At 59.9% G+C, this 115,343-nt stretch carries 92 protein-coding genes, 1 other RNA gene and 1 pseudogene; 48 read left to right on the top strand and 46 right to left on the bottom strand.

The genetic code is table 11. The features are described 5' to 3' along the window. Positions 1–22 precede the first annotated feature (22 nt). Positions 23–700 (bottom strand): alpha/beta fold hydrolase, encoded by a 678-nt coding sequence (locus tag D8U73_RS26310; protein ID WP_130906169.1) that lies wholly within the window; start codon positions 698–700, stop codon positions 23–25. Between the two features lie 84 nt (positions 701–784). Here D8U73_RS26310 and ccoN (D8U73_RS26305) point away from each other — a divergent pair, with 84 nt between their 5' ends. The 18 genes from ccoN (D8U73_RS26305) to D8U73_RS26210 all read left to right on the top strand — a co-directional run bounded on the left by ccoN (D8U73_RS26305) (position 785) and on the right by D8U73_RS26210 (position 17,255). Beyond that, positions 785–2,209, top strand: coding sequence for a cytochrome-c oxidase, cbb3-type subunit I (gene ccoN, locus D8U73_RS26305; RefSeq protein WP_056857003.1), 1,425 nt, complete (start codon positions 785–787; stop codon positions 2,207–2,209). Between the two features lie 10 nt (positions 2,210–2,219). After that, positions 2,220–2,828 carry a cytochrome-c oxidase, cbb3-type subunit II gene (gene ccoO, locus D8U73_RS26300; protein WP_130906168.1) on the top strand — a complete coding sequence of 203 codons (609 nt, stop codon included), beginning with the start codon at positions 2,220–2,222 and terminating at the stop codon, positions 2,826–2,828. A 3-nt stretch (positions 2,829–2,831) separates the two neighbouring features. Next, positions 2,832–3,029 (top strand): CcoQ/FixQ family Cbb3-type cytochrome c oxidase assembly chaperone, encoded by a 198-nt coding sequence (locus D8U73_RS26295; protein WP_056857001.1) that lies wholly within the window; start codon positions 2,832–2,834, stop codon positions 3,027–3,029. After that, complete coding sequence (ccoP, locus tag D8U73_RS26290; protein WP_130906167.1) at positions 3,026–3,982, top strand: cytochrome-c oxidase, cbb3-type subunit III; 957 nt, start codon at positions 3,026–3,028, stop codon at positions 3,980–3,982. The genes D8U73_RS26295 and ccoP (D8U73_RS26290) overlap by 4 nt, the downstream gene beginning before the upstream one ends. 490 nt (positions 3,983–4,472) lie before the next feature. Next, a complete protein-coding gene (gene ccoN / locus D8U73_RS26285; protein WP_056856999.1) occupies positions 4,473–5,915 on the top strand; it encodes a cytochrome-c oxidase, cbb3-type subunit I in 1,443 nt (480 codons plus the stop codon). Next, on the top strand, positions 5,915–6,523 hold the full coding sequence (gene ccoO, locus D8U73_RS26280; protein ID WP_007905434.1) for a cytochrome-c oxidase, cbb3-type subunit II: 609 nt from the start codon (positions 5,915–5,917) through the stop codon (positions 6,521–6,523). The genes ccoN (D8U73_RS26285) and ccoO (D8U73_RS26280) overlap by 1 nt, the downstream gene beginning before the upstream one ends. A 5-nt stretch (positions 6,524–6,528) precedes the next feature. Beyond that, positions 6,529–6,714: a CcoQ/FixQ family Cbb3-type cytochrome c oxidase assembly chaperone gene (locus D8U73_RS26275; RefSeq protein WP_003175465.1), complete on the top strand. Its 186-nt coding sequence runs from the start codon at positions 6,529–6,531 to the stop codon at positions 6,712–6,714. Beyond that, complete coding sequence (gene ccoP, locus D8U73_RS26270; RefSeq protein WP_056856998.1) at positions 6,711–7,694, top strand: cytochrome-c oxidase, cbb3-type subunit III; 984 nt, start codon at positions 6,711–6,713, stop codon at positions 7,692–7,694. The genes D8U73_RS26275 and ccoP (D8U73_RS26270) overlap by 4 nt, the downstream gene beginning before the upstream one ends. A gap of 146 nt (positions 7,695–7,840) precedes the next feature. Continuing rightward, positions 7,841–8,095 carry a type II toxin-antitoxin system Phd/YefM family antitoxin gene (locus D8U73_RS26265; protein ID WP_177435543.1) on the top strand — a complete coding sequence of 85 codons (255 nt, stop codon included), beginning with the start codon at positions 7,841–7,843 and terminating at the stop codon, positions 8,093–8,095. Next, positions 8,095–8,505, top strand: coding sequence for a type II toxin-antitoxin system VapC family toxin (locus D8U73_RS26260; protein WP_130906165.1), 411 nt, complete (start codon positions 8,095–8,097; stop codon positions 8,503–8,505). The genes D8U73_RS26265 and D8U73_RS26260 overlap by 1 nt, the downstream gene beginning before the upstream one ends. Positions 8,506–8,710: 205 nt before the next feature. Beyond that, positions 8,711–10,126, top strand: a complete 1,416-nt coding sequence (ccoG, locus tag D8U73_RS26255; protein WP_130906164.1) for a cytochrome c oxidase accessory protein CcoG — start codon at positions 8,711–8,713, stop codon at positions 10,124–10,126. 11 nt (positions 10,127–10,137) lie between these two features. Next, a complete protein-coding gene (locus D8U73_RS26250; protein WP_130906163.1) occupies positions 10,138–10,677 on the top strand; it encodes a FixH family protein in 540 nt (179 codons plus the stop codon). 174 nt (positions 10,678–10,851) lie between these two features. Continuing rightward, positions 10,852–13,302: a heavy metal translocating P-type ATPase gene (locus tag D8U73_RS26240; protein ID WP_130906162.1), complete on the top strand. Its 2,451-nt coding sequence runs from the start codon at positions 10,852–10,854 to the stop codon at positions 13,300–13,302. A gap of 22 nt (positions 13,303–13,324) precedes the next feature. Beyond that, positions 13,325–13,543, top strand: a complete 219-nt coding sequence (gene ccoS / locus D8U73_RS26235) for a cbb3-type cytochrome oxidase assembly protein CcoS (protein WP_047531427.1) — start codon at positions 13,325–13,327, stop codon at positions 13,541–13,543. Beyond that, a complete protein-coding gene (locus tag D8U73_RS26230) occupies positions 13,536–14,219 on the top strand; it encodes a sulfite exporter TauE/SafE family protein (RefSeq protein ID WP_130906161.1) in 684 nt (227 codons plus the stop codon). The genes ccoS and D8U73_RS26230 overlap by 8 nt, the downstream gene beginning before the upstream one ends. 199 nt (positions 14,220–14,418) lie before the next feature. Then, positions 14,419–15,801, top strand: a complete 1,383-nt coding sequence (gene hemN, locus D8U73_RS26220; protein WP_130906171.1) for an oxygen-independent coproporphyrinogen III oxidase — start codon at positions 14,419–14,421, stop codon at positions 15,799–15,801. 92 nt (positions 15,802–15,893) lie between these two features. Then, positions 15,894–16,628 (top strand): fumarate/nitrate reduction transcriptional regulator Fnr, encoded by a 735-nt coding sequence (gene fnr / locus D8U73_RS26215; protein ID WP_056856992.1) that lies wholly within the window; start codon positions 15,894–15,896, stop codon positions 16,626–16,628. A gap of 78 nt (positions 16,629–16,706) precedes the next feature. After that, positions 16,707–17,255: an adenine phosphoribosyltransferase gene (locus tag D8U73_RS26210; RefSeq protein WP_056856991.1), complete on the top strand. Its 549-nt coding sequence runs from the start codon at positions 16,707–16,709 to the stop codon at positions 17,253–17,255. 134 nt (positions 17,256–17,389) lie between these two features. On the opposite strand, the gene D8U73_RS26205 is transcribed toward D8U73_RS26210, so the two are convergent. From D8U73_RS26205 to dnaX, 5 genes are all read right to left on the bottom strand, one after another. Further along, on the bottom strand, positions 17,390–18,538 hold the full coding sequence (locus tag D8U73_RS26205; protein ID WP_130906160.1) for an acyl-CoA dehydrogenase family protein: 1,149 nt from the start codon (positions 18,536–18,538) through the stop codon (positions 17,390–17,392). Positions 18,539–18,707: 169 nt separating this feature from the next. Then, the gene (gene recR, locus D8U73_RS26200) at positions 18,708–19,310 is read right to left on the bottom strand and encodes a recombination mediator RecR (RefSeq protein WP_130906159.1); all 603 of its coding nucleotides are present in this window, start codon (positions 19,308–19,310) and stop codon (positions 18,708–18,710) included. A 75-nt stretch (positions 19,311–19,385) separates the two neighbouring features. Further along, entirely contained in the window at positions 19,386–20,423 is a 1,038-nt protein-coding gene (locus D8U73_RS26195) for an NADP-dependent oxidoreductase (protein ID WP_130906158.1), read from the bottom strand. A gap of 190 nt (positions 20,424–20,613) precedes the next feature. Next, positions 20,614–20,952, bottom strand: coding sequence for a YbaB/EbfC family nucleoid-associated protein (locus tag D8U73_RS26190; protein WP_056856987.1), 339 nt, complete (start codon positions 20,950–20,952; stop codon positions 20,614–20,616). Positions 20,953–21,019: 67 nt separating this feature from the next. Next, entirely contained in the window at positions 21,020–23,116 is a 2,097-nt protein-coding gene (gene dnaX, locus D8U73_RS26185) for a DNA polymerase III subunit gamma/tau (protein ID WP_130906157.1), read from the bottom strand. A 122-nt stretch (positions 23,117–23,238) separates the two neighbouring features. Here dnaX and D8U73_RS26180 point away from each other — a divergent pair, with 122 nt between their 5' ends. Further along, positions 23,239–23,979: a transporter substrate-binding domain-containing protein gene (locus D8U73_RS26180; RefSeq protein WP_130906156.1), complete on the top strand. Its 741-nt coding sequence runs from the start codon at positions 23,239–23,241 to the stop codon at positions 23,977–23,979. On the opposite strand, the pseudogene D8U73_RS26175 reads toward D8U73_RS26180, so the two are convergent. The 7 genes and pseudogenes from D8U73_RS26175 to D8U73_RS26145 all read right to left on the bottom strand — a co-directional run. After that, positions 23,976–25,673 (bottom strand): annotated as a pseudogene (locus D8U73_RS26175) (EAL domain-containing protein); the annotation flags it as partial. The gene D8U73_RS26180 and the pseudogene D8U73_RS26175 overlap by 4 nt on opposite strands. A gap of 380 nt (positions 25,674–26,053) precedes the next feature. Next, positions 26,054–26,150: signal recognition particle sRNA small type (ffs, locus tag D8U73_RS26170), an RNA gene on the bottom strand. Between the two features lie 155 nt (positions 26,151–26,305). Then, positions 26,306–27,472 (bottom strand): putative zinc-binding metallopeptidase, encoded by a 1,167-nt coding sequence (locus tag D8U73_RS26165; RefSeq protein WP_130906154.1) that lies wholly within the window; start codon positions 27,470–27,472, stop codon positions 26,306–26,308. Between the two features lie 201 nt (positions 27,473–27,673). Next, positions 27,674–30,031 carry an NAD-dependent DNA ligase LigA gene (gene ligA / locus D8U73_RS26160; RefSeq protein WP_130906153.1) on the bottom strand — a complete coding sequence of 786 codons (2,358 nt, stop codon included), beginning with the start codon at positions 30,029–30,031 and terminating at the stop codon, positions 27,674–27,676. Between the two features lie 149 nt (positions 30,032–30,180). Next, a complete protein-coding gene (gene zipA / locus D8U73_RS26155; protein WP_056856981.1) occupies positions 30,181–31,035 on the bottom strand; it encodes a cell division protein ZipA in 855 nt (284 codons plus the stop codon). Positions 31,036–31,292: 257 nt separating this feature from the next. Next, a complete protein-coding gene (gene smc / locus D8U73_RS26150; protein WP_056856980.1) occupies positions 31,293–34,781 on the bottom strand; it encodes a chromosome segregation protein SMC in 3,489 nt (1,162 codons plus the stop codon). A 2-nt stretch (positions 34,782–34,783) separates the two neighbouring features. Continuing rightward, a complete protein-coding gene (locus tag D8U73_RS26145; RefSeq protein WP_056856979.1) occupies positions 34,784–35,443 on the bottom strand; it encodes a GntR family transcriptional regulator in 660 nt (219 codons plus the stop codon). A 263-nt stretch (positions 35,444–35,706) separates the two neighbouring features. On the opposite strand from D8U73_RS26145, the gene xdhA reads away from it, so the two are divergent. From xdhA to guaD, 4 genes are all read left to right on the top strand, one after another. Continuing rightward, complete coding sequence (gene xdhA / locus D8U73_RS26140; RefSeq protein WP_130906152.1) at positions 35,707–37,161, top strand: xanthine dehydrogenase small subunit; 1,455 nt, start codon at positions 35,707–35,709, stop codon at positions 37,159–37,161. Continuing rightward, positions 37,154–39,553: a xanthine dehydrogenase molybdopterin binding subunit gene (gene xdhB, locus D8U73_RS26135; protein ID WP_056856977.1), complete on the top strand. Its 2,400-nt coding sequence runs from the start codon at positions 37,154–37,156 to the stop codon at positions 39,551–39,553. Before xdhA ends, xdhB begins: the two co-directional genes overlap by 8 nt. 139 nt (positions 39,554–39,692) lie before the next feature. Further along, positions 39,693–40,535 carry a xanthine dehydrogenase accessory protein XdhC gene (gene xdhC / locus D8U73_RS26125; RefSeq protein WP_130906150.1) on the top strand — a complete coding sequence of 281 codons (843 nt, stop codon included), beginning with the start codon at positions 39,693–39,695 and terminating at the stop codon, positions 40,533–40,535. Positions 40,536–40,543: 8 nt separating this feature from the next. Then, complete coding sequence (gene guaD, locus D8U73_RS26120; RefSeq protein ID WP_056856975.1) at positions 40,544–41,848, top strand: guanine deaminase; 1,305 nt, start codon at positions 40,544–40,546, stop codon at positions 41,846–41,848. Between the two features lie 281 nt (positions 41,849–42,129). Here guaD and D8U73_RS26110 read toward each other — a convergent pair whose 3' ends face one another. Next, positions 42,130–42,894 carry a GntR family transcriptional regulator gene (locus tag D8U73_RS26110; protein ID WP_056856974.1) on the bottom strand — a complete coding sequence of 255 codons (765 nt, stop codon included), beginning with the start codon at positions 42,892–42,894 and terminating at the stop codon, positions 42,130–42,132. A 357-nt stretch (positions 42,895–43,251) separates the two neighbouring features. On the opposite strand from D8U73_RS26110, the gene D8U73_RS26105 reads away from it, so the two are divergent. Beyond that, positions 43,252–44,442 (top strand): benzoate/H(+) symporter BenE family transporter, encoded by a 1,191-nt coding sequence (locus D8U73_RS26105; protein ID WP_130906148.1) that lies wholly within the window; start codon positions 43,252–43,254, stop codon positions 44,440–44,442. A 123-nt stretch (positions 44,443–44,565) separates the two neighbouring features. On the opposite strand, the gene D8U73_RS26100 is transcribed toward D8U73_RS26105, so the two are convergent. Then, positions 44,566–44,910 (bottom strand): YggL family protein, encoded by a 345-nt coding sequence (locus tag D8U73_RS26100; RefSeq protein ID WP_007971486.1) that lies wholly within the window; start codon positions 44,908–44,910, stop codon positions 44,566–44,568. 234 nt (positions 44,911–45,144) lie between these two features. Here D8U73_RS26100 and dacB point away from each other — a divergent pair, with 234 nt between their 5' ends. Beyond that, complete coding sequence (gene dacB / locus D8U73_RS26095; protein WP_056856972.1) at positions 45,145–46,605, top strand: D-alanyl-D-alanine carboxypeptidase/D-alanyl-D-alanine-endopeptidase; 1,461 nt, start codon at positions 45,145–45,147, stop codon at positions 46,603–46,605. 131 nt (positions 46,606–46,736) lie between these two features. Here dacB and D8U73_RS26090 read toward each other — a convergent pair whose 3' ends face one another. Both D8U73_RS26090 and rlmKL read right to left on the bottom strand, forming a co-directional pair. Beyond that, complete coding sequence (locus D8U73_RS26090; protein WP_130906147.1) at positions 46,737–49,130, bottom strand: GGDEF domain-containing protein; 2,394 nt, start codon at positions 49,128–49,130, stop codon at positions 46,737–46,739. Positions 49,131–49,273: 143 nt separating this feature from the next. Next, entirely contained in the window at positions 49,274–51,544 is a 2,271-nt protein-coding gene (gene rlmKL / locus D8U73_RS26085; RefSeq protein WP_130906146.1) for a bifunctional 23S rRNA (guanine(2069)-N(7))-methyltransferase RlmK/23S rRNA (guanine(2445)-N(2))-methyltransferase RlmL, read from the bottom strand. Between the two features lie 529 nt (positions 51,545–52,073). Between rlmKL and D8U73_RS26080 the strand changes: the two genes are divergently transcribed. Continuing rightward, positions 52,074–52,289 carry a ribosome modulation factor gene (locus D8U73_RS26080; RefSeq protein ID WP_003223300.1) on the top strand — a complete coding sequence of 72 codons (216 nt, stop codon included), beginning with the start codon at positions 52,074–52,076 and terminating at the stop codon, positions 52,287–52,289. A gap of 266 nt (positions 52,290–52,555) precedes the next feature. Here the strand turns inward: D8U73_RS26080 and D8U73_RS26075 are convergent, their stop codons facing one another. Next, a complete protein-coding gene (locus D8U73_RS26075) occupies positions 52,556–53,575 on the bottom strand; it encodes a quinone-dependent dihydroorotate dehydrogenase (RefSeq protein WP_056856969.1) in 1,020 nt (339 codons plus the stop codon). A 226-nt stretch (positions 53,576–53,801) separates the two neighbouring features. Between D8U73_RS26075 and D8U73_RS26070 the strand changes: the two genes are divergently transcribed. The 5 genes from D8U73_RS26070 to cobA all read left to right on the top strand — a co-directional run bounded on the left by D8U73_RS26070 (position 53,802) and on the right by cobA (position 59,586). Beyond that, positions 53,802–55,013: a CmpA/NrtA family ABC transporter substrate-binding protein gene (locus D8U73_RS26070; RefSeq protein WP_130906145.1), complete on the top strand. Its 1,212-nt coding sequence runs from the start codon at positions 53,802–53,804 to the stop codon at positions 55,011–55,013. Between the two features lie 15 nt (positions 55,014–55,028). After that, positions 55,029–55,604, top strand: a complete 576-nt coding sequence (locus tag D8U73_RS26065) for an ANTAR domain-containing protein (RefSeq protein WP_130906144.1) — start codon at positions 55,029–55,031, stop codon at positions 55,602–55,604. 315 nt (positions 55,605–55,919) lie between these two features. After that, a complete protein-coding gene (locus D8U73_RS26060; RefSeq protein ID WP_056856967.1) occupies positions 55,920–57,131 on the top strand; it encodes a nitrate/nitrite transporter in 1,212 nt (403 codons plus the stop codon). A gap of 8 nt (positions 57,132–57,139) precedes the next feature. After that, positions 57,140–58,810 carry a bifunctional protein-serine/threonine kinase/phosphatase gene (locus D8U73_RS26055; protein ID WP_130906143.1) on the top strand — a complete coding sequence of 557 codons (1,671 nt, stop codon included), beginning with the start codon at positions 57,140–57,142 and terminating at the stop codon, positions 58,808–58,810. Between the two features lie 20 nt (positions 58,811–58,830). Further along, positions 58,831–59,586, top strand: coding sequence for a uroporphyrinogen-III C-methyltransferase (gene cobA / locus D8U73_RS26050; protein WP_130906142.1), 756 nt, complete (start codon positions 58,831–58,833; stop codon positions 59,584–59,586). An 85-nt stretch (positions 59,587–59,671) separates the two neighbouring features. Here the strand turns inward: cobA and D8U73_RS26045 are convergent, their stop codons facing one another. From D8U73_RS26045 to ppsA, 8 genes are all read right to left on the bottom strand, one after another. Next, entirely contained in the window at positions 59,672–60,706 is a 1,035-nt protein-coding gene (locus D8U73_RS26045; protein WP_056856964.1) for an OmpA family protein, read from the bottom strand. Between the two features lie 107 nt (positions 60,707–60,813). Further along, complete coding sequence (gene sigX / locus D8U73_RS26040) at positions 60,814–61,404, bottom strand: RNA polymerase sigma factor SigX (RefSeq protein ID WP_082557687.1); 591 nt, start codon at positions 61,402–61,404, stop codon at positions 60,814–60,816. A gap of 90 nt (positions 61,405–61,494) precedes the next feature. Beyond that, positions 61,495–62,319 (bottom strand): mechanosensitive ion channel domain-containing protein, encoded by an 825-nt coding sequence (locus D8U73_RS26035; RefSeq protein ID WP_028621382.1) that lies wholly within the window; start codon positions 62,317–62,319, stop codon positions 61,495–61,497. Positions 62,320–62,321: 2 nt separating this feature from the next. Continuing rightward, positions 62,322–62,570 carry a hypothetical protein gene (locus D8U73_RS26030; protein ID WP_056856962.1) on the bottom strand — a complete coding sequence of 83 codons (249 nt, stop codon included), beginning with the start codon at positions 62,568–62,570 and terminating at the stop codon, positions 62,322–62,324. 63 nt (positions 62,571–62,633) lie between these two features. Then, positions 62,634–63,629 carry a zinc transporter ZntB gene (locus D8U73_RS26025; protein WP_056856961.1) on the bottom strand — a complete coding sequence of 332 codons (996 nt, stop codon included), beginning with the start codon at positions 63,627–63,629 and terminating at the stop codon, positions 62,634–62,636. 27 nt (positions 63,630–63,656) lie between these two features. Continuing rightward, a complete protein-coding gene (gene rraA, locus D8U73_RS26020) occupies positions 63,657–64,148 on the bottom strand; it encodes a ribonuclease E activity regulator RraA (protein ID WP_046816185.1) in 492 nt (163 codons plus the stop codon). Between the two features lie 137 nt (positions 64,149–64,285). Continuing rightward, the gene (locus D8U73_RS26015; protein WP_130906141.1) at positions 64,286–65,275 is read right to left on the bottom strand and encodes an alpha/beta fold hydrolase; all 990 of its coding nucleotides are present in this window, start codon (positions 65,273–65,275) and stop codon (positions 64,286–64,288) included. 162 nt (positions 65,276–65,437) lie between these two features. Further along, positions 65,438–67,813, bottom strand: a complete 2,376-nt coding sequence (ppsA, locus tag D8U73_RS26010) for a phosphoenolpyruvate synthase (RefSeq protein WP_130906140.1) — start codon at positions 67,811–67,813, stop codon at positions 65,438–65,440. Positions 67,814–67,987: 174 nt separating this feature from the next. On the opposite strand from ppsA, the gene D8U73_RS26000 reads away from it, so the two are divergent. Next, positions 67,988–68,806, top strand: a complete 819-nt coding sequence (locus D8U73_RS26000) for a pyruvate, water dikinase regulatory protein (RefSeq protein ID WP_056856958.1) — start codon at positions 67,988–67,990, stop codon at positions 68,804–68,806. A 119-nt stretch (positions 68,807–68,925) separates the two neighbouring features. On the opposite strand, the gene prpD is transcribed toward D8U73_RS26000, so the two are convergent. The 6 genes from prpD to D8U73_RS25965 form a co-directional block, all read right to left on the bottom strand. Then, on the bottom strand, positions 68,926–70,410 hold the full coding sequence (gene prpD / locus D8U73_RS25995) for a 2-methylcitrate dehydratase (RefSeq protein ID WP_130906139.1): 1,485 nt from the start codon (positions 70,408–70,410) through the stop codon (positions 68,926–68,928). A 185-nt stretch (positions 70,411–70,595) separates the two neighbouring features. After that, a complete protein-coding gene (gene prpF, locus D8U73_RS25990; RefSeq protein WP_056856956.1) occupies positions 70,596–71,786 on the bottom strand; it encodes a 2-methylaconitate cis-trans isomerase PrpF in 1,191 nt (396 codons plus the stop codon). 67 nt (positions 71,787–71,853) lie between these two features. Further along, a complete protein-coding gene (gene acnD / locus D8U73_RS25985; protein WP_130906138.1) occupies positions 71,854–74,448 on the bottom strand; it encodes a Fe/S-dependent 2-methylisocitrate dehydratase AcnD in 2,595 nt (864 codons plus the stop codon). Between the two features lie 202 nt (positions 74,449–74,650). Next, complete coding sequence (gene prpC / locus D8U73_RS25975) at positions 74,651–75,778, bottom strand: 2-methylcitrate synthase (protein ID WP_130906137.1); 1,128 nt, start codon at positions 75,776–75,778, stop codon at positions 74,651–74,653. A gap of 145 nt (positions 75,779–75,923) precedes the next feature. Then, a complete protein-coding gene (gene prpB / locus D8U73_RS25970; protein ID WP_056856953.1) occupies positions 75,924–76,814 on the bottom strand; it encodes a methylisocitrate lyase in 891 nt (296 codons plus the stop codon). Beyond that, positions 76,811–77,530 carry a GntR family transcriptional regulator gene (locus D8U73_RS25965; protein WP_056856952.1) on the bottom strand — a complete coding sequence of 240 codons (720 nt, stop codon included), beginning with the start codon at positions 77,528–77,530 and terminating at the stop codon, positions 76,811–76,813. Before D8U73_RS25965 ends, prpB begins: the two co-directional genes overlap by 4 nt. Positions 77,531–77,955: 425 nt before the next feature. Between D8U73_RS25965 and D8U73_RS25960 the strand changes: the two genes are divergently transcribed. From D8U73_RS25960 to pabB, 4 genes are all read left to right on the top strand, one after another. Beyond that, positions 77,956–78,492, top strand: coding sequence for an ATP-dependent zinc protease (locus D8U73_RS25960; RefSeq protein WP_130906136.1), 537 nt, complete (start codon positions 77,956–77,958; stop codon positions 78,490–78,492). 5 nt (positions 78,493–78,497) lie between these two features. Next, on the top strand, positions 78,498–80,033 hold the full coding sequence (locus D8U73_RS25955; RefSeq protein ID WP_056856950.1) for an inactive transglutaminase family protein: 1,536 nt from the start codon (positions 78,498–78,500) through the stop codon (positions 80,031–80,033). After that, the gene (locus tag D8U73_RS25950; RefSeq protein ID WP_130906135.1) at positions 80,033–81,019 is read left to right on the top strand and encodes an alpha-L-glutamate ligase-like protein; all 987 of its coding nucleotides are present in this window, start codon (positions 80,033–80,035) and stop codon (positions 81,017–81,019) included. The genes D8U73_RS25955 and D8U73_RS25950 overlap by 1 nt, the downstream gene beginning before the upstream one ends. A gap of 217 nt (positions 81,020–81,236) precedes the next feature. Further along, positions 81,237–82,574 (top strand): aminodeoxychorismate synthase component I, encoded by a 1,338-nt coding sequence (gene pabB / locus D8U73_RS25940; RefSeq protein WP_130906133.1) that lies wholly within the window; start codon positions 81,237–81,239, stop codon positions 82,572–82,574. Positions 82,575–82,717: 143 nt separating this feature from the next. On the opposite strand, the gene thrH is transcribed toward pabB, so the two are convergent. Continuing rightward, the gene (gene thrH / locus D8U73_RS25935) at positions 82,718–83,335 is read right to left on the bottom strand and encodes a bifunctional phosphoserine phosphatase/homoserine phosphotransferase ThrH (protein ID WP_056856947.1); all 618 of its coding nucleotides are present in this window, start codon (positions 83,333–83,335) and stop codon (positions 82,718–82,720) included. Positions 83,336–83,507: 172 nt separating this feature from the next. Between thrH and D8U73_RS25930 the strand changes: the two genes are divergently transcribed. The 5 genes from D8U73_RS25930 to D8U73_RS25910 all read left to right on the top strand — a co-directional run bounded on the left by D8U73_RS25930 (position 83,508) and on the right by D8U73_RS25910 (position 90,231). Continuing rightward, positions 83,508–84,248 carry a phosphoadenylyl-sulfate reductase gene (locus tag D8U73_RS25930; protein ID WP_130906132.1) on the top strand — a complete coding sequence of 247 codons (741 nt, stop codon included), beginning with the start codon at positions 83,508–83,510 and terminating at the stop codon, positions 84,246–84,248. Between the two features lie 583 nt (positions 84,249–84,831). Continuing rightward, the gene (locus D8U73_RS25925) at positions 84,832–86,373 is read left to right on the top strand and encodes an NCS1 family nucleobase:cation symporter-1 (protein WP_130906131.1); all 1,542 of its coding nucleotides are present in this window, start codon (positions 84,832–84,834) and stop codon (positions 86,371–86,373) included. Between the two features lie 56 nt (positions 86,374–86,429). Then, positions 86,430–87,158, top strand: coding sequence for an aspartate/glutamate racemase family protein (locus tag D8U73_RS25920; protein WP_130906130.1), 729 nt, complete (start codon positions 86,430–86,432; stop codon positions 87,156–87,158). Positions 87,159–87,609: 451 nt separating this feature from the next. Continuing rightward, entirely contained in the window at positions 87,610–89,010 is a 1,401-nt protein-coding gene (gabP, locus tag D8U73_RS25915; protein ID WP_130906129.1) for a GABA permease, read from the top strand. Positions 89,011–89,118: 108 nt separating this feature from the next. Further along, positions 89,119–90,231 carry a GlxA family transcriptional regulator gene (locus tag D8U73_RS25910; RefSeq protein WP_130906128.1) on the top strand — a complete coding sequence of 371 codons (1,113 nt, stop codon included), beginning with the start codon at positions 89,119–89,121 and terminating at the stop codon, positions 90,229–90,231. A 37-nt stretch (positions 90,232–90,268) separates the two neighbouring features. Here the strand turns inward: D8U73_RS25910 and D8U73_RS25905 are convergent, their stop codons facing one another. Continuing rightward, positions 90,269–91,192, bottom strand: coding sequence for a LysR family transcriptional regulator (locus D8U73_RS25905; protein WP_056856941.1), 924 nt, complete (start codon positions 91,190–91,192; stop codon positions 90,269–90,271). Between the two features lie 124 nt (positions 91,193–91,316). Here D8U73_RS25905 and D8U73_RS25900 point away from each other — a divergent pair, with 124 nt between their 5' ends. Next, positions 91,317–92,063, top strand: coding sequence for a 3-oxoacyl-ACP reductase family protein (locus D8U73_RS25900; protein WP_130906127.1), 747 nt, complete (start codon positions 91,317–91,319; stop codon positions 92,061–92,063). Positions 92,064–92,114: 51 nt separating this feature from the next. Here D8U73_RS25900 and D8U73_RS25895 read toward each other — a convergent pair whose 3' ends face one another. Beyond that, positions 92,115–93,290: an MFS transporter gene (locus tag D8U73_RS25895; RefSeq protein WP_130906126.1), complete on the bottom strand. Its 1,176-nt coding sequence runs from the start codon at positions 93,288–93,290 to the stop codon at positions 92,115–92,117. A gap of 237 nt (positions 93,291–93,527) precedes the next feature. On the opposite strand from D8U73_RS25895, the gene D8U73_RS25890 reads away from it, so the two are divergent. The 3 genes from D8U73_RS25890 (at position 93,528) to D8U73_RS25880 (ending at position 97,563) form a co-directional block, all read left to right on the top strand. After that, positions 93,528–95,051, top strand: coding sequence for a family 2 encapsulin nanocompartment cargo protein terpene cyclase (locus tag D8U73_RS25890; RefSeq protein ID WP_130906125.1), 1,524 nt, complete (start codon positions 93,528–93,530; stop codon positions 95,049–95,051). A 110-nt stretch (positions 95,052–95,161) separates the two neighbouring features. Further along, complete coding sequence (locus D8U73_RS25885) at positions 95,162–96,985, top strand: glycoside hydrolase family 15 protein (protein ID WP_130906124.1); 1,824 nt, start codon at positions 95,162–95,164, stop codon at positions 96,983–96,985. Between the two features lie 182 nt (positions 96,986–97,167). Beyond that, positions 97,168–97,563, top strand: a complete 396-nt coding sequence (locus D8U73_RS25880; protein ID WP_056856936.1) for a hypothetical protein — start codon at positions 97,168–97,170, stop codon at positions 97,561–97,563. On the opposite strand, the gene D8U73_RS25875 is transcribed toward D8U73_RS25880, so the two are convergent. Beyond that, positions 97,560–98,522 (bottom strand): GlxA family transcriptional regulator, encoded by a 963-nt coding sequence (locus tag D8U73_RS25875; protein WP_130906123.1) that lies wholly within the window; start codon positions 98,520–98,522, stop codon positions 97,560–97,562. The two genes, D8U73_RS25880 and D8U73_RS25875, sit on opposite strands and share 4 nt — an antisense overlap. A gap of 89 nt (positions 98,523–98,611) precedes the next feature. On the opposite strand from D8U73_RS25875, the gene inhA reads away from it, so the two are divergent. After that, complete coding sequence (gene inhA / locus D8U73_RS25870) at positions 98,612–99,298, top strand: isonitrile hydratase (protein WP_130906170.1); 687 nt, start codon at positions 98,612–98,614, stop codon at positions 99,296–99,298. A gap of 317 nt (positions 99,299–99,615) precedes the next feature. Here the strand turns inward: inhA and D8U73_RS25865 are convergent, their stop codons facing one another. Then, positions 99,616–100,104, bottom strand: coding sequence for an SRPBCC family protein (locus D8U73_RS25865; protein WP_056856933.1), 489 nt, complete (start codon positions 100,102–100,104; stop codon positions 99,616–99,618). A gap of 159 nt (positions 100,105–100,263) precedes the next feature. Between D8U73_RS25865 and D8U73_RS25860 the strand changes: the two genes are divergently transcribed. Next, positions 100,264–100,668 carry a lysozyme inhibitor LprI family protein gene (locus D8U73_RS25860; protein WP_130906122.1) on the top strand — a complete coding sequence of 135 codons (405 nt, stop codon included), beginning with the start codon at positions 100,264–100,266 and terminating at the stop codon, positions 100,666–100,668. Positions 100,669–100,799: 131 nt separating this feature from the next. On the opposite strand, the gene peaD is transcribed toward D8U73_RS25860, so the two are convergent. From peaD to peaA, 4 genes are all read right to left on the bottom strand, one after another. Then, entirely contained in the window at positions 100,800–101,918 is a 1,119-nt protein-coding gene (gene peaD, locus D8U73_RS25855) for a quinohemoprotein amine dehydrogenase subunit beta (protein WP_130906121.1), read from the bottom strand. Between the two features lie 23 nt (positions 101,919–101,941). Then, complete coding sequence (gene qhpC, locus D8U73_RS25850) at positions 101,942–102,265, bottom strand: quinohemoprotein amine dehydrogenase subunit gamma (protein WP_008016081.1); 324 nt, start codon at positions 102,263–102,265, stop codon at positions 101,942–101,944. A 1-nt stretch (position 102,266) separates the two neighbouring features. After that, entirely contained in the window at positions 102,267–103,697 is a 1,431-nt protein-coding gene (gene peaB / locus D8U73_RS25845; protein ID WP_056856930.1) for a quinohemoprotein amine dehydrogenase maturation protein, read from the bottom strand. Between the two features lie 81 nt (positions 103,698–103,778). Continuing rightward, entirely contained in the window at positions 103,779–105,359 is a 1,581-nt protein-coding gene (gene peaA, locus D8U73_RS25840; RefSeq protein ID WP_130906120.1) for a quinohemoprotein amine dehydrogenase subunit alpha, read from the bottom strand. Between the two features lie 525 nt (positions 105,360–105,884). Between peaA and D8U73_RS25835 the strand changes: the two genes are divergently transcribed. After that, on the top strand, positions 105,885–107,375 hold the full coding sequence (locus D8U73_RS25835) for an aldehyde dehydrogenase family protein (RefSeq protein ID WP_130906119.1): 1,491 nt from the start codon (positions 105,885–105,887) through the stop codon (positions 107,373–107,375). A 138-nt stretch (positions 107,376–107,513) separates the two neighbouring features. Here the strand turns inward: D8U73_RS25835 and D8U73_RS25830 are convergent, their stop codons facing one another. The 5 genes from D8U73_RS25830 to mrdA form a co-directional block, all read right to left on the bottom strand. Next, positions 107,514–108,812, bottom strand: a complete 1,299-nt coding sequence (locus D8U73_RS25830; RefSeq protein WP_130906118.1) for a tryptophan 7-halogenase — start codon at positions 108,810–108,812, stop codon at positions 107,514–107,516. 2 nt (positions 108,813–108,814) lie between these two features. Beyond that, entirely contained in the window at positions 108,815–109,486 is a 672-nt protein-coding gene (locus D8U73_RS25825; protein WP_056856926.1) for a S8 family serine peptidase, read from the bottom strand. A gap of 5 nt (positions 109,487–109,491) precedes the next feature. Beyond that, complete coding sequence (locus tag D8U73_RS25820) at positions 109,492–111,210, bottom strand: ABC transporter ATP-binding protein (protein ID WP_130906117.1); 1,719 nt, start codon at positions 111,208–111,210, stop codon at positions 109,492–109,494. Further along, positions 111,210–113,120 carry a sigma-54-dependent Fis family transcriptional regulator gene (locus D8U73_RS25815; RefSeq protein ID WP_130906116.1) on the bottom strand — a complete coding sequence of 637 codons (1,911 nt, stop codon included), beginning with the start codon at positions 113,118–113,120 and terminating at the stop codon, positions 111,210–111,212. The genes D8U73_RS25820 and D8U73_RS25815 overlap by 1 nt, the downstream gene beginning before the upstream one ends. Before the next feature lie 120 nt (positions 113,121–113,240). After that, complete coding sequence (gene mrdA, locus D8U73_RS25810; protein ID WP_130906115.1) at positions 113,241–115,133, bottom strand: penicillin-binding protein 2; 1,893 nt, start codon at positions 115,131–115,133, stop codon at positions 113,241–113,243. Positions 115,134–115,343: the final 210 nt, after the last annotated feature.

The raw sequence follows: 115,343 nt of genomic DNA, 5'->3' as shown, positions 1-115,343 counted from the left end.
GGCTATATAGGCAACCTACCGTTTACTGAAGAAACGCAGCCACCCGCCCCGCCGCAGCCGACAAATGCTGCTCATGGGTAAACCCCGAAGCTTTCAACGGTTTCAGATCGTGATCCCCCGCCACCAGCCAGAACACTTCGATACTGGGTGACAAGGCATACCCTTCGACGGCTTCACGGTTACCCAACGCATCCCGCTCTCCCTGCACGATCAACGTCCGCGTTTTCAGCGCCGCCAAATGCTCGACCCGCGGTTTCTCCGGTTTACCCACCGCGTAGAACGGATAACCCAGGCATACCAGTGCATCGGCAGCCAACTCGTCAGCCAGCAAACTGGCCATACGCCCGCCCATCGACTTGCCACCGACGGCCAGAGTCCCGGTGACATGGCGTCGCACTTCGGCATAGACCTCGCGCCAGCATTCCAGCAGTTTCGGCGCCGGGTTGGGTGGACGCTTACCGCCATCGATACGCCGCTGCGCCATGTACGGAAACTCGAAACGCAGCACATTGACGCCTTGCGCCGCGAGCCGTGCAGCCATGTCGGTCATCCAGTCGCTGTCCATCGGCGCACCGGCGCCGTGGGCGAGAATCAAGGTCGCCGAAGAGGTGCCTGAAGCGACGTCCCACAGCCATCCATGATCGCGCACACATTGCGCCCATTGATCCCCGTCAATACCGGCCTTGTGCCCTTTGGTCATGCTTGCCTCGCTTTTAGTCTGCCTATAACTCCGGCCGAAGGGTGCGCTGCGCGCTCACTTCGGCTGAACCGTGGATGGGGAACCATGAACACTTCTATCAGTACCGCCTACAACTACAAGGTGGTCCGCCAATTCGCCATTATGACGGTGGTGTGGGGCATCGTCGGCATGGGGCTCGGGGTTTTTCTCGCCGCCCAATTGGTCTGGCCCGAACTCAACTTCGATTTACCCTGGACCAGTTTCGGCCGCCTGCGCCCGCTGCACACTAACGCAGTGATCTTCGCTTTCGGCGGCTGCGCCCTGTTCGCCAGTTCGTTCTATTCGGTGCAACGCACCTGCCAGACCCAGCTGTTTGCGCCGAAAATCGCCGCGTTCTGTTTCTGGGGCTGGCAACTGGTGATCCTGTTGGCAGCCATCAGCTTGCCGTTGGGTTACACCAGCTCCAAGGAGTACGCCGAGCTGGAATGGCCGATCGACATCCTCATCACCATCGTCTGGGTGGCCTACGCCATTGTGTTCTTCGGCACCGTGATGAAGCGCAAGACCAAACATATCTACGTCGGCAACTGGTTCTTCGGTGGGTTCATCATCACCGTGGCGATTTTGCACATCGTCAACAACCTTGAGTTGCCGGTGAGCTTCACCAAGTCCTACTCGGTGTACGCCGGTGCTACCGACGCGATGGTGCAATGGTGGTACGGACACAACGCCGTGGGCTTTTTCCTCACCGCCGGGTTCCTCGGCATGATGTATTACTTCGTGCCCAAACAGGCCGAGCGCCCGGTGTACTCCTATCGCCTGTCGATCGTGCACTTCTGGGCGCTGATCACCCTGTACATCTGGGCCGGCCCGCATCACCTGCATTACACCGCGCTGCCGGACTGGGCGCAGTCGTTGGGCATGGTGATGTCGCTGGTGCTGCTGGCACCGAGCTGGGGCGGGATGATCAACGGCATGATGACGTTGTCGGGCGCCTGGCATAAGTTGCGCAGCGACCCGATCCTGCGTTTCCTCGTGGTGTCCTTGGCGTTCTACGGCATGTCGACCTTCGAAGGGCCGATGATGGCGATCAAGACCGTCAACGCCCTCTCCCACTACACCGACTGGACCATCGGCCACGTACACGCCGGCGCGCTCGGCTGGGTGGCAATGATTTCCATCGGTGCGCTGTACCACATGATCCCGAAAGTCTTCGGCCGCGAGCAAATGCACAGCATCGGCCTGATCAACGCGCACTTCTGGCTCGCCACTATCGGCACCGTTTTGTACATCGCCTCGATGTGGGTCAACGGCATCGCCCAGGGCCTGATGTGGCGCGCGGTCAATGAGGACGGCACGCTGACTTATTCCTTCGTCGAGACCCTGGCGGCCAGCCATCCAGGCTTTGTCGTACGACTGGTGGGTGGCGCGATTTTCCTCAGCGGCATGTTCCTGATGGCTTACAACACCTGGCGCACCGTACGGGCTTCGCAGCCTGCCGACGTCGCCGCTGCCGCGCAGATGGCTTGAGGAGTCCGCCATGAAACACGAAACAATCGAGAAAAACGTCGGCCTGCTGATGCTGTTGATGGTGCTCGCCGTGAGCATCGGTGGCCTGACCCAGATCGTCCCGCTGTTCTTCCAGGACGTGACCAATAAACCGGTGGAAGGCATGAAGCCCTACACCGCGCTGCAACTGGAAGGTCGCGACATCTACATCCGCGAAGGCTGCGTCGGCTGCCACTCGCAAATGATCCGCCCGTTCCGCGCCGAAACCGAACGCTACGGCCACTATTCAGTGGCCGGTGAAAGCGTTTGGGATCACCCGTTCCTCTGGGGCTCGAAACGTACCGGTCCGGACCTGGCGCGGGTCGGCGCGCGTTACTCGGATGACTGGCACCGCGCGCACTTGTACAACCCGCGCAACGTGGTGCCGGAATCGAAAATGCCCGCCTACCCGTGGCTGGTGACCAATCAACTCGACAGCAACCACACCGAAAACAAGCTCAAGACCATGCGCACCCTGGGTGTGCCGTACACCGACGAGGACATCAGCGGCGCCGTTGCCTCGCTCAAAGGCAAGAGTGAAATGGATGCGCTGGTCGCCTACCTGCAAGTGCTCGGCACTGCGATCAAGAGCAAGAGGTGAGCCATGGTCGTTGAATTGAGTACTGGAATGATCCGCGGACTGGGCACGGTCGTGGTCTTCGTAGCCTTCCTCGGCCTGACCCTTTGGGTATTCAGCAGCAAGCGCAAAACGGAATTCGCCGAGGCGCGCCTGCTGCCGTTCGCCGACGAGCCGCAACCCGACATCACCGACGAAATCGAAACAAGGAGTACCCGGCCATGACCACTTTCTGGAGTACGTGGATCTGCGTACTGACCATCGGCAGCCTGATCGGCCTGACCTGGTTGCTGATCGGCACCCGCAAGGGCGAAACCAAAGGCAGCGTCGACCAGACCATGGGCCACAGCTTCGACGGCATCGAGGAGTACGACAATCCGTTGCCGCAATGGTGGTTCATGCTGTTCGCCGGCACGCTGGTGTTTGCCGTCGGCTACCTGATCCTTTATCCGGGTCTGGGCAACTGGAAAGGCATCCTGCCCGGTTACGAAAACGGCTGGACCGGCGTGCACGAATGGGAAAAGGAGATGGACAAGGCGGACGCGAAGTTCGCGCCGATATTCGCCAAATTCGCCGCGATGCCAGTGGAAGAAGTGGCCAACGATCCGCAAGCGTTGAAAATGGGCGGACGCTTGTTTGCCTCCAATTGCTCGGTGTGCCATGGCTCGGATGCCAAGGGCGCGTTCGGCTTCCCCAATCTGGCGGACAGTGATTGGCGCTGGGGCGGCAACGCCGACACCATCAAGACCACCATCATGGGCGGTCGCATGGCGGCCATGCCGGCCTGGGGGGAAATATTGGGTGAGGATGGCGTGAAAAACGTCGCTGCGTACGTTCGTCATGAACTGGCCGGCCTGCCATTGCCCGCCGACACCAAGGCAGACCTGCAGGCCGGACAGCAGGCGTTCAACACCACGTGCGTAGCCTGTCACGGGGCAAACGGGCAAGGCACCGAAGCCATGGGAGCGCCGAACCTGACACACCCGACCGGTTTCATCTATGGCACCAGCCTGACCCAGCTTGAACAAACGATTCGGCATGGCCGCCAGGGCCACATGCCGGCGCAAAATGAACTGCTCGGCAACGATAAAGTGCAACTGCTCGCGGCTTACGTGTACAGCCTTTCCAGAGGTGACAAGCAGTTGAGCGGCAAGCTTCAAGCTACAGGCGGCAAGTGAAGGCATAAGCAAAAACCGCAGGCACGGGCTCTAACCTGGAGCTTGTAGCTTGCGGCTTGTAGCTGCTTCTTTTTGTCGCACCCCCCTCCAGTCTTCCTTTCGGATCCCCGGATTCGGGTCTAAGCTCTCCCGATGCGGACTGGCCGGTGCCAGCTCCAGGTCGACCCTTAAACGATGTGTTCTACGAATCGGCTGACTGACAGGCCGCAAAGGCTGGTAGTTACCGGCTGTCGCGCCAATTGCCTGCGATCACTCAACGCTGTGTTTGAACACACCTCGTAACATCCGACCTTCCCCCCTCGCCTCTCGAGTCCGCCGAGACATTTTGCCCATGGGCAATTTTGTCCTTACGCGGCGCATGGAAAGGCCGCAGAATCAGCATTTGAAAGCATTGACCCAGGTCATGGCGCGTTGCAATGACCCCCTGCTTTCTACATACTTGCGGCCGATTTTTAATCCTAATAAAACACCCAAACCGTGGAACCTTAGAATGAGCACAGCAATCAGTCCGACTGCTTATAACTATAAGGTAGTCCGCCAGTTCGCCATCATGACGGTGGTCTGGGGGATCCTTGGCATGGGGCTCGGTGTCTTCATCGCCTCGCAACTGGTTTGGCCGGAGTTGAACTTCGGTCTGGCCTGGACGAGCTTTGGACGCCTGCGCCCGTTGCACACCAACCTGGTGATTTTCGCCTTCGGTGGATGTGCACTGTTTGCCACTTCCTATTACGTCGTGCAGCGAACCTGCCAAACGCGACTGATTTCCGACAGCCTCGCAGCCTTCACCTTCTGGGGATGGCAAGCGGTGATTGTCGGCGCGATCATTACCTTGCCGATGGGTTTGACCACCACCAAGGAATACGCGGAACTGGAATGGCCCCTGGCTATTCTGCTGGCCATTGTCTGGGTCACCTACGGCCTGGTGTTCTTCGGCACCATCGTCAAGCGCAAGACCAAGCACATCTATGTGGGTAACTGGTTCTACGGCGCATTCATCGTCGTGACCGCGATGCTGCACATCGTCAACCACATGTCGCTGCCGGTCAGCCTGTTCAAGTCGTACTCGGCCTACTCGGGTGCGACCGACGCGATGATCCAGTGGTGGTACGGCCACAACGCCGTGGGCTTCTTCCTGACCACCGGTTTCCTGGGGATGATGTACTACTTCGTGCCAAAACAGGCCGAACGTCCGATCTACTCCTATCGTTTGTCCATCGTGCACTTCTGGGCGCTGATCACCCTGTACATCTGGGCCGGTCCGCACCACCTGCACTACACCGCCCTGCCGGACTGGGCGCAGTCCCTGGGCATGGCGATGTCGATCATCCTGCTGGCTCCGAGCTGGGGCGGCATGATCAACGGCATGATGACCCTGTCGGGCGCCTGGCATAAGCTGCGCACCGATCCGATCCTGCGTTTCCTGGTCGTTTCCCTGGCGTTCTACGGCATGTCGACCTTCGAAGGTCCGATGATGGCGATCAAGACCGTGAACTCGCTGTCGCACTACACCGACTGGACCATCGGCCACGTACATGCCGGCGCTTTGGGTTGGGTTGCGATGATCTCGATCGGCGCGATCTACCACATGATCCCGAAACTGTTCGGTCGTGCGCAGATGCACAGCACCGGCCTGATCAACACGCATTTCTGGCTCGCCACCATCGGTACCGTTCTGTACATCGCTTCGATGTGGGTCAACGGCATCACCCAGGGCCTGATGTGGCGTGCAATCAACGATGACGGCACCCTCACCTATTCGTTCGTCGAAGCGCTGCAAGCCAGCCACCCTGGCTTCATCGTTCGCGCATTGGGCGGTGCGTTCTTCGCCACCGGCATGCTGTTCATGGCCTACAACGTATTCCGTACCGTACGCGCCTCGAATCCGGCTGAAGCTGAAGCCGCCGAACAGATTGCTGTAGTTGGAGCTCACTGATGAAGCATGAAGCAGTCGAGAAGAATATTGGCCTGCTGGCCTTCTTCATGGTTATCGCCGTCAGTGTCGGCGGCCTGACCCAGATCGTTCCGCTGTTTTTCCAGGATGTCACCAACAAGCCGGTCGAGGGCATGAAGCCCCGCACTGCCCTTGAACTGGAAGGCCGGGACGTTTACATCGCCAACGGTTGTGTCGGCTGCCACTCGCAGATGATCCGCCCGTTCCGTGCTGAAACCGAACGCTACGGCCACTACTCGGTCGCCGGTGAAAGCGTTTGGGACCACCCGTTCCTGTGGGGTTCCAAGCGTACCGGTCCGGACCTGGCCCGCGTCGGCGGCCGTTACTCCGATGACTGGCAGCGTGCGCACCTGTACAACCCGCGCAACGTGGTGCCGGAATCGAAAATGCCGGCCTACCCGTTCCTCGTGGAAAACAAGCTCGACGGCAAAGACACCGCCAAGAAAATGGAAGTCTTGCGCACGCTCGGCGTCCCTTACACCGACGAAGACATCGCCGGCGCCAAGGATGCTGTGAAGGGCAAAACCGAAATGGACGCGCTGGTGGCCTATCTGCAAGGCCTGGGCACCATCATCAAAAGCAAACGGTGATCTAAATGGATATCGGGATGATTCGTGGCCTGGGCACCGTCGTTGTGATGGTGGCCTTCATCGGTCTGGCGTTGTGGGTATTCAGCCCCAAGCGCAAGTCAGAGTTTGAAGACGCGACCTTGCTGCCTTTTGCGGATGATCCCGAAGCCATCAAGCACGTCGAGCAAGCTTCTAGGAGTAACAAAGAATGACTACATTCTGGAGTCTGTACGTCACAGTCCTCAGTCTCGGTACGATCTTTTCCCTGACCTGGCTGCTGCTGTCGACCCGCAAGGGCCAGCGCACCGAGTCCACCGAAGAGACGGTTGGGCACTCCTTCGACGGTATCGAGGAGTACGACAACCCGTTGCCGAAATGGTGGTTCATGCTGTTCGTGGCCACCATCATTTTCGCCCTCGGCTACCTGGTACTGTACCCGGGCCTGGGCAACTGGAAAGGCCTGCTGCCGGGTTACAACTACCTGGACAACGAGAAGCAGACCGCGTTCGCCAACGGCCAGACCGGCTGGACCGGCGTTCACGAGTGGGAAAAGGAAATGGCCAAGTCGGATGCCAAGTTTGGCCCGATCTTCGCCAAGTTCGCTTCCATGCCAATCGAAGAAGTGGCCAAGGACCCGCAAGCCCTGAAGATGGGTGGCCGCCTGTTTGCCTCCAACTGCTCGGTTTGCCACGGTTCCGACGCCAAGGGCGCCTACGGCTTCCCGAACCTGACCGACGCCGACTGGCGCTGGGGCGGCGAGCCGGAAACGATCAAGACCACCATCATGGGTGGCCGTCACGCAGTCATGCCGGCGTGGGCTGAAGTCATTGGCGAGCAAGGCGTTGCCGATGTGGCGGCGTTTGTCCTGACCAACCTCGATGGCCGCAAGCTGCCGGAAGGCGCCAAGGCTGACCCGGTTGCCGGCCAGAAGCTGTTCGCCGCCAACTGCGTGGCGTGCCACGGCCCGCAAGGCAAAGGCACTCCGGCCATGGGCGCGCCTGACCTGACTCACCCGGGCGCGTTCATCTACGGCTCGAGCTTCGCTCAATTGCAGCAGACCATCCGTTACGGCCGTCAGGGCCAGATGCCTGCGCAAGACGCGATGCAAGGCAACGACAAGGTTCATCTGCTGGCCGCTTACGTGTATAGCCTCTCTCATGGAGAGAAGGCTCCAGCGGCGGACGCCCAATAAGGGAAACGCTTGATGCAACGAAAAGGCCCTGTCATCTGACAGGGCCTTTTTTTTGAGTCGCCAACGTGTTTCCCACATCAAGGTTGCGTGGCACTCAGCATAGTAGTAACGTTTCTACATTAGTTTATTCAGGAGGGTCATACATGATGGCCATCACCACCATTTCCAGCCGCGAATTCAACCAGGACACAAGTGGTGCCAAAAAAGCCACACGCCAGGGGCCGGTTTTCATCACTGACAGAGGCAAACCGGCGCATGTGCTGCTAAGCATTGAGGACTACCAAAAACTCACTGGCATCAACGCCGACATCGTCGAACTCCTGGTCATGCCTGAAGCGGCAGAAATCGAGTTCGAAACCGAGCGTGCCGTGATCACTCATCGCCCTGTGGATTTGTCTTGATGTACCTGCTCGACACCAACGTGATTTCCGAACTTCGCAAACCCCAGGCTGACGCAAATGTCGTCGCCTGGGCCAAAGGCATTATCGCTTCACGCATGTTCATTTCAGCCATTACCCTCAAGGAGCTGGAGACCGGAGTGCTCCGCATGGAGCGTCGCGATGCCGTTCAGGGAAAGATATTGCGCACCTGGCTCAAGCGTCATGTCTTACCGGCATTCGATGCCCGCATTCTGCCGATCGATGCTGCCGTGGCCCTTCGATGTGCCAGTTTGCACGTTCCGGATCGCGCAAACGAAGCAGACTCGTTGATTGCAGCGACTGCGCTGATTCATGGTTTGACCGTGGTTACCCGCAATGTCGGTGATTTTCAGTTCAGTGGCGTGCAGTTGATAAACCCATGGGCCGATTGAGCGCCAACGGCCGCAAATCCGTCCATAATTCACAAGTCAATTGATTCAAGTCATTACACCATCGATTAATTTCTCCCAACGTGACCAAAGGTCGCACCCTTGGGCTAGAGCGACAGGCGTATCATTGCGCCACTGCAACACCTCTTTTTGACCGCGGTCGGCACGTACTGACCGAGGCATTTGTCCACTGCCGTGGGATGCAATGATGAGCAACCAGATTCCGGTACACGACGTCACTCCACCCGCGAAGAACGCGAACAACAGCGTCGATCTCTACGCCTCTCGAGAAAAGATCTACACCCGCGCCTTCACCGGACTGTTCCGCAATCTGCGCATGGCCGGCGGTGCCGTTTTGTTCCTGTTGTATTTCGGTACGGTCTGGCTCAATTGGGGTGGCCATCAGGCTGTCTGGTGGAACCTGCCCGAACGCAAATTCTTCATTTTCGGCGCGACCTTCTGGCCTCAGGATTTCATCCTGCTGTCTGGCATGTTGATCATTGCCGCGTTCGGCCTGTTCTTTATCACGGTGTATGCCGGCCGGGTCTGGTGTGGTTATACCTGTCCGCAAAGTGTGTGGACGTGGATCTTCATGTGGTGTGAAAAGGTCACCGAGGGTGACCGTAACCAGCGCATCAAGCTCGACAAGGCGTCGATGGGCGCCAACAAATTCCTGCGCAAATTCAGCAAGCACACCCTGTGGCTGCTGATCGGCTTTGTCACTGGCATGACCTTCGTCGGCTACTTCTCGCCGATCCGCGAACTGGTGATCGATTTCTTCACTGGCGAGGCCGATGGCTGGTCGTATTTCTGGGTAGCCTTCTTCACCCTTGCCACCTACGGCAACGCCGGTTGGCTGCGTGAGCAAGTGTGCATTTACATGTGTCCGTACGCGCGTTTCCAGAGCGTGATGTTCGACAAGGACACGCTGATCGTTTCCTACGACCCGCGCCGTGGCGAAAGCCGTGGCCCGCGCAAGAAAGGGATCGATTACAAGGCTCAGGGCCTGGGTGATTGCATCGACTGCACCATGTGCGTTCAGGTCTGCCCGACCGGTATCGACATCCGCGACGGCCTGCAAATCGAATGCATCGGTTGTGCCGCCTGCATCGATGCCTGCGACGCCATCATGGACAAAATGGAATACCCGCGCGGCTTGATCAGCTACACCACCGAACACAACCTGTCCGGGCAGAAAACCCATAAACTGCGTCCGCGCCTGATCGGCTATGCCGTGGTGTTGCTGGCGATGATCAGCTTGCTGGTGACCGCGTTCTTCATGCGCTCGCTGGTGGGCTTCGACGTCAGCAAGGACCGGGTTCTGTACCGCGAGAACGCCGAGGGCCGGATCGAAAACGTCTACAGCCTGAAAATCATGAACAAGGATCAGCGCGACCACACGTATGTGCTTGAAGCCACCGGCCTGCCGGATCTCAAGCTGCAAGGCCGACGCGAGATCAAAGTTGCGGCCGGTGACATCATCAGCCAGCCGGCCGAGTTGTCCGTGGCGCCGGAACACCTGCCATCGAGCACCAATGAGGTGAAATTCATCCTCAAGGATGCCGATGACGCCAGCATCCACGTTGAAGCCAAGAGCCGATTCATCGGCCCACAAATTCGTTGAGAGAAGTGATCATGTCCGCAGCAAACGCCGCAAGTCCCTGGTACAAGCACCTCTGGCCATGGATCATCATCGGGATCCTGGCCTGCTCGGTGGCCTTGACCTTGTCCATGGTGACCATTGCGGTGAACAACCCGGACAACCTGGTCAACGACAACTATTACGAAGCCGGCAAAGGCATCAACCGCTCTCTGGATCGCGAATTATTGGCGCAAACCCTGTTGATGCGCGCCAGCGTGCATCTGGATGACGTGACCGGCGAAGTCGACCTGCGCCTGAGCGGCAACAGCCAGCCCAAGACCCTGGAGCTGAACCTGATCTCGCCGACCCAGCCGGAAAAAGACCGCAAAATCACCCTCACCCGCAGCGAAACCGAACAGGGCCGTTACATCGGCCAGTTGAGCGACAAGATCGAGGGTCGCCGCTTTGTCGAATTGCTGGGCAGCCAAGACGACCATATCTGGCGCATGTTCGAAGAAGAACTGGTCAGCCATGACAAGGACCTGCTGCTCGGGGACGAGCCCCTGCAGGGCGCGGAAGACCTGAAGAAGTAATAACCTGCGAATGCGATCAAATGTGGCGAGGGAGCTTGCTCCCGCTGGGGCGCGAAGCGCGCCCAAAACCTGCAGACCGGTCCTTTCAGTCTCAGCGAGTTCGCCGATTTGCGACTGCTACGCAGCCGAGCGGGAGCAAGCTCCCTCGCCACAATGGTTTTCATGGCAACACACATGACCACTCCACTTCCCTGCTACCACTGCGCCCTGCCCGTCCCGTCCGGCAGCCGCTTCACCGCCGTCGTGCTCGGGGAGCCACGCGAGTTCTGCTGCCCGGGTTGCCAGGCGGTGGCCGAAGCCATCGTCGCCGGCGGATTGGAAAGCTACTACCAGCATCGCAGCGAAGCCTCGGCCAACCCCGAAGCCTTGCCGGTGCAGTTGGTGGACGAACTGGCGTTGTATGACCGCGCCGATGTGCAGCAACCGTTCGTGCGCCACCAAGGCGAACTTGCCGAAACCACACTGCTGATGGAAGGCATCAGCTGCGCGGCCTGCGGCTGGCTGATCGAGAAACACCTGCGCACATTGCCCGGCGTGGATGAAGCCCGTTTGAATCTGTCGAACCATCGGCTGCACGTGCGCTGGGCCGACGCTCAACTGCCGCTGAGCAAAATACTCAGCCAACTGCGCTACATCGGTTACGTCGCCCACCCTTATCAGGCCGACCGCGCCAGCGAACAACTGGCCAGTGAAAATCGCCTGGCTTTGCGCCAACTTGGCGTCGCCGGGCTGCTGTGGTTCCAGGCGATGATGGCAACCATGGCCACCTGGCCTGAATTCAACATCGACCTCAGCCCCGAACTGCACACCATCCTGCGCTGGGTCGCGCTGTTCCTCACCACCCCCATCGTGTTCTATAGCTGCGCGCCATTCTTCAAGGGCGCCATGCGTGACCTGCGCACCCGTCACCTGACCATGGACGTTTCAGTGTCGCTGGCAATTGGCAGCGCCTACATCGCCGGGATCTGGACCTCGATCACCGGCGTCGGAGAGCTGTATTTCGATGCGGTCGGCATGTTCGCGCTGTTCCTGCTGGCCGGGCGCTATCTTGAACGACGCGCCCGCGAACGCACGGCCGCCGCCACTGCACAACTGGTCAATTTGCTGCCCGCTTCGTGTTTGCGGCTAAGCGCTGACGGCCAGAGCGAACGGATCCTGTTGAGCGAACTGCAAGTGGGCGATCAGGTGCTGGTGCATCCAGGCGCTGTGCTGCCCGCCGATGGCAGAATCCTCGACGGCCAGTCGAGTGTCGATGAGTCGCTGTTGACCGGAGAATACCTGCCGCAGGCCCGCACCCCGGGCGATGCGGTCACCGCTGGCACCCTTAACGTTGAAGGCGCACTGACCGTCGAAGTCCAGGCGCTCGGCCAGGACACCCGGCTCTCTGCCATCGTGCGTTTGCTTGATCGGGCGCAAGCGGAAAAACCGCGCCTGGCGGAAATTGCCGACCGCGCCGCGCAATGGTTCCTGTTGCTGTCGCTGATCGCGGCAGCGGCCATCGGCCTGCTGTGGTGGGAACTGGATTCGTCGCGGGCGTTCTGGATCGTGCTGGCGATGCTGGTCGCGACCTGCCCTTGCGCGTTGTCCCTGGCCACGCCGACCGCCCTTACCGCAGCGACCGGCACCTTGCACAAACTCGGCTTGCTGCTGACCCGTGGTCACGTTCTGGAAGGCTTGAACCAGATCGATACGGTGATATTCGACAAGACCGGCACCCTCACCGAAGGACGTCTGACTCTGCGTTCGATTCGCCCGCTCGGCGACCTCGACAGCGACCAGTGCCTGGCGCTCGCCGCCGCACTGGAAAACCGCTCTGAACACCCGATCGCCCGTGCGTTTGGCCGCGCACCGTTGGCCGCTGAAGAAGTCCACAGCACGCCGGGGCTTGGCCTGGAAGGCGTGGTCGGCGATCAACGATTGCGGATCGGCCACCCCGGTTTTGTCTGCGAAGTCAGCGGCGTTGGCGTGCCAGTGATGCCCGACGAAGCCGGCCAATGGTTGTTGCTCGGTAACCGTCATGGGCCGTTGGCCTGGTTTGTCCTCGACGACCGGCTGCGCGCCGATGCCGCTGCCCTGCTGACGGCATGCAAGGCCCGTGGCTGGCGCACCTTGCTGTTGTCCGGCGACAGCTCGCCGATGGTTGCCAGCGTGGCTGCCGAACTCGGCATCGATGAAGCCCGAGGCGGCTTGCGTCCGGACGACAAACTGCAAGTCCTGCAACAATTGCACAGGGACGGCCGCAAAGTGCTGATGCTCGGCGATGGCGTCAACGATGTACCCGTGCTGGCGGCGGCGGACATCAGCGTCGCCATGGGTTCGGCCACTGACCTGGCAAAAACCAGCGCCGATGCGGTGCTGCTGTCCAATCGCCTCGATGCCTTGGTGCAAGCCTTCAGCCTGGCACGGCGCACCCGACGGGTAATCATCGAGAACCTGTTGTGGGCCGGGTTGTACAATGGCCTCATGTTGCCGTTCGCCGCCCTCGGCTGGATTACGCCAGTGTGGGCTGCCGTCGGCATGTCGATCAGTTCGTTGACCGTGGTGCTCAATGCGCTGCGCCTCACTCGCCTGCCGGGTGTACAAGGTGCCGACGCCACGCCAGAAACCCGCCCGCTGCCGGCCTGAGCCGCGCGGGCATGGAGTCCAGATGCCAGCTCTCTACGTGATGATCCCGGCCGCACTGCTGATCGTGGCCATCGCTGTGTACATTTTCTTCTGGGCGGTCGACAGCGGTCAGTACGACGACCTCGACGGCCCGGCCCACAGCATCCTGTTCGATGACCAGGACCCGAATCACACCGCTGCGGTCGACGAGGCCAGCGGCCATCCGGCCAAACCCGACGACAAGGCTCCGCCCCATGCTTGAATTGGCGCCACTGTTGGTGTCGGCGCTGATTCTCGGTCTGCTCGGTGGTGGCCATTGCCTGGGCATGTGCGGCGGCCTGATGGGCGCGCTGACCCTGGCGATTCCCAAGGAACAACGCAGTCGTCGCTTTCGCCTGCTGCTGGCCTACAACCTTGGACGAATCCTCAGCTACGCCACCGCAGGACTGTTGATCGGCCTGGCCGGCTGGGCCGTGGCCAACAGCCCGGCGGCAATGTTCCTGCGACTCCTTGCCGGGTTGTTGCTGATTGCGATGGGTTTGTACCTGGCGGGCTGGTGGAGCGGCCTGACGCGCATTGAAAGTCTCGGTCGTGGCCTCTGGCGGCATATCCAGCCGATTGCCAACACACTGCTGCCGGTGTCGAGCCTTCCTCGTGCGCTGCTGCTGGGCGCGCTCTGGGGCTGGCTGCCGTGCGGCCTGGTTTACAGCACCTTGCTGTGGTCGGCCAGTCAGGGCAATGCCCTGGACAGTGCCTTATTGATGCTGGCATTCGGGCTGGGAACGTGGCCGGTGCTGCTGGCCACCGGGCTGGCGGCTGAACGGGTGACCGCGTTGTTGCGCAAGCGCAGCATACGCATGGCCGGTGGGCTGCTGGTCATGCTGTTTGGTATCTGGACCTTGCCGGGACCGCACCAGTATTGGCTCATGGGGCACTGATTGTGGCGAGGGAGCTTGCTCCCGCTGGGGCGCGAAGCGGCCCCAAAAAATGGGACCGCTGCGCAGTCCAGCGGGAGCAAGCTCCCTCGCCACAAAAACGATCGGAGCCCGGATATCCTTGATGCAAATCAAGATGCATCAACACCACCGCCCCTAGACTGGCCGGCACTGCCAGACTATCCGGGGGAATGCCCGCATGATGCTCGACGCCATTCGTTGGGACACCGATCTGATCCGCCGTTATGACCTGGCGGGACCGCGCTATACCTCCTATCCGACTGCCGTGCAATTCCACAGCAAGATCGGCACTTTCGACCTGTTCCACGCCCTGCGCGACAGCCGCAAGGCCCTGCGCCCGTTGTCGCTGTATGTGCACGTACCGTTCTGCGCGAACATTTGCTACTACTGCGCCTGCAACAAGGTCATCACCAAGGATCGTGGCCGGGCACTGCCCTACTTGCAGCGCCTGGAGCAGGAAATCCAACTGATCGCCTGCCACCTCGACCCGGCGCAAAAAGTCGAGCAACTGCACTTCGGTGGCGGCACGCCAACCTTTCTCAGCCATGACGAGCTGCGTCAATTGATGGCGCACCTGCGCAAACACTTCAATCTGCTCGACGATGATACCGGCGACTACGGCATCGAAATCGATCCCCGCGAGGCAGATTGGTCGACCATGGGGTTGTTGCGCGAGCTGGGCTTCAATCGGGTCAGCATCGGCCTGCAAGATCTCGACCCCGCCGTGCAGCGCGCCGTCAATCGCCTGCAAAGCCTGGAGGAAACCCGCGCGGTGATCGACGCCGCCCGGACCCTGCAGTTTCGCTCGATCAACATCGACCTGATCTATGGTTTGCCGAAGCAGACACCGGAAAACTTCGCCCGCACCGTCGAGGAAGTCATCAGCCTGCAACCGGACCGGCTCTCGGTATTCAACTACGCGCACCTGCCGGAACGGTTCATGCCGCAACGGCGAATCAACGGTAATGAACTGCCGACGCCAGCCAAGAAACTGGAAATGCTCCAGCGCACCATCGAGCAATTGACCGCCGCCGGTTACCGTTACATCGGCATGGACCACTTTGCACTGCCCGACGATGAACTGGCGATCGCCCAGGAAGAATCGACCCTGCAACGCAATTTCCAGGGCTACACCACCCACGGCCATTGCGATTTGATCGGTCTCGGCGTCTCAGCGATCAGCCAGATCGGCGACTTGTACTGCCAGAACAGTAGCGACCTGAATCAATACCAGAACGCCCTGGCCTCTTCGCAACTGGCCACCAGCCGCGGCCTGTTGTGCAACGCCGACGACCGCTTGCGCCGTGCAGTGATACAACAATTGATCTGTAACTTCAGCCTGGAGTTTGCCCAGATCGAACAGGCCTTCAACATCGATTTTCAGGGCTATTTCGGCGAACTGTGGCCGCAGTTGCAGCGCATGGCCCAAGACGGCCTGATCGAGATCGACAGCGACGCAATTACCGTGTTGCCAGCCGGGCGCTTGCTGGTTCGCTCGGTGTGCATGGTGTTCGATGCGTACCTGGAACAACACAGCCGCCAACGGTTTTCCAGAGTGATCTAATCGCTGCGACATAACCGCCACGTACTGGCCTCAATGTCCTTGGGTGAGTTACCCTTACGTCTTATGTGTGTTTTCCCACAAGGATTGAAGAAATGTCCGAGCCAGTTAAGTTGCGCGCTCATACCCAGGCCCACTGCAAGGATTGCAGCCTGGCCCCGCTGTGTTTGCCGCTATCGCTGAATCTGGAAGATATGGACGCGTTGGACGAAATCGTCAAACGTGGCCGCCCACTGAAAAAAGGCGAGTTTCTGTTCCGTCAGGGCGACACTTTCGACTCCGTTTACGCGGTCCGCTCCGGAGCCCTCAAGACCTTCAACCTCAGTGATGCCGGCGAAGAACAGCTCACCGGTTTCCACTTGCCGAGCGAACTGGTCGGCCTGTCGGGCATGGACACCGAAAAACACCCGGTATCGGCGCAGGCGCTGGAAACCACATCGGTGTGTGAAATCCCCTTCGAGCGCCTCGACGAACTGGCCCTGCAACTGCCGCAATTGCGTCGTCAATTGATGCGTGTGATGAGCCGCGAGATTCGTGACGATCAACAGATGATGTTGCTGTTGTCGAAAAAAACCGCTGACGAACGCATTGCCACGTTCCTGGTCAACCTGTCAGCACGCTTCCGTGCCAGGGGCTTCTCGGCCAACCAGTTCCGCCTGAGCATGTCGCGCAACGAAATCGGCAACTATCTGGGTCTGGCGGTGGAAACCGTGTCACGGGTGTTCACGCGTTTCCAGCAGAACGAACTGATTGCCGCCGAGGGCAAGGAAATCCGCATCCTCGACCCGATCCAGCTGTGCGCCCTGGCCGGCGGTTCACTGGAAAGCTGAAACAAGCGGTTGCGGCTGAGCGAAACGGTTCAGCCGCCGTTATACTGCGTCGTTTGCAGCCTGCCAGGACACCCGACGATGGTCTTCGACTCCTTCGACATCAAATCCCTCATCCGCCCCGTGATCGACTTTCCCAAGCCGGGCGTGATCTTTCGTGACATCACCCCGCTGTTCCAGTCGCCCACGGCGCTGCGCCTGGTGATGGACAGCTTCGCCCATCGTTACGTCGAGGCCGATTTCACCCACATTGGCGCGATGGATGCCCGGGGTTTCCTGATCGGTTCGGTGCTGGCCTACCAGCTGAACAAGCCGCTGGTGCTGTTCCGCAAGCAAGGCAAGCTGCCTGCCGACGTATTGGCCGAGGGCTACGCAACCGAATACGGCGAAGCGTTTCTCGAAGTACACGCCGACAGCCTGTGCGAAGGCGATTCGGTGGTGATGTTCGATGACCTGATTGCCACTGGCGGCACCCTGATCGCCGCTGCGAACCTGATTCGACGCATGGGTGCGCGGGTGCATGAAGCGGCGGCGATCATTGATCTGCCAGAGCTGGGTGGCTCGCAGCGATTGCAGGACATGGGCATCCCGACCTTCTGCCTGACGCAGTTTGCGCTGACGGATAAATAACCGGCGGCTGTCAGACCGCTATCGCTGGCAAGCCAGCTCCCACAGGTTTCACCGTCATGCACAGGATGTCTGTACGGCATAAACCACTGTGGGAGCTGGCTTGCCAGCGATGGCGTCATCGGCCACACGACCGCCTATAACCCCATCTGCTTGCTGATGATCTCGTTCATCACCTCACGTGTCCCGCCGCCAATCGACAGAATCCGGTTATCCCGATACAGCCGCTCCACCAGGCTTTCGCGCATGTAGCCCAACCCGCCCAGAATCTGCACGGCATCGCTGACGATCCGGTCCGCCGTATCCGTCGCAAAGTTTTTGGCCATGGAAATATCCTTGATCACACTCTGCCCCGCCGCCATTTTCGCTGCTTGCCGGTAGGTGAATTCGCGTGAAACCTCAAGCTGTGTGGCCATCTCGGCGAGGCGGTGCTTGATCACCTGGAACTTGCCGATCGGTTTGCCGAAAGCCTCACGCGCCCGCGCCCACTTCAGACTTTCCTCGAGCGCCAGTTGCGCGGTCATGTTGGCCATCAGGGCCAGTGCCAGGCGTTCGCTCTGAAAGTTGCCCATGATGCAGGCGAAGCCCATGTTCTCGGCGCCGATCAGATTGCCTACAGGTACACGGCAATCATCGAAGAACAGTTCGGCCGTGTCTGACGCCCACCAGCCCATTTTCTTCAACTGCCGCCCCACAGTGAAACCGGGAGTGCCCTTCTCGATCAGCAACAGGCTGATACCGGCGAAACCCGGCGCGCCGGTACGCACGGCCACGGTGTAGTAATCGGCACGGACACCGCTGGTGATGAAGGTTTTGCTGCCGCTGACCCGGTAAACATCACCCTCACGCACGGCGCGGGTTTGCAGATTGGCGACGTCGGAGCCGCCGCCGGGTTCGGTGACAGCCAAGGCGCTGATTTTTTCCCCGGCCAGTACCTGCGGCACCACTCGGTCACGGATTTCAGGTGTGGCCCACTTGAGTATGGGCGGCAGGCCGATGTCCAGAGAACCGAGCCCCGCCACCAGGCCACCGGAGCCGCAACGCATCAGTTCCTCGCTGGCGGCGACCTTGGCGAACAGGTCGCCCTCGTGACTGCCACCGTAACGCTCAGGGTATCCAATGCCGAGAATCCCGGCCGTGCCAGCCTTCAGATAAAGCTCACGGGGAAAGCTTTCGGCTTCTTCCCACTGGTCGATGTCCGGAAGAATCTCGCGCTCGACGAAACGTCTGACGCTGTCGCGGACCAATTGGTGGCTGGGGTCGAAGTATTCCTGAAAGGCAGACATCGGCGAACTCCACTGAAGGGTTCAGCGAAGTTAACCGAGCGCTTGCTTGGTTTTCAACAGGATTGTGTATATCAGGGAGATCTGGGCGCGGCTTTCGCGGGCAAGCCTCGCTCCTACCGGTTTTGTCCTGGAGGATCACGGCTAGCCCGCGAAGACGTCGCTTGAGCCGCTAAAAGACAATGGGCTTACGCCCCGCAAACGAATGCGCCAGCGTCCCGCCATCCACCAATTCCAGCTCGCCACCCAGCGGTACGCCATGGGCGATACGCGAGGCGATGAGGCCTTTGCTGCTGAGCAACTGTGCGATGTAGTGGGCCGTGGCTTCGCCTTCTACCGTCGGATTGGTCGCGAGAATGACTTCGGTAAAGCTGCCAGCCTCCTCGATCCGCGCCATCAACTGCGGAATCCCGATGGCTTCCGGCCCCAGGCCATCAAGGGGCGACAGATGCCCCTTGAGTACAAAGTAGCGGCCGCGGAAACCGGTCTGTTCCACGGCGTAGACATCCATCGGCCCTTCCACGACGCACAACAGCGTATCGTCGCGGCGGGTATCGGCGCATTGCGGACAGAGGTCATCCTCGGTCAGTGTGCGGCACAAACGGCAATGACCGACCCCTTCCATGGCCTGACTCAGGGCCAGCGCCAATCGCGATCCGCCACTGCGATCACGTTCGAGCAACTGCAACGCCATGCGCTGGGCGGTTTTCTGACCTACGCCTGGCAAAATTCGCAGGGCGTCTATCAGTTGGCGAATCAAAGGGCTGAAGCTCATGAGGAAAAAGTCCGACAAAACAACGAGACGCGGTTTATACCCGCGCCTCTGATTAGCGTCAAATCACGTTGTCAATTACGCGCCCTGTGCAACGCGCACCACCAGTTTGCCGAAGTTGCGTCCTTCCAGCAGACCGATGAACGCTTGCGGTGCGTTCTCCAGGCCGTCGACTACGTCTTCACGGAATTTCACCTTGCCATCACGCACCCACGGCGCCATCGCACTGATGAATTCCGGCTGCCGATCGCCATAGTCGTCGAACACGATAAAACCCTGAATGCGTACGCGCTTGGTCAGCAGCGTACGCTGCAACAGCGGCAGACGATCGGGCCCGCTCGGCGCTTCGCTGGCATTGTACGAGGCAATCAGGCCACACAGCGGAATCCGCGCCTTGGGATTGAGCAATGGCACCACAGCATCGAACACCTTGCCACCGACATTTTCGTAGTAGATATCGATGCCATCGGGACACGCCTGGGCCAGTTCATCGGCGAAACTCGCGCTCTTGTGGTCGATGCAGGCATCGAAGCCCAACTCCTCGACCACATAGCGGCATTTGTCCGCACCGCCAGCCACGCCGACCACGCGCAGGCCTTTGATCTTCGCCACCTGGCCAACCACCGACCCCACCGCGCCGGAAGCCGCCGCAACCACCAGGGTTTCGCCGGCCTTGGGCTGCCCGATATCCATCAAGCCCATGTAAGCAGTCATGCCGGGCATACCCAACACCCCCAGGGCCATGGATGGGCTCGGCAAGCCGTTCGGGACTGGAATGATGCCGCGACCGTCATTGATGCTGTGACTTTGCCAACCCGTGGCGCCAACCACCAGATCGCCTTCCTGAAACTTGGGATTGAGCGAGCGCTCGACCCGGCTGACAGCGCCACCGGTCATCACGTCGCCGATTTCCACGGGGGCGGCGTAGGACGGAGCGTCGCTCATGCGTCCGCGCATGTAAGGGTCCAGCGAAAGGTAAAGGGTCTTGAGCAGTACCTGACCGTCGGCAAGCTCGGGCAGCGCGACACGCTCCAGACGGAAGTTTTCCGGCGTCGGTGCGCCTACCGGGCGTGAGGCCAGGACGATACGTTGGTTGAGCGTCATGGGATCGGACATGTCAGCGTCTCCTTTGATCAATGAGTTGGGGGATATAGGGAGCAGACCTTTGTGCGGGTATGGCGTTCGATGTATCTCAGTTCTGCCGCGATGAAGTCCTGCCAGACACCTCATGAAAACAAGCCGAAAACAAAAATGCCAGGCGTGATGCCTGGCATTTTTTGTAGCTCATCTATCGCCCAAAGGCGAATCAGAACGGCAGCTTCATGCCCGGCGGCAGTTGCATGCCTGCGGTCATGCCGGACATCTTGTCCTGGCTGTTGGCTTCGATCTTGCGCACCGCATCGTTGACGGCTGCGGCGAACACTGCCTCCAGCATCTCGCGATCGTCTTCGCTCAGGCCTTCGACCATGCTTGGGTCAATGGTCACGCGCTTGACGTCATGACGACCGGTCATCACCACGGTGACCATATCGCCACCGGCTTTACCGGTGACTTCGGCGTTGGCCAGCTCTTCCTGCATCTTGGCCATTTTTTCCTGCATCTGCTGTGCCTGCTTCATCAGGCCGGCCATGCCACCTTTCATCATGGGAATCACCTCAAAAGTACTTGGATAAAAACAGCGCCCGGCCCTGACGGCCGAACGCCCTCAGTTATTAGCCCTGGCTGACCAGAGCTTCGACAGGTTCAATAGTATCGTTACGGATCACTGCACCGAACTGCTGCATCATTTGCTGGATGAACGGATCACCGTGGATCGACTCCTCGGCCTCGCGCTGACGGTCGGCACGACGACGGGACGCCGCCTGGGCCGGGGTTTCCTGCTCGGGCTTGATCAGTTCCATGGTCAGGGTCAGGGTGCGCCCGTGATACTGGTTCAGGGCATCGTTGAGCCGGCGCTGTTGCGTGGCATTGAACAAGGCACTGTGAGCCGGGTCCAGGTGCAACAGCCAGTTGTCGCCATCCACGGCGATCAGCGTGCAGTTAGCAGCAATGCTGCCAGTCATGCCGGAGATCGCCAGCTTCGGGAACAGCTCCAGCCACTGCAGGGCAAGGCCTGTGGCCGGTGCCGCTGCGGGCTCAGGTTCGGGTTCCGGTGCGGGCTCGGCGGCATGCTCGCTGGCCAGTTCGTCGAGATAACTGTAAGCCGAATCCATGTCCGGCTCGATGTAGTCCTCATCGAGCGGCGGCTCGTCGTCCATGTCCATGCCTGGCGTCGCGGCATCGACCTCTGCCACAGATGGTTCCGGAATTGGCGTAGCGGCCCATTCAGGCGCATCCGGCACCACACTGTCAGGCGTCGGCAACGGCATCGGTGGCAACTCGGGCTGTTCGCTGGTGGTTTCCAGTACAGGCTCGACCGCTGGCTGCTGAGCCGGAGCAGGCTCGACCGGATCGTTCCACGGCAGATCGACCACATCTTCGACCACGGCCGCATCGACCGCAGGCTCAGGCTCGACAACCGATGCAACCGGCTCAGGTTCGGGCTCTGGTGCCGGAGCCACAACCGCAGCCGCAGCTGGTGCGATGGGCGCAACGGGTGTCGGTGCCACTGCAGCAGCGACTACCGGCGCAACAACCGGCGCGGCAGCCACTGAATGTGCGGAATCAACTGTGGCCTGGCTGATCCCCACTGGCTTTAGCGGTTGCCTCGGGGCATCCGCAGTGTCTGCCGGTCGGAACGCGAGCATCCGCAGCAGCACCATTTCAAACCCGCCGCGGGGATCCGGCGCCAGCGGCAAATCGCGGCGGCCGATCAGGCCCATCTGGTAGTAGAACTGCACATCCTCAGCCGGCAGCGCCTGCGCCAAAGCCAGTACCCGGTCACGGTCGCCGTGACCATTGTCGACGCCTTCGGGCAGGGCCTGAGCGATGGCGACACGGTGCAGCACATTGAGAATTTCCGACAGCACGCCATTCCAGTCCGGGCCTTGTTCGGCCAAGTGGCGGACCGCTTCGAGCAAGGCCTTGGCGTCACCTTCGATCAACGCATGCAGGACGTCGTAGACCTGACCATGATCGAGAGTTCCAAGCATCGCCCGCACATCGGCCGCCATGACCTTGCCCTCGCCGAAGGCAATCGCCTGGTCGGTCAGGCTCATGGCGTCGCGCATCGAACCATCGGCGGCACGCCCCAGCAACCACAACGCGTCGTCTTCGAACGGCACGTTTTCGACACTGAGCACGTGGGTCAAATGCTCGACCACCCGTTCCGGGGTCATGTTCTTCAGGGAGAACTGCAGGCACCGCGAAAGAATCGTTGCAGGAAGTTTCTGCGGGTCGGTGGTGGCCAGGATGAACTTGACGTAGGGTGGCGGCTCTTCAAGGGTTTTGAGCAGCGCATTGAAGGAATGGCTGGAGAGCATGTGCACTTCGTCGATCAGGTAGACCTTGAAGCGCCCGCGGCTCGGGGCGTACTGCACGTTGTCGAGCAGTTCGCGTGTATCCTCGACCTTGGTCCGGCTCGCGGCGTCGATCTCGATCAGGTCGACAAACCGGCCCTCATCGATCTCCCGGCACACCGAACACTCGCCACACGGCGATGAAGTAATACCTGTTTCACAGTTCAGGCATTTGGCGATGATCCGCGCGATGGTGGTCTTGCCGACCCCGCGCGTACCGGTGAACAAGTAGGCGTGGTGCAGCCGTTGGCTGTCCAAGGCATTGATCAGAGCCTTGAGCACATGGGTCTGGCCGACCATTTCGCGGAACGAGCGCGGACGCCATTTACGTGCAAGAACCTGATAACTCATCGAAAACCGTCGCAGCGAAGGAAGCAGAAGCGGCTAATGCTAGCGGAGCAAGGCCAAAAATGCATCCGGTGCGCTCGTCTAATCTGGTTAAGCTGCAATTTGCGGTGATTGTTGGAGCATTTATGCGGTTGGCCTTGGGGGCACTGCTGTTGATCAGCCTGGACAGTGCGGCTGCGGACGCGCCGTTGCGCTTTGTGGTGCCCGACAGCTGGGCGATGCCGATGGTGCAGCTTGAGCGCGGCCGGCCCACACAAGGCATTCTTTATGACGTGATGCTCAGCCTTGCGACCCAGGTCGGCGTACCGGCCAGGTTTGTTGTATTGCCCCGGGGCCGGGTGCAAAACGCGATGGAACACGGCGAGGTCGATGTCCGCTGCTATGCCGCACAATCGTGGTTACCCAATCAATCCGGCGACTACATCTGGAGCATTCCACTCTGGACGCAACCTGACCTGCTGATCAGCCGCCCCGCCCAACCCGATCCGGTCATCGCGGCGAGTCTGTCGCCACAATCGATCGGTACGGTTCTGGGCTATAGCTACCCGACTTTGCAACCGCTGTTCGACGCAAAGCGCCTGCACCGCGATGACGCGCGCAATCAGGAACAGGTGCTGGAGAAACTCCAGGCCGGACGCAACCGCTACGCGGTCAGCAACCAATGGACGCTGGACTGGTTCAACCAGCGCCTGCTGCCACAGCAGCAATTACTGAGTGTGGCGGTATTGCAGGAGCAGCGTGTCGGCTGCTACGTACGCAACGACCCGGACGTGCCGGTGCAGCGAATTCTGCGCACGTTGGTGCGGATGAAAATGTCCGGGGAAATCGATGACATCATTCGGCTTTATATCGGAGGCAAGCCTTAGCCGGCAGGCGCCAGCGCCCGCCATTGCGACGGTGCGACGTAGCCTGCCACCCAGCCCGGCACGTCGGTGGCCGGCATGGGGCGCGCAATGAAATACCCCTGCGCCACCTCGCACCCCAGCCGCAGCAGTAACTCACCGTGTTCGACACTTTCCAGCCCCTCGGCAATCACCTGTCGACCAAATGCCTTCGCCAGGCTGATTACTGCAGTGGTCAGGGCCAGATCGTCACCGTCATGCAGGATATCCCTGACAAACGATTTATCGATCTTGATCGTTTGTGTGTGCAACCGTTTGAGGTAGCTGAAGGATGAGAAACCGGTGCCGAAATCACCCAACGAAAACTGCACGCCCAGCGCCTGACAGGCCTGCAAGCAGGCGCTGACGTGCTGAATATTCTCGATGGCCACCGACTCGACGATTTCCAGATCCAGTCTTTGCGCAGGCACTCGCCCATGCCGGGCCAACGCGCTTTCAAGCCGGCCGACAAAATCCGCGCGCTGGAAATGCCGCGCCGCGATGTTCACGCTGACCGGCCAGTCATACCCCTGCAGCTGCCAGACCTCCAGCTGCAACAGCACCTGATCCATCACCCACTCACCAATGTCGACGATCAGATCCGTTTCCTCGACCAAAGGCAAAAACTCCCGGGCAGTCATCATGCCGTTTTGCGGGTGCTTCCAGCGCAGCAATGCCTCGAAGCCGACAACCTCGCCGCGTCGCATGTTGACCTTGGGCTGGAAGTGCAGACGTAATTCATGATTGATCAGTGCCTGGCGCACCCGCTCGACGGTCTGGTGAGTAGCCTTGACCTCCCGATCCCGGGACACATCGAACAAATGAAAACGCTTGCGCCCGCTTTGCTTGGCCACGTACATGGCTTGATCGGCATGACGCAACAGGGTTTCGGCATCGGCATTGTCATGGGGATACAGCGTGACGCCGATACTGGCATACACATTGATTTCCTTACCGCGCAATGTGTATGGCGCCGAGATCGTGCCCAGGACCCGATTCAATGCCGCATTCAATTCCGGCAGATCGCGCACGTAACGCAACACCAGGACAAACTCGTCACCCGCCAGCCGCGCCACGACATCTTCGGCACGGACGATACCGCGCAATCGTTTGGCCACTTCGACCAGCAAAAGATCGCCGCTGGCATGCCCGTAACCATCGTTGACAGCCTTGAAACCGTCGAGATCGAGCATGCACACCGCCAGCGGAGTGTTTTCCTGTCGCGAAAACTCCAGCGCCTGATCAAGCAGGTCCGACAGAAACGCGCGATTGGGCAGTCCCGTCAACACATCGTGCCCGACCCGCCATTGCAGGGTATGCAGCAGTTGGCGCTTTTCGCTGATATCGAAGCGGATCGACAAATAACGCTCGACCCGGCCGGTGTCTTCATCGAGGACCGGCACCATCGTGCTTTCTACCCAATACAGGCTGCCATTTTTGGCGCGATTGCAGATTTCGCCTTTCCACACATTGCCCATGGCGATGGTGCGCCACATGCCGGCGAAAAACTCGGTCGAATGGGTGCCGGAATTGAGCAGCCGATGATTTTGCCCCAGCAGTTCTTCCCGGCTATACCCGGAAATGGCGCAAAATTGGTCGTTGACGTGGGTTATCCGGCCGGTCAGATCGGTCTCGGAAAAAATCGCGGCGGCATCCACGGCCCTGCGGTACTTCTCATCCGTGAGTCAGACTCGCTGTTGCTTACATTGGCGGCGGTGGAGCAGCAAATTAGCGCGGATCATTCGCGCAATATCAGCGCTGCTAAAGGACTCACGCAACCCTGTGAGTAGACGCCATGTCGGCTTTGTTGTCTTGATCGATCTTCCGGGAACCGGTCACCAAGTGCCGGTTTCCGGCGGCGATTCTACGAGATGCATCGCATATTGCAAGGCAAGGTGATCGATCATGGCGCAGTATGATGCAAATCATCTGATGTTTTTACAGCGTCAGCCAAATCGAAAACGACAAAAAACCGCTATGGACAAAATCCATGGCAGCACAGTGAAAGTATTTGAACAGGATAACGCGACAGAGGATTCGCGCTGCGTTATGGAGGCAACCCCACCAGCCACACCCCGGCACACAATGTTCCCGCTGTGGCTGCTTCCTTCCGGATCTGACCAGGTTCACGGGTAATCGTTGCGGGGGGACCGATGGGGTCACCATAACGACGCTCACCTGACGGCGAGCCGCGCCATTGTACCTATCTCAGACGAAGTTACAACCGTTGCGGCGGATTAAAAATATGAGGCCGGTCAAAGACATGCGCGAATGGTGAAAATCGGCTTATGCAGGCGCGAGCCTGCTCGCTCTACAGGTCCTGCACCACTTCGTCCGCCCTGCCGCCCTCGCCCTGGATGACCAGATGAATGAAGTGCAGCTTGGCGATCACCGTCGGCGGCAGCACGAAAGGGTAAAAATCCGGCTGGCCCATGCTGTGCGACAGTTCATTGAGCATGCCGGCCAGTTCGATCCAGGCATTGACGAAAGAAAGAAACGCCGCCCCACCGGGATGCTGCGGATCGTAAAGGGTATCGATCGGAAACGGCTGATAATCGAGGTCCATTTCCCGCGCACTCATGCCGAACCCCAGTGCCGTATCGACTGCATCCATCATGTGCAGGTAATGCGCCCAGGTTTCAGCCCAGTCCTCCCAAGGATGCATGGTGGCATAGGCACTGACACAGGATTGCTGCCAATCAAGCGGTGCGCCCTGCTGATAATGTCGTTCAAGGGCATCGGTGTAGCTGGCACGCTCATCACCGAACAAGCCGCGGAACGCTTGCAGCCAATCACTATTGGCGATCAGACGGTCCCAGTAGTAATGCCCGACTTCGTGACGAAAATGCCCGAGCAATGTGCGATAGGGTTCGTGTAGCTGTACCCGCATCTGCTCGCGATGAGCATCGTCAGCTTCTTCGATGTCGAGGGTGATCAGGCCATTGGCGTGACCGGTGGTGGGCGACTTGCCTTCGAGGTCGACGCCAATGAAATCGAAGGCCAGACCGGTTTCTTCATCGACCGTCTTGGGTATCACCTGCAACCCCAGGCTGACCAATTGCGCGACCAGCCGCCGCTTGGCGGTTTCCATCTTGCGCCAGCGCTCATGGTTTTCGGCTATCGATAAATCGGGAATGGTGCGATTCAGGCTACACGCGATGCACAACACATCGTGGTCATTGGCAGGCAGCAGCCAATTGCACGCTGCCGGGGAATCAAGGTTGGCGCAACGACGAAACAAACCGGCTGCGGGATCGGCATCAAGCCACCAGCTATCCGGCTGATCGCCGGGCTGCAACGATGACAGACGGCTCTCCTGCGGCTGATAGCCCAGCGCCGCCGAACAGGCCAGGCACTGGCTATTGCGAAAGAACAGCGACTGCCCGCATCGACACGGCCAGATCTTGCTGTTGCGCGAACTCTCCCCCATGAAGGGCGCCGCGATGCGTGAGCTGAGCTGTTCGAAGAAGCGGTACATGGCGATCTCTCCCTGGGCTTGCCAAGACTAGATCATTGCGGACACTGGATCGTTCCCGCGCTCTGCGTGGGAACTCAGGCCAGGACGCTCCGCGCCCCCTTCAGCGCCCGAACGCGGAGCGTCCGTTGGGGCATTCCCACGCGGAGCGTGGGAACGATCACAGCGCGGCGGCGGGACGGCCCCTACAGTTTATATTGCTGCTCAGTCCACCTTGCCGAACCCGCGCAATGTTTCAACAAACGCCTCTTCATCCAGCACCTTCAAGCCCAGCTCATTGGCCTTGGTCAACTTCGAACCGGCGCCCGGCCCCGCCACTACGCAATGGGTCTTGGCGGACACGGAACCCGCCACCTTGGCACCAAGGCTTTCGAGTTTGTCCTTGGCCACATCGCGACTCATCAGCTCCAGCGAGCCGGTGAGCACCCAGGTTTGCCCAGCCAATGGCAGGCCTTCGACGATTTTCTTTTCGCTGCGCCAGTGCATGCCGAAATCGACCAGCTGTTTTTCAGCCGCTTCGGCGAGTCGACGATTTTCCTCGATGGTAAAAAACTCCCGAACCGAATTGGCCTGCTTCTCCGGCAACGCCTGACGCATATCCAGCCAATCGGCATCGATGACCGCTTGCAGCGAGCCGAATTTCTCGGCCAGTTTCTGCGCCCCGCCCGGCCCCACCGAAGGAATGTGCAGCTTGTCGAGGAAGCCGCCCAGGGTAGTGCTGGCGGCAAACTCGGCGCCGAGTTCGCCCTGATCCTGGATCTGCAGCCCGTGCTTGAGCAAAGCTGTGATCACTTGCCGGTTATGGGCATCCTCGAAGAAGCTGTGGATCTCGTGGGCCACTTCCAGCCCGACATCCGGTAAATACGTGAGCACTTGTGGCAATGCCTGCTGCACCCGCTCCAACGAACCGAGGGAACGCGCCAGGACCTTGGCCGTCTCTTCGCCGACATCGGGAATCCCGAGGGCATAGATGAACCGCGCCAGCCCCGGCGTCTTGCTGTCGGTGATGGCACTGAGCAGTTTGTTGCTCGATACCTCGGCAAAGCCTTCCAGATCGACGATGTCGTCGAACTTCAGGGCATACAGATCGGCCGGCGAACTGACCAACCCTTCGTCCACCAATTGCTCGACACTCTTGTCGCCCAAGCCTTCGATATCCATCGCCCGTCGCGAGACGAAGTGGATGATCGCCTGCTTGAGTTGCGCGCCACAGGCCAGTCGGCCGACGCAGCGGTACACCGCGCCTTCGCTGACCGTCTCGCGGCCCTTGCTGCGTTTGACCAGTTGCGTACGCTCGACGTGGGAACCACAGACCGGGCATTGCTCGGGAATCTGCACCGGCCGGGCGTTATCCGGACGGCGTTCGAGCACTACCTGCACCACTTGCGGAATCACATCACCCGCTCGGCGGATGATCACCGTATCACCGATCATCAACCCCAGGCGCGCCACTTCATCCATGTTGTGCAGCGTCGCGTTGGCGACGGTGACGCCGGCAACCTTGACCGGTTTCAGTCGCGCCACCGGCGTCACGGCGCCGGTACGACCGACCTGGAATTCCACGTCGAGCAACTCGGTGAGCTCTTCCATGGCCGGGAATTTATGGGCGATGGCCCAGCGCGGTTCGCGGGCGCGGAAACCCAGTTCCCGCTGTGACGCGATGCTATTGACCTTGAATACCACACCGTCGATTTCATAGGGCAACGCGTTGCGACGCTCACCGATGTCGCGGTAATACGCCAGGCACTCATCGATCCCGTTCGCCCGCTTCAGCTCATGGCTGATCGGCAAGCCCCAGGCCTTAAGCTGTTGCAGATTGCCGATGTGTGTATCGGCAATGTCCGCCGACACCTGGCCAATGCCGTAGCAGCAGAACTCCAGTGGCCGGTTGGCGGTGATTTTCGAATCCAGCTGTCGCAGACTGCCCGCCGCCGCGTTGCGCGGGTTGGCGAAAGTCTTGCCGCCCACCTCCAGTTGCGTGGCGTTAAGCCGCTCGAACCCGGCCTTGGACATGAACACTTCACCACGCACTTCCAGCGTCGCCGGCCACCCAGTGCCGTGCAACTTCAGCGGAATGTTGCGCACAGTGCGCACGTTGACACTGATGTCTTCGCCAGTGGTGCCATCGCCGCGCGTGGCGCCACGCACCAGTACGCCGTCCTGATACAGGAGACTGACCGCCAGGCCATCGAGTTTGGGTTCGCAGCTGTACTCCACCGCCGCGCCGCCACCGAACAGATCGCCAACCGGCAGATCCAGACCCTCGGTGACCCGTCGATCGAACTCGCGCATGTCGGTTTCTTCGAACGCGTTGCCAAGGCTGAGCATCGGCACTTCATGGCGCACCTGAGTGAATGCCGACAACGCCGCGCTGCCCACTCGCTGGGTTGGCGAGTCACTGGTCACCAGCTCTGGATGAGCGGCTTCCAGGTCCTTGAGCTCGTGAAACAACCGATCGTACTCGGCGTCCGGAATGCTCGGCTCGTCCAGCACGTGATAGCGATAGTTGTGCTGATCCAGCTCGGTACGCAGCTCTAGAATGCGGTTTTTGGCGGCAGTCATGGGTGTTCTCTCATAAAGCAAAAGAGCAGCCGAGGCTGCTCAATTTTCTAAGTACAGTAGCTCAAGGCTATGGACATTGTGGCGAGGGTGCTTGCTCCCTCGCCACAACAAGCTCCTGTGTCACAGAAGCCTGCCCCGTCCATTCAATATCAGCGCTTCTGGGTCAGGGCGCGGCGCTCGAACTCGACGATGCGCTGACGATAATGCTCGATCGTCTGGGCGGTCAGTACGCTGCGCTGGTCGTCTTTCAATTCGCCGTTCAGTTCTTGCGACAGTTTGCGCGCTGCAGCCACCATCACGTCAAAGGCTTGCTTGGGATGACGCGGGCCTGGCAAACCGAGGAAGAAGCTTACCGCCGGAGTGCTGAAGTGGTCGATATCGTCCAGATCGAAAACACCTGGCTTGACCGCGTTGGCCATGGAGAACAGCACCTCGCCGTTGCCCGCCATGCTTTCGTGACGGTGGAAGATGTCCATCTCGCCAAAACGCAGGCCGCTTTCGAGGATGTTCTGCAACAACGCCGGTCCTTTGAAACCTGCTGCGTCGCGGCAAATGACACTGATCACCAGCACTTCTTCAGCCTGGGGCTGCTCTTTCTCGCTGACCGATGGAGAGGGTTTGGTGTCATCCGGAAAATCGTCGTCACGACTGCTGAAGCTCGGACCGCCGTCCAGATCCAGGCTGAGGTTCATGTCGCCCTGAGCCGGCTCGCCATGACTACGCTTGCCGCGTTTGGAGCCCGACTCACGTGGTTCACGTGCCGGCATGCTCACCGAAGGCAAGTCGTGTTCGTCCAGTTGCGGTTCCTTGTGGGAATCCAGCACACGGGGCGGACCCAACAACTCGGCGCTGGTGTCTTCGTCCGGAAGATTGGACAGACTTCGATCAAGACGGAATTTCAATTTTCCCTTGCCGCCGCGCATCCGGCGCCAGCCATCAAAAAGAATACCGGCAATGACAATAATGCCGATGACGATCAGCCACTCGCGCAGACCGATTTCCATGTAATCCCGTGCCTCTATAAAAAATGCTGAAAAATAAGGGGTTTACAAGCTGCAAACCGCTTTAAAACGTGGCGCCAACTCTATGTTCTGACAGGCGTTTTGCCCACGTATACGAAAAATTGACATTAAACTAGCACGACCAAAGGCAACTTTACACCGTCTGTCACTATGGCTTGCGCGAATATGTCGATTAGCCAGCAAGTCAACGCAAGCAAAAAAGTCCGATAACCCTGTAGTACCTGTCTTACAGATACAACTCAGGCATCCACCATTGCCATCGCCTCCTCGACATCCACGGCCACCAGACGCGAACAACCGGGCTCATGCATCGTCACCCCCATCAGTTGTTCGGCCATTTCCATGGCGATCTTGTTGTGGGTGATATAGATGAATTGCACCGTTTGCGACATCTCTTTGACCAGCCTTGCATAGCGTCCAACGTTAGCGTCATCCAATGGCGCGTCAACTTCATCGAGCATGCAGAACGGCGCCGGGTTCAACTTGAAGATCGCAAAAACCAGAGCCAATGCGGTCAGGGCCTTTTCGCCACCGGAGAGCAAATGGATGGTGCTGTTCTTCTTTCCTGGCGGCTGCGCCATGATCGTTACCCCTGTATCGAGTAGATCTTCGCCCGTCAGTTCCAAATACGCGCGACCGCCACCGAAAACTTTTGGGAAAAGCGCCTGTAAACCGCCATTGATCTGATCAAAGGTATCCTTGAAACGGTTTCGGGTTTCCTTGTCGATCTTGCGAATCACGTTTTCCAGGGTCTCCAGTGCTTCCACCAGATCGGCGTCCTGGGCATCCAGATAACGTTTACGCTCCGATTGTTGCTGGTATTCGTCGATGGCCGCCAGGTTGATCGCACCGAGGCGCGCAATCCGCGCCGCAATGCGTTCGAGCTCTTCCTCGGCAGCTTTCTCGCTGGCTTCGGCTGTCAGCGTGGCGAGTACGCCGTGCAGATCGTAGCCGTCCTCCAGCAACTGATCCTGCAAAGCCTTGCGGCGCACGGTCAACGCCTGCCATTCCATGCGTTGCTGTTCGAGTTGACCGCGGATCAGCTGTGATTGCTGCTCAGCCTGGTTGCGGCGTTTTTCCGCATCACGCAGTTCACGATCGGCATCTTCCAAGGCGATCTGTGCGGTCTTGAGCTCTTCGTCGACGGTCATGCGTTTGTCGAGCAATTCCTCAAGTTTCAAACGCAGCTCTTCCAGCGGTGCCTCGCCCTCCTCCAGATTGAGGCTCAATTGCTCGCGCTTTTCGGTCAGGCGTTCAGACTGCATTTCCAGGCGCTCGAGCGCCTGTCGCGTCGAATCGTGCTGAGCCTTCAGCGAGCCCAACCGCACCGCCAGTTGATGGGCGTGATCCTTGTGCTGCCGCGCTTCCTGGCGCACCCGGTCAAGGCGTTCGCGCAGACTGTCGCGCTGGGCCAGCAGTAATTCGCGCTGCTCGGTGTCCAGCGCCATGCTGTCCAGAGCTTCCTGCAACTGCAGACGCGCTTCGCCGATGTTTTCGTGTTCCAACGCACGCTGTTCGTCCAGCTCAATGAGCTCTTCGTCGAGGCGAGTGCGGCGCAGGCTCAACTGTTCGGCCTTGGCCTTACCGGCCGACAATTGGGCTTTCAATTCACCCTGCTGACGGGCTTCGTCTTGCAGCAAACGGCGCAAATGTTCACGGCCGTTCTCCTGCTGGCGCTGTTGCGCGCGCAGGTTCTGCAACTGGCTTTCGAGGTTTTCGACGGCGGCTTCGCGCTCTTCACGCTCAAGGCCAAGCGCCTGGATTTCCTGGCCACGGGCCAACACACCGCTTTCTGCTTCGCTGGCCCGGCGCACCCGCAGGAAATGCCGGCCAACCCAGAAACCGTCGCGACTGATCAGGCTTTGGCCCACGCCCAACTGCCCGCGCAAGGTCAGCGCCTGCTCAAGATTTTCAACCGGTTTGACCTGCCCCAACCAAGGCGACAGATCAATCTGTGCCTCGACCTTGTCGAGCAGGCTGCCCGGCACCCGCACGCCGTCGCCAGCGGGGCTGAGCAAGCGCAAATCGCCCTGGGCAAACCCGGCCAGATCAAAATCATTGAAGTCATCCACCAGCACGGCCTGCAAGTCGGCGCCCAGGACGGTTTCCACCGCAAGCTCCCAACCTGCTTCGACCTTCAGGCCTTCGGCCAGACGCGGGCGATCCGCCAGGTGCTGCTCGCGCAGCCATTCGGCGGTGCCGGTGCCGGGATCGAGCGCGGCTTGTTGCAAGGCTTCCAGCGACGCCAGACGCCCATTGAGCCGCTGCAGGTCGCCCTGGGCCTGTTGCTGCGCCGTCAGCGTTTGTTGCAAGTGCTGACGCAGTTGCTCGAGTTTTTCGACCTGGGCTTCTTCGCTGGTCTGCAAATCCTCGAGGGTCGCCTCGGATTCAGCGAGCTGTTCGCTGAGCGCCATGATCGCTGCGTCTTCCGGGTCTGCCGAGAGCAACGCGCGTTCTTCGCCAAGACGTTTCTGACGATCTGCCAAGCGCTCCAGACTGGTTTCCAGTTGCTGGATCCGCGACTGTTGCACTTCAGCCTGACGGCGCGGTTCGGCGGCGCTGAGATTGAACGTGTCCCACTGCTCCTGCCAGCCGTGCATGGTCGTTTCGGATTCTTCCAGTGCCGCGGCGGCCTCTTCGGCGGCGGCGCTGGTGACTTCCTGTTCCGGCGTGAGCATGTCGAGCTCTTCGCCGAGGGTCAACAGCAACGTGCGGTCGTGCCCCAGGTGAGATTCGGTTTCCAGCCGCGCGCGCTCGGCTTCTTTCAAGTCGTCCTGCAACTGACGCAAACGCTGCTGGCCGTGCTGAATGCTCTGCTCGACCCGAGCGATGTCGCCGCCGACCGAATAGAAGCGTCCCTGCACCAGATTGAAGCGTTCAGAGAGCTCGTGATGACCATCGCGCAAGCGCTCGATGCTGGCATCGGCGTTGCGCTGCTCGGCCACCAAGGCTTCGAAACTTATTTCCTGGGTACCGATGATCGCTTCGCGCTGACCGACCTGATCGTTCAAGTCCTGCCAGCGCAGTGCCGACAACTGCGCCTTGAGCTGACGCTCCTCGCTTTTGCATTCCTGATATTTCTTGGCCGCCTCGGCCTGGCGGTGCAAGCGTTCCAGCTGACGCGTCAGCTCTTCACGCAGGTCAGTCAGGCGTTCGAGGTTTTCGTGGGTGCGGCGGATGCGGTTTTCGGTCTCGCGCCGGCGCTCCTTGTACTTGGAAATGCCCGCGGCTTCTTCGATGAAGTTTCGCAGGTCTTCGGGCTTGGACTCGATCAGCTTGGAGATCATCCCCTGCTCGATGATCGAGTAGCTGCGCGGGCCGAGGCCGGTGCCGAGGAAGATGTCAGTGATGTCGCGGCGACGGCATTTGGTGCCGTTGAGGTAATAGGTGGTCTGGCTGTCGCGGGTCACTTTGCGACGAATGGAAATTTCCGCATAAGCGGCGTATTCGCCGAGCAATGTACCGTCGGAGTTATCGAACACCAGCTCGATGCTCGCCTGGCTCACCGGCTTGCGGCTGGTGGAGCCGTTGAAGATGACGTCGGTCATCGACTCGCCACGCAGGTTCTTGGCCGAACTCTCGCCCATGACCCAACGCACGGCGTCGATGATGTTCGACTTGCCGCAACCATTGGGTCCGACCACCGCCGCCATGTTGCTGGGGAAGTTCACCGTGGTCGGATCGACGAAGGATTTGAACCCCGCCAGCTTGATGCATTTGAGCCGCAAGATCAGGCGTCCGTCAGGGCGGAGATCACCAGATCGCAGCTGCGCTGGCCGTAGGCGATCAGTACTTCGCGGATCTGGGCGTAGTCCCGGGCAATCACCGCCGCGAGCAGACGCTCGAACAGCTCCAGATATTCGCTCATCGAGGCCTTGCGCTGATCCAGGGCAAGGAAATAGGCACGGCTCATGGCCGGCTGCAGATTCTCGACGGTTTCCTGCAAATACGGATTGTTGGCGAACGAATACGTGGCGCGCATCACATTGAAGCTTTCATCGACGAAGGTATGGATGTCCTGGCGTTCGTAGCTGGCGGTAAGCCGCTGCTGAATCTGCACGAACGGCGCCAGGTCGGCCTGGACTTTCCAGCCGGTGGCCACGGCATTGGCGAGCAGGATGTACATCTCGCCCATCAGCGTGCACAGGCTCCGTACCTTGTGCGCGGTGAGCTCGGTCACGTGGGCGCCACGTCGCGGCAGGATCGCAATCAGGTGGCGACGCTCAAGGATCAGCAAGGCCTCACGGACCGAGCCGCGGCTGACATTGAGTGCCAGCGTGACCTTCTGTTCCTGGATGCGCTCTCCGGGCTTCATTTCGCCGCGAATGATGCGTTCGGCGAGGTGGTGAGCGATTTGCTCGGCGAGGCTGTCCGGCGCCTTGAACGTCATGGTTGTCCTTCAAACTGTTCGATCTGCACAAGCGGCGCAGTGTAGCGCAATTGATACGTCATGGCGCACAGCCCTGGCGGGGGTTTTGGCACGATTCAAGCAAAAAGCAGGCTGGCCTGCGAGGGTCAATAATGAAGAAACAGTTGTGAGTCGACAAAATGCATTTTCCTGACCTTTAAGTCAGAAAATCATTGACCGAAAAGTCAGACCTGCTAAATTCGGTCACATCGGTTAACAACAATAATGAGTCTGCGAGGCCTTCCGTGATCCAGTTTTTACTAAACCAGGAACTCCGTAGCGAGCACGCCCTGGACCCGAACCTGACCGTGCTCAACTATTTGCGCGACCATGTGGGCAAGCCCGGCACCAAAGAAGGCTGCGCCAGCGGTGACTGCGGCGCGTGCACCGTGGTGGTCGGCGAATTGCAGACGGATGACACCGGTCGCGAACACATCCGTTATCGCAGCCTCAACTCATGCCTGACGTTCGTTTCGTCACTGCATGGCAAACAACTCATCAGCGTTGAAGACCTCAAGCACAAAGGTGAACTGCACAGCGTGCAGAAAGCCATGGTCGAATGCCACGGCTCACAGTGCGGCTTCTGCACACCGGGCTTCGTGATGTCATTGTTCGCCCTGCAAAAGAACAGCGAAGCGCCCGATTCCCACAAAGCCCACGAAGCCCTGGCCGGCAACCTCTGCCGTTGCACCGGCTATCGGCCGATTCTCGAAGCCGCCGAACAATCCTGCTGCGGTAAACAACCGGATCAGTTCGATGCGCGTGAAGCGGACACCATTGCCCGCTTGAAAGCCATCGCACCGACCGACATCGGCGAACTCAACAGCGGCGACAAACGCTGCCTGGTGCCGCTGACCGTGGCCGACCTGGCCGATCTCTACGACGCTTACCCGCAGGCCCGCTTGCTGGCCGGCGGTACGGACTTGGCGCTGGAAGTCACGCAGTTCCACCGCACCCTGCCGGTGATGATCTATGTCGGCAACGTCGCCGAAATGAAGCGCATCGAGCGTTTCGACGACCGCCTGGAAATCGGTGCCGCCACCGCCCTCTCCGATTGCTATGAAGCCTTGAAGGCTGAATACCCGGATTTCGGCGAACTGCTGCAGCGTTTCGCGTCCTTGCAGATCCGCAACCAGGGCACGCTGGGCGGCAACATCGGCAATGCCTCGCCCATCGGCGATTCGCCTCCGCTGTTGATCGCCCTCGGCGCGCAAATCGTTCTGTGCAAAGGCGAAACCCGCCGTACCCTGGCGCTGGAGGACTACTTCATCGATTACCGCGTGACCGCGCGCCAGGAAAGCGAGTTCATCGAGAAGATCATCGTGCCCCGCGCCAGCGTCGAGAATCTGTTCCGCGCCTACAAAGTCTCCAAGCGCCTGGACGACGACATCTCTGCCGTGTGCGCCGCCTTCAACATTCGCCTGGAAAACGGCATCGTCGCGCAAGCAAGCGTCGCGTTCGGCGGCATGGCGGCCATTCCGAAACGTGCCGCAGCCTGTGAAGCGGCGCTGCTCGGCTCGCCGTTCAACCATGCCACCATCGAACGCGCCTGCACCGCACTGGCCGAAGATTTCACGCCGCTCTCGGATTTTCGCGCCAGCAAGGAATATCGCCTGCTCAGCGCGCAAAACCTGCTGCGCAAATACTTCATCGAACTGCAAACACCGCACATCGAGACTCGGGTGACCGCTTATGTCTAATCATCACGCCGTAGAGAAGACCCAGGCCGAACTGGCTGAACTGTTCGCCAAGGACCTGACCACCGGTGTCGGTCGCAGCGTCAAGCACGACAGCGCGGCCAAGCATGTGTCCGGTGAAGCGCAGTACATCGATGATCGCCTGGAGTTTCCCAACCAGTTGCACGTTTACGCGCGCCTGTCGGACCGCGCCCACGCGAAGATCATCAGCATCGACACCCAGCCTTGCTACGCCTTCGAGGGCGTGCGCATCGCCATCACCCACGAAGACGTACCAGGCCTGAAAGACATCGGCCCACTGTTGCCCGGTGATCCGCTCCTGGCCATTGATGACGTGCAGTTCGTCGGGCAGCCGGTGCTGGCCGTGGCCGCCAAGGATCTGGAAACCGCCCGCAAGGCAGCGATGGCCGCAATCATCGAATACGAAGACCTGGAACCCGTGCTTGACGTGGTCGAAGCCCTGCGCAAACGCCACTTCGTGCTCGACAGCCACACCCATCAGCGCGGCGATTCAGCCACGGCGCTGGCCACCGCCGAACATCGCATCCAGGGCACGCTGCACATCGGCGGCCAGGAGCATTTCTATCTGGAAACCCAGATTTCTTCGGTGATGCCGACCGAAGACGGCGGCATGATCGTCTACTGCTCCACGCAAAACCCCACCGAAGTGCAGAAGCTGGTGGCTGAAGTGCTGGACGTGTCGATGAACAAGATCGTCGTCGACATGCGCCGCATGGGCGGTGGTTTCGGCGGCAAGGAAACCCAGGCGGCGAGCCCGGCGTGCCTGTGCGCGGTGATCGCGCACCTGACCGGCCAGCCGACCAAGATGCGCCTGCCGCGCGTCGAAGACATGCTGATGACCGGCAAGCGTCACCCGTTCTATGTCGAGTACGACGTCGGCTTCGACAGCACCGGCCGCCTGCACGGCATCGCCCTGGAACTGGCCGGCAACTGCGGTTGCTCGCCAGATCTGTCGGCCTCGATCGTCGACCGAGCGATGTTCCACTCCGACAACTCGTATTACCTGGGTGATGCGACCATCAACGGTCACCGCTGCAAGACCAATACCGCGTCGAACACTGCTTACCGTGGTTTCGGCGGCCCGCAAGGCATGGTCGCCATCGAAGAAGTGATGGACGCCATCGCCCGGCATCTGGCCCTCGATCCGCTGGCCGTGCGCAAAGCCAACTACTACGGCAAGACCGAGCGCAACGTCACCCATTACTACCAGACCGTTGAGCACAACATGCTCGAGGAAATGACCGCCGAACTGGAAGAAAGCAGTCAGTACGCCGAGCGCCGCGAAGCGATCCGTCGCTACAACGCCAACAGCCCGATCCTGAAAAAAGGCCTGGCGCTGACCCCGGTGAAATTCGGCATTTCCTTCACCGCCAGTTTCCTCAACCAGGCGGGCGCCCTGGTGCACGTCTACACCGACGGAAGCATCCATTTGAACCACGGTGGCACCGAAATGGGCCAGGGCTTGAACACCAAGGTCGCGCAGGTCGTGGCCGAAGTGTTCCAGGTGGAAATGGACCGCGTGCAAATCACTGCGACCAACACTGACAAGGTACCGAACACCTCGCCGACCGCAGCGTCCAGTGGCGCCGACCTGAACGGTAAAGCCGCGCAGAACGCCGCCGAAACCATCAAGCAACGCCTGGTGGAATTCGCCGCCCGCCAATACAAGGTCAGCGAAGAGGACGTCGAATTCCACAACGGCCACGTGCGGGTTCGCGACCACATCCTGACTTTCGAAGCGTTGATACAGCAGGCCTATTTCGCCCAGGTATCTCTATCGAGCACCGGCTTCTACAAGACGCCGAAAATCTACTATGACCGCAGCCAGGCCCGTGGCCGTCCGTTCTACTACTTCGCCTTCGGTGCGGCGTGCTGCGAAGTGCTGGTGGACACCCTCACCGGCGAATACAAGATGCTGCGCACCGACATCCTCCACGACGTCGGCGCGTCGTTGAACCCGGCCATCGACATTGGTCAGGTCGAGGGTGGTTTCATCCAGGGCATGGGTTGGCTGACCATGGAAGAGCTGGTGTGGAACAACAAGGGCAAGCTGATGACCAACGGCCCGGCCAGTTACAAGATCCCGGCCGTGGCGGACATGCCGCTGGACCTGCGGGTGAAGCTGGTGGAAAACCGCAAGAACCCGGAAGACACGGTGTTCCATTCCAAGGCCGTGGGTGAGCCGCCGTTCATGCTCGGCATCGCCGCGTGGTGTGCGATCAAAGACGCCGTGGCGAGCCTGGGTGACTACAAGCATCAACCGAAGATCGACGCTCCGGCGACGCCGGAACGGGTGTTGTGGGGTTGCGAGCAGATGCGCCAGTTGAAGGCGGCGAAGGCTGTTGAGGCTGAAACCGAACTGGCTTCGCTCTGATGATCGTTCCCACGCTCTGCGTGGGAATGCAGCCGGCGACGCTCCGCGTCGCATCCTGAACAGCGGACGCGGAGCGTCCAGTGATGCATTCCCACGCGGAGCGTGGGAACGATCTGACACACAGATGTCGAGGTGAAACATGTACAACTGGATCGACGCCCTCGCCGACCTGCAAAACCAGGGTGAGCCCTGCGTGTTGGTGACGATCATCGAAGAGCTCGGCTCGACTCCGCGCAATGCCGGCTCGAAGATGGTCATCAGCGCCCATCAGGCCTTCGACACCATCGGTGGCGGGCACCTGGAATACAAGGCCATGCAGATCGCTCGCGAGATGCTCGCCAGCGGCAAGCAGGATACGCATCTGGAGCGTTTCAGCCTCGGTGCCAGCCTTGGTCAGTGCTGCGGCGGTGCCACCGTTTTGCTGTTCGAACCGATGGGCCAGGTGCAAGCGCAAATCGCTGTGTTCGGCGCCGGCCACGTCGGCCGGGCGCTGGTGCCATTGCTCTCCAGCCTGCCCTGCCGCGTGCGCTGGATCGACTCACGCGACGATGAGTTTCCCGAGCAGATCCCCCACGGCGTTCGCAAGATCGTTGCCGAAGAACCGGTGGATGAAATCGACGACCTGCCCGCCGGCAGCTACTGCATCGTCATGACCCACAATCACCAGCTCGACCTCGAACTCACCGCCGCGATTCTCAAGCGCAACGATTTCGCCTACTTCGGCCTGATCGGTTCGAAGACCAAACGGGTCAAGTTCGAACATCGTCTGCGTGATCGCGGCTTCGACAGCAGCGTCGTGCAACGCATGCGCTGCCCGATGGGCATCGGCGAAGTCAAAGGCAAGTTGCCTGTGGAAATCGCCATCTCCATCGCCGGCGAGATCATCGCCACTTACAACGCGAACTTCGGCCAGCACACCGCCAGCGCCGGATCGATTGCCAAACTGCTGCCTGCGTCACGCCGCAGCCAAGCCTCCCATTGAGAACGCTCATGCCACTGACTCGCAAAGCCTACCGCGCCGCCATCCTGCACAGCATCGCCGACCCTGCCATCGTTGGCATCGAAGCCTCGTATGAATATTTCGAGGACGGCTTGCTGGTGGTTGATAACGGCAAAATCAGCGCACTTGGCCACGCCAGTGATTTGCTGCCGACGCTGCCGGCAGACATCGAAATCACCCATTATCAGGACGCGTTGATTACCCCCGGCTTTATCGACACCCACATCCACCTGCCACAAACCGGCATGGTCGGTGCCTACGGTGAACAATTGCTGGACTGGCTCAACACTTACACCTTCCCGTGCGAAAGCCAGTTCGCCGACAAGGCCCATGCCGACGAAGTCGCGGATATCTTCATCAAGGAATTGCTGCGCAACGGCACCACGACGGCACTGGTTTTCGGCAGCGTACATCCGCAATCGGTGAACTCGTTCTTTGAAGCGGCCGAGCAGCTCGACCTGCGGATGATCGCCGGCAAGGTGATGATGGACCGCAACGCCCCGGACTACCTGACCGATACCGCTGAATCGAGCTACCTCGAAAGCAAAGCGTTGATCGAGCGCTGGCACGGCAAGGGTCGCCTGCACTACGCCGTGACTCCACGCTTCGCCCCGACCAGCACCCCGGAACAACTGACCTTGGCCGGCCAGTTGCTGAGCGAATACCCGGATCTGTACATGCAGACCCACATCAGCGAAAACCTCAAGGAAATCGAGTGGGTCAAGGCGCTGTTCCCGGAGCGCAAGGGCTACCTGGACGTCTACGATCACTACCAATTGCTCGGTGAACGCTCGGTGTTCGCCCACGGCGTGCACCTGTGCGATGAAGAGTGCGCGCGCCTGGCGGAAACCGGTTCGGCCATCTCGTTCTGCCCGACTTCGAACTTCTTCCTCGGTAGCGGCCTGTTCAATCTGCCGATGGCCGAGAAGCACAAACTCAATGTCGGCATCGGCACCGATGTCGGCGGCGGCACCAGTTTCTCGCTGCTGCAAACCCTCAACGAGGCCTACAAGGTCATGCAACTGCAAGGTGCGCGCCTGAGCCCGTTCAAGTCGCTGTACCTGGCCACCCTCGGCGGTGCCCGCGCATTGCGCCTGGAAGACAAGATCGGCAACCTGCAACCGGGTACCGACGCCGACTTCCTGGTGCTCGACTACAACGCCACGCCGCTGCTGGGCTATCGCCTGAAGCAGGCCAATAACATCGCCGAAACGTTGTTTGTGTTGATGACGCTGGGGGATGACCGGACGGTGTTGCAGACCTATGCGGCGGGGAATCTGGTGCATCAGCGCTAAGGCATTGCGTGCATGATCGTTCCCACGCTCTGCGTGGGAACGCAGCCCGTGACGCTCCGCGTCACTGGACGCGGAGCGTCCCTAGAGGCATTCCCACGCAGAGCATGGGAACGATCCAATTCAGCTCGGTCCCTGTGGGAGCTGGCTTGCCAGCGATTTGATCGTTCCCACGCTTCGCGTGGGAATGCAGCCCGGGACGCTCCGCGTTCCTGCCGAAGCGGACGCGAAGCGTCCATTGAGGCATTCCCACGCAGAGCGTGGGAACGATCAGTATCAGGAAGTCAGAGCTTGGCAGTCGATCGCCCTGGCTTCTTGGTCTGCAACAAGTGCGAGAACACCGCATGCAGGTCATCCGAAGCACTTTCCTCATCAAGGTTGAGCTTGCTGTCGATGTGATCCATGTGATGCATCATCAGGTCTACCGCCAGTTCACCATTGCGCGCTTCGATGGCGTCGATCAACTGGGTGTGCTCGTCATAAGAGCAGTGGGAACGGTTGCCGCTTTCATACTGGGCAATGATCAGCGAGGTCTGCGACACGAGGCTGCGCTGGAAACTGATCAACGGCGCGTTTTTCGCCGCTTCGGCCAGTTTCAGGTGAAACTCACCCGACAGACGGATACCCGCACCACGATCGCCACGGGAAAAACTGTCGCGTTCGTCGTTGACCATTTGGCGCAACTCGGCGATCTGCTCGGCGGTGGCGTGCTGGACCGCCAATTCCGTAATCGCTCGCTCCACCAGACGGCGGGCCATGAACACCTGCCGAGCCTCTTCGACACTCGGGCTGGCGACCACGGCACCGCGGTTCGGACGCAACAGCACCACGCTTTCATGGGCCAGGCGCGACAAGGCGCGGCGAATGATGGTGCGGCTGACCCCGAAAATTTCCCCCAGCGCTTCTTCGCTCAACTTGGTGCCGGGCGCCAGGCGCTGTTCGAGGATGGCCTCGAAGATATGCGCGTAGACAATATCGTCCTGGGTACCGCTACGGCCGGCTTTGCCTGCTCGCGGTTGTTTCTTTAGGGGTTGCAACTGTTCGTTCATGGGCACTCGAGTCGGAAGAACTGCGGCGAATTGACCGTGACTGTAATACGGCACAGTGGGTCGCTGGCAAGTATCGCGTAAAAAACACTGCGATTGTACACAATGGATGGTGGCAACACGACTGTACGGCTGTTTGTCACATCCGCTGTATCGCAACGATCCATTACGTTTGAGTTTAGGCTTGATCACAGAATCCGCAGCCCGCACACGCCCCCGTAGGAGCAAAGCTTGCTCGCGATAGCGATTTCATTTTCGAAAACACTGTCGACTGACACGCCGTCATCGCGAGCAAGCTCGGTTCCTACAGGGACCGGGTGACCTCGGACATAGTCCTCTGAACCAAGGAACACCATCGTCATGACCGACGCCACGCACACTCAGCTACGCCCCTTGGCCGATACGTCACCATCGGCCATCGTCGCCGGGTTCATCGCGATGATGACTGGCTATACCAGTTCACTGGTGCTGATGTTCCAGGCCGGGCAAGCGGCCGGCCTGACCAGCGGGCAGATTTCGTCGTGGATCTGGGCGATCTCGATTGGCATGGCAGTGTGCTCGATCGGCCTGTCCTTGCGCTATCGCACGCCCATCACGATTGCCTGGTCGACCCCGGGCGCCGCCCTGCTGATCACCAGCCTGGGCGGCGTGTCCTACGGCGAAGCCATCGGCGCCTATATAACCTGTGCCGTGCTGGTGACGATTTGCGGTCTCACCGGCAGCTTCGAACGCCTGGTCAAAAAGATTCCGGCTTCTTTGGCGGCCGCGCTGCTGGCGGGCATCCTGTTCAAGATCGGCAGCGAGATCTTCGTCGCCGCCCAGCATCGCACGGCGCTGGTCTTGGGCATGTTCGTCACTTATCTACTGGTCAAGCGCCTGTCACCGCGTTACGCGGTACTGGCCGCGCTGTTGATCGGTACAGCGTTGTCCGGGTTCATGGGGCTGCTGGATTTCAGCGGTTTCCACCTGGAAGTGGCCACGCCGGTCTGGACCACCCCGCACTTCTCCCTGGCCGCAACGATCAGCATCGGCATTCCGCTGTTCGTGGTGGCGATGACCTCGCAAAACATGCCCGGTATCGCCGTACTGCGCGCCGACGGCTACAACGTACCGGCCTCGCCGCTGATTACCACCACCGGTATCGCTTCGCTGCTGCTGGCGCCGTTCGGCTCCCACGGCATCAACCTGGCGGCGATCAGCGCGGCCATCTGCACCGGGCCGCATGCCCACGAGGATCGCAACAAGCGCTACACCGCCGCTGTCTGGTGCGGGATTTTCTACGGGATTGCCGGGGTATTCGGCGCGACACTGGCAGCGCTGTTTGCGGCGCTGCCAAAGGAACTGGTGTTGTCGATAGCCGCGCTGGCGTTGTTCGGCTCGATCATCAATGGCTTGAGCATTGCCATGAGCGAAGTGAAGGAACGTGAGGCGGCGCTGATTACCTTCATGGTCACGGCGTCGGGGCTGACGCTGTTTTCCATTGGTTCGGCATTCTGGGGGATTGTGGCGGGGGTCGTGACGCTGCTGATTCTGAACTGGCGCAAGGTTTGAGGGCGCTTTCGCGGGCACATTCTTGTAGGAACGAGGCTTGCCCGCGAACGGTTCATCAAGCCATGCGCCCACAAAAAACAGGCATAAAAAAACGGCGACCCTCGGGTCGCCGTTTTCAGAACATCAAGCTACCGGATTGATCGGCTTTTCCGGATACCAGACGTCCAGCAGCGGGCTGACTTCAACGCTGGTCAGCTCGGTGCGGCCTTTGAGCCAGGCTTCAACGGCGGCGCGCTGTTCAGCGCTGACCGAGCCACGCTTCTGCAGGCAAACCAGACCGTAGTCGTCGCCGCCAACATAGCCCAGACCGTTGGCTTCCATGGCTTCTTTGAGGAACGCGTCGAGGAAAGCATCAATGGCTTCATCAGCCAAATCTTCTTTGAAATCCAGGTTCAGTTCGAAACCCAGCTCTTGAAATTCATCGACGCACAGTTTTTTGCGCAGACGCTGGGAACGGTTAGTCGCCATTGGAACAATCCTCTTAAGTAATAACGGCCGGCACTTTAGCAGTTTAAGCCGCCGATTGCCCGACTCAGTGGGCCGCAAGGGCTACCGCCGGTAAAAAAATAGCCGATTGGATGGTCAAGGCACGGCACAAGCCGTGACGCCTTGGGGCATAATGCCGACACTTTCATGACCACTGGGGGAATTTATCTTCATGCCCTCGTTTTTTTTCCCCTCGGCTGCAGGGTTCTATTTCACATGATCAAATCGTTACGTCCTTTATTGCTGGCCGGCCTGTTGCTTCCCCTGGCCCTTCCTGTTTGCGCTGACCCGATCAACACCTCTTTGTCTCCCAACGTCCAAAAAGCCCTCAAGGCCAGCAAGCTGCAGGACAACGCCCTGTCGCTGGTGATGATTCCGCTCAACGGCCCGGGCACTCCGACTATTTTCAACGCCGACGTATCGGTCAACCCGGCGTCGACCATGAAGCTGGTGACCACTTACGCGGCCCTGGAAATGCTTGGCCCGAACCATCAGTGGAAAACCGAGTTCTACACCGACGGCACCCTCAGCGGCGGTATCCTCAATGGCAATCTCTACCTCAAGGGTGGTGGTGATCCGAAGCTGAACATGGAAAAACTCTGGCTGTTGATGCGTGACTTGCGCGCCAACGGCGTGACCCAGGTCACCGGCGATCTGGTGCTGGACAAGAATTTCTTCGTGCAACCGCAATTGCCCGAATTCAATGACGACGGCAATGACGAGAACAAACCGTTCCTGGTCAAACCCGATGCGTTGCTGGTCAACCTCAAGGCCTTGCGCTTTGTCGCGCGCAATGACTCGGGCAAGGTGCTGGTTTCGGTGGAACCACCCATTGCCAGCATTCGCATCGACAATCAGGTCAAGGCTCTCAACTCCAAGCAATGTACCGGCGGTGTGCGCTACAACCCGGTGCCCCAGGCCGATGGCAGCGTGACGGTGACCGTCGGCGGCCAGCTGGGCGAAGGTTGCAGTTCACAGACTTACTTGTCGCTGCTTGATCACGCGACGTACACGGCCGGTGCCGTGCGAGCGATCTGGAAAGAACTGGGCGGCAGCATCCAGGGCAAGGATGTGCTGGCGCCAACGCCGAAAGACGCCAAAGTGCTGGCGCGGGCATTTTCGCCGGATCTGGCGGAAATCATCCGCGATATCAACAAATACAGTAACAACACCATGGCCCAGCAGCTGTTCCTGAGCCTGGGGCAGAAATACCGTACCGATGCCGACGGTGACGATGCCAAGGCGGCACAGCGGGTCGTACGCCAGTGGCTGGCGAAGAAAGGCATTACCGCGCCGCACCTGGTGATGGAGAACGGCTCCGGCCTGTCCCGTTTCGAACGCGTCAGCGCCCGGGAAATGGCTTCGATGCTGCAGGCCGCCTGGCGCAGCCCTTACGCCGCCGAGTACATCAGCTCGATGCCGATTGCCGGCACCGACGGCACCATGCGCAAGCGCCTGAAGACCACCGCGATGCGCGGCGAAGCCCACGTCAAGACCGGCACCCTGAACACCGTGCGCGCCATCGCCGGTTTCAGCCGAGACGTCAACGGCAACACCTGGGCCGTCGTGGCGATCCTCAACGACAAGGCGCCATTCGGTGCATCATCGGTACTCGACCAAGTGCTGCTGGACTTGTATCGCCAGCCGAAACTGGCGCAGACCGCTTCGGCGCTCTAATCGGCTGCAGAGGCTGCAGAGATTCCCTGTAGGAGCAAAACCTGCTCGCGATAGCGGCAGCACATTCAACATGATGTGCTGCCGCTATCGCGAGCAAGCTTGGCTCCTACAGGGTATGCGTACAGCGCATATCAATTCGTCTCGCCCTGCACCCGGTCCCTGCCCGCCTGCTTCGCCGCATACACCCCCGAGTCCGCCCTTAACAGCAGCGCGTCCGCGCCCTCGCCGACTCGCCAACTGGCAATCCCGAAACTCGCAGTGACGATCCCGACCTCGTCGATCGGCGAACTGCGCAAGCCTTGCCACAGCTCCAGGGCCAGTACATGCGCGTGCTCACCGTTAATGCCCGGGCACAGCACCATGAACTCTTCGCCACCCAATCGACAAAATACATCCGTGCGGCGCAGCCGATTGCCAATGCGCTCGCAGACGATCTGCAACACCCGATCACCCACGGCATGCCCATGCTGGTCATTGATGCGCTTGAAGTGGTCAATGTCGAGCATGATCACCGACAGTTCGCCGCTACCACGCTCGACCCGGGCCATTTCGGTGGTCAGACGCTCCTGGAAATAGCGCCGGTTGTGAATACCGGTGAGGGAGTCGGTGATCGACAGCGCCCGCAGCTCTTCTTCCACCCGCTTCATGTCGGAAATATCCGAGATGTAGCCATGCCAGAGCACGCCGCCGCCGGGCAGCTCTTCCGGCGTCGCCTCGCCGCGTACCCAACGCAAACCGCGCTGTGGCAGCTGCACGCGATACTCCTCGCGCCAAGGGCTGAGGGTGTCCGCCGAAGCGCGAATGGAGGCGCGCACACGGGTGGTGTCCTGGGGATGGATGCGCGTGAAGATCGCTTCGGCATTGAGTAGCAAAACGTCCGGTTCGAGCTCGTAGATTTCACGAATGCCATCGCTGGCATAGATGACGCTGAAGCGTCCGTCGAATTCCATCTTGAATTGATAGATGCCGCCGGGCACATGGGCACTGAGCTTCTTCAATAACAAGTCCCGCGCTGCGAGGGCTTCATGCACGCGTTTGCGTTCGGTGATATCGATGCACACCGCCAGATGGCCGACCCACAGGCCTTGCTCATCAAGCACCGGAGTCGCCAGCATGTTGACGATCAAATGGCTGCCGTCCCCCCGCACCAGCGTCCATTCCCGCGCCTCGTGCCCGGTGCCTTCGCCGCCCTCGACCAACATTGCATGACAGGTCGGGACCGGTTTGCCGAAACGTGCGCTAAGCTCTGCCGAGCGTGCCGCCAGTTCCCGGGGCAAGTGCAGGTTTTCCAGGGTCATGTGCCCAACCACTTCGGCGGCGGTGTAGCCGAGCATCTGTTCGGCTCCGGCGTTAAAGGTGCTGATCACGCCCCGCAAATCCGTGGCGATGATCGCCACCTGGGTCGCCGCGTTCAGCACGCCGCGCAACTGGCCGTGGGTGCCACGCAGTTCCTGCTCCCGAGCGCGCAACTCTTCGGTCCTTTGCTCAACCATCTTCAGCGCTCGCTGCCGCTGGCTGACCAGTACGTATAGCAAGGCACTGAGCAGCATGCTGAGCGAACCACCGAGCACCACCAGCGTGGTCACCGATGAGTGGTTGGCCTTGAGAAACGCTTCGCTGGGCTGGATGTCGACCTGGTAATCATGATCGGCCATTCGCAACAGCCGGGTCGCCGACAACTCGCTGACGGCCGCTGTGTTTGGCGATTCATACAGCACTTCATGCTGATCATCGATGGACAGATCGAGAATACGCACTGACAGATAGTCACGCCCCGCTTCCGGCAAGCCGTCCGCCAGCAATTGGCGCATGCTGATCACGGCCATGACATAACCGAATGGTTTGGTCGTCGTCGGACTGTTGCCCGACATGACCGGAGCGACCAGCAGCACGCCCCGCGCATACGCCGGCTCGATACTCACCAGATGCATCGGTTGCGAGACGGCCATCTGGCCACTCTGGTCCGCTCGCTGCAATGTGGCACGACGCAACGGCTGGGCCAGCAAATCGTAACCGAGCGGCGCACCGAGTTTGCTTTGCGTCTGGCTGAACAGCACCACCACGTACTCGTCCCGCTCGCCAGCCAGTTGCAACTGGCCGTCGGCGTTGAGCTCGCGAAAAGCAAAACTGCTCAAGCCTTCATCACGAACACGGCGTTCGAACGCCGCACGTTCGTCACGGCTCACCCGTTGCGCAAACGAGTACGCCTGGGTCCGGTGCAATAACGGTTGGGTATAGCCATTGAACTCCTCTCGGGAGACCGAATCGGAGTTGGCAAAGAACCGGCGCAGGCCGTCGAGGCGCTGCTCCTGATCTTGGAAGCGTTCTTCGATACGGCTATAACGCTCACTGGCCAGCAGTTGGAAGCGTTGCCGCAATTGCTGGTGAAACAGATTGAGGGTCGACCATGCCAGCAAGCCCGTGAGAATCCCGCCGACAAGCAAAACCAGAAGCGCGACCAGCCAGGCCGAGACATCTTCGCTGATAAAACCCAGGATTTTTGGGCGCACGGCGTGCAACGACATAAACGCAACTCAAAACGCCAGGTGCGGGAAAGCCCTTTGGCCCTGAGTTGAGTTATAGCTATTAGCCACTAATTTGACCAGTACAGAAAGAATCCACAGAGCCTTTTAAAATCAAGGCTCTGTGGATCCAACGCCTTCAGATATCAACGGGCCGTGATTTTCCAGGCGCGGTGAATCTTGGCGTTACGGGAAAAATCCGGATCGATGGTCTGGGCGGTAATCTCTTCGACCGCGTAGCGCTCGCTGAGGTTGGGCTCCAGGTCGAACTTGCGGAAGTTGTTGGAGAAGTACAAGACCCCGCCCGGCGCCAGCCGAGCCATCGCCAGATCGATCAACTGCACCTGATCGCGTTGCACGTCGAAAATCCCTTCCATGCGCTTGGAGTTGGAGAATGTCGGCGGGTCAATGAAGATCAGATCGTATTCGTCACGACTGGCGTCCAGCCAGGCCATCACATCGCCCTGCTCCAGACGGTTCTTGTCGGAAAAACCGTTCAGCGACAGGTTGCGACGCGCCCAGTCAAGATAGGTTTTCGACAGGTCGACGCTGGTGGTGCTGCGTGCACCGCCCTTGGCCGCGTGCACGCTGGCCGTGGCGGTGTAGCAGAACAGATTGAGGAAGCGCTTGCCAGCCGCCTCTTTCTGAATGCGCATGCGCATAGGACGGTGGTCAAGGAACAGGCCGGTATCCAGGTAATCGGTGAGGTTGACCAACAGCTTCACGCCACCTTCGTTGACCTCGACGAACTTGCCCTGAGCCGCCTGGCGTTCATATTGCTTGGTGCCACTCTGACGCTCGCGGCGTTTGACCACCACGCGGCTCTTGTCGATGTTCAAAGCCTGCGGAATGGCGGCCAGGGCATCGAACATCCGCGCCGAGGCTTTTTCCGGATCGATGGATTTCGGCGCGGCGTACTCCTGGACGTGGACCCAATCGTGATACAGGTCGATGGCCATGGAATATTCCGGCATGTCGGCATCGTACACGCGATAGCAGTCGATGCCTTCGCGCTTGACCCACTTGCCCAAGGCCTTGAGGTTTTTTTGCAGGCGGTTGGCAAACATCTGCCCGCCTTCGCTCAGGCGCGGCTGCTCGACCACCGGGGCCGGCGCCGGCACGGGTTTGATCGGGTTGCCGTTTTTGTTGTACTTGCGCTCTTGCGGCTCGCTCGGCGCCTCGTCATAGGCCGCTTGCTCCCGTTCGGCCTGACGCTGTTCCGGGGTACGACGCTCGCCTGTGACGAACTGGTCGGGCAGCACCTTGATCAACAGCAGCTTGCACGGCAAGGCGCCGTTCCAGAACGAATACTGCTTGTGGCTGCGGATGCCCATGCGCTTGCCCAGATCCGGCGCGCCGGTAAAGACGGCGGCTTCCCAGTTCAGACAGGCCTGACGCAGACGCTCGCCGAGGTTCTGGTAAAGGTAGAGCAGGCTCGCCTCGTCGCCCAGTCGCTCGCCGTATGGAGGGTTGCAGATCACCAGGCCTTTCTGGTTTTGATCCGGACGCGGCTCGAAAGTCGCGACTTCGCCCTGATAGATCTTGATCCACTCGCTGAGGCCGGCACGCTCGACGTTGTTGCGGCCCGGCTGAATCAGGCGCGGGTCGGCTTCGTAACCGCGAATCCACAACGGCGGCTTGGCCAGACCGGCAGCGGCGCGTTCGGACGCCTCTTCATGGAGCTTTTTCCACAGCGCCGGTACGTGACCCAGCCAGGCGGTGAATCCCCACTGCTCGCGACGCAGGTTCGGCGCGATGTCAGCAGCGATCATCGCCGCTTCCACCAGAAAGGTACCGACACCGCACATCGGGTCAGCCAGTGCGCCACCTTGCGCTGCGATACGTGGCCAGCCGGAACGGATCAGGATGGCGGCAGCGAGGTTTTCCTTCAGCGGCGCCGCGCCTTGCTGCAGGCGATAGCCGCGCTGGTGCAGGCTGTGGCCGGAGAGGTCGAGGGAAAGGATCGCTTCGCCGCGATCCAGGCGCAGGTGAATGCGCAGGTCCGGGTTGAGTTTGTCGATGGATGGACGGTCGCCCTGCGGGGTGCGCAGTTTGTCGACGATGGCATCCTTGACCTTCAAGGCACCGAAGTGGGTGTTGTCGATGCCCGAGCCGTGACCACTGAATTCGACGGCCAGGGTGCCGTCATTGAGCATGTGGTCTTGCCACTCGATGTCGAGCACGCCGTGGTAGAGGTCCTCGGCGTCTTTCATCGGGAAACGCTTGAGCACCAGCAATACCCGGTTGGCCAGGCGCGACCACAGGCACAGGCGATAAGCGGTTTCCATGGTGGCCATGCCGCGCACGGCAGAGGTGTGCTCACGTGCTTCCTCAAGGCCAAGCCCGACGGCTTCCTCGATGAGCAGGCCTTCAAGGCCTTTTGGGCAAGTGAGGAAGAGTTCGAAACGATCGGACATGAGAATTCGGAGCCTTTGGCTGAGTGGCCCGACAACGCATTGCCGGACCGGTTTTCAATCAGGCGCTTTTCTCGAAGAGCGCCCGCGTGGCACGAAGGTGTGCCGTCCCACCCCTGCTGCCCGGGTTAAATGAGCTTAGATGCAAGGACAGATAAAAAAGTTGATGCAACAAAATGACATAAGTCGACCCTTCGTCGAATAGTGCTTCCCGGCAACGGGAGGCATTCTCACCAAAGGATTAACCTGATCATGCTGTGCGGGGCCGATCATACCGGGGTTTACCTGAAAAATACCCAGCTAACATGCGGTTACTTATGGCCATAGCACATGAACAGTTACGTCCTTATGACAAAACGATCATTCCCTCGATGTGACGCATTGGTTAGAACTCAACTCAGGTTGGCACCGCAATGGCGCCAACACCTTGGCTCGTCACGCCGGCAACGAGCCCCCAACGGCAGAGTTTTTCTGCCAGACCTCAATTGAGGTCGACGCGATAAATACAGTCAACAAGTGAGGGCAACACCCTATGAGAAGACTTAAGCGTGATCCGTTGGAAAGAGCATTTTTGCGCGGATATCAATATGGCGTTGGTGGCAAATCCCGTGAGCTTTGCCCATTTACTCTACCGTCGGTACGTCAAGCCTGGATTAACGGCTGGCGAGAAGGACGCGGCGACAACTGGGACGGTATGACCGGCACTGCGGGAATCCACAGACTCAACGAACTTCACGCCGTCGGCTAATTACAGGGCACAACACTCCGACACGACAATCTGATTTTGTACTGAATTAACCACGCACGTCCCATCCGGACGGCGGGCTGCGGCCCAGGGGCTCCTTTGAAGGGGCCCTTTTTTATGCTTGCTCCAAAGCAAGGAAAACCTGTTTTTGTGGCGAGGGAGCTTGCTCCCGCCCGGTTGCGAAGCAATCGTAAACCCGGTGTTCTCAATCAATTTGACTGCTTCGCAGCGGGAGCAAGCTCCCTCGCCACAAAAGCTCCCTTGAGCCTTCAGCGCAGGGCAGCGATTGCGTCTACGGATTCACGAATCAGCGCCGGGCCTTTATAGATGAAGCCGGAGTAGATCTGCACCAGGCTCGCACCGGCAGTGATCTTCTCTGCCGCATGTTTGCCTTCAGTGATGCCACCGGCAGCAATGATCGGCAGGCGGCCGCCCAACTCCGCCGCCAACACCTTCACGGTGTGGGTGCTCTTGTCGCGAACCGGTGCACCGGACAGGCCGCCCGCCTCGTCACCATGCTCCATGCCCTCGACGCCGACACGGCTCAAGGTGGTATTGGTGGCGATGACCGCGTCCATTCCGGTTTCGATCAACGCTTGCGCAACCTGCGCAGTTTCTTCGTCAGTCATGTCCGGGGCGATCTTGATGGCCAGCGGCACGTGTTTGCCGTGACGCAGCGCCAGTTCAGCGCGACGCGTGGCAAGGTCGGCCAACAGTTGCTTGAGCGAATCGCCGAATTGCAGGCTGCGCAGGCCCGGTGTGTTCGGCGAGCTGACGTTGACCGTCACGTAGCTGGCGTGGGCATAGACCTTGTCCAGGCAAATCAGATAATCGTCAACCGCGCGCTCGACCGGGGTATCGAAGTTCTTGCCGATGTTGATGCCCAGCACGCCCTTGTACTTGGCGGCTGCCACACGGGCCAACAGGTGATCGACGCCAAGGTTGTTGAAGCCCATTCGGTTGATGATGGCCTCGGCTTCCGGCAATCGGAAAATCCGTGGTTTCGGATTACCCGGTTGCGGACGCGGGGTTATGGTGCCTATTTCGACAAAACCGAAACCCAATTGGGCGAAACCGTCAATGGCCGCGCCGTTTTTGTCCAGGCCGGCGGCCAGCCCTACCGGATTCGGAAAATCCAGGCCCATGACGTTGACCGGCATCTTCGCCGGTGCCTTGCACAGCAAGCCGTTAAGGCCCAAACGTCCGCCCGCGCCGATCAGGTCCAGGGACAGATCGTGGGAGGTTTCCGGGGAAAGTTTGAACAACAGCTGACGGGCCAGGGTGTACATGGGCGGATTTGACTCGATTGGCGGCGAAATGAGGCGGCGATTATAGCCGGGGTTGAGGTTGGCGGGCGATCTCTTTGCCGTGAATCCCGGGATGGCATATGCCTTGCACCCATCGAAGCATCAGCACGCAGGCCAACGGCGGAATGCGTGCAAGGACAACGACGTCGTCACGCGGCCTTGCGGGTATCAGGTCTGGGACGACGTTTTTTTTGAAGGTGCGAAATCGATGAACGAACCATCAGCCGGCCCTCTGGCCTGGGTCAATGGCAGCGATGCCCCGGAAAAGACCGAAATCAACCTCGGCTTCATGGCCTTGAGCGACTGCGCCTCGGTGGTTGTCGCCGCGACTCAGGGCTTCGCCCAACCTTACGGCTTGACCCTGAACCTCAAGCGCCAGTCGTCGTGGGCCAACCTGCGGGACAAACTGGTGAGCGGTGAGCTCGATGCCGCCCACAGCCTGTACGGTCTGATCTACGCCGTGCACCTGGGTATAGGCGGCGTGGCAGCGACCGACATGGCCGTGCTCATGGGGCTGAACCAGAACGGCCAGAGCATCAATCTCTCCCATGGCTTGCAGGGCCTTGGCGTGACCGGTCCTGAGGCACTTCACCGGCACGTGCACCAAACTCGCCCAAAATTGACGTTCGCCCAGACCTTTCCCACTGGCACCCATGCCATGTGGCTGTATTACTGGCTCGCCAGCCAGGGCATTCATCCGTTGCTGGAGGTCGACAGTGTGGTGGTACCACCGCCGCAAATGGTCGCGCACCTGCAGGCGGGACGCATCGACGGTTTCTGCGTCGGCGAGCCCTGGTCCGCCAGCGCCGTGCAACAGGACCTCGGTTTTACCCTGGCGACCACCCAGACGATCTGGCCCGATCATCCGGAAAAAGTCCTGGGCTGCACCCGCGCCTTCGTCGAGCAATACCCCAACACCGCCCGGGCACTGGTGATGGCGATCCTGGAAGCCAGTCGTTTTATCGAAGACAGTCTCGAAAACCGACGCAGCACTGCGCAATTGCTCAGCGCGCCACAGTACCTCGACGCCCCACTGGCATGCATCGAACCGCGTCTGCTGGGCGACTACGACGACGGCCTGGGCAATCGTTGGCACGACCCGCACGCCATGCGCTTTCATGGTGACGGTGAAGTGAACTTGCCGTATCTGTCCGATGGCATGTGGTTCATGACCCAGTTCCGTCGCTGGGGGCTGTTGCGCGATGACCCGGATTACCTCGCGGTAGCCCGTCAGGTTCAGCAACTGGACTTGTACCGTGAGGCCGCCAGCGCCGTCGGTGTCGCATCGCTGGGCAAAGAGATGCGTAGCAGCCAGTTGATCGATGGCAAGGTCTGGAACGGTTCGGACCCCGCCGGCTATGCGCGCAGCTTCAAAATGCACGCCATGAGCGACAACTCGCCCCGACTCGCCAACTGCTGACAGGAGACTGCGAACATGTTGCGTATCCTGCTGATCAACGATACCGCGAAAAAAGTCGGACGCCTGAAAACGGCCCTCACCGAAGCCGGCTTCGAGGTCATCGACGAGTCAGGCCTGACCATCGACCTGCCCGAACGCGTCGAAACGGTGCGTCCGGACGTGATTCTGATCGATACCGAGTCACCGAGCCGCGATGTCATGGAACAAGTGGTGCTCGTCAGCCGGGACCAGCCACGCCCCATCGTGATGTTTACCGACGAGCACGACCCCGGCGTGATGCGCCAGGCGATCAAGTCCGGGGTCAGCGCCTACATCGTCGAGGGCATCCATGCCCAACGCTTGCAGCCGATTCTGGATGTGGCCATGGCCCGCTTCGAAAGTGACCAGGCCCTGCGCGCCCAACTGCACGCCCGCGATCAGCAACTGGCCGAGCGCAAGCGCATCGAACTGGCCAAAGGGCTGCTGATGAAAATGAAGGACTGCAACGAGGAAGAGGCCTACACCCTGATGCGCCGCCAGGCCATGAGCCGCCAGCAGAAGCTGATTCAGGTGGCGGAGCAGATTATCGCGATGAGTGAACTGCTCGGCTGACACGATCACCGTGGCGAGGGAGCTTGCTCCCGCTGGGCTGCGTAGCGGCGGCCCCAAAACCTGCAACTTCAGTGAATCAGGCACAACTCGATCACAGGATTCAAGACGGCTTCAACGCCGAGCGGGAGCACGCTCCCTCGCCACAAAAACGAACTGTTGGCACAGATCTCGCTAAGTAAATCCCACAGGTAACCAACGGCGGTTGCCCAATCTACGACAAAGACGTCGCTCACCGTATTTGCCTCCCGGCGAATCAGGTGGCGGCGTTTTTTTGTTTTGGCTCCCGTTCGAGACTCCTATCAGCTGAGGTGCGCGATGAATTCAAGCTTCTGGAAATCCGGCCATACCCCAACCCTGTTCGCGGCGTTCCTCTACTTCGACCTGAGCTTCATGGTCTGGTACCTGCTCGGCCCCCTGGCAGTGCAGATCGCCGGTGACTTGCACCTGACCACTCAACAGCGCGGGCTTGTCGTCGCTACGCCGATTCTGGCCGGTGCCGTACTGCGGTTTGTAATGGGCATGCTGGCTGATCGCCTGTCTCCCAAAACTGCCGGCCTGATCGGGCAAGTCATCGTCATCTGCGCCCTGTTCGGTGCCTGGAAACTCGGCATCCACAGTTACGAGCAAGCGCTGCTGCTGGGACTGTTCCTCGGCATGGCGGGCGCGTCCTTCGCCGTGGCCCTGCCTCTGGCGTCGCAATGGTACCCGCCGCAGCACCAGGGCAAAGCCATGGGCATCGCGGGTGCGGGCAACTCGGGCACCGTCCTTGCCGCGCTGATTGCGCCGGTGCTGGCAGCGGCGTTTGGCTGGAGCAACGTGTTCGGCTTCGCCCTGATCCCGTTGATCCTGACACTGATCGTGTTCGCCTGGCTGGCCAAGAATGCCCCTGAACGGCCCAAAGCCAAGTCAATGGCCGATTACTTCAAGGCCCTGGGCGACCGCGACAGCTGGTGGTTCATGTTCTTCTACAGCGTGACCTTCGGCGGTTTCATCGGCCTGGCCAGCGCACTGCCCGGCTACTTCAACGACCAATACGGCCTGAACCCGGTCACCGCGGGTTACTACACCGCCGCCTGCGTATTCGGTGGCAGTCTGATGCGTCCGCTGGGCGGTGCTCTGGCGGATCGCTTCGGTGGCATCCGCACCTTGCTGGGGATGTACACCGTGGCGGCGATCTGCATTGCTGCCGTCGGCTTCAATTTGCCAAGCTCCTATGCCGCCCTGGCGCTTTTCGTCTGCACCATGCTTGGCCTGGGTGCAGGCAACGGTGCGGTTTTCCAGTTGGTCCCTCAGCGTTTTCGCCGCGAAATCGGGGTTATGACCGGTCTGATCGGCATGGCTGGCGGCATCGGTGGTTTTGCCTTGGCAGCAGGCATGGGCGCAATCAAACAAAGCACCGGCAGTTACCAGCTGGCATTGTGGCTGTTCGCCAGTCTGGCGGTGCTCGCGTGGTTTGGCCTGCACGGCGTAAAACGTCGCTGGAGAACCACCTGGGGTTCGGCAGCCGTGACCGCTGCGCGGGTTTGAGGTCTTAAATGAGCCTGCAATTGAGCTTCGCTGAAGCCAGCGCCACCGGCCCTCGCGAAGAAAATCAGGACGCCTTGCGTCTGGTCACGCCCGCCCCGGCACTGGCGGCGAGCAAGGGCTACCTGTTCGCCATCGCCGACGGCGTCAGCCAGTGCGCCGATGGTGGCCTGGCCGCCCGATCGACATTGCAGGCGCTGGCGCTGGACTACTACGCCACCCCGGAAACCTGGGGCGTCGCACAAGCCCTTGATCGCCTGCTGCTGGCGCAAAACCGCTGGCTGCAGGCCAACGGTGGCGGACAACCGCTATTGACCACTGTGAGCGCCCTGGTGCTGCGTGGCAGGCGATTTACCCTGGCTCACGTCGGTGATTGCCGGGTGTATCGCTGGCACGCCGATCAATTGCAGCGTATCAGCGAGGATCACGTCTGGGATCAGCCGGGCATGCAGCATGTGCTCAAGCGGGCACTTGGACTGGATCAACACCTGGTGCTGGATTTCCTCGACGGTGAATTGCGCCTTGATGAGAGCTTCGTGCTGCTCAGCGACGGGATCTGGGCGGTCCTGGGCGACACCGCCATTGCTGCGATCCTGCGTGATCAGCCGAACCTCGATAGCGCTGCGCAGACGCTGGTTCATGCAGCGCATCTGGCCGGCAGCCAAGACAACGCCAGTGCCCTGCTGGTGCGGGTCGATGGCCTCGGTGAAAGCAGTATCGGTGATGCCTTGATTCACCTGCAGCAATGGCCCCTGCCGCCACCGCTGAAGCCTGGACAGCAGTTCGAAGGCTGGCAAGTGGAAGGGATACTGGGCCAGAGCCAGCAGTCGTTGCTTTATCGCGTGCGTGACAGCCAGCAACAACCGTGGCTGTTGAAAACCTTGCCCGGCCATCTGCACGACGATCACCAGGCCGGGCAAGCCTTGCTGTCGGAGGAATGGTTTCTCAAACGCGTGGCCGGTCGGCATTTTCCTGAGGTGCATGCCGCCAGCCAGCGTCAGCATTTGTACTACGTTATGCGCGAATACTCCGGGACGACCCTGGCGCAACTGCATTCGCAGACCGGACCACTGCCGCTGGCTCAGTGGCAGGACCTGGCTGAACGCCTGCTCAAAGCGCTCGGAATGTTGCACCGACGGCAGATTTTCCACCGCGATATCAAACCGGAAAACCTGCTGCTCAGTGACGACGGCGAACTGCGCTTGCTGGACTTCGGCCTCGCCTTCTGTCCCGGCCTGTCTGAAGACCAGCCCGCTGCTCTTCCCGGAACGCCCAGTTTCATTGCGCCGGAAGCATTTCGCGGCGAACCGCCGACACCGCAACAGGACCTGTATGCGGTCGGCGTGACGTTGTTTTATCTGCTGACCGGGCATTTTCCCTATGGCGAAATCGAAGCGTTCCAACGACCACGGTTCGGCAGGCCAGTCAGCGCCAGCCGCTATCGCCCCGATCTGCCGGAATGGATGACACAAAGCCTGGAACGCGCGGTTGCCGCCGATCCTGGTCAACGTTTTGAAACGGCGGAGGAATGGCTGCTGCTGATCGAACAAGGCGAGCGGCACAGCTTGAATGTGCGCCCTCGCCCGCTGCTGGAACGCGAACCGCTGAAGGTGTGGCGGTCGTTGGCGCTGATGTCGCTGCTGGCGAACCTGGTGCTGTTGTTTGCGGTATTTCATGGCTGATTTCAACTGAGGAACACACGATGAGCGCAAAAGTCTGGCTGGTGGGCGCGGGCCCGGGTGATCCGGAACTGTTGACTCTCAAGGCTGCAAGGGCACTGAGGGAAGCGGATGTGGTGCTGATCGATGACCTGGTGAATGCCGCGGTCCTCGAACATTGCCAGCAGGCGCGAATCATTCCCGTGGGTAAACGCGGCGGATGCCGGTCCACGCCGCAAGCGTTCATTCATCGCTTGATGCTGCGTTACGCGCGTCAGGGTAAATGCGTGGTGCGACTCAAGGGGGGTGATCCGTGCATTTTCGGACGCGGCGGTGAAGAAGCGCAGTGGCTGCGTGAGCGCGGGGTTGAGGTGGAACTGGTCAACGGCATCACGGCCGGGCTCGCTGGCGCCACGCAATGCGATATCCCGTTGACGCTACGCGGTGTAGCGCGCGGGGTGACACTGGTCACCGCGCACACGCAAGACGGCAGCAGCCTGAACTGGCAGGCACTGGCCCAGGGCGGTACGACGCTGGTGATTTACATGGGTGTGGCCAAGCTCAGTGAAATTCGCCAGCAACTGCTGGCCGGAGGCATGGCGGTAAACACGCCAGTGGCAATGATTGAAAACGCCTCGTTGCCCCATCAGCGCGAATGCCGCAGTGATCTGGCAGCAATGGAGGAAGATGCCCGTCGTTTCGAACTGAAGAGCCCGGCGATCCTGGTGATCGGCAGCGTGGCGGCCCGTGCCGTGCAAGACTGCGATTTCCCCGCGATCACAGCCGATGGACTGGCCTGAATCCCCCGACTTACTCCGCTCCGACCAAATCGCAGACAAAGAAAAGCCCGGCCTGAGCCGGGCTTTTCTCGCAGCTGCGGGCTAATTACTTAGCTTGAGCTTCAACCTGCGCTTCTACGCGACGGTTTACAGCGCGACCATCTTCAGTCTTGTTGTCAGCAACTGGGCGGGATTCGCCGTAGCCAACAGACTGAACGCGGGACGATTCAACACCGTACTGGTTGGTCAGAACTTGCTTAACGGCGTTTGCACGACGCTCGGACAGTTTCTGGTTGTAAGCGTCAGGACCGACGGAGTCAGTGTGACCTTCAACAGTAGTGGTGGTGGATGGGTACTGCTTCATGAAGTCAGCCAGGTTCTTGATGTCGCCGTAGCTGTTTGGCTTGACTACCGACTTGTCGAAGTCGAATTTCACGTCCAGCTCAACACGTACAACTTCAGCAACTGCTGGGCAGCCATCAGCGTCAACAGTTACGTTGGCTGGGGTGTCAGGGCACTTGTCAACGTTGTCGCAAACGCCATCGTTGTCGCTGTCGGAGCAAACTTCAGCTGGTGCTGGAACTGGAGCAGCAGCAGGCTTGGAGCCGCCACCGAAGTTCACACCGATACCGACGCTAGGAGCCCACTCGGTGTTGCCCTGGTCGATGTTGTACTGAGCTTCAACGCCGGCACGGGCGTAGAAGTTGTCGGTGAAGTACAGCTTGGCGCCGCCACCAACGTTGGCGAAGGTGGAACGGTCACGACCGTTCGAACCGTTCTGGTCGATGCTCTGGTCGGAGAAACCGGCCGAGACGTAAGGACGCAGCATGTCGCCTGGGTTGTTGAAGTGGTACAGAGCGTCCAGAGCGGTGTTGGCGCCCTTCACGTTCTTGCCGTCGTCGGCACGTACGTTATGCACTTCGTCGTAGGCCAGACGCAGTTCAACGTCGTCGGTCAGGAAGTAACCAACCGAACCACCGAACAGGTTGCCGTCGTTTTTGAAGTTGCGAGTGCTGTCAAAGTACTCTTTCTTTGCGAAGCCTTCGATTTCAACTGCGCCTTGGCCCTGTGCCAGAGCGCCGAACGAAGTGGCGGCAATAAGAGAACCAATGGCCAAGCCCAAGGTGTTTTTCAGTTTCATCCGTTAAATCCCCATCTGGTGATTGTGAAGCAGTCCCGCAAACCGGGGGACAACTCGGCGGCAAGTCTATCAGAACTTGCCTACACGTAAGAGATATTTGCGCCGAACTAAGTTTCAGCAATGCCTGCAAATTTCTCACGCAATTTATCTAGAGCGCGTTTGTACCGCATTTTTGTTGCACTCAAGCCCATATGCATGATGTCTGCGATCTCCTGAAACTCCAGCTCTGCGACAAATCGTAGCACCAGAATTTCACGGTCAATCGGATTCACATACACCAGCCAGCGATCAAGTCCACCCTTCTCCTCGGGTTTCGGCGCCTTTTCTTCAGACGCTTCTTCGAGGGGGTCCAGACTCAATGCGTCCATCAAGCGACGCTTTCGCCGTTCCTTCCGATACTGCGTAATGCACTCGTTGTACGTGATGCTATACAGCCATGTCTTGAACTTGGATTTGCCTTCGAAGTTCTTCAGGCCGTACAGCACCTTCAACATGACTTCCTGACAGACATCGTCTGCGTCGCGATCGTTCCCGAGATATCGTGCACAGACGTTAAATAATGTTCGTTGGTAACGCCGCATCAATTCTTCATAGGCGCGCGTTACGTGAAACAGCTCGGAATGCGAGCGCGCGACCAACTCCTCATCAGAGAGCTCGCGGGGGTCGTAGCGCATGGATAGCGATTGGGCTTTATTCAAAACAAGTCGGGCCGACAGTCAGGTCAATGTCCGCCGCAGCCAGCATCAGGCGGCATTTTGCGGCGGCATACATTAGCAGGGTTTGCCGGGTTAGCGGCTACTCACATGCTGCTCAAGCAGGATCCGATTGGAGAGAGAGACTAGCTCACCCTCATCGGTCAGCAATGTGGTTTTAACCGTGCCGATCTCTTCGATCTGCCCTTCGACCTCTCCAACTCGCACTTGTTGCCCAACCTCATACAACTCACGCACATAGATTCCCGCAAGAATCTGACCCGCAATTTCCCGACTTCCCAAACCCATGGCCAGCGCAACTGCCAGACCAACGGTAATCAAAACGATCACGATCACGTGATTGAGCAGGTCAGTCTTGACCTCCAACTGACTGATCGCCACCGAGATGCTGATGATGATCACCAGGCCCTGGGCAATTCGCCCCAACCCGGAAGCGTAGTCCAGTCCTACGCCTTCTGCCGCTCCACGCACCAGCCCATTGGCCAGTTGCGCCAGTAATACACCCACCAGCAACACCAGCGCGGCGCCGAATACCTTAGGCAAATACAGCGCTAGCATATCCAGCGTAGCTGAAACTCTCTCAAGTCCAAGGGATTCTGCGGCAGAAACCAGAAAAATCAGCAGAACGAACCAATAGACGATTTTTCCGATCAATGTGGAGATCGGTACTTGCAGCCCGGCGCGGGACAGCAACTTGGTCAGACCGGTGCCGCCCATCAGGCGATCCAGGCCGAGCTTGGCGAGCAACTTCGAAAGCAGCGTGTCGAGCAACTTGGCCACGACAAAGCCCAACAGCAGCACAACCAGTGCGCCGAACAGGTTCGGAATGAAGTTGGCAATCTTGGTCCATAACGCAGTCATTGCAGTGACGAGGCTCTGTGTCCAGAGATCAAGTTCCATATTCAATCAGCCTTATCAGCAGTGCGAGCGGTAGGTTTACGAAGACGGGACACCGGCGCGATGTGGGCCGATCCGTTATTCAGGGCGATCATCAGCGCGGGCAACCAACGGCCCAGTAGGCTGAACAGATCACCGGCGCCGACCTGGCGGTTGGCGGTTTTCAGTACGCGCCCCAGGCATGCATCGTCGTCCCGGGTCGACGGCGAGGCCTTGAGCATGTCACGCAAAGACTGTTCAAACGGATCGTGCATACGCACCTCTCGTGATGTCTGTGAAAGACGCGGTGAAATTTGCTCGGGTCACATGGCTCTCCGTCAGACCCAGCGCAAACGTCGGTATAACCACCACTGCCCCAACGCCACCGAAACCACCAACAGGCACGCGATCAGGAAACCATACGGGCTCGCGGAAAATGGAATGCCGCCGACGTTGATGCCCAAAAGCCCGGTCAAAAAACTCATCGGCAAAAAGATCCCGGTGATGACGCCGAAGCGATACATCGTGCGATTCATGCGCACGCTCAATCGCCGGTCTTCGGCCTCCAACACAAGCCCCACGCGCTCTCGGGTCAATTCGAGCTCTTCAAGATAGCGGGTCAGGCTGTTGTTCAATTCGTTCCAGTAATCGCCATCATCCTCGACAAACCAGGGCAACTTGAGCCGTGTCAGCTGAGCAAAAATATCCCTCTGCGGAGCGAGAAAGCGCTTCAACGCAGCGGCCCGGCGACGGATCTGCAAGATCGCTCCGTGCTCCGGTGTATACCGTTCGTCGGTATCGAGCTTTTCTTCTTCCTCATCGACCACTTCCGAGAGGCAACTGACCAGATCCTGCACCTTGTTGGTCAGGTACTGCGCCATGTAGAGAATCAGCTCGGAGGCGGTTTTCGGTCCCTTGCCCAGCTCCAGTTGCACCAGCAGCTCTTCGGTGGCGCGCAGCGGCCGCAAACGCAAGGAAATGACCCGCTTCGCAGAACCGAAGATCCGTACCGAGACCATGTCTTCAGGCTCAGCCCCCGGATTGAGGTTGACTCCACGCAAAAATAGCAGCAGTTCGCTGTCGGAAAGCTGTAAAAGGCGCGGACGAGTATTCTCTTCCAGCAGCAGATCACAGCTGAATTCGCTCAAACCGCTGGATTTGCGCAACCAGGTCTGGGTTTGCGGGTGACTGCGATCCCAATGCAGCCACAGGCTTTCATGAGCCTGCAGCTGCAATTCATCGAGTTCAGTCCGGGCTATCGAACGCGCGCCGCCTTTACCGTCCAGCACCAGGGCGTGGACCAGCCCCCATTGCGCGTTTTCTTCCTCGAACATCCGCACTCCTTCAGTCAATCGGGGATTTTACTCAGGCATTTTCAGCGGGCTGGGCGAGATGATCACGCCGTTGTTATCCGCATAGATGTAGTGGCCGGGATGGAAGGTCACGCCAGCGAAAGTCACGGCCACGTTGAGGTCGCCGAGACCGCGCTTGTCGGTCTTCATCGGGTGGCTGGCCAGGGCCTGCACCCCCAGATCGGTTTGGGCGATGACGTCGACGTCACGAATGCAACCGTAGATCACCAGGCCTTCCCAGCCATTTTTGGCGGCTTTCTCGGCGATCATGTCGCCCAGTAACGCGCGACGCAGGGAACCGCCTCCATCGACCACCAGCACCTTGCCGTTGCCCTTGAGTTCGGCTTGCTCCTTGACCAGAGAGTTGTCTTCGAAGCACTTGATGGTCACGATTTCGCCGCCGAAGGAATCGCGGCCGCCGAAATTGCTGAACATCGGTTCCAGCACCTGCACCAGCTCCGGGTAGGCGTCGCACAGGTCAGGCGTGAGGTAATGGTTCATCGAGAAACTCCTGTAATAAGGGAGACAGCACGAACATCACTGATGAATCAGTCATCGAAAATGACCAGAACAGCTCAATCCGTCATATCTTAGCCGCAAGCCGATCAGAGCGAAATGCCCTTGATAGAGCGTCCAGCTTAGATTGCCGTGGCCAGAACCGCTTTTTCACCGAGCAGCGGCGTTTGCTGATCCGCCAGCCAGCGAGCCACCAATGGCCAGACTTCAACCTGTGCAGCTTTGCTGACCAGCATTTCGACGTGACCGAAATTGTCGCCGAAGCCCTGCTCGCGCCCCAGATTGATGAATTGCTTGTGTTCGCAACCCACTTGGTCGAACAGCTTGCGGCATGCCCAGGCCGGATCCTGATGATCCCCCTCCGCGCTTACCACAAGCACCGGCAGCTTCACCTCGGCGAGCCCGGCCCACCAGTCCTTGTCGGCGTCGCCGAAGCGCCCGAACAAGCCATGCCAGCGCATGCTTTCCAGGGCCAGGCCAATTGGCTCGTCCTCCGGGCCGCGCTTGAGTCGTGAACCGGACAACTGAGCAAAGCGCTTGAGAATGAAGCGCCCGCCCCACTCCACGGGTGGAATCTTCAGCGGCCAGTAGGTACGGCTGACCTGGGTGCCAAAAAACGCAGCGGAGGCCACCACCGGCTCGCCGATGTATTCACCGCCCAACGCCGCCGCCAGGGTAATGCCCCCCAGCGAATGGCCGATCCAGTGCGGAACCTGACCGCTTTGCTCACGCACGAACGCGCCAATCGCGGGCAGATCGTAACGCGCATAGTCAGCGACGCGATTCTTGCGATAGTCCTGGTTGCGCCGGGACAGGCCGTGACCGCGCATTTCCGCGATCCACACATCGAAGCCCAGGCGCGCCAAATGAGCACCCAGCCCCAGGCCTTTGGGGGAGAACCAGAAGCGTCGATTGGAAAAACTGCCATGCAACAGGATGACCGGCACGCCGCGTACGGCAGGCTCATCGGCCATGCCCAAACGGGTGACAGCCAGCTCGACACTCGGGTCCGGGCTGTTGGCCGGCTTCAAGCGATACACGTCTTCGCTCAGATCGCCACGCCGTTCGGCGCTGATCAGGGCGACAGGAAATAGGTTGCTGCTGCTTTGCATAATCTCTTGCACAAAAAAGGGCGGCATCCATATGGAGCCCGCCCTACTTGAATCTCAAAAAGACCGACCCTTGCAGGGGCACAGCTTGCTGACGATGGCGATTTTGAAGACGCCATCGCGGGCAAGCCCTGCTCCTACAGTGAGCGGTCCGTTTACACAGGATCAGGCCGAAGCTTGACCTTCCGCCAGGAAGAACCAGGTTTCCAGTACGGAGTCCGGGTTCAACGAAACGCTTTCAATACCCTGCTCCATCAGCCACTTGGCCAGGTCTGGATGGTCCGAAGGCCCCTGACCGCAGATGCCGATGTATTTGCCGGCCTTGTTGCACGCGGCAATGGCATTGGCCAGCAGCTTCTTGACCGCAGGGTTACGCTCGTCGAACAAGTGCGCAATGATCCCGGAGTCACGGTCCAGGCCCAGGGTCAGCTGGGTCAGGTCGTTGGAGCCGATGGAGAAACCGTCGAAGAATTCAAGGAATTCTTCAGCCAGGATGGCGTTGGACGGCAGCTCGCACATCATGATCACGCGCAGACCGTTGTCGCCACGGGCCAAGCCGTTTTCCGCCAACAGATCAACCACCTGGCTCGCTTCACCCAGGGTACGAACGAACGGCACCATGATCTCGACGTTGGTCAGGCCCATCTCGTTGCGCACACGCTTGAGAGCGCGGCATTCGAGTTCGAAGCAGTCACGGAACGATTCGCTGATGTAACGCGAGGCGCCACGGAAGCCCAGCATCGGGTTCTCTTCTTCAGGCTCGTAGAGCTTGCCGCCGATCAGGTTGGCGTATTCGTTGGACTTGAAGTCCGAGAGACGCACGATGACTTTCTTTGGATAGAACGCAGCGGCCAGTGTGCTGATGCCTTCGACCAGTTTCTCGACGTAGAAGCCGACCGGATCGTTGTAGCCAGCGATACGCTTGTCGACGCTTTCCTTGATGTCTGCAGGCAGGCCGTCGTAGTTCAGCAGTGCCTTGGGGTGCACGCCGATCATGCGGTTGATGATGAATTCCAGGCGGGCCAGGCCTACACCGGCGTTCGGCAGTTGTGCGAAGTCGAAGGCGCGGTCAGGGTTGCCGACGTTCATCATGATCTTGAACGGCAGCTCCGGCATGGCGTCCACGGAGTTTTTCTTGATGTCGAAGCCCAGTTCGCCCTCGAAGATGAAGCCGGTATCGCCTTCCGCGCAGGAAACGGTTACGCCCTGGCCGTCTTTCAACAGCTGGGTGGCGTTGCCGCAACCCACCACGGCCGGGATGCCCAGCTCACGGGCGATGATCGCCGCGTGGCAGGTACGGCCGCCACGGTTGGTGACGATGGCGCTGGCGCGCTTCATGACCGGTTCCCAGTCCGGGTCGGTCATGTCGGACACCAGTACGTCGCCTGGCTGGACCTTGTCCATCTCGGACACGTCCTTGATGATGCGGACCTTGCCGGCGCCGATGCGCTGGCCGATGGCACGACCTTCAACCAGCACGGTGCCGGTTTCTTTCAGCAGGTAACGCTCCATGACGTTGGCCTGGGTGCGGCTCTTCACGGTTTCCGGACGGGCCTGCACGATGTACAGCTTGCCGTCGTCACCATCCTTGGCCCATTCGATGTCCATCGGGCACTGGTAGTGCTTCTCGATGATCATCGCTTGCTTGGCCAGCTCGCTGACTTCAGCGTCGGTCAGGCAGAAACGTGCGCGGTCAGCCTTGTTGACATCGACGGTCTTGACCGAACGACCGGCCTTGGCCTCGTCGCCGTAGATCATCTTGATGGCCTTGCTGCCCAGGTTGCGGCGCAGGATCGCCGGACGACCGGCGGCCAGCGTGCCTTTGTGAACGTAGAACTCATCCGGGTTCACTGCGCCTTGCACCACGGTTTCACCCAGGCCGTAGGCGCCGGTGATGAACACCACATCACGGAAGCCTGACTCGGTATCGAGGGTGAACATCACGCCGGCGGTGCCGGTTTCCGAGCGGACCATGCGCTGCACGCCGGCCGAAAGGGCGACCAGTTTGTGGTCGAAGCCCTGGTGTACGCGGTAAGAAATGGCACGGTCGTTGAACAGCGAAGCGAACACCTCTTTGGCAGCGCGAATGACGTTTTCGACACCACGGATGTTCAGGAAGGTTTCCTGCTGGCCGGCGAAGGACGCGTCCGGCAAGTCTTCGGCGGTAGCCGAAGAACGCACGGCCACGGCCATGTCAGGGTTGCCGGCGGACAGCGTGGCGAACGCGGTGCGGATTTCGGCGTTCAGCTTCTCAGGGAATTCGGCTTCCATGATCCATTGACGGATCTGGGCGCCGGTCTTGGCCAGGGCGTTCACGTCGTCGACGTCCAGGGCATCGAGCGCATCATGAATCTGCTGGTTCAGGCCGCTCAGTTCCAGGAAATCACGATATGCCTGAGCGGTCGTGGCGAAGCCACCGGGCACCGATACGCCGGCACCAGCAAGGTTGCTGATCATCTCGCCCAGGGATGCGTTCTTGCCCCCCACATGCTCTACATCATGGACGCCGAGCTTATCGAGGGAAACTACGTACTCTACCAAGGTGATCTCTCCACTAACTGTGTTGGAAAAGCTCAGAAACCGGCTGCTTAAGTGAGCATTTGCCGGCTATATGGCCTGGACCTGGAAAATAAGTGAGAATGCGGGCCAACGGTGGCCGGCAAATCGCGCCTATCATATCCAAGATTCGTCACTAGCTTAAGGCCCAAGGTGCAAATGAAACGATCTGCTTTCTTTATCTCCGATGGCACGGGCATTACCGCCGAAACCCTCGGCCAGAGCCTCCTGGCGCAGTTCGAAAACATTACCTTCAGCAAAGTCACGCGGCCGTACATCGACAACGTGGACAAAGCGCGGGCCATGGTACAACAAATCAACAAAGCCGCCGAAACCGACGGCTTTCGTCCGATTATCTTCGACACCATCGTCAATCAGGACATTCGTGAGATCCTCGCGACTTCCAATGGTTTCATGATCGACATTTTCTCGACGTTCCTGGCGCCGCTTGAACAGGAACTGACCGAGCATTCTTCCTACACCGTGGGCAAGTCCCACTCCATCGGCGCCAACACCAATTACATGGAGCGTATCGAGGCCGTTAACTTCGCCCTCGACAACGACGACGGCGCCCGCACGCACTATTACGACAAGGCCGACCTGATACTAGTGGGCGTGTCGCGATGTGGTAAGACGCCGACGTGCCTGTACATGGCGATGCAATTCGGCATCCGCGCGGCCAACTACCCGCTGACCGAAGACGACATGGAGCGCCTGCAACTGCCGTCCGCCCTGCGCGCCCACCAACACAAGCTGTTCGGCCTGACCATCGACCCGGACCGCCTCACCGCCATCCGCAACGAGCGCAAGCCCAACAGCCGTTATTCGAGCTACGCTCAGTGCGAGTTCGAAGTACGCGAGGTGGAAAACCTGTTTCGCCGCGAGAACATCCCGCACATCAATTCCACGCATTTTTCGGTGGAAGAAATCTCCGCGAAGATTCTCGTGGAGAAAGGCGTCGAGCGGCGGTTCAAGTAACTCTCGGTTGCCTGCTCCGGCCTCATCGCCAGCAGGCTGGCTCCCACATTGGTACTGCGGTGAACACAAAAACACTGTGGGAGCCAGCCTGCTGGCGATTGAACGATAACGCGCTCGCCCTAGATCACAAACAAATCCACAAACCGATTGACGGGCGTCGCCTCAAGCCGCGCCTGTTCCCTGCACAACTGAAAAATCTCTTCACTGCGCTGCCCGCTGAACCGTGTCAGCAAGTTCGCCCTGAACTTGTCCTCCAGCAACGGAATGCCTTCGACCCGGCGCCGACGATGGCCGATCGGGTACTCCACCACGACGTTCTCCGTGCTTGAACTATCCTTGAAAAACACCTGGACCGCGTTGGCAATGGAGCGCTTGTCGGCCTCCAGGTATTCACGGGTGAAACGCGGTTCCTCAACGATCACCATCTTGTCGCGCAACACATCGATGATCGGATGTGCCTTGTGGAAATCGTCTTCGTAATACTCGGCCACCAGCTTGCCGAAGGCCAACGGCACAGCGGTCATGTACTGGATGCAATGATCGCGGTCAGCGGCGTTGGCCAGCGGGCCGACCTTGGAAATGATGCGAATCGCCGATTCCTGGGTGGTGATCACGATCCTGTCGATTTCGTGCAGGCGATTGCGCACCTGCGGATGCAAGGTGACGGCTGCTTCACACGCCGTTTGCGCATGGAACTCGGCGGGGAAACTGATCTTGAACAACACGTTTTCCATCACATAACTGCCGTACGCCCGCGAGAAACTGAAGGCCCGTTTTTCCTCAGGCTTGAGCGCCAGATCGCTGTTGGTGTGGCTGAACAAAACGTCGTAAAAACCCCACTGCCTGGCACTCAGGACGCCTGGAATGCCCATCTCGCCGCGCATCGCCATGTCTGCCAGGCGTACGCCGCGACTCGACGCATCACCCGCCGCCCAGGATTTACGCGAACCGGCATTCGGCGCATGCCGGTAGGTACGCAGTGCCTGGCCGTCGGCAAAGGCGTGTGACAACGCCGACAACAACTGTTCGCGATTGGCCCCCATCAATTTGGCGGTGACCGCGGTGGAGGCGACTTTCACCAGAATGACGTGATCGAGACCGACACGGTTGAACGCGTTATCCAGGGCGATTACGCCTTGAATCTCGTGGGCCAGGATCATCGATTCAAGCACAGTGCGTACGGTCAGTGGCGCTTCGCCATTGGCCAGGCGCTTTTGTGATAAATGGTCAGCCACCGCAAGAATTCCGCCGAGGTTGTCCGACGGATGCCCCCATTCCGCCGCAAGCCAGGTGTCGTTGTAATCGAGCCAGCGCACGATGCAGCCGATATCCCACGCCGCCTTCACCGGATCGAGCCGATAACTGGTGCCCGGCACACGGGCACCGAACGGCACGACGGTGCCTTCAACCACAGGCCCCAGATGCTTGGTGCACTCGGGAAAACGCAAGGCCAGCAGACCGCAACCCAAGGTGTCGATCAGGCAGTTGCGGGCGGTATCCAGCGCTTCTTCGGATTCGATCTTGTAGTCGAGAACGTAATCGGCAATGTCCTGCAGGACCTTGTCGTACTCAGGGCGGTTGTTCAGGTCGACGTTGGCACTCATGTTCGATTCACTCTGCAAGTGGTTCGTTGATGGGACCTCGGGTCAGGGCTGACTTTTCTTTTTGTCGAAACGTGAACCTCTGTAGGAGCCAAGCTTGCTCGCGATAGCGGTGCATCAGGCAACACTGATGTTGAATGTTATGGCCTCATCGCGAGCAAGCTCGGCTCCTACAGGGTATGTGTGAGTTAGAACGAATCGCCGGGAATACGGACAAACCCTTCCATCAACACCCGCGCACTGCGGCTCATGATCGCTTTGTTCACCGTCCATTCACCGTTGACCTGGCTGGCTTCGGCGCCGACACGCAAGGTGCCCGATGGATGACCGAAGCGCACCGCGTTGCGTTCGATACCGCCCGCCGCGAGGTTAACCAGGGTGCCGGTAATCGCTGCCGCCGTGCCAATGGCGACTGCCGCCGTGCCCATCATTGCGTGGTGCAGTTTGCCCATGGACAGCGCACGCACCAACAGGTCGACATCGCCTGCCGCAATCGCTTTGCCGCTGGACGAAACATAGTCCGCCGGCTTGGCCACGAAAGCCACTTTCGGCGTGTGCTGCCGCTTGGCCGCTTCGTCGACGTTGGCGATCAGGCCCATGCGCAATGCGCCATAAGCGCGGATGGTTTCGAACATCAGCAAGGCTTTCGGATCACCGTTGATCGCGCCTTGCAGCTCGGTGCCCTTGTAGCCGATGTCTTCGGCGTTGACGAAAATCGTCGGGATGCCGGCGTTGATCATGGTCGCCTTGAACGTACCTACACCGGGTACTTCGAGGTCGTCCACCAGGTTGCCGGTAGGGAACATCGAACCGCCAGCGCCCTCTTCGTCCGCTGCCGGATCGAGGAATTCGATCTGCACTTCCGCCGCCGGAAAGGTCACGCCGTCGAGTTCGAAATCGCCGGTTTCCTGCACTTCACCATCGGTGATCGGCACATGAGCGATGATGGTCTTGCCGATGTTGGCCTGCCATACGCGAACCACGGCAACGCCGTTGTGCGGAATGCGGCTGGCATCGACCAGACCGTTGCTGACCGCGAACGAACCGACCGCTGCCGACAGGTTACCGCAGTTGCCGCTCCAGTCCACGAATGGCTTGTCGATGGAGACTTGACCGAACAGGTAGTCGACATCGTGATCAGCCTTGGTGCTTTTCGACAGGATCACGGTTTTGCTGGTGCTGGAGGTGGCGCCGCCCATGCCGTCGATTTGCTTGTCGTACGGGTCGGGGCTGCCGATCACCCGCAGCAGCAACGCATCGCGGGCCGGGCCTGGAACCTGGGCCGCTTCAGGCAAATCCTTCAGGCTGAAAAACACGCCTTTGCTGGTGCCGCCGCGCATGTAGGTCGCGGGAATCTTGATTTGCGGTGCATGAGCCATGGTGTTGCTTACTCCTTAGCTTGAAAACGGACACGGGACTCAAAGTCCCGTGTCGGTACAGCCTGTGTTAGACGGCTACTGCCGACTCTTCGAGGAAGTCCTGGGCGAAGCGTTGCAACACGCCGCCCGCCTCGTAGATCGACACTTCTTCGGCGGTGTCCAGACGGCAAGTCACCGGCACATCGACGCGCTCGCCATTCTTGCGATGGATCACCAGCGTCAGCTCGGCGCGTGGCGTGCGATCGCCAATCACGTCATAGGTTTCGCTGCCGTCGATGGCCAGGGTGTGGCGGTTGGTGCCAGGCTTGAACTCCAGCGGCAACACGCCCATGCCCACCAGATTGGTGCGGTGGATGCGCTCGAAACCTTCGGCGGCAATCGCTTCGACACCGGCCAGGCGCACGCCCTTCGCCGCCCAGTCACGGGACGAACCCTGACCGTAGTCGGCACCGGCAATGATGATCAGCGGTTGCTTGCGATCCATGTAGGTTTCAATCGCTTCCCACATGCGCATCACTTTGCCTTCCGGCTCGACGCGGGCCAGCGACCCCTGCTTGACCTTGCCGTTTTCCACAACCATTTCGTTGAACAGTTTCGGGTTGGCGAACGTGGCCCGCTGCGCGGTCAGGTGGTCGCCACGGTGCGTTGCGTAAGAGTTGAAGTCCTCCTCCGGCAGGCCCATTTTTGCCAGGTATTCGCCGGCGGCGCTGTCGAGCATGATGGCGTTGGAAGGCGACAGGTGATCGGTGGTGATGTTGTCTGGCAGCACCGCCAGCGGACGCATGCCCTTGAGCGGACGCGCGCCGGCCAGTGCGCCTTCCCAGTACGGCGGACGACGGATGTAGGTGCTCATTTCGCGCCACTCGTACAACGGCGCGACTTTCGGGCCGGTGTCTTCGTGGATGGCGAACATCGGGATGTAGACCTGACGGAACTGTTCCGGCTTCACCGAGGCTTTCACCACGGCGTCGATTTCTTCGTCGCTCGGCCAGATATCCTTGAGGCGGATTTCCTTGCCGTCGACCACGCCCAGCACGTCCTTCTCGATGTCGAAACGGATGGTGCCGGCAATCGCATACGCAACCACCAACGGCGGCGAAGCGAGAAATGCCTGCTTGGCGTACGGGTGAATCCGACCGTCGAAGTTACGGTTGCCGGACAACACTGCCGTGGCGTACAGATCGCGATCGATGATCTCTTGCTGGATCACCGGGTCCAGTGCACCGGACATACCGTTGCAGGTGGTGCAAGCGAAGGCCACGACGCCAAACCCGAGTTGTTCCAGCTCCTCGGTCAGGCCGGCTTCGTCGAGGTACAGGGCCACGGTTTTCGAACCCGGCGCCAGGGACGACTTGACCCATGGCTTGCGGGTCAAGCCGAGCTTGTTGGCGTTGCGCGCCAGCAGGCCAGCGGCGATCACGTTGCGCGGGTTACTGGTGTTGGTGCAGCTGGTGATGGCGGCGATGATCACCGCGCCGTCCGGCATCTGGCCTGGCACATCCTCCCATTTACCGGAGATGCCTTTGGCGGCCAGGTCCGACACCGCCACCCGGGCGTGCGGGTTGCTCGGGCCGGCCATGTTGCGCACCACTGAAGACAGATCGAAAGTCAGGCCGCGCTCATATTGCGCGCCTTTGAGGCTGTCGGCCCACAGGCCGGTGGTCTTGGCGTAGTTCTCGACCAACTGCACCTGCTCGTCTTCACGACCGGTGAGCTTGAGGTAGTCGATGGTCTGCTGGTCGATGTAGAACATCGCCGCCGTGGCGCCGTACTCCGGGGCCATGTTGGAGATGGTCGCGCGGTCGCCGAGGGTCAGCGCGGAAGCGCCTTCACCGAAGAACTCCAGCCAGGCACCGACCACTTTTTGCTTGCGCAGGAACTCGGTCAGCGCCAGCACCATATCGGTAGCGGTGATGCCCGGATGCAGTTTGCCCGTGAGTTCGACGCCAACGCTTTCCGGCAGGCGCATCCACGACGCGCGGCCGAGCATCACGCTCTCGGCTTCGAGGCCACCGACACCGATGGCGATCACGCCCAGCGCATCGACATGCGGGGTGTGGCTGTCAGTGCCGACGCAGGTATCAGGGAACGCAACGCCGTCACGCACCTGGATCACCGGAGACATTTTCTCCAGGTTGATCTGGTGCATGATGCCGTTGCCCGGCGGGATCACGTCGACGTTCTTGAACGCCTTCTTGGTCCAGTTGATGAAGTGGAAACGGTCTTCGTTGCGACGGTCTTCGATGGCGCGGTTCTTCTCGAACGCCTCTGGATCGAAGCCACCACGTTCGACGGCCAGGGAGTGGTCGACGATCAGTTGCGTCGGCACCACCGGATTGACTTGCGCCGGGTCGCCGCCTTGCAGGGCGATGGCGTCACGCAGGCCGGCGAGGTCGACCAGGGCGGTCTGGCCGAGGATGTCGTGGCACACCACACGGGCCGGGAACCACGGGAAATCGAGGTCGCGCTTGCGTTCGATGAATTGCTTGAGCGATTCGGTGAGCGTGGCCGGATCGCAGCGACGCACAAGGTTTTCCGCCAGCACTCGAGAGGTGTAAGGCAGGGTGTCGTAGGCGCCGGGAGCAATGGCCTCGACTGCCGCGCGGACGTCGAAGTAATCCAGTTTGCTGCCGGGCAGCGATTTGCGGAATTTCGTGTTCATCGTCAGGACTCGGTCACGGTAAATACAAAGGGTGGGGCTGGCGCCGGATTCGAAATCAACACAATCCACTGTGGGAGCGGGCTTGCCCGCGATTGCGGTGGGTCAGCCGACACATGTGTCGAATGTGACTCCGTCATCGCGGGCAAGCCCGCTCCCACAGGGATCTACGCTGTATCCAGATCCCTGCAACAGCCTCCACCATTCAGCGTTGTTCGATTGGCACGAACTTGCGCTGTTCGACGCCGGTGTACTCGGCGCTCGGGCGGATGATGCGGTTGTTGGCGCGTTGTTCGTACACGTGGGCCGCCCAGCCGGTCAGGCGCGAGCAGACGAAAATCGGTGTGAACAACTTGGTCGGAATGCCCATGAAGTGGTACGCCGAGGCATGGTAGAAGTCGGCGTTCGGGAACAGCTTCTTCTGTTCCCACATGGTGGCGTCGATGGCCTCGGACACCGGGAACAACACCTTGTCGCCCACTTCGTCGGCGAGTTTTTTCGACCAGCCCTTGATCACCTCGTTGCGCGGATCGTTGTCCTTATAGATCGCGTGACCGAAGCCCATGATCTTGTCCTTGCGCGCCAGCATGCCGAGGGTGCCCTCGACCGCCTCTTCCGGCGACGAGAAGCGCTCGATCATTTCCATCGCCGCTTCGTTGGCACCGCCGTGCAGCGGGCCGCGTAGCGAACCGATGGCCGCGGTAATGCACGAATACAGGTCCGACAAGGTGGAGGCGCAAACCCGTGCGGTGAAGGTCGAGGCGTTGAACTCGTGCTCGGCGTAGAGGATCAGCGAAACGTTCATCACCTTGACGTGCAGCTCGCTTGGCTTCTTGCCGTGCAGCAGGTGCAGGAAGTGGCCGCCGATGGACTGTTCGTCGCTCACGCAATCGATGCGCTTGCCTTCGTGGCTGAAGCGATACCAGTAGGTCATGATCGCCGGGAATGCCGCCAGCAGTCGGTCGGTCTTGTCGTGTTGCTCGGAGAAATTGTTCTCCGGCTCGAGGTTGCCCAGGAACGAGCAACCGGTACGCATCACGTCCATCGGGTGGGCGTCGGCGGGGATGCGCTCGAGCACTTCTTTCAGCGCTTGCGGCAGGTCGCGCAGCTTGCTCAGCTTGGCGATGTAGGCGCTCAGCTGCGCCTTAGTCGGCAGTTCGCCGTACAGCAGCAGGTAAGCGACTTCTTCGAACTGTGCGTCAGCCGCCAGTTCACGAACGTCATAACCACGATAGGTCAGACCGGCACCCGACTGGCCCACGGTGGACAGTGCGGTTTGCCCGGCAACCTGGCCACGGAGCCCGGCGCCACTGAGTACTTTTGCTTCGGCCATTTCTGTCTCCAATATTCTTGAATTTGTCAGAGAAAACTTATCTCGCTTCCTGTAGTAGCGAGCCTGCTCGCGATGCGGGGTATCAGGCTTCCCGCGTCAACATTGGCGTCCATCGCGAGCAAGCTTCGCTCCTACAGGGCGTTCTTTACTTCTTCGCCGCAAACAACGCATCGAGCTTCTGCTCGAAGGTGTGGTAGTCGATGCGATCGTAAAGCTCCATGCGAGTCTGCATGGTGTCGATGACGTTCTGTTGCGTGCCGTCGCGGCGGATCGCGGTGTAGACGTTTTCTGCCGCCTTGTTCATGGCACGGAAAGCCGACAGCGGGTACAGCACCAGCGAAACGTCGGCAGCGGCCAGTTGTTCGGTGGTGTACAGCGGTGTCGCGCCGAATTCGGTGATGTTGGCCAGGATCGGTGCTTTCACGCGGTTGGCGAACAACTTGTACATCTCAAGTTCAGTGATGGCTTCCGGGAAGACCATGTCGGCACCGGCCTCGATGCACGCGGCGGCGCGATCCAGGGCAGACTCCAGGCCTTCCACCGCCAGGGCGTCGGTTCGGGCCATGATCACAAAGCTGTCATCGGTGCGGGCATCGACGGCGGCTTTGATACGGTCAACCATTTCCTGCTGGCTCACGATCTCTTTATTAGGACGGTGACCACAACGCTTGGCGCCGACCTGGTCTTCGATGTGAATCGCCGCCGCGCCGAACTTGATCATCGACTTCACGGTACGGGCAACGTTGAAGGCCGAGGAACCGAAACCGGTGTCCACGTCCACCAGCAGCGGCAAGTCGCAGACATCCGTGATGCGGCGCACGTCGGTCAGCACGTCATCCAGGCCGGTGATGCCCAGGTCCGGAACACCGAGGGAGCCAGCAGCCACCCCGCCACCGGAGAGGTAGATCGCCTTGAAACCGGCGCGCTTGGCCAGCAACGCGTGGTTGGCATTGATGGCGCCGACCACTTGCAATGGATGCTCGCTGGCGACCGCATCGCGGAAACGCTGGCCTGGAGTGCTCTTGTTGGAACTCATGACTCACCTCGTTTGGCTGTCGGGTTAACGCCGTCCTGGTAATGACGGGCGATGTTGCGTTTGGAGGCGCCGATGTGGCGGCGCATCAACAACTCGGCCAGCTCACCGTCACGGTCGGCGATGGCATCGAGAATTCGGTGGTGTTCGGCAAAAGCCTGGTGCGGGCGATTGGGCGTGGTGGAAAACTGGATGCGGTACATACGCACCAGTTGATACAGCTCGCCGCAAAGCATTTGCGTCAAGGTGCGGTTGCCGCTGCCCTGGATGATCCGGTAGTGGAAGTCGAAATCGCCTTCCTGCTGGTAGTAACCGCGGCCGGCCTGGAATGCCTCATCGCGCTCGTGGGTTTCGAGGACGCGACGCAGCTCGTCGATTTCTTCGACGCTCATGCGCTCGGCCGCCAGACGACAGGCCATGCCTTCGAGGGACTCGCGAATTTCGTAGAGTTCGATCAACTCGGCATGGTTGAGCGACACCACCCGTGCGCCGACGTGCGGCACGCGCACCAGCAGGCGCTGGCCTTCCAGGCGGTGGATGGCCTCGCGCAGCGGGCCTCGGCTGATGCCATAGGTACGGGCCAGCTCCGGCTCGGAGATTTTGCTGCCCGGAGCGATTTCGCCCTTGACGATGGCCGCCTGGATACGGCGGAAGACGTTCTCGGAAAGCGTCTCCGAATCGTCTTGGGTAGAAACCGGGGGATCGAGTTGATCCAACATATTGTCGACACCTTGAAAGCCAATGCCGCAAAAACTAACGAATACGCAGGGCTTAGTCAAAGGATAAATAGATATTGTCGACAATCGTCTAATAACCGCTTTGTTTTATGTTCGTTCCTGCGCTCTGCGCAGGAACGCCGCCTGGAACGCTCCACGTTCCCCAGCGACGCCGGGCTCGAGTCCTGATGCGGAGCGTCACTGGATGCGTTTCCACGCAGAGCGTCGGAACGACCAACAATGCGGCGCCCTCTGTTTATAGCCACCGGCCAGCGCTGGCGCCAACAAACCACCGTGCTAGAATGCCGCCCGCATTTGTTTGTCACATCTGCACGGTCTGTCATAAAACACTGATAGGCATACGAAGGAGCTTGCGCAGCAATGCCAGGGTCTTGAATCGAAGTACGGCCCGCTGCGCACCAGGATTTATGAGACTCAAGCCCTTTTCCACCTTCCTTTTTATTCTTTGCCTGCCGGGTTTTGCCGCGGCGGGGGAAAAGACTGTGTACGGCCTCAATGAATACGCTTCCCTGGGCGGTATCGACCTGGAAGTGGCCGCCAAACTCGACACCGGGGCGAAGACCGCCTCCCTGAGTGCCCGCGACATCAAGCGCTTCAAGCGCAATGGCGAATCCTGGGTGCGCTTCTACCTGGCCATCGATGCCGCTCATTCACACCCGATCGAACGACCGCTGGCCCGTGTCAGCAAGATCAAGCGCCGAGCCGGTGACTACGATCCTGAAGAAGGCAAGAAGTACACCGCCCGTCCGGTGATCGAGCTGGATATCTGCATGGGCTCGGCTTTACGCAGTATCGAAGTGAACCTAACGGACCGAAGTGCCTTCCAATACCCGCTCCTGATCGGCTCCGAAGCGCTCAAACGCTTTGATGCGCTGGTCGACCCCAGTCTTAAATACGCTGCCGGCAAACCCGCCTGCGCTACCGACGCTCATACCGCAGAGTAATTCCAATGCGCTCTCTTACCCTTCATCTGAAAATGTTGATCGCCATCCTGGTGGTGCTGGGCATTTCAGTTACGGCCTATCAGATCTTCGTGCTCGGCATTCCCGTCACCGAGGACGCCACCGACGACTTGTGGAACATCGACGCCAAGGTCGAGTTCGTCGCCAGTGCCAAAGACCCGGTCAAGATCCAGATGTTCGTGCCGCCGCTGAGCCGTGACTATGTCAGCCTCAACGAGAGCTTCATCTCCAACAACTACGGCGTGGCCGTGAACCGCGTTGACGGCAACCGCAAGGTGACCTGGTCGGCGCGCCGGGCCAAGGGCAACCAGACGCTGTATTACCGCTTGGTGCTGACCAAGCGCTACACCGCTGAAAAAGCCAAGATCAAAGGCCCGACCTTCCGCGACAGCATCGCCATCGAAGGCCCTGAAAAAATCGCTGCCGAAGCCTTGCTCGCGCCGATCCGCCAGCATTCGGCCGACGTCGAGACCTTCATCAGCGAAGCCATCAAGCGGGTCAACAACAGCAACGACGACAACGCCAAGATGCTCCTGGCTGGCGATCCGACCCCGGCGCACAAGGCGAAGATCGTCGAACTGCTGTTGTCCATCGCCCACGTCCCGGTGGAAAAGGTCCACACCGTCCGTCTGGTGGCCGACCAACCACAGACACCGGAACTCTGGTTGCGCAGCTTCAACGGCACCGACTGGCTGTATTTCAACCCGGAGACCGGCGAACAGGGTCTGCCGACCGACCGCCTGCTGTGGTGGACCGGCGATGAAAACCTGATCACCGTCGATGGCGGCAAGAAAGCCACTGTCACTTTCAGCATGAACAACAGCGAAATGAACGCCATTCGCCTGGCCAAGCTGACGGATGAAAACACCGACGCCAACTTCCTCGAATACTCGCTGTACGGCCTGCCGCTGCAAACCCAGCAGACGTTCATGATCATGGTGATGATCCCGATTGGCGTGCTGGTGATCCTGGTCCTGCGCAACCTGATCGGCATCCAGACACTGGGCACGTTCACGCCGGTGCTGATTGCCCTGGCCTTCCGCGAAACCCAGCTCGGCTTCGGCATCGTGCTGTTTACCATCATCACGGCGTTGGGGCTGTCGCTGCGCTCCTACCTCGAACACCTCAAGCTGCAAATGCTGCCAAGGCTTTCGGTAGTGCTGACCTTTGTCGTGGTGTTGATCGCAGCCATCAGTTTGTTCAGCCACAAACTCGGTCTGGAACGCGGGCTTTCGGTTGCACTGTTCCCGATGGTGATTCTGACCATGACCATCGAACGCCTATCGATCACCTGGGAAGAGCGCGGCGGTGGCCATGCCATGAAAGTGGCGATCGGCACCCTGTTCGCCGCCTCCCTGGCGCACCTGATCATGAGCGTGCCGGAGCTGGTGTACTTCGTGTTCACCTTCCCGGCGGTCCTGCTGATTCTGGTGGGCTTCATGCTGGCGATGGGTCGCTATCGCGGTTATCGCCTGACCGAACTGGTGCGTTTCAAGGCTTTCCTGAAAAAGGCTGACGCTTGATGTTCGGCTTCTGGAAAACCTGGAAGGCCCTGGAAGCCCGGGGCATCATGGGCATCAATCGGCGTAACGCCGACTATGTGCTCAAGTACAACAAGCGCAGCCTGTACCCGATCGTCGATGACAAGATCATCACCAAGGAGCGCGCCACCGCCGCCGGCATCCATGTGCCGGAACTGTATGGCGTGATCTCCACGGAGAAGGAAATCGACAAGCTCGGCGAGATCATCGGTGGGCGCAACGACTTCGTGATCAAACCGGCCCAGGGTGCCGGCGGCGATGGCATCATCGTGGTAGCCGACCGTTTCGAGGGCCGCTATCGCACGGTGTCAGGCAAGATCGTCGCCCACGAAGAGCTTGAGCACCATATCTCCAGCATCCTCACCGGCCTGTATTCGCTGGGCGGCCACCGTGACCGGGCGCTGATCGAATATCGAGTGATCCCGGACCAGATTTTCAAGAGCATCAGCTACGAAGGCGTGCCGGATATCCGCATTATCGTGCTGATGGGTTACCCGGTGATGGCCATGCTGCGCCTGCCGACCCGTCAGTCCGGCGGCAAGGCCAACCTGCACCAGGGTGCCATCGGCGTCGGCGTCGACCTCGCCACCGGCTTGACCCTGCGCGGCACCTGGCTGAACAACATCATCGCCAAGCACCCGGACACCACCAACGCGGTGGATGGCGTGCAACTGCCCTACTGGGACGGTTTCATGAAGCTCGCCGCCGGTTGCTATGAATTGTGTGGGCTGGGTTACATCGGTGTCGACATGGTGCTGGACCAGGAAAAAGGCCCGCTGATTCTGGAGCTCAATGCCCGGCCGGGCCTGAACATTCAGATTGCCAACGATTGCGGACTGACGCTGCGTACCCATGCCGTCGAGGCACGACTGGAAGAGTTGAAGGCCCGCGGCGCGACTGAAACCGTCGAAGAGCGGGTGGCGTACGTGCAGGAGATGTTTGGGCATATTCCGCCGGTCGAGGGCTGATCCTGATCTGATCGTTCCCACGCTCTGCGTGGGAATGCCTCAATGGACGCTCTGCGTCCGCTTTGGGACGCGGAGCGTCCCGGGCTGCATTCCCACGCAGAGCGTGGGAACGATCGACGAAAGCACTCAACCTGCCAATCCCCGACATCCCTCTAGGAGCAAATCCCCGAGGGGACTACAATCGCCACCCCGCCTCGATGGCTGATCCAACCCGCCCATGCTGACCTGCTCCGTACACCCGCTGCCCTATCGCGCCAACCCCGCCGAGTACTTCGCGGCCATTCGTCATGCCCCTGGCGCCGTGCTGCTCGACAGCGGCCGCCCCAACGCCGACCGTGGCCGCTTCGACTTGCTCAGCGCCTGGCCGCTGGAACAACTCACGGTTTCGCCTGACGAAAATGGCGGCGATTTCCTGCAACGCCTTCGCGACAATCTGACACGACTGGGTGAAGCACAGGTTCCCCATGAGCTGCCGTTCGCCGGTGGCCTGATCGGCTACCTCAGCTATGACTTCGGCCGCCATCTGGAGAATCTCCCCAGCCAGGCGCAGGACGACCTGCAATTGCCGGACGCGCGTTTCGGTTTATACGACTGGGCGCTGATCAGCGATCACCAGCAGATGACCAGCCAGCTGGTGTTCCACCCGACATTGGCCGACAGCGAACGTCAGCGCCTGATCCAGCTGTTCAGCCACCCCGCCGGCGAAACAGTCCTGCCATTCAAATTGCAATCGCCGATGAATGCCGATCTGAGTGCCGATCAGTATCGCCAGGCCATCGAGCGTATTGAGCAATACATCCAGGCCGGCGACTGCTATCAGGTCAACTTCGCCCAGCGTTTTCGCGCGCCTTGCGCGGGTGATCCATGGGCGGCCTATAACGCATTGCGGCTGGCGTGCCCGACACCGTTTTCCGGGTTCCAGAGCCTGCCCGACGGCGGCGCCGTGCTCAGCCTGTCACCGGAGCGGTTCGTCAAAGTCAGCAAGGGCCATGTCGAAACCCGCCCGATCAAAGGCACACGCCCGCGCGGCCTGACGCCTGTCGAAGATGCGGCAAACGCTGCCGAACTGCTGGCCAGCCCCAAGGACCGCGCAGAGAACCTGATGATCGTCGATTTGCTGCGCAACGACCTGGGCCGCACCTGCCGCACCGGTTCGGTCTCGGTGCCGGAACTGTTCAGCCTGGAAAGCTACCCGAACGTGCATCACCTGGTGAGCAGCGTGACCGGAGAATTGGCGGATGATCGCGATGCGCTGGACCTGATCGCCGGCAGCTTCCCTGGTGGTTCGATTACCGGCGCGCCGAAAATCCGCGCGATGCAGATCATCGATGAGCTGGAGCCCACCCGGCGCGGGCTGTATTGCGGTTCTTTGCTGTACCTGGACGTGCGCGGCGAAATGGACAGTTCCATCGCCATTCGCAGCCTGTTGGTCAAGGATGGGCAGGTGTGTTGCTGGGGCGGTGGCGGAATCGTCGCGGACTCCGAGTGGCAGGCCGAGTATCAGGAATCGATCACCAAGGTGAAGGTCCTGCTCGATACCCTGCAGAACCTATAGCCTTTAGTGGCGAGGGAGCTTGCTCCCGCTGGGGTGCGAAGCATCCCCAAACCAGACACCGCCTACAGTCAGATAGAAGGCATGACCGGGTTGCGATTGCTGCGCAGCCGAGCGGGAGCAAGCTCCCTCGCCACAGGTGATGTTTACAAACTCAAGGTACGGTTGGAAGCCTTGATGAACTCCTGCTTCAGTTCCTCAAACGTATGCACCGCCGGGAACTGCGGGAACTCTGCAATGACGTTATCCGGCGCGTGGAACAGAATCCCCGCATCCGCTTCGCCCAGCATCGTGGTGTCGTTGTAGGAATCCCCCGCCGCAATCACTCGGTAGTAAAGGCTCTTGAACGCCAGGACTGACTGACGCTTGGGATCTTTCTGACGCAACTGATAGCTCGTCACCCGCCCACTGTCATCGGTGATCAGACGATGGCAGAGCAAGGTCGGAAAGCCCAACTGACGCATCAGCGGCTGGGAGAATTCGTAGAAGGTGTCCGACAGGATCACCACCTGAAAGCGTTCGCGCAGCCAATCGACGAACTCGATGGCGCCGTCCAGCGGCTTGAGGGTGGCGATCACTTCCTGAATATCCGAAAGCTTCAGGCCGTGCTCGTCGAGAATCCGCAGGCGCTGTTTCATCAGCACGTCATAGTCGGGAATGTCCCGAGTGGTGGCCCTGAGGGATTCGATCCCGGTTTTTTCGGCGAAGGCGATCCAGATTTCCGGAACCAGCACACCTTCAAGATCCAGACAGGCAATTTCCACAAGACACTCCCATTTGTATTGTTTATTGGTCGAGCGAGCTAAAAGACTGCCGAACTCTAGCGATTCCGCCCCCACCGCGCAACGCAGAGGACGCCCCGACCGACGCCGCTTTTTGTTACCATCGGCCCCATATAGAGCGCCCAGCGCCACCGACCTGTAGGAAGCCGCCCTGATGAGCCCAACGTTCGACGTCGTGGAACTCGCCACGACCTATGCCAACAAATCCGCCCAGGACATCCTGAAACTCGCGTTCGCCGAGTTCGGCGATGACTTGTGGATATCTTTCAGCGGTGCCGAGGATGTGGTGCTGGTGGACATGGCCTGGAAGCTGAACAAGAACGTCAAGGTGTTCAGCCTCGACACCGGCCGCCTGCATCCCGAGACGTACCGTTTCATCGATCAGGTGCGCGAGCACTACAAGATCGACATCGAACTGATGTCACCGGACTACACCAGGCTCGAACCGTTCGTGAAAGAAAAAGGCCTGTTCAGTTTCTACAAGGACGGTCATGGCGAATGCTGCGGCATCCGCAAGATCGAGCCGCTGCGACGCAAACTCTCCGGCGTGAAAGCCTGGGCCACCGGCCAGCGTCGCGACCAGAGCCCCGGTACCCGCAGCGCTGTTGCGGTGATGGAGATCGACACCGCGTTCTCCACCCCGGAACGCACCTTGTACAAATTCAACCCGCTGGCACAGATGTCCAGCGAAGAAATCTGGGGTTACATCCGCATGCTGGAATTGCCCTACAACAGCCTGCATGAACGCGGCTTCATCAGTATCGGCTGCGAGCCCTGCACTCGTCCGGTGCTGCCGAACCAGCACGAGCGCGAAGGCCGCTGGTGGTGGGAAGAAGCCACCCAGAAAGAATGCGGGCTGCATGCCGGCAACATCATCAGCAAATCCAACACATAAACCACTGTAGGAGCGAGCCTGCTCCGGGCGGCGTTCCGACGATGGTCGTCAACGATAACGCTGGGTGACTGATACCCCGATGCGTTCTCGGGTTCATCGCGAGCAGGCTCGCTCCTACAGGACGCATGACCCTCTCAACAAATGTGTACACACGAATGTCACCATCGGTGCCATTTATGTGTGCACTTTTCTTTTAAACGCCCCCTAAAGTTACATTTCTGCTGGTGCATGACGGCGTCAGCCCTGCGCAGAAATTCCCTTCCTGAAATAAATACCTGTTCAAACGGTCAATTTATATCGACGATATTTCAGTGACTTGGCGAAAAGCCATAACAAAACGAAATGAACAACGGAGTTCATAGAACGTAAGGCTGGCATGGATCTCGCTTAAGTGCATGCATGTTTTGTATACAATGCATTCAAAACATACACACACTTTAGATCCGCAAGCCTGAAACGCCCTATCCCGTACAGGCTGCAGATGCCCCGTAACCAATGATATTCGCTACACCGCGACGAAGATTTGTCGAGCCATGCGCTCATGCACAGTCATCGCGGCGTCGAGCATCAGGAGCCTGCCGGAATGCCTACAAGTCTTTCAAACAACAAACTTGCGCTGGATCTGCCCTCCTCCCACACCCCACCAACCGCTGTCGATCAGTTCCTTGATTCCTATGTGGTGCTCAGTCCTCGCCTGCACAACAAAGACCTCGCGCCGACCAAAGCCGAAGGCCGGCGCTGGGGTCGCTACAGCATCTTCGCGTTGTGGACCAACGACGTGCACAACATCGCCAACTATTCGTTTGCTATCGGTCTTTATGCGTTAGGCCTTGGCGCTTGGCAGATTCTCCTGTCCCTGGGGATCGGCGCAGCGCTGGTGTATTTCTTCATGAACCTGTCTGGCTACATGGGCCAGAAAACCGGTGTGCCGTTTCCGGTCATCAGCCGGATCAGCTTCGGCATACACGGGGCGCAAATTCCTGCGTTGATCCGCGCGGTCATCGCCATCGCCTGGTTCGGCATTCAGACGTACCTGGCCTCGGTGGTCTTTCGCGTCTTGCTGACGGCGATCCACCCCGGCTTCGCCGAGTATGACCACGACTCGATCCTCGGGCTGTCGACCCTGGGCTGGGTCTGCTTCGTGGCGATCTGGTTCGTGCAGCTGGCGATCCTCGCCTACGGCATGGAAATGGTGCGGCGCTATGAGGCGTTTGCCGGACCGGTGATTCTGCTGACCGTCGCCGCCCTCGCCGGCTGGATGTATTTCCAGGCCGACGCAACCATCGCCTGGTCAATTCGCGAACCGCTGAGCGGTGGCGAGATGTGGCGCAACATCTTTGCCGGTGGTGCGCTGTGGCTGGCGATCTACGGCACGCTGATCCTGAACTTCTGCGACTTCGCCCGTTCATCGCCGTGTCGCAAAACCATCAAGGTCGGAAATTTCTGGGGCCTGCCGGTCAATATTCTGGTGTTCGCCGCCATTACTGTCCTGCTGTGCGGCGCTCAATTTCAGATCAATGGCCACATCATTGAAAGTCCTACAGAGATTATCGCCTCGATCCCCAACACGTTCTTCCTGGTCCTCGGCTGCCTGGCATTCCTGATCGTCACCGTGGCGGTGAATATCATGGCCAACTTCGTTGCCCCGGCGTTCGTGCTCAGTAATCTGGCGCCGAAGTACCTGACGTTCCGTCGTGCCGGCCTCATCAGCGCGGCCATCGCCGTGCTGATCCTGCCGTGGAACCTCTATAACAGCCCGCTGGTGATCGTGTACTTCCTCTCTGGCCTCGGCGCCCTGCTGGGTCCGCTGTACGGCGTGATCATGGTCGACTACTGGCTGCTACGAAAAGGCCGGATCAACGTGCCGCAGTTGTACAGCGAGGACCCGAACGGCGCTTATTACTACAGCCGTGGGGTCAATTTGCGCGCCGTGGCGGCGTTTATTCCCGCAGCGTTGATCGCCATCGTCCTGGCACTGGTACCGGGCTTTCATTTGGTGTCGCCATTCTCCTGGCTGATCGGCGCTGCGATTGCAGGGTTGCTTTACCTGATCATCGCCAAACGCCAACCGCACTACGCCGACATCAGCGGCGAAGCCATCGCGGTCGACAACGCCAGCCACTGACTCCATCGCGGCCTGCCAGCGTCGGGCCGCGAAACCACCCGCTATAAGGAGCTCCCATGCGAATTCTCGTGGTCAACGTCAACACCACCGAATCCATCACCCAGGCCATCGCCCGCTCTGCCCAGGCGGTGGCCGCGCCCGGCACGGAAATCGTTGGCTTGACACCCTTCTTCGGTGCCGACTCCATCGAAGGCAATTTCGAAAGCTACCTGGCCGCCATCGCCGTCATGGACCGGGTGATGTCCTACGATCAGCCATTCGATGCCGTGATCCAGGCCGGATACGGCGAACACGGTCGCGAAGGCTTGCAGGAGCTGCTCAACGTCCCGGTGGTGGACATCACCGATGCCGCGGCGAGTACCGCGATGTTTCTCGGTCATGCGTACTCGGTGGTGACCACCCTCGATCGCACGGTGCCGCTGATCGAGGATCGCCTGAAACTCTCGGGTCTCTGGGATCGCTGCGCGTCGGTGCGGGCCAGCGGGTTGGCGGTGCTGGAACTGGAGCACGAGCCGCAACGCGCACTGGAGGCCATCGTGCATCAAGCGGAGTTGGCAGTGACTCAGGACAAAGCGGAAGTCATCTGCCTGGGCTGCGGCGGCATGGCCGGGCTCGACGAGCAGATTCGCCAGCGTACCGGGGTGCCGGTGGTGGATGGCGTAACGGCGGCGGTGACCATTGCCGAGTCGTTGGTGCGTTTGCGGTTGTCGACGTCAAAAGTGCGCACGTATGCGACGCCACGACCGAAGAACATCATTGGCTGGGCGCAGAAGTTCATGCGCTAGATCGCGTTATCGTTCATCGCCGACAAGCCCGGCTCCCACTGGATCTGTGGGAGCATGGCTTGCCCGCGATGGCAGCACCTCGGTATTGTGCCTGACTGAAACCGCACTGAACCACATTCCCCCCCCTGCGTACTGCCCTGACAGCATCCTCGCCAAAACGAAGCCATCGCACCCGGCCATTCCGTGACCTGTCGGTACCAGGCATGAACGCTGAACCCTCGCGTGTCGATATCAGGCCAGGAGGCGACGCGGACAGGCAACTGAATCGTCGGACAAGCCGGGTAAGGTGACGCGTCTTTTCATCTCAAAAACCACATCACGATGATGGGTTTGATAAGAACAGCAGCGTTTGAACGGTGCCGCTTTGAATGGGTGCACAGCAGTCGACGAATGATGGTTCGTCGCTGTTATCAACACGCTTAAATGTCGATCAGCAGAGAAAAATAAACCAATGATTAGCCCGAGCTCAAAGGATTCCAATGGCCAATTGGCGCAGGGCTTCAAGCCTCGTCACGTAACAATGCTATCCATCGCCGGGATTATCGGCGCCGGTTTATTCGTTGGCTCAGGACACGCTATTGCAGCGGCTGGCCCGGCAGTCCTGCTGGCCTATCTGTTCTCCGGTCTGCTCGTCGTTCTGGTCATGCGCATGCTCGGCGAAATGGCGGTAGCCAACCCGGACACAGGCTCGTTCTCCACTTATGCCGACCAAGCGATAGGTCGCTGGGCTGGCTTCACTATCGGCTGGCTGTATTGGTGGTTCTGGGTGCTGGTGATCCCTATCGAAGCGTTGGCCGCAGGCCACGTGTTGAACCAGTGGTTCCCTCAGATTGATTCCTGGTTGTTCGCTTTGGTGTCGATCATTGCTTTAGTGATTACCAATCTGTTCAGTGTTTCCAAATACGGCGAATTCGAATTCTGGTTTGCCATGGCCAAGGTGGTGGCGATCATTGGTTTCATCGGCGTGGGTTTCGCCGTGTTGATGGGTTGGGTTCCCGACCGAGAGGTCAGCGGCTTGAGCGGCCTGATGGCCGAACACGGCGGGTTTGCCCCTAACGGCCTGTCGGCGGTGGTAGGTGCCTTCATCACGATCATGTTCAGTTTCATTGGGACCGAGGCGGTCACCATCGCTGCCGCCGAATCCAATAATCCGGCGCAGAACATTGCCAAGGCCACGCGTTCGGTGATCTGGCGCATCGGGGTGTTTTACCTGCTATCGATTTTCGTCGTCATCTCCGTGGTGCCCTGGAACGATCCACTGCTCGCCCAGGTAGGTTCCTACCAGCGCGCACTGGAAATCATGAACATTCCCCACGCCAAGTTCATGGTGGACGTGGTGGTCCTGATCGCCGTAGCCAGTTGCATGAACTCCTCGATCTACATTGCTTCGCGCATGCTGTATTCGCTGGGCCGCCGTGGAGACGCGCCGAAAGCGCTGAAGGCAACCTCCTCGGAAGGCGTGCCGCGTGCAGCAGTCATTGCCAGCACCCTGCTGGGCGCGTTGATCACTGTGTGGAGCTACTTCATGCCCGCCGGGCTGTTCAACTTTCTGCTCGCCAGCTCCGGTGCGATTGCCTTGCTGGTGTACCTGGCCATTGCGGTGTCGCAGCTGCGCATGCGCCGAATGTTGCGTCGGCAGAACATCGAGCTGACCTTTCGCATGTGGCTGTTTCCATGGCTGACCTGGCTGGTCATTGTGTTCATCTGCGCAGCGCTGGCCGTCATGATGATCACCCCGGAGCACCGCACCGAAGTCAGTTCAACCATCGGACTGGCGTTGGCGATTTCCCTTATCGGCCTGTTGACGTCGCGTCACCCCGCCCAGGCTGCGAGCGTGACCTCGGTGGGATAAACCACAAAGGTACACGCGTAAATGGTAATACCGCCCACGCCAAGCGTGGCGGTATTACTCGTTCCAGCCGCTCAGACCGCAACCGATCCCTGCCAGGAAATGCCCCCGATGTCATCGAAGCCCACCGTGCCCGACGGTACGACTCAATCCGTCGGTTTTCTGCTGCTGGATCAATTCACCCTGATTTCCTTGGCATCCGCGGTCGAGCCATTGCGCATGGCCAATCAGTTGTCGGGGCGAGAGCTGTATCGCTGGCATACATTCAGCTCCGATGGAGCGCCTGTCTGGGCCAGTGACGGTGTGTCGATCACGCCGGATGCTTCATGGAACAATCCCTGCGTCGCGGACACGGTCATCGTGTGCGGTGGTATCGGCATCCAAAGCGTGATTACCCGCGAACACGTTACCTGGCTGCAAGCCTTGGCACGTCAATCCAGACGATTAGGTGGCGTGTGCACCGGAAGCTGGGCACTCGCAAAAGCCGGGCTTCTCGACGGCTACGAGTGCAGCGTGCATTGGGAATTTCTGGCCGCCATGCAGGAGGCTTTTCCACGCGTGAGCATCAGTGCAAGTCTCTTCACCCTGGACCGAAACCGGCTCACTAGCTCCGGGGGAACAGCGCCACTCGACATGATGCTGCACCTGATCGGTCGCGATCATGGTCGTGAATTGTCTGCAGCCATTTCCGAGATGTTTGTTTACGAGCGGATACGCGACGAACAGGACCACCAGCGCGTTCCGCTCAGGCATGTGCTGGGCACTCATCAACCCAAGCTGCAGGAGATCGTAGCGTTGATGGAAGCCAATCTCGAAGAGCCGATCGAGCTGGATAATCTTGCAGAATATGTGGCTTTATCACGTCGACAGCTGGAGCGGCTATTTCAGAAATACCTGCACTGTACGCCGTCACGCTACTACCTGAGGTTACGTCTTGTTCGGGCGCGGCAACTGCTCAAGCAAACATCGATGTCGATCATTGAGTTGGCGTATGTCTGCGGTTTCGTCTCCACGCCGCACTTTTCCAAGTGCTATCGCGAGTACTTTGGTGTGCCCCCCAGTGAAGAGCGTACCGCTAGCGACATGAGCCGCAAACCGCCATCACGGGAGACGATGCAGCCGTCATCGTCCAAACCACTGACAGCATTCGACCAGGCACGAAACGAATCCACCTTTGCCAGTGTTCGAATGATTGATCGTTCTCAATTGTCGCAATCATGCTGACTGGCCGCGCCTGTCGCGCCTCGGTCGACCGCCATGCTCAAAGCGCACTGAACCGCCCCGCCAATCCCCGCTCTGCAAACTGCTCAATAATGAAATCGACAAACGCCCGGGTCTTGCCCGGCAACAGTTTGTGCTCGGCGTAATAGATCGAGATATTGCCGTCATCGACATACCAGTCCGGCAAAACCCGCTGCAAGGTTCCGGCCTCCAGATAGCCCACGGCGAATGGCATGCTCACCAGCGCAATGCCGAGGCCTTGGGTCGCCGTGGCACAGGCGGCTTCCGAATCACTCATGGTCATGCGCGCCTTGAGGGTCAGCGGACTGTGTTGCTGAGTGCGGCTGGTCAATTGCCAGGAACGCACGCGCCCCGTCTGCGGCGAACGAATCAGAATGCCGTCGTGTTGCCCGAGATCGTCGGGTTCGACAATGGCTGCACGCTTGGCCAGGTAATCGGTGCTCGCCACCAACACCCGATGGGCCGGCGTCAGTTTGCGCGCCACCACGCCTTGAGGCAGTTCGAATCCGCCACCAATCGCCGCATCGAAACCCTGACCGATCAGATCCACCTGGCGGTTATCGAAATGCCAGTCAGGATTGATCGCCGGATAACGCCGCAAAAATTCCCCCAGCAACGGCACGATGTACAAACGTCCGAACACCGTGCCCATGCTGACCTTCAGCGTTCCGGCCGGACGTCCCTCGGCGCTGGCGAGGTTGGCCACCGCATTCTGGATGGTGTGCAGACTGGCGCTCACCTCACTCAGAAACAAATGACCGGCCTCGGTCAGCGTCAGGCTGCGGGTACTGCGTTGAAACAACCGCACGCCCAGCCGTGCTTCCAGCTTGGCCACGCTCTTGCCCACCGCCGCAGGCGTCAGGCTCAGGCGGCGCGCGGCTTCGGCGAAGCTGCCGACTTCGGCGCTGCGCACAAAGCATTCGATACTGCTGAAGGTTTCCATAGGCGCCACTATAAACTTTTGGTTTACACAGACTATCTCAATTGCGGTCTACTCAGAGGGTAATCCTCAATCGATACTAGGCTCCATCAACCCGGCATCTCGCCTGGGGACTTTGGAGAACGAAATGACTACGCAGAACCTCAGCGGCAAAGTGGCTTTGATCCAGGGCGGTTCCCGCGGCATCGGTGCCGCCATCGTCAAACGCCTGGCCGCGCAAGGCGCGACGGTAGCCTTCACCTATGTCAGCTCCACCGCCAAGGCTGAAGAACTACAAAATGGCATCATCGCGGACGGCGGCAAAGCACTCGCCATCAAGGCCGACAGCGCCGACGCCGAAGCCATTCGTAACGCCGTGAATGTGACGGTGGAAACTTTTGGTCGCCTGGATATCCTGGTCAACAACGCCGGCGTGCTGGCCGTGGCTCCATTGGAAGATTTCAAACTTGAAGATTTCGACCAGACCCTGGCCATCAACGTGCGCAGCGTGTTCATCGCCACTCAGGCCGCTGCCAGACACATGAGCGAAGGTGGTCGGATCATCAACATCGGCAGCACCAACGCCGATCGCATGCCCTTCGCCGGTGGCGGCCCGTATGCCATGAGCAAGTCGGCGTTGGTCGGCCTGACCAAAGGCCTGGCCCGTGACCTCGGCCCGAAAGGCATCACCATCAACAACGTGCAACCAGGCCCGGTCGACACCGACATGAACCCGGCCAGCGGCGACTTCGCCGATAGCCTGATCCCGCTGATGGCGGTCGGTCGTTACGGCACGGTTGAAGAGATTGCCAGTTTCGTTGCCTACCTGGTGGGTCCTGAGGCGGGTTACATCACCGGCGCGAGCCTGACCATCGACGGTGGCTTTGGCGCGTGATGGTTTGAACAAGATGCAGATCCGGGAGCGGACCTTTCCGCTCCCACAGGGTCAACCTTTCAGGTGGCGATAACTCTGTACCGCAGCGCCGAACACCACCGCACCCGCCGCAATCGCCAGCCAGAACCCGCTTCTGGCGCCGAATGCATCGACCATCCAGCCCGAACCCGCCGCACCGATCGCCACGCCGATACTCAGCCCGGTGACCAGCCAGGTCAGGCCTTCGGTGAGCTTGGCCGGCGGCACGATCTGCTCCACCAGCGCCATGGCGACAATCAAGGTCGGGGCAAAAAACAGCCCGGCAACGAACACCGCCAATGACAAGCCGAGAATGTTTACCGCCAGCAACAGCGGCAACGTCGTCACCGCCGTGGCAACCCCGCCGTAAAGAAACAAACGCGGCAACGGCACTTTCGAACGCAACGCACCGAAGGCCAAACCAGCCATGCAGGAACCAATGGCGTACACCGACAGCACAATGCTCGCCGCCGCCGGTTGCCCCTGCTGTTGCGCGAAAGCCACGCTGACCACGTCCACCACGCCGACAATGGTGCCCATGGCGACCATCAACACCATCAGCAACTGGATTTCGGCGCTGCGGATGATCGACGCCGCATGATGTTTTTCATGGGGATGCACCGGCGGCTCAGTGCTGCCCTGCAATACAAATGCGGTGACGCCGATCGCCAGCATCAACAACGCGGCCAACGGCCCCGCCTCGGGAAACGCCACCACGCACAAACCTACCGACAACGGTGGCCCGACGATGAAGCAGACTTCGTCCAGCACCGACTCCAGGGCATAGGCGGTTTGCAGTTGCGGCTGACCGCGATACAACTCGGTCCAGCGCGCCCGCACCATCGCCGACATGCTCGGCATGCAGCCGGCTATCGCAGCGAACACAAACAAGGTCCAGTTCGGCGCCTGCAAGCGCGTACACAGCAACACCAGCAACAACGCCCCACCACCGATCAATGCCGACACCGGCAGAATCCGCCGCTGGCCAAAACGGTCCACCAGCCGCGATACCTGCGGCGCACAAAACGCCGTGGCCAACGCAAACGTCGCCGCCACCGCGCCGGCCAACCCGTAGCCACCCTGCAACTGCGAGAGCATGGTGATCAGGCCGATGCCCGTCATGGAAATCGGCATGCGCGCGATCATCCCGGCCAGCACGAAGGCCCGGGCGCCGGGGGCTTTGAACAATTCGCGATAGGGGTTGGCCATGGATGCAGCTCTCGTCAGTGGCCGTGCAAATTGCCATAAGGCGCAATGGCGCGAAAGCGTGGAATTGTTGGTTGAATGTGAAGCCCCTTTCACCAGCGCATTGGCCAGGATCGGGCCGCCCTTGCGGCACCCATCAAACTGAACTAGATTTTCCATCCACCACGCGTCACGTCTGAAGTTCACTAGCATTCTGGTCCGCAGTAACGTCCGGTAGCGAAGACACACAGGAGTCTTGCTATGGAAGAGTTACTGATTCTGGTCAGCCCAAAAGACCGCCAGACCGGCTTCGCCCCCAAGATGCAGGTCCATCAAAAAGGACTGCGTCACCGCGCCTTTTCCGTGTTTATTTTCGATCGCAACGCACGTCTGTTACTGCAACAGCGCGCACAGGGCAAATACCACTCGGCAGGCCTTTGGACCAACACCTGTTGTGGCCATCCGCGTCACGGTGAACGAACGCTTGCGGCAGCACAACGACGGTTGCATGAAGAAATGGGCCTGTCCTGCAAGCTGTTGAAGGTCTCGACGCTGCTCTATCACGAATCAGTCTCGAACCAGTTGATCGAGCACGAATACGACCATGTATTTGCTGGCATCTGCGATATCGATCCTGTTGCCAATCCTGAAGAAGCGCAGGATTGGCAATGGCTTGAGCTGTCGAAAATCCCCGATGCCCTCAACGCCACGCCGCAGATGTTTACCGCGTGGTTTCACCGGATATTTGAACGGTTTGGCCTCGACGGCGTGCGATATTGGCAAGAGAGTGCCGTGAGCTTCACACCGAGCCGCCGGCCAAAGCCGCGCTGGCAGGTACCGCCGCTGTATTGCCCGATGCCTGTCAGAATCGATGAGGCACTCGCCGCAGAAGTCGATGAACGGCTTATGAGCTGGATCGAAAAAACCGGTATTTTCGCTGGCCAGCAGCACAAGATCCGTTCCTCAGGATTCGGCAGGTTCGCCATGTTGTGCCATACCGACACCGACGATCCGGATCGTCTGCTGCTATCGGCCCAATGCATCGCCGCATTATTTGCCGTCGATGACTATTACTGCGATGACGAAAGCACCGGGTCGGTACCGGCACTCGTTGGCTCGCGTTTATCCATTGCACTCGCTGCACTTGAACCTGCACACCTGACCGAAGGTTTTCGCACTGATCTGGAAAAGGCACTGGACAGCGATCCCGTGCTGGTAGGCCTGCGCGCATACATGGGGCGGGTCGGCGAGTTCGCCACACCCGCGCAAATCGCCCGGGTCCGTCATGAAATCATCGCCATGTTCGTCACGATGACTGCCGAAGCTGCCTGGCGTATCAACGGCGTGACGCCTGCCCTCTGGGAATACCTGGCTCAGCGCCAGACCAACAGTTTTCTGCCCTGCATGTCGCTGATCGACATCATCGGTGGCTATGAGCTGCCGGCCAATGTTTATTGCGCTCCGGCCGTGCGGCGGGTCACGACGCTGGCCGCCAGCGCAACCATCATCGCCAACGATCTGTTTTCGGCGCCCAAGGAAAGCCTGGTTGAAGTAGGCGACTTCAATCTGCCGCGGCTGTTGATGGCGGAACAGGGCTGCTCAATCGAAAAAGCCATGCAGCTCAGCGCAACTATTCATGACGATGTGATGCGCCTGTATGAAAGCGCCGAACAAGCGCTGCTGACGGATCAAAACCCGCAACTGCAGCGTTATCTGGCAGGGGTGAAAAGTTGGGTGGCGGGCAGTCTGGAGTGGCATCGCCACAGTGGTCGATATCAGATCTGACGGGGACAGGCCTAGTGGCTTGGGTGAAGATGATTTCGGGCTCGGCATGAACTCTCACGGGTGCCCGCCAGTCAGCTGATTAAGTCCCAGGTTCCCGGAGTTTCGCGACAATGGCCGATCACCCCGAAAGCCAAAGCCCCATCGACGCCCACGGTATTATCGGCGACATGCGCAGTGCCGCATTGGTCAATGACAAGGGCAGCGTGGATTTTTTCTGCTGGCCGGAATTCGACAGCCCATCGATCTTCTGCGCCCTGCTGGACAGCCCCGAGGCCGGGATATTCCAGCTGTCCCCGGACTTGCCCGATGCCCGTCGCGAGCAAATCTACCTGCCGGACACCAACGTATTGCAAACCCGCTGGCTCAGCGATCGCGCCGTGGTCGAAGTCACCGACCTGCTGCCCATCGGTGACAGCGAGGACGACCTGCCGCTGCTCATGCGCCGGGTACGGGTGGTCAGCGGCAAGGCAACTTTTCATATGTGCTGCGCCGTGCGACACGACTATGCCCGCGCCACCACCCGCGCGCGTCTCGATAAAAAAACGGTGATTTTCGAAGCCACCGATCAACCTTCCCTGCGCCTCGCTGCGGATCAGGCGTTACACATAGCGGCCCATGCGGCCGTCGCCGAATTCACCCTCGAACAGGACCAGACCGCCGAATTCCTGCTCGGCGCCGTCGACGATCCGCGCTTCAAGGAAGGCGCTACGCAACTTTGCCTGCAACGTACCTTGAAGTTCTGGCGCGACTGGATCGGCCAGTCCAACTACCGCGGTCGCTGGCGGGAAATGGTCAACCGTTCAGCCCTGGCGATGAAACTGCTGACCTCGCGCAAACATGGCGCCATCCTCGCCGCTGCAACCTTCGGCCTACCGGAAACCACGGGCGGCGAACGCAACTGGGACTATCGCTACACCTGGATCCGTGATGCCTCCTTCACCGTGTATGCCTTCATGCGTTTGGGTTTCGTCGAAGAGGCCAACGCCTACATGCGCTGGTTGCGCGGACGGGTCAGTGACTGCCACGGCCAGCCGATGAAACTCAATATTCTGTATGGCATCGATGGTCGTCAGGAGCTGCCGGAAATCGAACTCACGCACCTGTCCGGTCATGGCGGGGCGACACCGGTGCGCATCGGCAACCTGGCCTACGCCCAGGTACAACTCGACATCTTCGGCGAGCTGATGGATGCGGTGTACCTCGTCAACAAGTACGGCGAAGCCATTTCCCACGAAGGCTGGAAGCACGCTGTGGAAGTGGTCGATCAGGTTTGCGAAACATGGAACCAGGAAGACGTCGGCATCTGGGAAATGCGCGGCGAGCAACATCACTTTCTGCATTCGCGTCTGATGTGCTGGGTGGCGCTGGACCGGGCGATCCGTCTCGCCTCGAAACGTTCGCTGCCGGCCCCGTTCGCCCGTTGGGATCAAACCCGCCAGGCCATTTACGCCGACATCTGGGACAACTTCTGGAGCGAAGAGCACGGGCATTTCGTCCAGCACATCGGCGGGACCGGCCTCGACGGATCAATGCTGCTGATGCCGTTGGTGCGCTTCGTCAGCGCCAAGGACCCACGCTGGCTGGCGACCCTCGACGCCATCGAAAAAAACCTGGTGCGCGACGGCATGGTTTACCGCTATCACAACGAACACACCCACATCGATGGCCTGCCGGGCACAGAAGGCGCGTTCGCTGCCTGTTCCTTTTGGTACGTTGAATGCCTGGCCCGCGCCGGACGCTTGGAAAAGGCCCATCTGGAGTTCGAGCAACTGCAGCGTTATGCCAACCCGTTGGGACTGTACGCCGAAGAGTTCGACAGCCACGGGCGGCACATGGGCAATACGCCGCAAGCGCTAACGCACCTGGCATTGATCAGCGCTGCGTGTTTTCTCGATCGAAAATTGAGTGGCGAGAAGAGTTTTTGGCAACCTTGAACGGGGTGTTGAACCGGCGGTCAATGGACGCTTCGCCTCAGGTTTGTCGAATGCCCATGCCCTACACTTTTTAAACGAAATCGCTGGAAATACCCTGTTGCCAGCCGCAACAACCCCACCTAACATTCCGAATCAGCGGGTACAGCGGAGCTGTCCAACATCCCCGAATTCAAGGAACCAGAATGTCCCAACGCATCCATCGCAGCATCGACCTGCCCCTTCGAACCGGCCTCAATCGCGACCAACTGTGGGACGCCTCCGACAAGGGCCTGATCAAATGCTGGGAAGTCGGCCGCCAGCGAGCCGCCCGCTTCCCCGACCTGGCCCAACAATGCCTCGCCGGCGAACTGCCGGTGCTGGGCTGGAAAGGTGGCGTCAGCCGCAGCCTGAAAAAACTCGAAAAATACGGTTCACTCAAATACCTCGCGCAGTGGCAGGGCTTGCGTGGGGAAGATCTGGATGTGGATTTGGGCGAAGAGCGGACGTTGACCTGCTCACGTACGAAAATGGTGGTGACGTTTACGCCGGATCGGGCGAAGTATTTCAATCAGGTGACGGAAGTGGAAACAGGCGACTAGACACTGACCGAGAACCGCTCACGATAAGCCTGCGGCGTAACCCCCATCGCCCGCAGAAAACTGCGGCGCAAGGTTTCTTCGCTGCCGAACCCGCATTGTGCGGCGACCCGTTTGACCGGTACGCCGGTATCGCTGAGCAATCGGCGCGCGGTTTCGACCCGGATCAGTTCAATGGCCCGGGCCGGGGTCTGGCCGGTCTCGGCGCGGTAATGACGGACGAAGCTGCGCTCGCTCATGCCCGCCTGGAGTGCCAGAGTGGGAATGCCAAGATCTTTGCCGAGGTTTTCGCTGATCCAGGCATGAAGTTCGTCGAATCGGCTGTCTTCTTTCTGCAGGGACAGGGTCACGCTGAATTGCGATTGGCCACCGGGGCGCTTGAGAAAGACCACCAATTGCCGGGCAACTTCCAGGGCCATGTTACGGCCCAGGTCGGCTTCCACCATTGCCAATGCCAGATCGATGCCGGCGGTCAACCCGGCCGAGGTCCAGACCGGGCCGTCGTTGATGAAAATCGGATTGGGCTCGACCCGCAATTGCGGATGCTGCTGCGCCAGCTGTTCGCATCGGGTCCAGTGGGTGACCACGCGACGGCCATCCAGCCAACCACTGGCCGCCAGCAGGAATGCCCCGGTGCACACCGAGGCCACTCGTCGGCAGCCTGCTGCATGCTCGCGTACCCAGGTCACCAAGGGCTGATCCTGCGCCGCTGCGTACACCCCCCAACCACCCGCGATGATCAAGGTGTCACTGCCCTGTCCCGGTAACGGCTCGGCCAACAATGCCAGCCCCGCCGAAGACATCACCGCCCCGCCGCCGCTGGCAATCACCGTCGGCGCATACGGTGCTGGCGAGCCTTGCTGACGGGCGATGTCGTTGGCCGAGGCAAACACCTGTAACGGTCCGGTGACATCGAGCAACTGCACATTGGCAAACGCGAGTACGTGAATGGTTTTCGGCATTTTGGCGTAATTCGTGGGGTGATTGGCGTATGCGCCAAATCCTAGGCGCCTACAGTGAAGTCGTCCAGCCACTTCAGGAGAAAAACACCATGACTTTGCAGATCGGTTTTCTGTTGTTTCCACAGGTGCAACAACTCGACCTCACCGGCCCTTACGACGTGCTGGCCTCGTTGCCGGACGTTAAAGTGCATCTGATCTGGAAGGACTTGATGCCCATCACCGCCAGCACCGGCCTGCTGCTGAAACCGACCGTCACCTTCGACGAATGCCCGGCGCTGGATGTTATCTGTGTCCCCGGTGGCAGCGGCGTCGGTCCGCTGATGGAAGATGAGCAAACGCTCGCCTTCATCAAGGCGCAGGCCGCAAATGCGCGTTATGTGACGTCGGTCTGCACGGGCGCACTGGTGCTCGGCGCGGCCGGTTTACTCAAAGGCAAACGCGCCACCACGCACTGGGCCTATCACGAATTGTTGACGCCGCTGGGGGCGATTGCGGTGAAGGACCGGGTGGTGCGAGATGGCAACCTGCTGACCGGTGGCGGTATCACCGCCGGCATCGATTTTGCCTTGACCCTGGCGGCAGAGCTGTTCGATCAGGACACCGCCGAGCTGGTGCAATTGCAACTGGAATATGCCCCGGCCCCGCCATTCGCAGCTGGGAGCCCGGAAGCTGCGCCAGCCGGTGTGCTGGAAGAAGCCCGAAAACGCGCAGCGGCCTCGTTGAAACTGCGCAGGGAGATCACCGAACGCGCAGCGGCGAAGCTCAATCGGCAATAAACAATGGCTGCGGGACGAATCATCCCGCAGCCAGACTTTTCTATCGCCCATAAAAAAACCCGCCGAAGCGGGTTCTTCCAAGACCATTACGACTCCCTGTCGTGAGCAATCCCTGCAAATGGCCGATCATCCATGATCCTGAGCACTCCTTGTGCTTCAGTGGATGGGGCCAGAATACGCATCGGATCCAATCCGCAATAGACGACATAGTTGTTACGGCGTGTAAGACATTCGCCATAGCACCCCTTCCGAAAACCCTTGGGGCCCTAAGGCATCACGCTTCGCAGCCGTAAATATTCGGGTTGAACGCATGGCCGTCAGTCACCTTCTCGCTCACGGGCCTTGGCGTTCTCGGCCAGAAACTGTTCGAGTCTGCTCAACTGCTCCTCCCAGCCACGGCTATCCATGTAATACGCCTCCTTCTGGCGTACGTCGGGAATGTGCGCGAACCCCGACTCGGAAACCTTGAGCAGCGTGCCGTCCTCAAAGTCTTGCAATTCGAATTTCACCAGCGTGGTGGGTTCCTGCGAGTAGTCGATCTTCGGATTCACCGCATAAGGATGCCAGCGGAAGGAAAACAATTGCTGCGGCTCGACCCGCTCGACCAGTACATTCCACAGCACATGCTCGTAACCGGGATACGTCACCTGCCCCTGCGTCCACTCGCCGGCAATGAAGCGCCTGCCTTCAAGCGCCACGCCGAACCATTGCCCGAAGGCCTCGGCATCGACCAATGCGCGCCATACATGGGAACGCGGCGATTTAAGCGTGATTTTGCGCTCAAAACTATTGGGTACTGGTTTCATACGTCACCTCCTGTACTGAACAACAGTAGGCTTCTAAGACCACATGTCCAGCCTGAAAGTTGTATGCAAGCAGATCAACTGTCGTAATCGTGCACCTGACAGCGACGCAGGCTTCGCTACACTGCCCCCTACTTTCATCGCCACCGCGAGATTTTTTCCATGTTCGTACGCTTTTTCCTGGCGCTGACGCCCTTGATGTTCGCCACCCTGACCCATGCCGCCGTGAACTGCGACAACGCCACCGATCAGGCGACGATGAACCAGTGTGCGTCGCAGCAGCATGCGGCGGCTGACAAGGAGTTGAATGCGCTTTACCAGCAAATCACTGGCCGCCTGAAAGGCGACCCCGACCGCAAGAAACTGCTGTTGGGCGCGCAACGTTCGTGGATTGCGTTCCGCGATGCCGAGTGCAAGTTTTCGGCGTCTGGTGTGGAAGGCGGGAGTGTTTATCCGCTGATCTACAGCAACTGCGTGACGGAGTTGACCAAGGCGCGGGTCGAGACATTCAAGACTTACCTGAAGTGTCAGGAGGGGGATTTGGGGTGTCCGGTGCCGGGGGTTTGATTCTCTGTTGTTCTTGAGGGCCTCATCGCTGGCAAGCCAGCTCCCACAGTGGTGTGGTCACAATCGTGTGAACACCGCTGAACCCTGTGGGAGCGGGCTTGCCTGCGATGGCGCCAGATCAGGCAGCGCAATTACCGGACAAAAATCTGCGCCGTGGTAATCGCCATATCCCCACCCGGCAACTTGATGCTTCCCGTCTGTTTCAGGCTGTCGGCATCGAAGATCGCCACATCGTTGAAGGTCCCTGCCAGGTAAATCTTGCTGCCATCCTTGTTGAAGGAAATGCAGTAGTAGGAGTGATCGAGCGTCGCCGCCTGGAGCATTTTCTTCTCCTTGATGTCGTACTTGGCCAGGCGATTGAGCACGCCGAACATCAGGTTCGGGTCTTTCGGTGAGCGCATGCCGCTGAAATAGATTTCCGTCAATGGCCCGAAGTCGGTGGTTTCGGTCTTGCCGGTTTTCAGGTCGACGCTGAACAGGCCATACAGGTATTCGGCGGTGGCCGGGTCCTGCTTCTTGTCCTTGAACTTTGCGGCGGTGTACAGCAGCGAAAAATCATGCCGGTAGGTCTGCTGGTTCCACACGTAGAGCACGTCCGGCGCGCTGTAGTTCGCGCGTTTCCAGTGACGACTCGGGATCAGCACGTCGAACTTGCCGGTTTGCACATTGACCTTGTAGACGTCCGCCCCCGCCACATACAGCGTGCCGTCATCACCGCTCTGCATGATGGTCAGCTGCCGCGGCGCCGGGAAACTGCGCACAGGCTTGGCGTCCATGCCGCCGTCGGTCTTGTACACATCCAGCCGAGGCTGCTGCACTTCGTAGCGGTCGTTCATCCTCAGCGTCGGGTTGGCAACGGTGTACAGCTCTTTCCCGTCGTGACTGACCGTGAAGGCGAACATCGACTTGGCTTTCTCGCCCGGCTTCTGGGTGATGCTGGCGTGGAACACCTGTTTGCAGCTGTCCAGCTCAACGCCGTAGACATCCGCGTAATGATTGTTCAGCACGTAGGCGATCTTGCGATCCGGCGACAACTGCACGGTGCCGGGTCCGAAGGCGTCAGGCATCTTGCAGGTCTTGAACAGTGTGTCGGTAGCCAGGTCAATCACGTGCAGGTTGTTGGGGTAGTTGGTGGTCAACATATACTCGTGACCGACTTGCAACGCGGCATTTTCCTCGGCCAGAACATTGACCGAAAGGCTGCTCATAACGGCGAACGCGGCCAGGCCGCAGGCTTTGATATTACGCATGCTGGAATCCTTCTGATGTCCGATCACTTGTCTTTCGGAAAGACAGTGCCGAGGTTGCGCCAGTTGTCGTTGGACGCTTGGGCATCCTTGTTCCAGTCCGGGTAAGTGCTCATCATGTCCGGCACCTGCGCCGGCCACCAGCATGGGTCGGAGCAGCCATAAAGGTCTGCCTCCATCGGCTGGCACAGCGACGACACACCGCCGAACGCATCGATTTCCCAACCTGGGTCAGTGGTCGAAGCGCAGCCCGCCACGGAGCTCATCGCCACCACTTCTTCGATGCGGTTTTCATCCGCGGCCTGATCCAGCTTCAACGCTTTGTTATTGATTGCCTTGAGATGTTTCATATCAGTGAGCCTTGCGCGGAGTGATGTAGCTGCTGATGAACGCAGGGTTGTGAGCCATGATCCGGGTGTAGACCTCGATGCCGAAGTCGACCCAGTCACGCATCAGTTCGCAATAGTGATAGGTCGGGTGAGTCGGATCGCCGTAACGGGCGTAGCTCTCGTGGTAGCAACCGCCGGAGCACAGATTGCGAATCTGGCAGTCTTCGCAGCCGGTGTTGGTACGGTCCAGGCGTTGCGACAGGAAGTCGTTCAACTCCACCTGCTTCACGCCGCTGTGGACGTTGCCGAAGGTCGGCAGGCTCGAACCGGTAAAGCGGTGGCACAGGTTCAGCTCACCTTTGTGATCGACCGCCAGCATCTTCAGGCCCGCGCCGCATGGCAGGGCTTTTTTGTGGCCTTCATGGATGTCGGTGATCAGTTGGTGCAGGTTGGAGAAGCCGATGTTGCGGTGCTCAAGCGCCGCTTCCAGATAACGCCGACCGAGCTTCTTCATGTTGGCGAAGACTTCGATCAGTTCATCGCTGGTCAGGTTGAACGTACTGATGTCGCCTGAGGTGACCGGGGCAAAACCAACCTCGGCAAAACCCAGTTCATTGAACAGGTGATCCCAGATGGTTTCGACGTCGGTGACGCCCGTGGTCAAGGTCACGCGCGCCCCCACCGGACGGCTGTTGTAGCGCGACAGCAGCATCTCGGCCTTGCGCCGCACCACATCATAAGTGCCCTGCCCGCCAACGGTAATGCGATTGCGGTCGTGTACGGTTTTCGGCCCGTCGATGCTGACCGACAGACCGAACCGGTGCGCATTCAGATAGTCGACGGTCTCTTCGGTGAGCAGCGTGGCGTTGGTGGTCATCACGAACTCGACGAACTTGCCGGCCTCGGCAAATCGTTTCTCACAATAATCGACCATGTACTCGATCAGCTTGCGATTGCTCAGCGGTTCGCCGCCGAAGAAGACTACGGTGAAACGCTCTTCGTCCGGCGATTCGCGCAGCAGCATTTCCACCGAGGCAATCGCGGTTTCGACGTCCATTTTCTTGCCGGCTGACGGCTTGTCGAGATCTTCCTTGTAGCAGTAGGTGCAACTCAGGTTGCAGCCGGTGTTGACGTTGAGCACCACGGTATTGATCGCCGTGCGCTCGACGCGTTTGGTGGCGATGTCCGGGGTCAGCGGTGAGCCGTCGCTGACCAGTTCCAGGGCCATCAGCTCGCGCAGGGTTTCGGTGATTTCTTCACCGTTGAAGCGCGCAGCCAGACGCTGGATCAGGTCGTCCGAAGAACACCCCGGTCCACGCAAAGTATCGATGATGGTGCCTGTCAGTTCATCGCTGGCGAACAGCGAACTGCTGGGAATATGAAACAGCATGCGGTCGGCATCGACGTGCACTTCGTGCAGATTACGCTCGACCAGATTCAAGATAGCGCCCATTGCAACCTCCTGTGCAGGCCCCGGGGTACGGGGCTTGCGGTCATTCCGAAAAGTGTCTGTAAACGCTTGCGTTCAGTCAGCTCAAGGAATGGGTGGATTGTTCCAGCGTTGCACGGTGACGATCATGTGGCCTTCGCCGGTCAGGGATTTCCCTGCGTCATCGACGGCGGCGATCACCTTGAGGTTGCCGGCATTGTTGGTGGACATTTTGCGCGCAGGGTTCGGCCCGGCGTCGCCCGGTGTGAATACGCCAGTATCGGCCTGCATGGTGCCGGCGAACTTGACGTCTTCGTCTTCCTTGGCGCGATCGTCGAAGGCCTCGACCTTCCACTGCGCCGGGAACACGCCGATGCGATATGGCTTGCCGTCAGTGCCCTTGCCCCAGGCTTCAGCATCGAAACGGCCCTGGACTTTCGGCGTCGAACCACCGCCATCACCGATCCGCGCCACCGAGAATTCCGGTATGACCTTGACCTGATCGATCTTGCTGTAGACCGACAGGCTCGGGCCTTTCAACGTGCCGACGGTGACCACGCGCAGGCCCGGCTGGGCATTGGCGGCGGCCTTGAGCTTGACCTTGATCTGCTCCGGGCTTTGCTCGACGACCTGCACCACTTCCACACCCTTGCCGAAGTTCGGCTTGCCGCTCAGGCCGCTGCCGATCAGGGTGACCTCGGTTTCACTACCGGCCTTCACATAGCCAGGTTGCACCGCCAGGAGACGCTGCGAACCCTGTTTCGCAGCGACGAAGTCCAGACCACGCTCATCGTGCTCGGCCTCGAACATCCGGCCCTGCATGGCATTGCCTTGGGCGGCGAATACCTGGCGCATGGTCACGCCGTCGATGCTGACATTGCCGCGCCATTCATAGCCGGTGTAGAGAATCGCACTGCCGTCGCCATTGAACGGCGTGCCGTCGGCGTACTGGCCTTTGACGCTGACCTTGAAGGTGTCGCTGCCGTCAGCCGTTACGCTCATGACACCGGCCAGCTCGCCTTTGCCCGGCAAGTGGCCGCTGAAGCTCCAGTCGCCTGCCAGCGCCTCGCTCTTCGGCGCGCTGCTCTGCCATTTTTTCCAGGCCGGGTTGTCCAGCGGATAACGCTTGGCCAACAACGGCACCATTTCTTTGCGGGCGAGATCGAACCAGTCGCGGTCGCGGGACAGCGCCTGATATTCCAGGGACGGCCATTGGCCAAGGTGGAAGTTCACCAATCGCTCCCATTCCTGAGCCGGACGCCGTTGCAGCGCGACCCGCGCACCGGAGTGGCAGCGGCCGCACATTTGGCTGGTCTGATCGTCGAACTGCTCGACGGTGTTGAGCCGGCGCTCCATGGCATAACGCACGCCGTCGGTTTCGCTCGGCGCCAGCCCCTGAGTGTCGGCAAGGTACTTGACCAGCGTGCGGCGATCTTCATCGCTGATCTGCAAACCGTGCATGGTCTGCATGCGGGCGATGCTCATCAGCCAGCCTTCCGGTGTCTTGCGCTGGTGGCTGATACGGCTCAGGGCGTTATTGGCTTCAGGGGTGTGACAGCCCTGACACGTTTCCTTGAGGATGGTCTGGGCGTCGCGGGCTGCCAGGCTGTAGGGCGAATGCAGGGCTATGCAAGCGGCCACGGCCAGCAGGCCGGCGCTCATGCCTGATCGGAGTCTTCTCTTCATCAACGTCTAACCTCGCACGGTGCTTTCTTATTTTTGTGGCTTATCGTTTTTTATGGTTTCTGCCGTCGGCGGCGAGCCGCTGACGGAGGCAAGAGAAACGTCTGCGATGAGCAATACACGGAGCGTGCCAGCTTATGAATATCTATTTGAATCAATGACTTGACATAATCCACCTGGATTTTCGACGGGCATATCAACGGCGGGCACGTTCTATTTCGCGACAGCTGTTGCAACCTGAGACAAGCATAGCTGCAGCCTTTGTAGGAGCGAGCCGGCTTGCGATGGACGTACGATAACGTTGGGTGTCTGGCTGCACTGGTTGCCTGGACGTTTTTCGCGAGCAGGCTCGCTTCTACAGAGGAGATGAGATTCTCAGTTCGTCGCAATTTGCGACGTTTATCGATCACGGGATGATCCGCAGAGAATCTGTGACGCCCCGACAAACAGGGCGTTCGGGCCAAAAAATCACAACTGGCACAGCCATTGCGAAAGACCTCGTCACAACGAACAAGACGAGGTTTCATCATGTCGCTTCCAAACCTGCTTCCAGCCACTTCGGCATTCATCCAGCGTGCCCCGCGCATGCTCATCGGCAGTGACTGGGTCGCAGCCGCCGACGGCCAGACCATGCCGTTGCACAACCCGGCCACCGGCGAGGTGCTGTGCGTGGTGCCGCGAGCCACCGCGGACGATGTCGACCGCGCCGTACTCGCCGCCCGCCAGGCATTCGATGATTCCGCCTGGACCCGCACCCGCCCCCGTGAGCGACAGAACCTGCTATGGAAACTCGCCGACCTGATGCAGCGCGACGCCGAACTGCTGGCGCAGCTGGAATGCCTGAACAACGGCAAAAGCGCCGCCGTCGCCCAAGTGATGGACGTGCAACTGGCCATCGACTTCCTGCGCTACATGGCCGGTTGGGCGACCAAGATCGAAGGCTCGACAGTCGACGTGTCGGCACCGTTGATGCCCAACGACCAGTTTCACAGCTTCATCCGTCGTGAAGCGGTGGGCGTGGTCGGTGCCATCGTCGCCTGGAATTTCCCGCTGCTGCTGGCCTGCTGGAAACTCGGCCCGGCCCTGGCCACCGGTTGCACCGTGGTGCTCAAACCTGCGGATGAAACCCCTCTGACCGCACTGAAACTCGCCGAACTGGTGCTGGAAGCGGGCTATCCGGAAGGCGTGTTCAACGTCGTCACCGGCACCGGCATCACCGCAGGTTCCGCCCTGACCCATAACCCGCTGGTGGACAAACTGACCTTCACCGGCTCGACCGCCGTGGGCAAGCAGATTGGCAAGATCGCCATGGACTCCATGACCCGGGTGACGCTGGAACTGGGCGGAAAATCACCGACCATCGTCATGGCCGACGCCGACCTGAAAACCGCCGCAGCCGGTGCTGCCAGCGCAATTTTCTTCAATCAGGGACAGGTCTGCTGCGCTGGCTCGCGCCTGTATGTGCAGCGCAAGCATTTCGACAATGTGGTGGCCGACATCGCCGGTATCGCCAATGCCATGAAGCTCGGCAATGGCCTGGACCCGAGCGTTGAGATGGGGCCGCTGATTTCGGCACGTCAACAGGAGCGCGTCTACGGCTATATCGAAAAAGGCCGGGAAAGCGGCGCCACCATCGCCTGCGGTGGTGAGCAATTCGGGCCGGGCTTTTTCGTCAAACCGACGGTGATTGTCGACGTCGATCAGAAGCACTCGTTGGTGCAGGAAGAAATCTTCGGCCCGGTACTGGTGGCGATTCCCTTCGACGACGAAGCCGATGCACTGCGCATGGCCAATGACAGCCCTTATGGACTGGGCGCAAGCATCTGGTCCAATGATCTGGCAGCGGTGCACCGGATGATTCCGCGGATCAAGTCCGGTTCAGTGTGGGTCAACTGCCACAGCGCCCTGGACCCGGCACTGCCGTTTGGTGGCTACAAAATGTCGGGGGTCGGGCGTGAGATGGGGTATGCGGCGATTGAGCATTACACCGAGCTGAAGTCGGTGTTGATCAAGTTGTAATTTGTGGCACCCGTGACCCACTGATCGTTCCCACGCTCTGCGTGGAAATGCATCCCGTGACGCTCTGCGTCACCTTCTGAAGTGGAACGCGGAGCGTCCCTGGCGGCGTTCCCACGCAGAGCGTGGGAACGATCAAACTCAAGGTTTGTACCCTTGAGTCAACAGCCACCCCCGAACCACCCGCCCCTGCTCCACCGTCAACCCCGCCAACACTTGCTCTGCAGGTTCGCCTTGCTTCAATCGCCGCACCAACGGCGCCAGTTCAACGCCCTGCACATGCCAGATCCCCAACGGCTGATCCGCTGTAATCACCACCTCGGCTTCATCGACAAAGCCATCACACAACACCGGCGCCCGCTCAATCCTCAGCGCAGCGAAATCCGCCTCGGCATGGGCCACCTCGGCATCCGGCCATTGCTGCCGCGCCTGCCAGAATGGCTGATCGGACCAACGCTGCTCATCGGCATAGAAGTCCCGGCCAATCCGCGCAAAACGCAAAAACAACTGTTCCACGCGCTGCTGGTGAAAACGCTTGGCCAGCGCCGCGCGCTCGGGTTTGTGCAACAACGTGTTGATCACCGCCGGCGCCTGCAACGCTGACGACAGGGACTGGAAGATGCCGTTGCCCGAGAGCGGGTCCACCGCCATCGCCGCATCCCCCACGCGAATCCAGTTTTCGCCACACACCTGCGGGCTGAGGATCGCGGTGCTGCTGCGGGCATGCAGCTGCAAATCGACTTCAACCTGATCGGCGAAAAATGCTCGAGCCACTGCCGATGCCCGGCGCCGCTGTCGGCAGTATTCGAGCAACATCGCTTTGCCTGGCAACTCGGCACTGGTGACGTCCACCGTCCATTGCCAATAACACTGACCGTCGGCCCGTCGCGCCATCCACGCCCAACCGTCCGCCAGGCTTTCCACGGCGCTGGCGGTCTTGCCGGGCGAGCCTTGCCAGCGATTGAGCAGGCTGACCGTCTCCGGCCCGCGCATCCCCTTGCCAAGGGCGGGCGCCTGACGCCCGCGGGCATCCACCAGAAAATCGGCGCTCAACGCCTCCTGTCCTTCGATCTGGATGCAATGCCCGAACGGTGACGTCTGGACGCCCATTACCCGGCCTTCGATCAGCGAAACACCGGCGGTACGCAAGTCTTCGCGCAGGCCGCGATCGAAGCTTGGACGATCCAGCAAAAACTCGATGTTCTGCGCGTGTTGCCGACCGTTCCAGTTCACTTGCCGTTGTGACGGCAACGCAGCATTCGCCAGCGCTTGATGCAACCCCGCGCCGCGCAAGGCGTCGAGAACCCGCACAGACACACCTTCGAGCGCCGCAAACCGGCGCCACTCACTGACCAGCGTGACGGCATGACCCAGCCGCCGTAATCCCAGCGCCACAGCCGTGCCTGCTGGCCCGGCACCCAAAACGACAATCATCGTCATGCTCAGAAGCGCCTTTCCGGTCCGCGATAACGAGCGTTCTGCCGCAGCCACTCGATGATTTGTGCATTGCTCGCCCCGGGCTGTTCCACCAGGAATCCGGCGATGTGTCCGCTCAATGCCGCGCAACCGAGACTGGCCCCCGACTGCCCCGGATAAGTGCCGTGGACACACGCGGCGAAATCCGCCTGGGCGCTGTTGAGCCACGACCATTCGAGTTCGGCGCAGCGGGCATCGCCGGTCACTCGCAGCACCTGTGGGTAATTCGCCGGATACACGCCTTCGCCCTGGGCCGGGCTGGATGCGCAAAGCAGCACGCCACGCGCTACCGCTGCGGCACAGGCCGCCCGCAACAGGCTGCGATCCTGACGCAAGCCGAGGCTCAGATTGATCAGGCGCACGTCCTGCGTCACTAGCCAGTCAATCGCCGAGGCGATCTGCAAGGCACTGGTGACGCCGCGCTGATCGAACACCTGCGCCACGCAGAACTGCGCCGATGGTGCGCGTCGCCCAATGGCTTCGATCACTGCGCTGCCGTGGCCCAAGGGATCTTCGCGCAAGTCGCTTTCGGCCAGGCCGTCCTCGACCAGTGAAAACCTGCGCCCGGCCACGACCTGCACCCGCTGCGCTGCCGAGTGTCCGCTGTCCACCACACCGATACGCAACTCAGTTTTCATAAGGCTCAGGCTTCATGCAGCACCGCTTTCGAAACCAGCACGCCGTCTTGCAATTCAAAGCGCAAATCGGCATCGGCCAGGGTTGAGGGACGATGGCTGATCAAGATGCGCGTGCGCCCGGCAAACAAGCGGTCGATGGCCTCGATCACTTCACGTTCGGTGGCTTCATCCACCGCGCAAGTGGCTTCATCGAGTACCAGGATCAGAGGGTCCTGCAACAGCGCGCGGGCAATCGCGATGCGTTGTTTCTGGCCCCCGGACAATTGCTGGCCGCGCTCACCCAGCGGACTGTCCAGACCTTCGGGCAAGGACGCGATCAGACTGTCGAGCTGCGCCAACCGTGCCACTTCGGCAATCGCTTCGCGACTGGCATCCGGCACCGCGTAAGCGAGGTTGTCGGCCAGGCTGCCACGAAACAGTACGATGTCCTGACTGACCACGGCGATGCGTCGCCGCAGTTGGAACAGGTCCAGTTCACGCAGATCGACTTCGCCCAACAGCACACGGCCCGACTGCGGATCATGGTGCCGCTGCAGCAGGTCGATCAGGGTCGATTTGCCGGCCCCGGAGCCACCACTCAGGGCAACTTTCAAACCGTAGGGGATATGCGCCTCGATTCCGCGCAACGTAGTCTGCCGACCGGGATGGCTGAAGTGCACATCCTCGAAACGCAGCTCGCCAGAAGCAGGCATCGGCTTCGGTGCAGCCGGGGTGAACACGGTCGGCTCTTCACCTCGCAGTTCCATCACCCGACCAAGACTGACGGTCATCCGTTGAATCGCCACGTACAATCCCAGCAAACTTTGCACGGGCCCGACGGCCATGCCCAGATACGTCGAAAACGCGATCAACGCACCGAGTTGCCAGGTGCCCTGCACCACCCAATAGCCGCCAATCAGAAACGCACAGGCGCGGGACAGCGAGGTCAACGTCCCCGGCACGGCCTGGGTGAAAAACTCGGTGACTTGCAGGCGCAGCAACTGGCTCATGTAGCCCTGCCCCAGCGTCTCCAGACGTCTCGCTTCACGTTGCTGCTGACCGGCGGACTGGATGAATTTCATCACCGGCAACGTCTCGACCATGAACGACGACATATCCGCCGAGCGTTCGCGCAGCTGCCGTACATCGCGCTCGACCTTGCGCCGCATCCAGCGTAGCCAGAGCACATCGAGGGGAATCAGCACCAACGCCAGCAGCGAGAGTTTCCAGGACAAGGTCAGCAGCATCGCCACTGCCACCACCAGCCCGATCACACTGGACACCGCCGAGAACAGCGAGTCCACGGCAAAGCGCTGAATCTCCGCCACGTCACCATCAAGACGAGACATCAGATCGCCGATGCGTCGCTGGCCGTAGAAGCTCGGCGACAGGGTCTGCAAATGCCGATACAGGTCATCGCGCAGGGCAAACAGCATGCGCCCGGACAAACGCGTGTGCAGGTAGCGATTGATGCCCGACAGCGCCGTTCCCAGCAATCCGGCGACGATCATCAACCCGGCGATGAGCACCAGCATCGGGAAGTCGCGTGCCAGCAAACCATCGTCGATCAGCAGCTTGGTCAACCAGGGCTGCACCAGTACCAGCGCCGAGGCGCACACCGACAAGCCCAGTAGTCCGGCAATCGCCAGTCGATGGGGACGCACGAAGCTGTAGAGCCATCGCAACGCCGCTTGCAGGGCCTCGGGGTTCTGGCTGTCGATCAGCCGAACGATCAGGCGCTGCATCACGAGCGCAGCTGCTTGAGCTTGCGATAAAGGGTCGCGCGGCTGATACCCAAGGCGTCAGCGGCGGCCGAGACGTTGCCCTGATGGCTGTCCAGGGACTGGCGGATCATCTCCAGTTCGTTTTCCCGAATACTGCCGGCTTGCGGACGTTCAGTCGCGGTCAATTCATCGAGCATGCTGTCGGGCAGGTGGTCGAGGGTCAGCACTGTTTCTCCCGGCTCGCGCATGGCCAGCGCGGTGCGCAGAACCATCTCCAGCTGACGGATGTTACCCGGCCAGTGGTAGCCGGCGAGCACGCGGTCCAGATCGTCATGCAGGACGACATCAGGCGCATCGAGTTTGCTCAACATGCGACTGACCAGCCCTGCGAAATCCTCGCGCTCGCGCAAAGCGGGGAGCATGACGCTGATGCCGTTGACCCGGTAAAACAAATCTTCGCGAAAGTGCTTTTCCTCTACCAGGCGCTTGAGGTCACGGTGAGTGGCGCAGATCAGCGCGATGTCGATGTCCTGTTCTTCGCCAGCGCCCAACGGCGCCACCTTGCGGTCTTGCAGTACCCGCAATAACCGAGCCTGCAAGGCCAGCGGCATGTCGCCGATTTCATCGAGAAACAACGTACCGCCATGGGCCTGTTGCAAGCGACCGACCATGCCGCCACGACGCGAGCCGGTAAACGCGCCTTCGCGATAGCCGAACAGTTCGGACTCGATCAGACCTTCGGGGATGGCCGCACAATTCACCGCGACGAAGGGTTTGTCGCAACGGGCACCGGCCATGTGCAGGGCGCGGGCGATGACTTCCTTACCCGTGCCGGTTTCGCCCAGCAGCAACACCGGCAGCTCGTTGGCCAGGCCTTGTCGGGCCATGCGCAAAGCGCGGGCGTAGCGGGCATTGCTGCCAGCCAAAGACTGGAGATCGGGTTGGGGTTGGGCTTTAGCGGTTTTGGCCACGCTACGCGGTGGAGTGCTGACATTGATCGTGCGTTGCGGCGCACGCAGGGTCTTGTAGAAAAATTCGCCTTTGGCGGTTTGCAGGCTGCCGGCGCCACCTTGATGCAGGCGTGCCAGCAATTGCAGGCCATCGACACCAAGAAACTCTTCGCAACGTCGGCCTACCAGTGCCGAACGCTCGGCATGCAACAACTGGCAGGCTTGCGCGCTGACCGCAAGGATCTGTCCGCCGAGGCTCACTGCCAACAGGCCCTGCCAAGGGGATTCGAGGTATTGCCGACGGCTGTGGAATGCCAGGACGATTTCGTCCGGATAACTGGCGTTGAACACCCGGCTCTCGATCTGGCTGACAGCCATGGCCAGCAACGCGGTGCTGTCGTGGGCGCGGCCGAGCGGGCCTTCGCGGGTCAGATCAAGGACGCCGAGGATGTCACCCTGCGGACAATGAATGGGCACCGAAGTGCAGGAAAAGTCACTGAGGCGATCCAGGTAATGTTCGCCGCAATCGATCAGGGTTGGCCGGGCTTCCACCAGCGCAGTGCCGAGGGCATTGGTGCCCCGGGCGGCTTCACTCCAGCAGGCACCGAGGGTAATGTCCTGCAGGCCGCTGCCCTTGAGGCGGTCGGCGCGCCCTTCGACAGCAAGAATGGTGGCATCGGAATTGGCCAGGATGATCAAGCCATCCTTGCCCTGACGCTCGGCCAGATAATCGATGGCCGGCAGTGCAGCGTCGATCAGCAAGCGATTGCTCGCCAGCAACACGTCCACGCTCGTGCTCGATTCCAGTGCCAGTTCATGCTTGGCATTGAAATGCACACCATGGCTGAGACTGCGCCGCCACGAAGCATCGATTTCCGCCCGCAGGACGCCGTCCGGCACTTCGCCTTCCAGATGCAGCTTTTCCCTGGCCAGCCGGGCTTCGCGATGCAGTTTGGGGGAGTTTGTTTTTATTAGCGTCATCAAGCGCTCCGGGTCATCCGCCCTGCGCCTTCAAACATCGGCGCCCTGGAGCAATCTTTACGTTAACGTCAGGGCAATGGCAAGTGCCGTAGGGCGCTTGTTCCGCCAGCTGGCACAGCGTCAGACGTGGGGATCGCCGGGAGCTTTACCGGGTGTAGCGTATTGCGGCTTGAGATGACCGTCCTGATCGAGCAGCCATGCGTCCATGATCTGCCGCACCACAGGTCCTGCAACCCGGCCACCGGCTTCACCGTTTTCGATCATGACCGAAATTACGATCTTCGGGTGTTCTGCCGGGGCGAACCCGACGAACAAGGCATTGTCGCGGTTGCGCTCACGGGTCTTCTCGCGGTTATAGCGCTCGCCCTGCTTGATCGCCACCACTTGCGCGGTGCCGCTTTTGCCGGCGATGCGATACTGCGCGCCTGCCGCTGCGGCGCGTGCAATTCCGCGCGAGTCGTGCATGACCATCTGCATGCCGTGGTTTACCTGCTCCCAGTCACGGGGGTCCTTGAGCAGAATGTTTGGCATCGGGTGTTCGTCCACCGGTGCAACACCGTCCACGGTCATCGCCAGATGCGGTCGGTTCCACACCCCTTTGTTGGCGATCAGCGCCGTCGCCTGGGCCAACTGCAGTGGTGTGACCTGCATGTAGCCCTGGCCGATACCGAGGATGACCGTCTCCCCCGGGAACCAAGGCTGACGGCGCGTGGCGCGCTTCCAGGCCTGGGATGGCATCAACCCTGACGACTCTTCGTACATATCCAGGGAAACTTTCTCACCCAGGCCAAACATTGCCATGTAGTCGTGTAAACGATCGATGCCCAGCTTGTGCGCCAGGTCATAGAAGTAGGTGTCGTTGGACCGCATGATCGCCGCGTCCATATCCACCCAACCGTCGCCGCTGTGGTTCCAGTTGCGGTACTTGTGATCGAAATCCGGGAGCTGGTAGTAACCCGGATCAAAGACTCGGGTCTGTGGCGTGACAACGCCGGCGTCGAGTCCGGCAATCGCGACTTCAGGCTTGATGGTCGAGCCCGGTGCGTAGAGGCCGCGCAGCACTCGGTTGAACAGCGGCCGGTCGATCGAGTCACGCAGCGTCGAGTATTCCTTGGCGCTGATACCGGTGACGAACAGGTTCGGATCGAAACTTGGATTACTGACCATGGCCAACACTTCGCCGGTCGAAGGATCCAGTGCGACGACTGAGCCGCGGCGATCACCCAAGGCTTGTTCCGCGGCTTCCTGGAGCTTGACGTCGAGACTCAGGACAATGTTTTCCCCGGGAACCGGATCGGTGTGCTTGAGCACGCGCAGGACACGACCCTGGGCATTGGTTTCGACTTCCTCGTAACCGACATGGCCGTGCAGCTGTGACTCGTAGAATTTTTCGATCCCGGTCTTGCCAATGGATTGGGTGCCGCGATACTCAACCGTATCCAGCGCCTTGGATTCTTTCTCGTTGATACGTCCTACGTAGCCAACCGAATGAGCGAAGTGCTCGCCGAGCGGGTAGTGTCGAACGAACTGCGGCTCGACATCCAGGCCCGGTAAGCGGAACTCGTTGACCGCGAGCACCGCGATCTGCTCTTCATTCAATTCATAGAACAGCGTTACGGGCACGAACGGGTGGCGTGCTTGTTTCATCGCCTTGTCGAACAGCGTGCGGTCTTCAGCGGGCAAATGCAGAAGGTTGACCACCTCATCCAGCTCTTCATTGACGTCGGTAGCGCGTTCGCGGGTGATGGTCAGGTTGTAGCTGGGCCGATTGTCCGCGAGCACCACGCCATTGCGGTCATAGATCAAGCCACGGGTAGGCGTGATCGGCAGGACATGGACGCGATTGTTCTCCGAAATCGTGGAGTGATAGTCGAATTCGACGACCTGCAGCACGTACAAACGCACCACCAATGCACAGGTAATCGCGACGACGAAAAAAGCACAAGCCACCAGTCTTTTGTTGACCAGACGGGATTCTTTTTCGTGGTCTTTGATCGGGATGGGGCCGGGCATTTCTCAAGCAACTCTGTGAAAAAAGATACCGATCCCTAAGCTTGGAAACAGTCCGTAAAAAACGAGCTGCACCATACCAAAACTGCTAAGTCACTTTCGTGTAACTTTATTTAACTTGTAACGGACATGCATTTCCCCGGGTACTTTTCGCCAGGCAAAACAAAACCCCAACTGCTTTCGCAATTGGGGTTTCGGAATTTAATCTTGACG

The sequence above is a fragment of the Pseudomonas sp. Sample_22 genome (assembly GCF_004307635.1).
In the GTDB taxonomy this organism is placed as follows: Bacteria; Pseudomonadota; Gammaproteobacteria; order Pseudomonadales; family Pseudomonadaceae; genus Aquipseudomonas.
This window is presented reverse-complemented; position numbering and strand designations above follow the sequence as displayed.

What these genes read in the sequence shown, in the direction of transcription:
- D8U73_RS26145 (WP_056856979.1), bottom strand. Translation starts at nt 35,443, where the DNA reads ATGACGTTCAAGGCGCCGGACAGCCTCGCCGAGCAAATCGCTCACCAC.
- mrdA (WP_130906115.1), bottom strand. Translation starts at nt 115,133, where the DNA reads ATGCCCGGCCCCATCCCGATCAAAGACCACGAAAAAGAATCCCGTCTG.
- ccoO (WP_007905434.1), top strand. Translation starts at nt 5,915, where the DNA reads ATGAAGCATGAAGCAGTCGAGAAGAATATTGGCCTGCTGGCCTTCTTC.
- D8U73_RS26190 (WP_056856987.1), bottom strand. Translation starts at nt 20,952, where the DNA reads ATGATGAAAGGTGGCATGGCCGGCCTGATGAAGCAGGCACAGCAGATG.
- pabB (WP_130906133.1), top strand. Translation starts at nt 81,237, where the DNA reads ATGCTGACCTGCTCCGTACACCCGCTGCCCTATCGCGCCAACCCCGCC.
- D8U73_RS25930 (WP_130906132.1), top strand. Translation starts at nt 83,508, where the DNA reads ATGAGCCCAACGTTCGACGTCGTGGAACTCGCCACGACCTATGCCAAC.
- hemN (WP_130906171.1), top strand. Translation starts at nt 14,419, where the DNA reads ATGCTCGACGCCATTCGTTGGGACACCGATCTGATCCGCCGTTATGAC.
- D8U73_RS25905 (WP_056856941.1), bottom strand. Translation starts at nt 91,192, where the DNA reads ATGGAAACCTTCAGCAGTATCGAATGCTTTGTGCGCAGCGCCGAAGTC.
- D8U73_RS26180 (WP_130906156.1), top strand. Translation starts at nt 23,239, where the DNA reads ATGCGGTTGGCCTTGGGGGCACTGCTGTTGATCAGCCTGGACAGTGCG.
- ccoN (WP_056857003.1), top strand. Translation starts at nt 785, where the DNA reads ATGAACACTTCTATCAGTACCGCCTACAACTACAAGGTGGTCCGCCAA.
- D8U73_RS25865 (WP_056856933.1), bottom strand. Translation starts at nt 100,104, where the DNA reads ATGAAACCAGTACCCAATAGTTTTGAGCGCAAAATCACGCTTAAATCG.
- D8U73_RS26110 (WP_056856974.1), bottom strand. Translation starts at nt 42,894, where the DNA reads ATGAACGAACAGTTGCAACCCCTAAAGAAACAACCGCGAGCAGGCAAA.
- D8U73_RS26075 (WP_056856969.1), bottom strand. Translation starts at nt 53,575, where the DNA reads ATGTACACCCTGGCCCGTCAGCTGTTGTTCAAACTTTCCCCGGAAACC.
- zipA (WP_056856981.1), bottom strand. Translation starts at nt 31,035, where the DNA reads ATGGAAATCGGTCTGCGCGAGTGGCTGATCGTCATCGGCATTATTGTC.
- D8U73_RS25900 (WP_130906127.1), top strand. Translation starts at nt 91,317, where the DNA reads ATGACTACGCAGAACCTCAGCGGCAAAGTGGCTTTGATCCAGGGCGGT.
- xdhC (WP_130906150.1), top strand. Translation starts at nt 39,693, where the DNA reads ATGTACAACTGGATCGACGCCCTCGCCGACCTGCAAAACCAGGGTGAG.
- D8U73_RS26060 (WP_056856967.1), top strand. Translation starts at nt 55,920, where the DNA reads ATGAATTCAAGCTTCTGGAAATCCGGCCATACCCCAACCCTGTTCGCG.
- ccoN (WP_056856999.1), top strand. Translation starts at nt 4,473, where the DNA reads ATGAGCACAGCAATCAGTCCGACTGCTTATAACTATAAGGTAGTCCGC.
- D8U73_RS26015 (WP_130906141.1), bottom strand. Translation starts at nt 65,275, where the DNA reads ATGCAAAGCAGCAGCAACCTATTTCCTGTCGCCCTGATCAGCGCCGAA.
- peaD (WP_130906121.1), bottom strand. Translation starts at nt 101,918, where the DNA reads ATGCGTAATATCAAAGCCTGCGGCCTGGCCGCGTTCGCCGTTATGAGC.
- D8U73_RS26030 (WP_056856962.1), bottom strand. Translation starts at nt 62,570, where the DNA reads ATGCACGATCCGTTTGAACAGTCTTTGCGTGACATGCTCAAGGCCTCG.
- D8U73_RS26265 (WP_177435543.1), top strand. Translation starts at nt 7,841, where the DNA reads ATGGCCATCACCACCATTTCCAGCCGCGAATTCAACCAGGACACAAGT.
- ccoS (WP_047531427.1), top strand. Translation starts at nt 13,325, where the DNA reads ATGCCAGCTCTCTACGTGATGATCCCGGCCGCACTGCTGATCGTGGCC.
- D8U73_RS26025 (WP_056856961.1), bottom strand. Translation starts at nt 63,629, where the DNA reads ATGTTCGAGGAAGAAAACGCGCAATGGGGGCTGGTCCACGCCCTGGTG.
- D8U73_RS26090 (WP_130906147.1), bottom strand. Translation starts at nt 49,130, where the DNA reads ATGTCGTTGCACGCCGTGCGCCCAAAAATCCTGGGTTTTATCAGCGAA.
- D8U73_RS26260 (WP_130906165.1), top strand. Translation starts at nt 8,095, where the DNA reads ATGTACCTGCTCGACACCAACGTGATTTCCGAACTTCGCAAACCCCAG.
- D8U73_RS25835 (WP_130906119.1), top strand. Translation starts at nt 105,885, where the DNA reads ATGTCGCTTCCAAACCTGCTTCCAGCCACTTCGGCATTCATCCAGCGT.
- D8U73_RS25820 (WP_130906117.1), bottom strand. Translation starts at nt 111,210, where the DNA reads ATGCAGCGCCTGATCGTTCGGCTGATCGACAGCCAGAACCCCGAGGCC.
- D8U73_RS26275 (WP_003175465.1), top strand. Translation starts at nt 6,529, where the DNA reads ATGGATATCGGGATGATTCGTGGCCTGGGCACCGTCGTTGTGATGGTG.
- ccoP (WP_056856998.1), top strand. Translation starts at nt 6,711, where the DNA reads ATGACTACATTCTGGAGTCTGTACGTCACAGTCCTCAGTCTCGGTACG.
- D8U73_RS25880 (WP_056856936.1), top strand. Translation starts at nt 97,168, where the DNA reads ATGTCCCAACGCATCCATCGCAGCATCGACCTGCCCCTTCGAACCGGC.
- D8U73_RS26000 (WP_056856958.1), top strand. Translation starts at nt 67,988, where the DNA reads ATGAAACGATCTGCTTTCTTTATCTCCGATGGCACGGGCATTACCGCC.
- D8U73_RS25925 (WP_130906131.1), top strand. Translation starts at nt 84,832, where the DNA reads ATGCCTACAAGTCTTTCAAACAACAAACTTGCGCTGGATCTGCCCTCC.
- D8U73_RS26165 (WP_130906154.1), bottom strand. Translation starts at nt 27,472, where the DNA reads ATGTACCGCTTCTTCGAACAGCTCAGCTCACGCATCGCGGCGCCCTTC.
- D8U73_RS26070 (WP_130906145.1), top strand. Translation starts at nt 53,802, where the DNA reads ATGAACGAACCATCAGCCGGCCCTCTGGCCTGGGTCAATGGCAGCGAT.
- gabP (WP_130906129.1), top strand. Translation starts at nt 87,610, where the DNA reads ATGATTAGCCCGAGCTCAAAGGATTCCAATGGCCAATTGGCGCAGGGC.
- prpF (WP_056856956.1), bottom strand. Translation starts at nt 71,786, where the DNA reads ATGGCTCATGCACCGCAAATCAAGATTCCCGCGACCTACATGCGCGGC.
- inhA (WP_130906170.1), top strand. Translation starts at nt 98,612, where the DNA reads ATGACTTTGCAGATCGGTTTTCTGTTGTTTCCACAGGTGCAACAACTC.
- rlmKL (WP_130906146.1), bottom strand. Translation starts at nt 51,544, where the DNA reads ATGTCCGATCGTTTCGAACTCTTCCTCACTTGCCCAAAAGGCCTTGAA.
- fnr (WP_056856992.1), top strand. Translation starts at nt 15,894, where the DNA reads ATGTCCGAGCCAGTTAAGTTGCGCGCTCATACCCAGGCCCACTGCAAG.
- dnaX (WP_130906157.1), bottom strand. Translation starts at nt 23,116, where the DNA reads ATGAGTTATCAGGTTCTTGCACGTAAATGGCGTCCGCGCTCGTTCCGC.
- D8U73_RS25890 (WP_130906125.1), top strand. Translation starts at nt 93,528, where the DNA reads ATGGAAGAGTTACTGATTCTGGTCAGCCCAAAAGACCGCCAGACCGGC.
- dacB (WP_056856972.1), top strand. Translation starts at nt 45,145, where the DNA reads ATGATCAAATCGTTACGTCCTTTATTGCTGGCCGGCCTGTTGCTTCCC.
- acnD (WP_130906138.1), bottom strand. Translation starts at nt 74,448, where the DNA reads ATGAACACGAAATTCCGCAAATCGCTGCCCGGCAGCAAACTGGATTAC.
- D8U73_RS26250 (WP_130906163.1), top strand. Translation starts at nt 10,138, where the DNA reads ATGTCCGCAGCAAACGCCGCAAGTCCCTGGTACAAGCACCTCTGGCCA.
- D8U73_RS25955 (WP_056856950.1), top strand. Translation starts at nt 78,498, where the DNA reads ATGCGCTCTCTTACCCTTCATCTGAAAATGTTGATCGCCATCCTGGTG.
- ligA (WP_130906153.1), bottom strand. Translation starts at nt 30,031, where the DNA reads ATGACTGCCGCCAAAAACCGCATTCTAGAGCTGCGTACCGAGCTGGAT.
- D8U73_RS25950 (WP_130906135.1), top strand. Translation starts at nt 80,033, where the DNA reads ATGTTCGGCTTCTGGAAAACCTGGAAGGCCCTGGAAGCCCGGGGCATC.
- recR (WP_130906159.1), bottom strand. Translation starts at nt 19,310, where the DNA reads ATGAGCTTCAGCCCTTTGATTCGCCAACTGATAGACGCCCTGCGAATT.
- D8U73_RS25875 (WP_130906123.1), bottom strand. Translation starts at nt 98,522, where the DNA reads ATGCCGAAAACCATTCACGTACTCGCGTTTGCCAATGTGCAGTTGCTC.
- D8U73_RS25815 (WP_130906116.1), bottom strand. Translation starts at nt 113,120, where the DNA reads ATGACGCTAATAAAAACAAACTCCCCCAAACTGCATCGCGAAGCCCGG.
- D8U73_RS26105 (WP_130906148.1), top strand. Translation starts at nt 43,252, where the DNA reads ATGACCGACGCCACGCACACTCAGCTACGCCCCTTGGCCGATACGTCA.
- qhpC (WP_008016081.1), bottom strand. Translation starts at nt 102,265, where the DNA reads ATGAAACATCTCAAGGCAATCAATAACAAAGCGTTGAAGCTGGATCAG.
- ccoO (WP_130906168.1), top strand. Translation starts at nt 2,220, where the DNA reads ATGAAACACGAAACAATCGAGAAAAACGTCGGCCTGCTGATGCTGTTG.
- D8U73_RS25960 (WP_130906136.1), top strand. Translation starts at nt 77,956, where the DNA reads ATGAGACTCAAGCCCTTTTCCACCTTCCTTTTTATTCTTTGCCTGCCG.
- D8U73_RS26310 (WP_130906169.1), bottom strand. Translation starts at nt 700, where the DNA reads ATGACCAAAGGGCACAAGGCCGGTATTGACGGGGATCAATGGGCGCAA.
- D8U73_RS25860 (WP_130906122.1), top strand. Translation starts at nt 100,264, where the DNA reads ATGTTCGTACGCTTTTTCCTGGCGCTGACGCCCTTGATGTTCGCCACC.
- D8U73_RS25830 (WP_130906118.1), bottom strand. Translation starts at nt 108,812, where the DNA reads ATGACGATGATTGTCGTTTTGGGTGCCGGGCCAGCAGGCACGGCTGTG.
- D8U73_RS26230 (WP_130906161.1), top strand. Translation starts at nt 13,536, where the DNA reads ATGCTTGAATTGGCGCCACTGTTGGTGTCGGCGCTGATTCTCGGTCTG.
- D8U73_RS26210 (WP_056856991.1), top strand. Translation starts at nt 16,707, where the DNA reads ATGGTCTTCGACTCCTTCGACATCAAATCCCTCATCCGCCCCGTGATC.
- D8U73_RS26035 (WP_028621382.1), bottom strand. Translation starts at nt 62,319, where the DNA reads ATGGAACTTGATCTCTGGACACAGAGCCTCGTCACTGCAATGACTGCG.
- D8U73_RS26100 (WP_007971486.1), bottom strand. Translation starts at nt 44,910, where the DNA reads ATGGCGACTAACCGTTCCCAGCGTCTGCGCAAAAAACTGTGCGTCGAT.
- D8U73_RS25825 (WP_056856926.1), bottom strand. Translation starts at nt 109,486, where the DNA reads ATGAAAACTGAGTTGCGTATCGGTGTGGTGGACAGCGGACACTCGGCA.
- D8U73_RS26195 (WP_130906158.1), bottom strand. Translation starts at nt 20,423, where the DNA reads ATGTCCGATCCCATGACGCTCAACCAACGTATCGTCCTGGCCTCACGC.
- D8U73_RS25910 (WP_130906128.1), top strand. Translation starts at nt 89,119, where the DNA reads ATGTCATCGAAGCCCACCGTGCCCGACGGTACGACTCAATCCGTCGGT.
- D8U73_RS26055 (WP_130906143.1), top strand. Translation starts at nt 57,140, where the DNA reads ATGAGCCTGCAATTGAGCTTCGCTGAAGCCAGCGCCACCGGCCCTCGC.
- D8U73_RS26045 (WP_056856964.1), bottom strand. Translation starts at nt 60,706, where the DNA reads ATGAAACTGAAAAACACCTTGGGCTTGGCCATTGGTTCTCTTATTGCC.
- ccoP (WP_130906167.1), top strand. Translation starts at nt 3,026, where the DNA reads ATGACCACTTTCTGGAGTACGTGGATCTGCGTACTGACCATCGGCAGC.
- D8U73_RS26295 (WP_056857001.1), top strand. Translation starts at nt 2,832, where the DNA reads ATGGTCGTTGAATTGAGTACTGGAATGATCCGCGGACTGGGCACGGTC.
- ccoG (WP_130906164.1), top strand. Translation starts at nt 8,711, where the DNA reads ATGAGCAACCAGATTCCGGTACACGACGTCACTCCACCCGCGAAGAAC.
- guaD (WP_056856975.1), top strand. Translation starts at nt 40,544, where the DNA reads ATGCCACTGACTCGCAAAGCCTACCGCGCCGCCATCCTGCACAGCATC.
- peaA (WP_130906120.1), bottom strand. Translation starts at nt 105,359, where the DNA reads ATGAAGAGAAGACTCCGATCAGGCATGAGCGCCGGCCTGCTGGCCGTG.
- rraA (WP_046816185.1), bottom strand. Translation starts at nt 64,148, where the DNA reads ATGAACCATTACCTCACGCCTGACCTGTGCGACGCCTACCCGGAGCTG.
- prpB (WP_056856953.1), bottom strand. Translation starts at nt 76,814, where the DNA reads ATGAGTTCCAACAAGAGCACTCCAGGCCAGCGTTTCCGCGATGCGGTC.
- D8U73_RS25895 (WP_130906126.1), bottom strand. Translation starts at nt 93,290, where the DNA reads ATGGCCAACCCCTATCGCGAATTGTTCAAAGCCCCCGGCGCCCGGGCC.
- D8U73_RS26205 (WP_130906160.1), bottom strand. Translation starts at nt 18,538, where the DNA reads ATGTCTGCCTTTCAGGAATACTTCGACCCCAGCCACCAATTGGTCCGC.
- D8U73_RS25965 (WP_056856952.1), bottom strand. Translation starts at nt 77,530, where the DNA reads ATGTTGGATCAACTCGATCCCCCGGTTTCTACCCAAGACGATTCGGAG.
- D8U73_RS26240 (WP_130906162.1), top strand. Translation starts at nt 10,852, where the DNA reads ATGACCACTCCACTTCCCTGCTACCACTGCGCCCTGCCCGTCCCGTCC.
- prpD (WP_130906139.1), bottom strand. Translation starts at nt 70,410, where the DNA reads ATGAGTGCCAACGTCGACCTGAACAACCGCCCTGAGTACGACAAGGTC.
- D8U73_RS25920 (WP_130906130.1), top strand. Translation starts at nt 86,430, where the DNA reads ATGCGAATTCTCGTGGTCAACGTCAACACCACCGAATCCATCACCCAG.
- D8U73_RS26080 (WP_003223300.1), top strand. Translation starts at nt 52,074, where the DNA reads ATGAGAAGACTTAAGCGTGATCCGTTGGAAAGAGCATTTTTGCGCGGA.
- peaB (WP_056856930.1), bottom strand. Translation starts at nt 103,697, where the DNA reads ATGGGCGCTATCTTGAATCTGGTCGAGCGTAATCTGCACGAAGTGCAC.
- prpC (WP_130906137.1), bottom strand. Translation starts at nt 75,778, where the DNA reads ATGGCCGAAGCAAAAGTACTCAGTGGCGCCGGGCTCCGTGGCCAGGTT.
- D8U73_RS25885 (WP_130906124.1), top strand. Translation starts at nt 95,162, where the DNA reads ATGGCCGATCACCCCGAAAGCCAAAGCCCCATCGACGCCCACGGTATT.
- xdhB (WP_056856977.1), top strand. Translation starts at nt 37,154, where the DNA reads ATGTCTAATCATCACGCCGTAGAGAAGACCCAGGCCGAACTGGCTGAA.
- cobA (WP_130906142.1), top strand. Translation starts at nt 58,831, where the DNA reads ATGAGCGCAAAAGTCTGGCTGGTGGGCGCGGGCCCGGGTGATCCGGAA.
- D8U73_RS26065 (WP_130906144.1), top strand. Translation starts at nt 55,029, where the DNA reads ATGTTGCGTATCCTGCTGATCAACGATACCGCGAAAAAAGTCGGACGC.